The 115,343-nt window shown below is 52.3% G+C and carries 103 protein-coding genes, 9 tRNA genes, 1 rRNA gene, 1 other RNA gene, 1 pseudogene, 1 riboswitch and 1 other annotated feature (2 of these 117 only partly in view); of the genes and pseudogenes, 41 read left to right on the top strand and 74 right to left on the bottom strand.

Annotated features, from left to right (window positions below; translation table 11 throughout):
* The 6 genes from NSQ24_RS10960 to metH all read right to left on the bottom strand — a co-directional run.
* Positions 1–360 carry the 5' portion of an NAD(P)-dependent oxidoreductase gene (locus NSQ24_RS10960; RefSeq protein ID WP_172920660.1) on the bottom strand. It extends 282 nt beyond the left edge of the window, so 360 of the gene's 642 nt are visible here — the first part of the coding sequence; it begins with the start codon at positions 358–360; its stop codon lies off the left edge, out of view.
* Positions 361–522: 162 nt separating this feature from the next.
* Positions 523–963 (bottom strand): Rrf2 family transcriptional regulator, encoded by a 441-nt coding sequence (locus tag NSQ24_RS10955; RefSeq protein WP_003387384.1) that lies wholly within the window; start codon positions 961–963, stop codon positions 523–525.
* 32 nt (positions 964–995) lie between these two features.
* Entirely contained in the window at positions 996–1,583 is a 588-nt protein-coding gene (locus NSQ24_RS10950) for a histidine phosphatase family protein (RefSeq protein WP_327970261.1), read from the bottom strand.
* 28 nt (positions 1,584–1,611) lie between these two features.
* Positions 1,612–2,133, bottom strand: coding sequence for an AAA family ATPase (locus NSQ24_RS10945; protein ID WP_339167790.1), 522 nt, complete (start codon positions 2,131–2,133; stop codon positions 1,612–1,614).
* Positions 2,134–2,362: 229 nt separating this feature from the next.
* Positions 2,363–4,231 (bottom strand): bifunctional homocysteine S-methyltransferase/methylenetetrahydrofolate reductase, encoded by a 1,869-nt coding sequence (locus NSQ24_RS10940; RefSeq protein ID WP_339167788.1) that lies wholly within the window; start codon positions 4,229–4,231, stop codon positions 2,363–2,365.
* 32 nt (positions 4,232–4,263) lie between these two features.
* Positions 4,264–7,710 carry a methionine synthase gene (gene metH, locus NSQ24_RS10935; protein ID WP_031931767.1) on the bottom strand — a complete coding sequence of 1,149 codons (3,447 nt, stop codon included), beginning with the start codon at positions 7,708–7,710 and terminating at the stop codon, positions 4,264–4,266.
* A 101-nt stretch (positions 7,711–7,811) separates the two neighbouring features.
* Positions 7,812–7,912: riboswitch (SAM riboswitch) on the bottom strand.
* Positions 7,913–8,111: 199 nt separating this feature from the next.
* Between metH and NSQ24_RS10930 the strand changes: the two genes are divergently transcribed.
* The 4 genes from NSQ24_RS10930 to argS all read left to right on the top strand — a co-directional run bounded on the left by NSQ24_RS10930 (position 8,112) and on the right by argS (position 11,884).
* The gene (locus tag NSQ24_RS10930; RefSeq protein WP_003387390.1) at positions 8,112–8,216 is read left to right on the top strand and encodes a YjcZ family sporulation protein; all 105 of its coding nucleotides are present in this window, start codon (positions 8,112–8,114) and stop codon (positions 8,214–8,216) included.
* Positions 8,217–8,383: 167 nt separating this feature from the next.
* Entirely contained in the window at positions 8,384–9,244 is an 861-nt protein-coding gene (locus NSQ24_RS10925; protein WP_122957735.1) for an AraC family transcriptional regulator, read from the top strand.
* A gap of 96 nt (positions 9,245–9,340) precedes the next feature.
* Complete coding sequence (locus tag NSQ24_RS10920; protein ID WP_031931765.1) at positions 9,341–9,820, top strand: hypothetical protein; 480 nt, start codon at positions 9,341–9,343, stop codon at positions 9,818–9,820.
* A 42-nt stretch (positions 9,821–9,862) separates the two neighbouring features.
* Positions 9,863–10,111: a binding site (T-box leader), on the top strand.
* 57 nt (positions 10,112–10,168) lie between these two features.
* On the top strand, positions 10,169–11,884 hold the full coding sequence (argS, locus tag NSQ24_RS10915; protein WP_003387393.1) for an arginine--tRNA ligase: 1,716 nt from the start codon (positions 10,169–10,171) through the stop codon (positions 11,882–11,884).
* 201 nt (positions 11,885–12,085) lie between these two features.
* Here the strand turns inward: argS and NSQ24_RS10910 are convergent, their stop codons facing one another.
* The gene (locus tag NSQ24_RS10910) at positions 12,086–12,484 is read right to left on the bottom strand and encodes a hypothetical protein (protein WP_003387394.1); all 399 of its coding nucleotides are present in this window, start codon (positions 12,482–12,484) and stop codon (positions 12,086–12,088) included.
* Positions 12,485–12,523: 39 nt separating this feature from the next.
* Entirely contained in the window at positions 12,524–13,405 is an 882-nt protein-coding gene (locus NSQ24_RS10905) for a deoxyribonuclease IV (protein WP_003387395.1), read from the bottom strand.
* A gap of 255 nt (positions 13,406–13,660) precedes the next feature.
* On the opposite strand from NSQ24_RS10905, the gene NSQ24_RS10900 reads away from it, so the two are divergent.
* The 3 genes from NSQ24_RS10900 to NSQ24_RS10890 all read left to right on the top strand — a co-directional run bounded on the left by NSQ24_RS10900 (position 13,661) and on the right by NSQ24_RS10890 (position 16,242).
* The gene (locus NSQ24_RS10900; RefSeq protein WP_003387396.1) at positions 13,661–14,173 is read left to right on the top strand and encodes a GNAT family N-acetyltransferase; all 513 of its coding nucleotides are present in this window, start codon (positions 13,661–13,663) and stop codon (positions 14,171–14,173) included.
* 132 nt (positions 14,174–14,305) lie between these two features.
* Complete coding sequence (locus tag NSQ24_RS10895; protein ID WP_024985154.1) at positions 14,306–14,899, top strand: TetR/AcrR family transcriptional regulator; 594 nt, start codon at positions 14,306–14,308, stop codon at positions 14,897–14,899.
* 62 nt (positions 14,900–14,961) lie between these two features.
* A complete protein-coding gene (locus NSQ24_RS10890; protein WP_003387400.1) occupies positions 14,962–16,242 on the top strand; it encodes an MFS transporter in 1,281 nt (426 codons plus the stop codon).
* A 133-nt stretch (positions 16,243–16,375) separates the two neighbouring features.
* On the opposite strand, the gene NSQ24_RS10885 is transcribed toward NSQ24_RS10890, so the two are convergent.
* From NSQ24_RS10885 to NSQ24_RS10850, 8 genes are all read right to left on the bottom strand, one after another.
* Positions 16,376–17,230 (bottom strand): universal stress protein, encoded by an 855-nt coding sequence (locus tag NSQ24_RS10885; protein WP_327955980.1) that lies wholly within the window; start codon positions 17,228–17,230, stop codon positions 16,376–16,378.
* A gap of 139 nt (positions 17,231–17,369) precedes the next feature.
* Positions 17,370–18,434: an HD domain-containing phosphohydrolase gene (locus tag NSQ24_RS10880; protein WP_339167780.1), complete on the bottom strand. Its 1,065-nt coding sequence runs from the start codon at positions 18,432–18,434 to the stop codon at positions 17,370–17,372.
* A 121-nt stretch (positions 18,435–18,555) separates the two neighbouring features.
* Complete coding sequence (locus tag NSQ24_RS10875; RefSeq protein ID WP_003387403.1) at positions 18,556–18,873, bottom strand: hypothetical protein; 318 nt, start codon at positions 18,871–18,873, stop codon at positions 18,556–18,558.
* 44 nt (positions 18,874–18,917) lie between these two features.
* On the bottom strand, positions 18,918–20,474 hold the full coding sequence (locus NSQ24_RS10870; protein WP_031931757.1) for a cation acetate symporter: 1,557 nt from the start codon (positions 20,472–20,474) through the stop codon (positions 18,918–18,920).
* 80 nt (positions 20,475–20,554) lie between these two features.
* The gene (locus tag NSQ24_RS10865) at positions 20,555–22,081 is read right to left on the bottom strand and encodes a cation acetate symporter (RefSeq protein ID WP_024985150.1); all 1,527 of its coding nucleotides are present in this window, start codon (positions 22,079–22,081) and stop codon (positions 20,555–20,557) included.
* On the bottom strand, positions 22,078–22,428 hold the full coding sequence (locus tag NSQ24_RS10860) for a DUF485 domain-containing protein (protein WP_003387406.1): 351 nt from the start codon (positions 22,426–22,428) through the stop codon (positions 22,078–22,080). Before NSQ24_RS10860 ends, NSQ24_RS10865 begins: the two co-directional genes overlap by 4 nt.
* A gap of 150 nt (positions 22,429–22,578) precedes the next feature.
* Positions 22,579–23,316: a LytTR family DNA-binding domain-containing protein gene (locus NSQ24_RS10855; RefSeq protein WP_003387408.1), complete on the bottom strand. Its 738-nt coding sequence runs from the start codon at positions 23,314–23,316 to the stop codon at positions 22,579–22,581.
* The gene (locus NSQ24_RS10850; protein ID WP_339167777.1) at positions 23,316–25,067 is read right to left on the bottom strand and encodes a LytS/YhcK type 5TM receptor domain-containing protein; all 1,752 of its coding nucleotides are present in this window, start codon (positions 25,065–25,067) and stop codon (positions 23,316–23,318) included. The genes NSQ24_RS10855 and NSQ24_RS10850 overlap by 1 nt, the downstream gene beginning before the upstream one ends.
* A 150-nt stretch (positions 25,068–25,217) precedes the next feature.
* Here NSQ24_RS10850 and asnB point away from each other — a divergent pair, with 150 nt between their 5' ends.
* Positions 25,218–27,071: an asparagine synthase (glutamine-hydrolyzing) gene (asnB, locus tag NSQ24_RS10845; RefSeq protein WP_171506771.1), complete on the top strand. Its 1,854-nt coding sequence runs from the start codon at positions 25,218–25,220 to the stop codon at positions 27,069–27,071.
* A gap of 72 nt (positions 27,072–27,143) precedes the next feature.
* Here asnB and rnpB read toward each other — a convergent pair.
* An RNA gene (rnpB, locus tag NSQ24_RS10840) (RNase P RNA component class B) lies at positions 27,144–27,529 on the bottom strand.
* Positions 27,530–27,689: 160 nt separating this feature from the next.
* On the opposite strand from rnpB, the gene NSQ24_RS10835 reads away from it, so the two are divergent.
* Complete coding sequence (locus tag NSQ24_RS10835; protein WP_003387412.1) at positions 27,690–28,220, top strand: gamma carbonic anhydrase family protein; 531 nt, start codon at positions 27,690–27,692, stop codon at positions 28,218–28,220.
* A 20-nt stretch (positions 28,221–28,240) separates the two neighbouring features.
* Here NSQ24_RS10835 and NSQ24_RS10830 read toward each other — a convergent pair whose 3' ends face one another.
* Complete coding sequence (locus tag NSQ24_RS10830) at positions 28,241–28,927, bottom strand: DUF1385 domain-containing protein (protein ID WP_003387413.1); 687 nt, start codon at positions 28,925–28,927, stop codon at positions 28,241–28,243.
* 76 nt (positions 28,928–29,003) lie between these two features.
* Between NSQ24_RS10830 and yfkAB the strand changes: the two genes are divergently transcribed.
* Both yfkAB and NSQ24_RS10820 read left to right on the top strand, forming a co-directional pair.
* On the top strand, positions 29,004–30,119 hold the full coding sequence (gene yfkAB / locus NSQ24_RS10825) for a radical SAM/CxCxxxxC motif protein YfkAB (protein ID WP_031931754.1): 1,116 nt from the start codon (positions 29,004–29,006) through the stop codon (positions 30,117–30,119).
* Between the two features lie 28 nt (positions 30,120–30,147).
* A complete protein-coding gene (locus tag NSQ24_RS10820) occupies positions 30,148–30,402 on the top strand; it encodes an alpha/beta-type small acid-soluble spore protein (RefSeq protein WP_003387415.1) in 255 nt (84 codons plus the stop codon).
* A gap of 79 nt (positions 30,403–30,481) precedes the next feature.
* Here NSQ24_RS10820 and ltrA read toward each other — a convergent pair whose 3' ends face one another.
* The 6 genes from ltrA to NSQ24_RS10790 all read right to left on the bottom strand — a co-directional run bounded on the left by ltrA (position 30,482) and on the right by NSQ24_RS10790 (position 36,599).
* Positions 30,482–31,747, bottom strand: coding sequence for a group II intron reverse transcriptase/maturase (ltrA, locus tag NSQ24_RS10815; protein WP_024985202.1), 1,266 nt, complete (start codon positions 31,745–31,747; stop codon positions 30,482–30,484).
* Between the two features lie 617 nt (positions 31,748–32,364).
* Positions 32,365–32,553 carry a hypothetical protein gene (locus NSQ24_RS10810; protein ID WP_003387416.1) on the bottom strand — a complete coding sequence of 63 codons (189 nt, stop codon included), beginning with the start codon at positions 32,551–32,553 and terminating at the stop codon, positions 32,365–32,367.
* Positions 32,554–32,651: 98 nt separating this feature from the next.
* Positions 32,652–33,446 carry a carbon-nitrogen family hydrolase gene (locus NSQ24_RS10805; protein ID WP_339167775.1) on the bottom strand — a complete coding sequence of 265 codons (795 nt, stop codon included), beginning with the start codon at positions 33,444–33,446 and terminating at the stop codon, positions 32,652–32,654.
* 147 nt (positions 33,447–33,593) lie between these two features.
* Complete coding sequence (locus NSQ24_RS10800; protein WP_003387418.1) at positions 33,594–33,905, bottom strand: LysM domain-containing protein; 312 nt, start codon at positions 33,903–33,905, stop codon at positions 33,594–33,596.
* Between the two features lie 158 nt (positions 33,906–34,063).
* Positions 34,064–34,840 carry a HipA family kinase gene (locus NSQ24_RS10795; RefSeq protein WP_331280857.1) on the bottom strand — a complete coding sequence of 259 codons (777 nt, stop codon included), beginning with the start codon at positions 34,838–34,840 and terminating at the stop codon, positions 34,064–34,066.
* A gap of 229 nt (positions 34,841–35,069) precedes the next feature.
* Positions 35,070–36,599 carry a fumarate hydratase gene (locus tag NSQ24_RS10790; RefSeq protein ID WP_003387420.1) on the bottom strand — a complete coding sequence of 510 codons (1,530 nt, stop codon included), beginning with the start codon at positions 36,597–36,599 and terminating at the stop codon, positions 35,070–35,072.
* A gap of 191 nt (positions 36,600–36,790) precedes the next feature.
* Here NSQ24_RS10790 and NSQ24_RS10785 point away from each other — a divergent pair, with 191 nt between their 5' ends.
* Entirely contained in the window at positions 36,791–38,830 is a 2,040-nt protein-coding gene (locus tag NSQ24_RS10785; RefSeq protein WP_031931751.1) for a beta-propeller domain-containing protein, read from the top strand.
* Positions 38,831–38,906: 76 nt separating this feature from the next.
* On the top strand, positions 38,907–39,593 hold the full coding sequence (locus NSQ24_RS10780; RefSeq protein WP_003387422.1) for a hypothetical protein: 687 nt from the start codon (positions 38,907–38,909) through the stop codon (positions 39,591–39,593).
* 82 nt (positions 39,594–39,675) lie between these two features.
* On the opposite strand, the gene NSQ24_RS10775 is transcribed toward NSQ24_RS10780, so the two are convergent.
* The 7 genes and pseudogenes from NSQ24_RS10775 to NSQ24_RS10745 form a co-directional block, all read right to left on the bottom strand.
* Positions 39,676–40,365, bottom strand: coding sequence for an MBL fold metallo-hydrolase (locus NSQ24_RS10775; protein ID WP_003387423.1), 690 nt, complete (start codon positions 40,363–40,365; stop codon positions 39,676–39,678).
* An 84-nt stretch (positions 40,366–40,449) separates the two neighbouring features.
* Positions 40,450–41,253, bottom strand: coding sequence for an ABC transporter ATP-binding protein (locus NSQ24_RS10770; RefSeq protein WP_031931750.1), 804 nt, complete (start codon positions 41,251–41,253; stop codon positions 40,450–40,452).
* Between the two features lie 77 nt (positions 41,254–41,330).
* On the bottom strand, positions 41,331–43,883 hold the full coding sequence (locus NSQ24_RS10765; protein ID WP_081607726.1) for an EAL domain-containing protein: 2,553 nt from the start codon (positions 43,881–43,883) through the stop codon (positions 41,331–41,333).
* Positions 43,884–43,954: 71 nt separating this feature from the next.
* Positions 43,955–44,884 carry a GGDEF domain-containing protein gene (locus NSQ24_RS10760; protein WP_003387427.1) on the bottom strand — a complete coding sequence of 310 codons (930 nt, stop codon included), beginning with the start codon at positions 44,882–44,884 and terminating at the stop codon, positions 43,955–43,957.
* A 206-nt stretch (positions 44,885–45,090) separates the two neighbouring features.
* Positions 45,091–45,798: an EAL domain-containing protein gene (locus NSQ24_RS10755; protein ID WP_339167772.1), complete on the bottom strand. Its 708-nt coding sequence runs from the start codon at positions 45,796–45,798 to the stop codon at positions 45,091–45,093.
* Positions 45,791–47,326: pseudogene (locus tag NSQ24_RS10750) on the bottom strand (diguanylate cyclase); the annotation flags it as partial. The pseudogene NSQ24_RS10750 and the gene NSQ24_RS10755, both read right to left, overlap by 8 nt.
* A gap of 309 nt (positions 47,327–47,635) precedes the next feature.
* Positions 47,636–47,980 carry a carboxymuconolactone decarboxylase family protein gene (locus NSQ24_RS10745; protein WP_003387429.1) on the bottom strand — a complete coding sequence of 115 codons (345 nt, stop codon included), beginning with the start codon at positions 47,978–47,980 and terminating at the stop codon, positions 47,636–47,638.
* A 124-nt stretch (positions 47,981–48,104) separates the two neighbouring features.
* On the opposite strand from NSQ24_RS10745, the gene uvsE reads away from it, so the two are divergent.
* The gene (gene uvsE / locus NSQ24_RS10740) at positions 48,105–49,031 is read left to right on the top strand and encodes a UV DNA damage repair endonuclease UvsE (RefSeq protein ID WP_122957746.1); all 927 of its coding nucleotides are present in this window, start codon (positions 48,105–48,107) and stop codon (positions 49,029–49,031) included.
* Positions 49,032–49,379: 348 nt separating this feature from the next.
* Here the strand turns inward: uvsE and NSQ24_RS10735 are convergent, their stop codons facing one another.
* Complete coding sequence (locus NSQ24_RS10735; RefSeq protein ID WP_003387431.1) at positions 49,380–49,955, bottom strand: hypothetical protein; 576 nt, start codon at positions 49,953–49,955, stop codon at positions 49,380–49,382.
* A gap of 333 nt (positions 49,956–50,288) precedes the next feature.
* Between NSQ24_RS10735 and hutH the strand changes: the two genes are divergently transcribed.
* Positions 50,289–51,800 (top strand): histidine ammonia-lyase, encoded by a 1,512-nt coding sequence (gene hutH / locus NSQ24_RS10730; protein WP_003387432.1) that lies wholly within the window; start codon positions 50,289–50,291, stop codon positions 51,798–51,800.
* A gap of 94 nt (positions 51,801–51,894) precedes the next feature.
* Positions 51,895–52,311: a thiol-disulfide oxidoreductase DCC family protein gene (locus tag NSQ24_RS10725; RefSeq protein ID WP_003387433.1), complete on the top strand. Its 417-nt coding sequence runs from the start codon at positions 51,895–51,897 to the stop codon at positions 52,309–52,311.
* 43 nt (positions 52,312–52,354) lie between these two features.
* On the opposite strand, the gene NSQ24_RS10720 is transcribed toward NSQ24_RS10725, so the two are convergent.
* From NSQ24_RS10720 to NSQ24_RS10675, 10 genes are all read right to left on the bottom strand, one after another.
* Complete coding sequence (locus NSQ24_RS10720) at positions 52,355–52,864, bottom strand: acyl-CoA thioesterase (protein WP_003387434.1); 510 nt, start codon at positions 52,862–52,864, stop codon at positions 52,355–52,357.
* A 110-nt stretch (positions 52,865–52,974) separates the two neighbouring features.
* Positions 52,975–53,748 carry a DUF3109 family protein gene (locus tag NSQ24_RS10715; RefSeq protein WP_024985138.1) on the bottom strand — a complete coding sequence of 258 codons (774 nt, stop codon included), beginning with the start codon at positions 53,746–53,748 and terminating at the stop codon, positions 52,975–52,977.
* Positions 53,745–54,065, bottom strand: coding sequence for a hypothetical protein (locus NSQ24_RS10710; protein WP_003387437.1), 321 nt, complete (start codon positions 54,063–54,065; stop codon positions 53,745–53,747). The genes NSQ24_RS10715 and NSQ24_RS10710 overlap by 4 nt, the downstream gene beginning before the upstream one ends.
* Before the next feature lie 100 nt (positions 54,066–54,165).
* Positions 54,166–54,450 carry a 4a-hydroxytetrahydrobiopterin dehydratase gene (locus NSQ24_RS10705; protein ID WP_003387438.1) on the bottom strand — a complete coding sequence of 95 codons (285 nt, stop codon included), beginning with the start codon at positions 54,448–54,450 and terminating at the stop codon, positions 54,166–54,168.
* Positions 54,451–54,538: 88 nt separating this feature from the next.
* Complete coding sequence (locus NSQ24_RS10700; protein WP_024985137.1) at positions 54,539–55,276, bottom strand: class I SAM-dependent methyltransferase; 738 nt, start codon at positions 55,274–55,276, stop codon at positions 54,539–54,541.
* A 103-nt stretch (positions 55,277–55,379) separates the two neighbouring features.
* Positions 55,380–57,092: a hypothetical protein gene (locus NSQ24_RS10695; protein ID WP_339167764.1), complete on the bottom strand. Its 1,713-nt coding sequence runs from the start codon at positions 57,090–57,092 to the stop codon at positions 55,380–55,382.
* 113 nt (positions 57,093–57,205) lie between these two features.
* The gene (locus NSQ24_RS10690) at positions 57,206–57,892 is read right to left on the bottom strand and encodes a deoxynucleoside kinase (RefSeq protein ID WP_003387441.1); all 687 of its coding nucleotides are present in this window, start codon (positions 57,890–57,892) and stop codon (positions 57,206–57,208) included.
* A gap of 45 nt (positions 57,893–57,937) precedes the next feature.
* Entirely contained in the window at positions 57,938–58,573 is a 636-nt protein-coding gene (locus tag NSQ24_RS10685) for a deoxynucleoside kinase (RefSeq protein WP_024985136.1), read from the bottom strand.
* A gap of 290 nt (positions 58,574–58,863) precedes the next feature.
* Positions 58,864–59,937 (bottom strand): spore photoproduct lyase, encoded by a 1,074-nt coding sequence (splB, locus tag NSQ24_RS10680; protein ID WP_003387443.1) that lies wholly within the window; start codon positions 59,935–59,937, stop codon positions 58,864–58,866.
* 83 nt (positions 59,938–60,020) lie between these two features.
* The gene (locus tag NSQ24_RS10675; protein ID WP_003387444.1) at positions 60,021–60,230 is read right to left on the bottom strand and encodes a hypothetical protein; all 210 of its coding nucleotides are present in this window, start codon (positions 60,228–60,230) and stop codon (positions 60,021–60,023) included.
* Positions 60,231–60,372: 142 nt separating this feature from the next.
* Here NSQ24_RS10675 and NSQ24_RS10670 point away from each other — a divergent pair, with 142 nt between their 5' ends.
* Positions 60,373–60,888, top strand: coding sequence for a sigma-70 family RNA polymerase sigma factor (locus NSQ24_RS10670; RefSeq protein ID WP_024985135.1), 516 nt, complete (start codon positions 60,373–60,375; stop codon positions 60,886–60,888).
* 1 nt (position 60,889) lies between these two features.
* A complete protein-coding gene (locus NSQ24_RS10665; protein ID WP_003387447.1) occupies positions 60,890–62,320 on the top strand; it encodes a DUF4179 domain-containing protein in 1,431 nt (476 codons plus the stop codon).
* Between the two features lie 134 nt (positions 62,321–62,454).
* Here NSQ24_RS10665 and thiD read toward each other — a convergent pair whose 3' ends face one another.
* Positions 62,455–63,249 carry a bifunctional hydroxymethylpyrimidine kinase/phosphomethylpyrimidine kinase gene (thiD, locus tag NSQ24_RS10660; RefSeq protein WP_003387448.1) on the bottom strand — a complete coding sequence of 265 codons (795 nt, stop codon included), beginning with the start codon at positions 63,247–63,249 and terminating at the stop codon, positions 62,455–62,457.
* Between the two features lie 106 nt (positions 63,250–63,355).
* Between thiD and NSQ24_RS10655 the strand changes: the two genes are divergently transcribed.
* From NSQ24_RS10655 to NSQ24_RS10630, 6 genes are all read left to right on the top strand, one after another.
* Complete coding sequence (locus tag NSQ24_RS10655; protein WP_003387449.1) at positions 63,356–64,165, top strand: ATP-binding protein; 810 nt, start codon at positions 63,356–63,358, stop codon at positions 64,163–64,165.
* Entirely contained in the window at positions 64,162–64,824 is a 663-nt protein-coding gene (locus tag NSQ24_RS10650) for a response regulator transcription factor (protein ID WP_339167761.1), read from the top strand. Before NSQ24_RS10655 ends, NSQ24_RS10650 begins: the two co-directional genes overlap by 4 nt.
* A gap of 299 nt (positions 64,825–65,123) precedes the next feature.
* Positions 65,124–66,014 (top strand): zinc ABC transporter substrate-binding protein, encoded by an 891-nt coding sequence (locus NSQ24_RS10645; protein WP_269745626.1) that lies wholly within the window; start codon positions 65,124–65,126, stop codon positions 66,012–66,014.
* A 27-nt stretch (positions 66,015–66,041) separates the two neighbouring features.
* Positions 66,042–66,833 (top strand): metal ABC transporter ATP-binding protein, encoded by a 792-nt coding sequence (locus tag NSQ24_RS10640; protein WP_003387453.1) that lies wholly within the window; start codon positions 66,042–66,044, stop codon positions 66,831–66,833.
* On the top strand, positions 66,830–68,185 hold the full coding sequence (locus NSQ24_RS10635; RefSeq protein ID WP_024985133.1) for a metal ABC transporter permease: 1,356 nt from the start codon (positions 66,830–66,832) through the stop codon (positions 68,183–68,185). The genes NSQ24_RS10640 and NSQ24_RS10635 overlap by 4 nt, the downstream gene beginning before the upstream one ends.
* Positions 68,182–69,063: a metal ABC transporter permease gene (locus tag NSQ24_RS10630; protein WP_003387455.1), complete on the top strand. Its 882-nt coding sequence runs from the start codon at positions 68,182–68,184 to the stop codon at positions 69,061–69,063. Before NSQ24_RS10635 ends, NSQ24_RS10630 begins: the two co-directional genes overlap by 4 nt.
* A 211-nt stretch (positions 69,064–69,274) precedes the next feature.
* Here the strand turns inward: NSQ24_RS10630 and NSQ24_RS10625 are convergent, their stop codons facing one another.
* On the bottom strand, positions 69,275–70,375 hold the full coding sequence (locus NSQ24_RS10625) for a TIGR03943 family protein (protein ID WP_339167757.1): 1,101 nt from the start codon (positions 70,373–70,375) through the stop codon (positions 69,275–69,277).
* 11 nt (positions 70,376–70,386) lie between these two features.
* Positions 70,387–71,391: a permease gene (locus tag NSQ24_RS10620; protein ID WP_003387457.1), complete on the bottom strand. Its 1,005-nt coding sequence runs from the start codon at positions 71,389–71,391 to the stop codon at positions 70,387–70,389.
* A gap of 220 nt (positions 71,392–71,611) precedes the next feature.
* Here NSQ24_RS10620 and NSQ24_RS10615 point away from each other — a divergent pair, with 220 nt between their 5' ends.
* The 4 genes from NSQ24_RS10615 to NSQ24_RS10600 all read left to right on the top strand — a co-directional run bounded on the left by NSQ24_RS10615 (position 71,612) and on the right by NSQ24_RS10600 (position 75,955).
* Positions 71,612–71,947 carry a metalloregulator ArsR/SmtB family transcription factor gene (locus NSQ24_RS10615; RefSeq protein WP_051567436.1) on the top strand — a complete coding sequence of 112 codons (336 nt, stop codon included), beginning with the start codon at positions 71,612–71,614 and terminating at the stop codon, positions 71,945–71,947.
* A gap of 225 nt (positions 71,948–72,172) precedes the next feature.
* Complete coding sequence (locus NSQ24_RS10610) at positions 72,173–73,549, top strand: hypothetical protein (protein ID WP_024985130.1); 1,377 nt, start codon at positions 72,173–72,175, stop codon at positions 73,547–73,549.
* A gap of 164 nt (positions 73,550–73,713) precedes the next feature.
* Entirely contained in the window at positions 73,714–74,763 is a 1,050-nt protein-coding gene (locus tag NSQ24_RS10605) for an NAD(P)-binding domain-containing protein (protein ID WP_031931738.1), read from the top strand.
* A 34-nt stretch (positions 74,764–74,797) separates the two neighbouring features.
* Positions 74,798–75,955 (top strand): cation diffusion facilitator family transporter, encoded by a 1,158-nt coding sequence (locus tag NSQ24_RS10600; RefSeq protein ID WP_243014617.1) that lies wholly within the window; start codon positions 74,798–74,800, stop codon positions 75,953–75,955.
* 160 nt (positions 75,956–76,115) lie between these two features.
* Here NSQ24_RS10600 and NSQ24_RS10595 read toward each other — a convergent pair.
* Positions 76,116–77,446, bottom strand: a protein-coding gene (locus NSQ24_RS10595; RefSeq protein ID WP_122958896.1) for an IS1182 family transposase whose coding sequence is annotated in 2 segments (ribosomal slippage) — positions 76,116–76,906 and positions 76,906–77,446 — 1,332 coding nt in all. Because the reading frame shifts where the segments join, the coding sequence is not laid out codon by codon here.
* A gap of 204 nt (positions 77,447–77,650) precedes the next feature.
* A complete protein-coding gene (gene acsA / locus NSQ24_RS10590) occupies positions 77,651–79,366 on the bottom strand; it encodes an acetate--CoA ligase (protein ID WP_003387464.1) in 1,716 nt (571 codons plus the stop codon).
* Between the two features lie 162 nt (positions 79,367–79,528).
* Here acsA and NSQ24_RS10585 point away from each other — a divergent pair, with 162 nt between their 5' ends.
* The 6 genes from NSQ24_RS10585 to NSQ24_RS10560 all read left to right on the top strand — a co-directional run bounded on the left by NSQ24_RS10585 (position 79,529) and on the right by NSQ24_RS10560 (position 85,826).
* A complete protein-coding gene (locus tag NSQ24_RS10585) occupies positions 79,529–80,479 on the top strand; it encodes a metallophosphoesterase (RefSeq protein ID WP_003387465.1) in 951 nt (316 codons plus the stop codon).
* A 40-nt stretch (positions 80,480–80,519) separates the two neighbouring features.
* Positions 80,520–81,518, top strand: a complete 999-nt coding sequence (locus NSQ24_RS10580) for a helix-turn-helix domain-containing protein (protein WP_031931736.1) — start codon at positions 80,520–80,522, stop codon at positions 81,516–81,518.
* Positions 81,519–81,624: 106 nt separating this feature from the next.
* Complete coding sequence (ugpC, locus tag NSQ24_RS10575; protein WP_003387467.1) at positions 81,625–82,740, top strand: sn-glycerol-3-phosphate ABC transporter ATP-binding protein UgpC; 1,116 nt, start codon at positions 81,625–81,627, stop codon at positions 82,738–82,740.
* A 112-nt stretch (positions 82,741–82,852) separates the two neighbouring features.
* A complete protein-coding gene (locus NSQ24_RS10570; protein ID WP_024985126.1) occupies positions 82,853–83,626 on the top strand; it encodes a Cof-type HAD-IIB family hydrolase in 774 nt (257 codons plus the stop codon).
* Between the two features lie 145 nt (positions 83,627–83,771).
* On the top strand, positions 83,772–85,169 hold the full coding sequence (locus NSQ24_RS10565; RefSeq protein WP_003387469.1) for a S8 family peptidase: 1,398 nt from the start codon (positions 83,772–83,774) through the stop codon (positions 85,167–85,169).
* Between the two features lie 63 nt (positions 85,170–85,232).
* Complete coding sequence (locus NSQ24_RS10560) at positions 85,233–85,826, top strand: NAD(P)H-dependent oxidoreductase (protein ID WP_024985125.1); 594 nt, start codon at positions 85,233–85,235, stop codon at positions 85,824–85,826.
* A 58-nt stretch (positions 85,827–85,884) separates the two neighbouring features.
* On the opposite strand, the gene NSQ24_RS10555 is transcribed toward NSQ24_RS10560, so the two are convergent.
* The 7 genes from NSQ24_RS10555 to NSQ24_RS10525 all read right to left on the bottom strand — a co-directional run bounded on the left by NSQ24_RS10555 (position 85,885) and on the right by NSQ24_RS10525 (position 94,297).
* Positions 85,885–86,385, bottom strand: coding sequence for a DUF3907 family protein (locus NSQ24_RS10555; RefSeq protein WP_024985124.1), 501 nt, complete (start codon positions 86,383–86,385; stop codon positions 85,885–85,887).
* A gap of 95 nt (positions 86,386–86,480) precedes the next feature.
* Complete coding sequence (locus tag NSQ24_RS10550) at positions 86,481–87,656, bottom strand: ABC transporter permease (RefSeq protein ID WP_003387472.1); 1,176 nt, start codon at positions 87,654–87,656, stop codon at positions 86,481–86,483.
* Complete coding sequence (locus tag NSQ24_RS10545) at positions 87,649–88,839, bottom strand: HlyD family efflux transporter periplasmic adaptor subunit (protein ID WP_024985123.1); 1,191 nt, start codon at positions 88,837–88,839, stop codon at positions 87,649–87,651. The genes NSQ24_RS10550 and NSQ24_RS10545 overlap by 8 nt, the downstream gene beginning before the upstream one ends.
* A gap of 77 nt (positions 88,840–88,916) precedes the next feature.
* Positions 88,917–89,495, bottom strand: a complete 579-nt coding sequence (locus NSQ24_RS10540; protein ID WP_003387475.1) for a TetR/AcrR family transcriptional regulator — start codon at positions 89,493–89,495, stop codon at positions 88,917–88,919.
* A 159-nt stretch (positions 89,496–89,654) separates the two neighbouring features.
* Positions 89,655–92,750 (bottom strand): BTAD domain-containing putative transcriptional regulator, encoded by a 3,096-nt coding sequence (locus tag NSQ24_RS10535; RefSeq protein ID WP_339167749.1) that lies wholly within the window; start codon positions 92,748–92,750, stop codon positions 89,655–89,657.
* Positions 92,751–92,980: 230 nt separating this feature from the next.
* The gene (locus NSQ24_RS10530) at positions 92,981–93,604 is read right to left on the bottom strand and encodes a YhcN/YlaJ family sporulation lipoprotein (protein ID WP_003387477.1); all 624 of its coding nucleotides are present in this window, start codon (positions 93,602–93,604) and stop codon (positions 92,981–92,983) included.
* A 75-nt stretch (positions 93,605–93,679) separates the two neighbouring features.
* Entirely contained in the window at positions 93,680–94,297 is a 618-nt protein-coding gene (locus NSQ24_RS10525) for a copper amine oxidase N-terminal domain-containing protein (protein ID WP_339167746.1), read from the bottom strand.
* A gap of 150 nt (positions 94,298–94,447) precedes the next feature.
* Between NSQ24_RS10525 and NSQ24_RS10520 the strand changes: the two genes are divergently transcribed.
* Positions 94,448–96,619, top strand: a complete 2,172-nt coding sequence (locus NSQ24_RS10520) for an exo-beta-N-acetylmuramidase NamZ domain-containing protein (RefSeq protein WP_003387479.1) — start codon at positions 94,448–94,450, stop codon at positions 96,617–96,619.
* Positions 96,620–96,711: 92 nt separating this feature from the next.
* Entirely contained in the window at positions 96,712–96,855 is a 144-nt protein-coding gene (locus NSQ24_RS10515; protein WP_003387480.1) for a hypothetical protein, read from the top strand.
* Positions 96,856–96,930: 75 nt separating this feature from the next.
* Here the strand turns inward: NSQ24_RS10515 and NSQ24_RS10510 are convergent, their stop codons facing one another.
* Complete coding sequence (locus NSQ24_RS10510) at positions 96,931–98,505, bottom strand: acyl-CoA synthetase (RefSeq protein WP_251237706.1); 1,575 nt, start codon at positions 98,503–98,505, stop codon at positions 96,931–96,933.
* 567 nt (positions 98,506–99,072) lie between these two features.
* Here NSQ24_RS10510 and NSQ24_RS10505 point away from each other — a divergent pair.
* Complete coding sequence (locus NSQ24_RS10505; protein ID WP_003387482.1) at positions 99,073–99,381, top strand: DUF3817 domain-containing protein; 309 nt, start codon at positions 99,073–99,075, stop codon at positions 99,379–99,381.
* Positions 99,382–99,483: 102 nt separating this feature from the next.
* Here NSQ24_RS10505 and NSQ24_RS10500 read toward each other — a convergent pair.
* The 7 genes from NSQ24_RS10500 to NSQ24_RS10470 form a co-directional block, all read right to left on the bottom strand.
* Positions 99,484–99,572, bottom strand: a tRNA-Ser gene (locus NSQ24_RS10500).
* 156 nt (positions 99,573–99,728) lie between these two features.
* The gene (locus tag NSQ24_RS10495; protein WP_003387484.1) at positions 99,729–101,147 is read right to left on the bottom strand and encodes an aldehyde dehydrogenase family protein; all 1,419 of its coding nucleotides are present in this window, start codon (positions 101,145–101,147) and stop codon (positions 99,729–99,731) included.
* Between the two features lie 81 nt (positions 101,148–101,228).
* Positions 101,229–102,590, bottom strand: coding sequence for a 4-aminobutyrate--2-oxoglutarate transaminase (gene gabT, locus NSQ24_RS10490; protein WP_031931728.1), 1,362 nt, complete (start codon positions 102,588–102,590; stop codon positions 101,229–101,231).
* A gap of 45 nt (positions 102,591–102,635) precedes the next feature.
* Positions 102,636–103,907 carry a peptidase gene (locus NSQ24_RS10485; RefSeq protein WP_003387487.1) on the bottom strand — a complete coding sequence of 424 codons (1,272 nt, stop codon included), beginning with the start codon at positions 103,905–103,907 and terminating at the stop codon, positions 102,636–102,638.
* Between the two features lie 12 nt (positions 103,908–103,919).
* Positions 103,920–104,597, bottom strand: coding sequence for a 3-oxoacid CoA-transferase subunit B (locus NSQ24_RS10480; RefSeq protein WP_003387488.1), 678 nt, complete (start codon positions 104,595–104,597; stop codon positions 103,920–103,922).
* Positions 104,579–105,271 (bottom strand): CoA transferase subunit A, encoded by a 693-nt coding sequence (locus NSQ24_RS10475; protein WP_003387489.1) that lies wholly within the window; start codon positions 105,269–105,271, stop codon positions 104,579–104,581. The genes NSQ24_RS10480 and NSQ24_RS10475 overlap by 19 nt, the downstream gene beginning before the upstream one ends.
* Before the next feature lie 18 nt (positions 105,272–105,289).
* On the bottom strand, positions 105,290–106,642 hold the full coding sequence (locus NSQ24_RS10470; RefSeq protein WP_003387490.1) for an aspartate aminotransferase family protein: 1,353 nt from the start codon (positions 106,640–106,642) through the stop codon (positions 105,290–105,292).
* Positions 106,643–106,785: 143 nt separating this feature from the next.
* On the opposite strand from NSQ24_RS10470, the gene NSQ24_RS10465 reads away from it, so the two are divergent.
* Positions 106,786–108,345 (top strand): PucR family transcriptional regulator, encoded by a 1,560-nt coding sequence (locus NSQ24_RS10465; RefSeq protein ID WP_243015020.1) that lies wholly within the window; start codon positions 106,786–106,788, stop codon positions 108,343–108,345.
* A 15-nt stretch (positions 108,346–108,360) separates the two neighbouring features.
* Here NSQ24_RS10465 and ablB read toward each other — a convergent pair whose 3' ends face one another.
* Positions 108,361–109,200: a putative beta-lysine N-acetyltransferase gene (gene ablB, locus NSQ24_RS10460; RefSeq protein WP_024985116.1), complete on the bottom strand. Its 840-nt coding sequence runs from the start codon at positions 109,198–109,200 to the stop codon at positions 108,361–108,363.
* 347 nt (positions 109,201–109,547) lie between these two features.
* On the opposite strand from ablB, the gene NSQ24_RS10455 reads away from it, so the two are divergent.
* Entirely contained in the window at positions 109,548–110,276 is a 729-nt protein-coding gene (locus NSQ24_RS10455) for a glycerophosphodiester phosphodiesterase family protein (protein WP_024985115.1), read from the top strand.
* 55 nt (positions 110,277–110,331) lie between these two features.
* Here the strand turns inward: NSQ24_RS10455 and NSQ24_RS10450 are convergent, their stop codons facing one another.
* From NSQ24_RS10450 to NSQ24_RS10435, 4 genes are all read right to left on the bottom strand, one after another.
* The gene (locus tag NSQ24_RS10450) at positions 110,332–111,291 is read right to left on the bottom strand and encodes a TIGR01212 family radical SAM protein (protein WP_024985114.1); all 960 of its coding nucleotides are present in this window, start codon (positions 111,289–111,291) and stop codon (positions 110,332–110,334) included.
* A 266-nt stretch (positions 111,292–111,557) separates the two neighbouring features.
* Positions 111,558–112,796, bottom strand: a complete 1,239-nt coding sequence (locus NSQ24_RS10445) for a glycosyltransferase family 2 protein (protein ID WP_003387495.1) — start codon at positions 112,794–112,796, stop codon at positions 111,558–111,560.
* A gap of 255 nt (positions 112,797–113,051) precedes the next feature.
* Positions 113,052–113,128 (bottom strand) — tRNA-Glu (locus NSQ24_RS10440).
* 33 nt (positions 113,129–113,161) lie between these two features.
* Positions 113,162–113,243, bottom strand: a tRNA-Leu gene (locus NSQ24_RS10435).
* A gap of 543 nt (positions 113,244–113,786) precedes the next feature.
* Here NSQ24_RS10435 and NSQ24_RS10430 point away from each other — a divergent pair.
* Both NSQ24_RS10430 and NSQ24_RS10425 read left to right on the top strand, forming a co-directional pair.
* A complete protein-coding gene (locus NSQ24_RS10430; RefSeq protein WP_003387497.1) occupies positions 113,787–114,101 on the top strand; it encodes a hypothetical protein in 315 nt (104 codons plus the stop codon).
* A gap of 200 nt (positions 114,102–114,301) precedes the next feature.
* Positions 114,302–114,562, top strand: coding sequence for a hypothetical protein (locus NSQ24_RS10425; protein WP_024985113.1), 261 nt, complete (start codon positions 114,302–114,304; stop codon positions 114,560–114,562).
* Between the two features lie 220 nt (positions 114,563–114,782).
* Here the strand turns inward: NSQ24_RS10425 and NSQ24_RS10420 are convergent.
* The 7 genes from NSQ24_RS10420 to NSQ24_RS10390 all read right to left on the bottom strand — a co-directional run.
* Positions 114,783–114,859: transfer RNA gene (locus NSQ24_RS10420), tRNA-Arg, on the bottom strand.
* Positions 114,860–114,865: 6 nt separating this feature from the next.
* A tRNA-Cys gene (locus NSQ24_RS10415) sits at positions 114,866–114,939 on the bottom strand.
* 4 nt (positions 114,940–114,943) lie between these two features.
* Positions 114,944–115,019, bottom strand: a tRNA-His gene (locus NSQ24_RS10410).
* A gap of 22 nt (positions 115,020–115,041) precedes the next feature.
* Positions 115,042–115,115, bottom strand: a tRNA-Trp gene (locus NSQ24_RS10405).
* A 1-nt stretch (position 115,116) separates the two neighbouring features.
* Positions 115,117–115,193, bottom strand: a tRNA-Met gene (locus NSQ24_RS10400).
* 9 nt (positions 115,194–115,202) lie between these two features.
* Positions 115,203–115,293, bottom strand: a tRNA-Ser gene (locus NSQ24_RS10395).
* A 48-nt stretch (positions 115,294–115,341) separates the two neighbouring features.
* A 23S ribosomal RNA gene (locus NSQ24_RS10390) occupies positions 115,342–115,343 on the bottom strand (it continues 3,005 nt past the right edge of the window).

Raw genomic sequence — 115,343 nt, 5'->3', positions numbered from 1 at the left:
GTCCGGCGTTTCCATGACACGTGTTGTCTTTGCCTCGTCGACGAACAGGCTTCCTGCTCCGCCGACAACGATCAGTCTTGTAGATGGGACAGCTTTCAACGCTTCGATCAATACTCTGCCTGCTTCAACATGGAGATGCTCACTGCCCGGCGCTGCACCGAATGCATTTACCACCACATCAAAAGCTTTCAGGTCCTCTGCAGTCAATTGAAAAACATCTTTCTCCAAGACGGCCGTCTTTGGCGCTGTCAGCTTGGATGCATTTCTCACGATTGCCGTAACCTCATGGCCTCTTTCAATCGCTTCTTTCGCAATGAGGCTCCCCGCTTTCCCTGTGGCACCGATTACTCCGATTTTCATTATGATTTCCTCCTACCATTTTTTATTAGCGTAACCATAAAAAAATGATTGTTGCGGATGAGGATTTGCCATCAGCAATACCATCCGGTCGAAACGAAAGGAAGGATGGATGCATCGTTGTAACGTTGTAAACCACAACATTACAACCAGTCTAAAAAAAAATCATTTAGCACCGCTCTTTATCTTTTGCGTGAGCTGATTCACTACCTCGTCCACCGTTATATCTGCCAGGAACTGCTCCATTACATTTTGGGCGCGGGTAAATATGAGCTGCAGGACGGCTTGTATGTTCGCTCCGACCGGACAATCCGGGTTTGGCTGCTCATGCAGGTGAAAGAGCTGGTCTTCCTCAACTACGTCAACCGCTCGAAAAACATCCAGCAAACTGATTTCATCCAGACCTTTCAACAAGTAAGCTCCGCCAGTTCCGGCGCGGACATTGACCAATCCCGCTTTTTTTAGCTGTCCCAATATCCTGCGAATCGTTACAGGGTTTGTATTTACACTCCCTGCAATCCATTCGGAAGTTCCATGTGCATCCTTGGCGATTGCCAGCAAAGACAGGATGTGGACAGCAATGCTGAATCGACTGCTGATTTTCATTTTGTTTCATCCTTCCGTTGTAATCATTATAGCTACAACGAATTCCAAATGTCAACACTGTCTTTGCGTCTCCACAGCCTGGTGACCTCTTTCAGCTCTGATCCGTCAAAGGACAGCTTGTATATATCCGGCATATCGAGCTGTTTCCAAAAATCAAAACCGTAGCGGCTGTCAAAACCATTCATAATCAACACCATGAGATTGCCATGGGTGCCGATTACGATATTTTTCCCTTTTAGCCTGCGTAAAACTCGTTTAATGGCCTTTACTCCGCGATCCTGCGCCGCTTTATTGGACTCCCCTCCATCCCAGGAAAACCCCTCGTCTTCCCAAACTCGCGTGATCGCAGCATGAAAATCCTCCACGGGTTTCTCGCTCAACACTCTCTCCTTGAAGTCTTCCTCGATCACGATTTCCTTCTCAAGGCTTACGGCAATCCCTTCAACTGTTTGAATGGCTCGCCGGTATGGACTTGAAAGCACGTGGTGAATATTCTCCTTTTTTAACAGCTCACTCACTGTTTGGGCATCGCGCAAGCCTTTTTCCGACAACGGTCTTGTCCGCTCCTCCGGCGTATAATCGGAATGGGCATGTCTAGCGAAAATGATATTGGTTCGCATCGTCTCTCACCTGCATGACCATCAGTAATTACTGCTTTGTGCCAAAGTATTTCTCCATCTCGCTGTTATCCTTCAGAACGACCAATTTTTCGCTGTATCGACCCAACATTTTTTTAATTTCCGGCTTGCTCTCGTTCTCAAAATGGGCATTCCAGACAAACATGTTGCGAAAAATCCGGAAAGTAGGCTTGTAGTTTGCCCGCTCCAGCCCAAGCTTTTGCCGGACAAACCTTTTGATGATCCGAAAAGTCCTTGTGCGATAGCTTGTATCTAAAAAGATAATCAAATCGGCCCGCTCAAAGCTTGGGTGTACCCATTTATGGTGTACGCCTTCGACAATCCAAACGTCCGCGCTTGTGATCTCGCCCAGAAGCTCGTCTCTTTCCTCGTCCGTTCTTCTTACATCTCCCGTTTTGAACCGCTTCCAGACAACGTTGTCCAATTCGTAAAACGGAACATCCAGTTTGGCTGAAAGCAATCGTGCCAAAGTTGTTTTTCCGCTTCCGACAGAGCCGATAATATGGATTTTGGTTGGACCTTTTTTAGCCATGAGACCACCGTTTTTGCCATTATTTTTTAACCTATCTTCTCCGCAAGCGTCGCTTTTTCCTTTACCTTTTACGCCCGTCCTGTTACCGGCAGCACGCGATTCCAAGAAACCTGCCTCGATAAACCGTCTGCGTTTTTTTCCCCTCTGACAAAAGCAGAACCCTTGCTGTCGAATGCCGAAATGATCGGTCCGCCAAACAAGGGCTCCTTATTACATTGCATGCTGCCTGTCAGGCCTGGGCAGAAGCTTGCAGCAGGCTGCTCTTTTGCCGTACGTACTGGATCAGCTCTACACTCATTGCGTAATAGTTGAACGGCGTAATCAGATAGATGCCATTGAAGATCGGGATTGCTGCGTCGAGCAATTCTTTTGCCATCTTGATCCCCTCTTGTCTGGCCTGCTCGCCTTGCACCTTGCGCATGCGCGCCAGCGCTTCGTCCGAGAGCTTGATCCCCGGCACTTCATTGTGCAGGAACTCGGCATTCCGCTGGCTGGTCAGCGGCATGATGCCGATGAAGACCGGGATGTTGATGTGCTTCGTCGATTCGTAGACAAGCCGGATCGCTTCCGCATCGTAGACAGGCTGCGTCATGATAAAATCGGCACCGGCCTCCACTTTTTTCTCCAACCGTTTGATCGCCGCGTCGATCTGGCGAACATTCGGGTTGAAGGCTGCGCCCACGATAAACTGCGCCTTCTGTTTCAGCGGACGTCCCGAGAAGGATATGCCTTCATTCAGCTGCTTCACCATGCGGATCAGATCAAATGACGTGACATCGAACACCGAGCTGGCCCCTGGCAAATCCCCGAACCGGGACGGGTCCCCGGTCACGACAAGAACCTGGTCAATGCCGAGAGCGTGCAAGCCCATCAGATGCGATTGCTGCCCGATCAGGTTGCGGTCGCGACAGGCGATGTGAATCAGCGGATCCATCCCGTACTGGCTTTTCATGATCGCGCCGAGCGCCATATTGCTCATCCGCACATTGGCCAGCGAGTTGTCGGCCAGCGTTATCGAATCGGCCCCGGCCTTGTGCAATTCACAGCACCCTTGCAGGAAGCCCTCGGTATCGAGGTCCTTCGGCGGGTCGAACTCGACGATAATCGTCGTACCTGTTTTCACTCGTTCGACGATGCTGGGCTTTTGTCTGTCCCTGACATTGTAAGACGACAGGGAGGGCCGTTCATTTTCCGTCTCCGAAGGATTCACCCTCACCTGCGGTGCGAGTCCATGCAGCGCGTCGGCCATCGCCTTGACGTGCTCCGGCGTCGTACCGCAGCAGCCCCCCAAGAGACGGACGCCTTGTTCTCTGAGCCGCTTTGCGCTTTCCGCAAAATACTCCGGCGAAGACTTATACGCGTACTCTCCATCGGTCAAGCCGAGCCGTCCCGCATTGGGAAACGCGGAAAGAAGCGTCCCCTCCGGCACCTGGACCCGCTCGTATGAACGCAGGATTTCGGCCGGACCCAAGCGACAGTTCAAACCGACGATGTCAGCTCCAGCCTTTTGAAGCAGCGAGAACGCCTCTGTCAGGGTGTAGCCATCGCGTGTACGGCCCACCTCCAGCGTTGCCAGTTGGCAGATCAGCGGCCGATCTGTCAGCGGACGGATGACGTCGATTGCCAGCAGCAGCTCCTCGACATCGAGGAACGTCTCCAGAATCAGACCGTCGACACCTGCATGGATCAGGGCAATTGCTTGCTCTTCGAACTGGTCGCGGAACTCATCCATCGCCTTCTGTCGGACCCGCCCCGCCAGAATCGAGCCAATGCTGCCGATCACAAAGGCATCTGCCTTCGCTGCTTCGCGGGCAATCGCCACAGCAGCCCGGTTGATCCGCGTCACTTTATGCTCCAGGCCATAACGGGACAACGCATCCCGATTGGCACCGAATGTGTTTGTTTCCAAAAGCCGCGCACCGGCGTCGTAATACGCCTTGTGCACATCATGCACGAGCTGGGGGTTGGAGAGGCACAGCTCTTCGAAGCTGACGCCGACCGGCACACCTGTCCGGTACAGCTGCGTCGCCATCGCCCCATCCCCGATCAGCAGATTGTCTTGCAAATATGCGCGCAAATCTTTTTTATTCGCTGACAAAATCCATCCCTTCTCTCCATAACATCTCGACCTTACAATTCAAAAACGGATGGGCCCGCATTGAAATACCGCGCCTCCGGATGAGAAAACACCATCGCTGTTACAGAGGCCTCCGGTTCCATCATGAAGCCTTCCGTCAACTGAATGCCGATGTCCTCCGGCCGCAGCAGGCGGAATAGCTGGGCCTGATCTTCGAGGTTGGGGCATGCCGGGTATCCGAAAGAAACGCGGATGCCCTGATAACGCGCGCCGAATCTCTCCAGCATCGTCATTTCCGCAGGGTCCGGGAAGCCCCAGCTATCCCGCATCACGTGATGGACCCGCTCGGCAAATGCCTCGGCCAGCTCCAGCGCCAGCGCCTGCAAGACGTGGGATCGGAGATAGTCGCCCTTTTGTTTCAAACGTTCCGATTGTTCTCGAATGCCGCTGCCCGCCGTGACCGCCAGGAATCCGACATAGTCCATTTCGCCGCTTTCCACGGGCCGCAGGAAGTCCGACAGACAAAGGTACGGCTCCTCTGGCTGGCGCGGGAACTGGAAGCGTTCCAAGACCCGCGAATGATCCTTGGCGTCGTAGATCAAGATCTCGTCTCCATTCGCCTGTGCGGGGAAGAACTGATAGATCCCGTTTGCTGTTATCGAGCCTGCCTGTACTGCTTCCGCAAGCAGCTCCTGCACCAGATCGTGAAGCTCCGTCACCTTCTCGTCTCCGCTCTCCAGCAATTTGTCTACATTTCCGCGAACGCCGAGATGCTTTCCGAGCAGCATCCGCAAATTGAGATACGGCCGGAGATGGCTCAGCGGATAGTTGCGGAGCACATGCCGTTCACAATCGGGCGGGAGGTAGATCGGCTGTGTGCGGCTGACGGCGGAACGCTTCGGTTTGGACGGTTTTTCAACTTCGGGCGGGGCCTGGGCAGAAGCCGCAGCCTCGATTGCCTCCTGCTGCTCGGCCCGGAGCTTTTCTCTTGCTTCCGGGTCCTGCAGTCGATTAAACAGCTCCAGCCCGTCCATTGCATCCTTGGCGTACAGAACGATTCCTTTGTATTCGGGCGCAATCCGGTTGGACGTAAATTTACGTGTCAGTGCCGCTCCGCCTACCATCAGCGGCACGTCGATGCCAGCCTCGCGCAAATCCTGCGCGGTAATGACCATTTGCTGGGCCGATTTGACCAACAGACCGGACAGACCGATCGCATCCGGCTTCTCTTCGCGGCAAGCGGCGATCAGCTGCTCCGGCGGAACCTTGATCCCCAGATTGACGACTTCATAGCCGTTGTTGGAAAGGATGATCTCTACCAGGTTTTTTCCGATATCGTGGACGTCGCCTTTTACGGTGGCCAGCAAAATCTTCCCTTTTGCCGCCGACTCCGTTTTTTCCATAAACGGCTCCAGGAATGAAACGGATGCTTTCATTACTTCGGCGCTCTGTAGTACTTCGGCCACGATCAGTTGGTTGCTGTTGAACAGGCGGCCCACTTCTTCCATCCCGGTCATCAGCGGCCCGTTGATAATTTCCAGCGGCGCGTATTTTTCCAAAGCAAGCTTCAAATCTTCTACCAGTCCGTCTTTGGAGCCTTCGACGACATACCGCGCGAGTCTCTCTTCCAGTGGAAGCGAGGACACCTCGACTTTGGCTTCCTTTTTCTTTTGCCGGTAAAAATCGGTAAAGGAGGCAAGCGTTTCGTCCTTTGTCTCGAACAAAAGAGCTTCAGCCAGCTTTCTCTCTTCTTCAGGGATGGAAGCATAGCGCTCCAGCTTCTCCGTATTGACGATGGCATAATCGAGACCAGCGACTGTCGTATGGTAGAGGAAAACGGCATTCAGCACTTCCCGACCTGCGGCCGGAAGACCAAACGACACGTTGCTGACGCCGAGAATGGTCTTGCACTCGGGCATCGCTTCTTTGATCAGGCGAATGCCTTCTACTGTCGCCTTGGCAGAGCCGATGTACTGTTCGTCTCCTGTACCGACAGGAAACACGAGCGGGTCGAAGATGATGTCCCGCGGATTGACGCCAAACCGGTTTACCAAAAGGTCATAGGAGCGTTTTGCCACTTCCAGCTTTCGCTCGGCGGTGACAGCCATGCCGGTCTCGTCGATAGTTCCGACGACAACTGCGGCCCCGTATCTGTGGATCAAGGGCACGACTTGCTCGAACCGTTCGAGCCCGTCTTCGAGGTTGATCGAGTTGAGAATCGCTTTCCCTTGGGAATATTTCAACCCCAGCTCCATAACGCGCGCATCCGTGGAATCGATCATGAGAGGCGCCTTTACTTTTTTCACAATATATTGAAGGAATTTTTCCATATCGCCGTACTCGTCGCGGTCCGGGTCGGCCAGACAAATATCGATGACATGAGCCCCCCGCTTCACCTGTGCCCTTGCGATATCGGAAGCCTCCTCGTATTGTCCGGCTGCGATCAGATCGCGAAATTTCTTGGACCCGATGACGTTCGTGCGCTCCCCGACCAGCAGCGGGCGGTTGTCCTGTTCCACGTAGACGACATCGATCCCGGACACGGCGCTGACTGCATGCTCTTGCCGGGCACGCGGCTTGCAGTCTTTCAAGGCTTCGGCCATCGCCCGGATGTGGTCGGGCGTGGTTCCGCAGCATCCGCCCGCCACATTGAGCCATCCTTGCTCGGCAAATGCCTTGACTTTTGCCGCCAGCCCTTGCGGAGTTTCGTGATAGTGGCCGTTCTCGTCCGGGAGACCGGCATTGGGATAACAGCTCACGGCACAGTCTGCAAGACCGGATAGCGTGCGGATATGGTCGCGCATGAACTCGGGACCGGTCGCACAGTTCAGCCCGATGCTGACAGGCTTGAGGTGCTCAAGCGAGACGTAGAACGCTTCGATGTTTTGTCCCGCCAGCGTCGTGCCCATCGGCTCAATCGTCCCCGAAAGCATGACCGGCACTTCCGTCCCCAGCTCATCAAAAGCCTTGCGTATGCCGATGCCGCCCGCTTTTACGTTCAGCGTATCCTGCGAGGTTTCCAGAAGCAGCACATCCGCTCCCCCGATCAAAAGCCCTTTTGCCTGGCGGTAATACGACTCGACCAGCTCGTCAAAGGTGACCCCGCCCGTCAAAGAAAGCGTCTTGGTCGTCGGGCCCATCGCCCCTGCCACAAAGCGAGGCCACTCAGGCGTGGAATAGGCATCTGCGGCCTCGCGAGCGATTTTTGCAGCGGCGATGTTGATCTCCAGGTCCTTTTCCGCCACGTCATACTCGGCCAGGACGATGGACGTAGCGCCAAATGTATTCGTCTCGATAATATCGGCACCCGCCTCCAGGTACTTTTCATGGATCGAGCGGATGACGTCCGGCCGGGTCAGGTTCAACAGCTCGTTACAGCCGTCGTATTCCTCTCCGCCGAAGTCCTCGGCAGTCAGGTTGGCTTGCTGCAGCATTGTTCCCATCGCGCCGTCCAGTATCAGAATTTTTCGGTAAAGCTGTTCGCGAAAATTCGGTTTCATGGCAGACTCCTTTTCTCAAAGCAGATCATCTCAGATAAACAAAAAACCTCTTCTGTGTGCAGAAGAGGATTTGTCCGCGAATACGATACGCCTGACGCATCCTCTCATCTTTCAAAGCACACGGCTTTGCTGGAATTGGCACCTGAAAATTCCGGTTGCCGAGGCTTCATCGGGCCAGTCCCTCTGCCTCTCTGGATAAGAGATGTCGCTTTTTTATTCGATTCGTTCCAGTAATTGCAAGGTTTGAAAGTATCTTAACACCCCCCCTCCCCCGCGTCAATGAAGAAATTGTCCGTATCCACGCAAGTCCGGCGCCCATATTTGCCCCATATAGTCAATCGCCCACACTCTTCATGACTCCCGTGTATAGACTAAAGCATATCGGAAAGGAGGAAAACGACATGAGTACATCCTACTGCGGAAACAATATCTTCGGTGACAGCTTCGCCCTAGTGCTCGTTCTGTTTATCCTGCTGGTCATCGTAGGGTGCAATAACGACTGCTAAGCAGCTGCTTGAAAAAGGGGCCTGGAATCCAGGCTTCTTTTTTCTTGTCCAACAGGTGCACTTTGAAGAAATCAAGCAATCACTTGCCAAATCGGCACAGATTATCAAAAAACATCGTCTTCCCGGCTGTACAATAGGAGTAGCACATCTGGGAAATGGAGGCAGGTATGGATCACTACGAGCGGATTCAATGCGCAATCGAATTTATCGAAAAGCATCTTCAAGAGGAGGTGAATATCGCGGATATTGCCGCGGAAGCCTGTTTTTCCGCCTTTCATTTTCAACGGCTGTTTCAAGCGATCTCCGGTTTTTCGGTTCACGAGTACATACGAAAAAGAAGGCTGAGCGAGGCCGCCGTTTTGTTGAAACAGACGCAAACAAGCATCCTTGATCTGGCTATCGCCTGCCAGTACGGCTCCCAGGAGGCGTTTACCCGTGCTTTTGAAGCTACTTTCGGCATCACCCCGGCCAAGTTCCGAAAGGCGAACATACCTATTTTCCTGCAAAAGAAGCTGGATTTTTTGGATGATCAAAAACGAGCAAAGGGAGAAATAAGCATGAACAAACCAAACATTGTGCAATTAAACAGCATTGCCATCGTCGGGTACGCCTACAAGACAAATCTGAACAACAAACGCTACTTTGAGGACATTCCCCGCTTCTATGCCGATTTCGGAAGGAATGGACACTATATGCGGATTCCCAACAAAGCCGCCCCTGACATGGCATACGGCATTTCGTGCGATTTCCAGGATAACGGCGACTTTACGTTCATCGTCGGCGAAGAGGTAAAAAACTTGGATGGCGAGCTGGAGGATGGCTTTGTCCACTGTCTGCTTCCGGCAGGGAAATACGCCGAATTCAGGGTGATCGGCTCTGTCCAAAATACAAGAACCTATATTTACGGCACCTGGCTTCCGAATTCCAACTACGAGCGAAGAGAAGGACCTGATTTTGAAATAACCGATGTCCGCCAGTCCGTGTACCCGGATCAAATGAAAATAAAAATTTACATACCGATCGACTAGTGTTCCAGCTCCAGTCCGCCCGCTGTCCCCGCTCATTGTCAATCCATGCCCCTTTTGCTATGATGAGGTCGAAGCCAAGCAAAGGAGCGAAACGCTTTGGATCCACTACACCCTTGTGACAAGCACGAATTCCTATCGCGTATCGAAACGGTAAAAGAACTGGAACAAACCGACTTCGAGACATATTCTGTCGTGAAAGACAGCGAAAATGGCCAACACTATCTCCGGTATTCCTTTACACATATCAATCTGTCCGAAGGGGGCAGGCGCGACGAATTCGACCACTTCCTGCCGCTTGAATCGGACGATGTTCTCGCGATTCTGTTCGGAGAGCAGGCTTATCAGTTTCCGGACAACTGGAAAACCGCCTATCTTCGCAGCGGCACGGATGAGCGGCTGATGCCATTCGACCCGAGTGAAAATCACGATCTGGAAAAGGACGCGGAGGCGGAGTTGGCTTTGCTCGAGAAGCTGCAGCAGTTCAAGCAGCAATGGAATGCTGCCGAAGACAAAGAATCGCTGACCCGCGACCTGTTTCGCGATCTCGATGCGATCATAAAAAAAGCGGATGATTGAGTTGCGAAAGCCGCATCCTTTTCGCTATAATGGATGAATCATAAAGGATCGATGATGAGGAAAGTACTCCGTCAAAATGCCCAAGCGAGCCGGGGATGGTGTAAGCCCGGTGCAGGATGGCGGCAGGAATCGCACCTCGGAGATGCTGTCTGATTGCCCGGTTTATCTCTGGAGCAAGTAAGGCAGCCGGGTCTGCCCGTTATCGCAGAACAAAGCGGCTGTGCTGCCCGAAATGTAAAGGCTGCATGGCAAAAAGAGTGGCACCGCGGGAGAATACCTCTCGTCTCTTGATCAATCAGAGACGCAGAGGTTTTTTTATTTTTCATGATGAAGGGAGTTTGCATCACTATGAGTTACAAGCATCAAGTGGCTGAGATGATTTCTGCAGCCCTTTCCAAGCAAGGCGTAGATACGCTGGGGGCCGAGCAAGTGCGCAACATGCTGGAGACGCCTCCGAATCCGGCCATGGGCGATATCGCCTTCCCTTGCTTTCAACTGGCAAAGGCACTTCGCAAAGCGCCTCCTGTGATTGCAGCCGAGCTTGCCCCGCTTATCTCGGGTACGCCGGTTCGCGAAGTCCAGGCAGCTGGCCCGTACGTCAATATTTTTCTCGATCAGCAAAGTGTCGCAGCAGAGGTAGTAGGCACCATCCTCTCCGCAGGAGCCGCTTACGGCAGCCGCGACATCGGCAAAGGGCGGAAGGTTCCGATCGATCTTTCTTCTCCCAACATCGCCAAGCCGTTTTCCATGGGGCATCTTCGCTCTACCGTGATCGGAAACGCGATTGCCAACATCATGGAAAAACACGGTTACCAGCCGGTCCGCATCAACCATCTGGGCGACTGGGGCACGCAGTTCGGCAAGCTGATCGTGGCGTATCGCCTGTGGGGCGACGAAGCAAAAGTAAAAGCGGAGCCGATCAAAGAACTGCTCAGCCTCTATGTGCGCTTCCACGAAGAAGCGGAGAACGATCCGTCTTTGGAGGATCAAGGGCGCGAGTGGTTTAAAAAGCTGGAGGACGGAGACGCAGAAGCGCTCCACCTGTGGCAGTGGTTCCGCGATGAATCTCTGAAGGAGTTCATGAAGATTTACGATCTGATGAACGTTTCCTTCGACTCGACACACGGCGAAGCATTTTACAACGACAAGATGGATCGCGTCGTCGCCATGCTGGAGGAAAAAGGCCTGCTGACGGAATCGGACGGCGCCATGGTCGTGACGCTGGATGAATACGACATGCCGCCAAGCCTGATCAAAAAATCGGACGGCGCCACGCTGTACGCGACGCGTGACCTTGCTGCTGCCCTCTACCGCCATGAAACCTACGACTTCGCCAAAGCGCTCTATGTCGTCGGAAACGAGCAACGCCTTCACTTCCAACAGCTCTACAAGGTACTGGAGAAAATGGGCTTTGAGTGGGCAAAGGAAATGCATCACATTCCGTTTGGCATGATGCTGAAGGACGGCAAGAAAATGTCCACGCGCAAGGGCAAGGTCGTCCTGCTGGAAGAAGTGCTGTCCCAGGCGATCGAAGACGTCAAGAAAGTGATCGAGGAAAAGAATCCTGGTCTCGCCAACAAGGAAGAAGTCGCCCGCCAGGTCGGCGTCGGGGCCGTCATCTTCCACGACTTGAAAAACTATCGTCTCAATGACATCAATTTCTCCTGGGAAGAGATGCTCACCTTTGAAGGCGAAACCGGTCCTTACGTCCAATACACGCACGCACGCGCTTGCTCCCTGCTGAGAAAAGGCGGCTATGTACCGTCCGCAGCGGTAAGCTTGCCTCAGGATGCGCTGGACAGCAAGGAAGCCTGGGCAGTCGTTACGCTTCTGAATGCATTCCCGGAAGTGATAGACCGCGCTGCCAACGGCTTTGATCCTTCGCAAATCGGGAAGTACGTGATCGACCTCGCGCAGGCCTTCAACAAGTTCTACGCAAACGTCCGCATCCTGGCCGAGGAGGACGCTGTGAAAAATGCGCGTCTCCAGCTCGTAGCGGCTGTTGTTACGGTCTTGAAGGAAGGGCTCCGCATTCTCGGACTCGCAGCACCGGAAGAAATGTAAGAAAACAAGCAAAACCGCCGATGCATTATGGGATCAGTCCCATGCAATGCGTCGGCGGTTTTTTTTCGATTGCCGGCCTTCCATCCGGTGCTAGCCTTCCATCCGGCTTGTCAGGAGTCTTGTCGCGGGGCTGGTCCGGAACTTGTAAACGTACCCGCCCCTTTTAACAGTGCATGTCTTTGATCGGCCTACGCTGCTTTTTTATTCTTCTTTCTTTGCATTTTTCCCAAACCAAGTCTTGCCCAGAAGCTCGACGACTTGTTTGGAGAGCGACACCGGCTGTTCCTTTTCATTTCCGGACGCATCCACGAGGCGGTACAGCATCGCCTTGTCATCGGCCGGGTCGGATTTGGTTTCCAGTGTGCAGTCTCCGATATTCCCTGCCTTGGTCCACTCTTCGATCATGATCTGATATTCGCCGGGGGCAAGCTCGATATAGTCATCCTCGGTCACATCAATGATGGCATAGCCATCGTGCTCAATTTCCGCATCGTATGTATGTCCGTTGGCTCCCTGGTAGAGGGCGAGCTCTTCGGGATTGTTCAGGTTTTCCTGCAGGGAAGAAAAATCTTCGATTGTTACTTTCACTCGTCTTTTCACGTATGTTCCTCCTTGGTTCGACACACAACTCTTCATTCCTCACTCTACCACACGGGTCGCTCCTTTTTCCACACCGAAGACTCCATCTCTCTGCTCTGCCAGCCGGCGAACCAGCGAAATTTCCTCCTGGTGACCTCCATCCGCCGGTGCCGGGGTTTCCAAAATGAACGGGATGTCCGCTAGCTCAGGAGTTTGCAGGAATGCTGCGAACGCCTCCAACCCGATCTCACCCTTGCCGATAGGAGCATGTCTGTCGCGGAAGGAGCCGCTCGGATAAACGGAATCGTTCAAATGAACAGCGACAAGTGATGAAAAATACCCCGCGTTTCGCATGTGAGCGCAAACCTCGTCCCAATCGTGTCCCCGCCACAGCCCGCTGGCAAAAGCGTGACAGGTGTCCAGACAAAAACCCACCCGGTCAGGTGCCGCGAGCAAAGAACGCACCTGCACCAGCTCTTCGATGGTCGTCCCCATCCGGGTTCCCTGCCCTGCATTGTTTTCAAGCAAAATTTTCGCCTCTCCCCGCCAATCGCAGAGCAGTTCATCCAAAAGCCGGATCATCCGCTTGTATCCCTCGAGCGGGTCGCCACCCTTGCTGTGCCCGAAGTGAACGACTACACCGAGTGAACCGCATGCTTCCGCTATCTCCAGATCATTGCGGAGGTGTTCGACAGTCCGCTCGTATAGCTCCTCCTCTTCCACTGCAAGATTTGTCGGATACGACGTATGACCGATGGATAGCATGCCGTGTTCCTTTGCAAAGCGCCTGCACGAAGCTGCATCTTTGGCATCAAAGGTTTTTACGCCCATGCTCCTCGGATTCTTCGGGAAGTACTGAAAGCAGTTCGCTCCGATCGCCATTGCTGCCTTTGCCGCTCCTGCGTATCCGTTTCTGATACTGACGTGACAACCGACAAACATATTGCATCTCCTTCCCTCTGCTGATTAGTTGCAGTTTCCCCCACCTTTGTTTTTTTCAGTCTGCTGTCCTCTACGGGACCCGGTTTGTCATGCGCCTGCCTGTTGGATCATCTATCATTTTCGTTGCTTTTCCCCTGCAAGAAATGACTTGGGCTGAGGTCCTTATTTTGAGCAGTATTTGCAAGATTGACATTTCATTTTATTTCGATTAATATCCATCTTCAAATCCTATCAAAATGTTTCAGGAGGTACCCGATGCCGTCTCCATTTCCTGCTTCGAGCCAGCACCTGCTTTACTTTCCCGTAGAGGAGAGCGATTTCGATGAGCTGCTCTCCGTCTACAATTCCAACCCCGATTACATGGAGTATGCGTACGGCAAGCGGGAAGTCACTGTCCAAACAGTGGAATCGGACCACGCCGAGAATCTGGCGATGGAAGACTCCTACAGCATCTTGCTCCGTTCCCGCTCCACCCGCGATCTCGTCGGCATTGCCCAATTCATCCTGCGAAATCCTCGCGATGGCAATCCATGGCTCGGGCTCATCATGCTGCACAAGGACCATCAGGGAAAAGGATACGCTCAGCATTTTCTGGACACCTTGATTGCATGGTATAAAGAAAACGGCTACACGTCCCTTCATCTGGGCGTGTTGGATAAAAACCGAGGGGTAGTCCCGTTTTATGAAAAATGCGGATTCCGCGTCTATGAAGAACGGATGACCGAAAAGCTGGGACTGGTCATCTGCATGGCTTACGACATCAAATAGTGAGTGCAGCGGGAAATGTTGACTTTGACTTCGCATGGAAACGAAAAAGATGTATTTCCCTTGCCAAATCCGCGAAGTTGTTTTACCTTTAATCTATACCGAACGTTCAGTCTAGAAAAAGGAGTATCCGCCATGACACGCCGCCGTCTCGAAGGCGAAAAGACAAAGCAACATATCGCCGAAAAAGCAACAGAACTATTCGCCCAAAAGGGGTATGCCGCAACTTCCATCGAGGACATTTGCCTTGCAGCAGACGCAAGCAAAGGAAGTCTCTACTACCATTTCAAAAACAAGGAGCAATTGTTTCTCTATCTGCTGGAAAAGAATCAGCAGGAATGGGAAGAGAAATGGGCAAGGTACTCCGCTCCCTACCCCACAGCGACGGAGAAGCTGTATGCATTGGCTGACTTTTTCGTAGATGATTTTTTAAATCACCCGTTGAAAAAGGCTGCCGAGGAGTTCAGCGGCAGCAAGCTGGCTGAACCCGAAATTCTGGAGCAGGTCATCAATCTGACAAAAACAGCCCATCAAGTCTACATCCCCATTTTTGAAAAGGGCATTGAGGCAGGCGAGTTTGAAGCAGACGATCCGGCGGCCCTGGCCTATCTTCTGGACGGCTTTCTCAGCGGGGTATGCAGCGCAGCATACTACGACCACCCGGACCAGCTTCATACGTACATGCGAAAGTCTATTGATGTGTTCATAAAGGGGACGGGGAAAAAATAGCCCCTTTTTTTACGCTATCATTAGACCGACCGTTCGGTTTGCAAAAGTTAGGAGGAACCTGAATGAAGGAGCTTTGGCGCAATCGCGTCTTTCTCATCGTCTTTTCTACCGATTTGCTGGAAAACATCGGCGTCTGGATCCGAAACATGGCGCTGCTCTTCTTCGTCATGGAAATCAGCGGCAACAACCCGACCGCCGTCTCGCTGCTGACTGCTATCGAGTATGTTCCCATTTTGTTGTTCTCCGTGATCGGCGGGGCACTGGCAGACCGCTGGGACCCGAAGCGGACCATGATTTCCGCCAATCTCCTCAGCTCGCTCTCCGTCTGCGTGATTGCCGTACTGCTTTGGAAAGGCTATTGGTCCGCTGTTTTTTTCGCTACCTTTGTCTCCGCTGTCGTTTCCCAATTCTCACAGCCCGCTTCCGCCAAAGTCTTTAAGATACACGTTCCGGAAGAACAGGTAGGTTCCGCCATCTCTGTTTCCCAAAGCATGGGGTCGCTGTTTATCCTTTTTGGCCCGATCGTGGGGACGTTTGTCTATGAGGCTTCCGGCGTCTATGTCTCCTTGTTTGCGATGGCCCTCTTGTTTCTCTTGTCCGCGTTCATGCTCTTGGGTTTGCCCTCGTCAAAGCGCGCTTCTTCCGTTAGTGACTCTCATGAAAAAACCTCGCTTCTGGCTGAGATCAAGGACGGCATTCGCTACGTCAGGCACCACTCGCATCTTAGGGGGATTGTGTGGCTGTTTGCCATGCTTGGACTCGGCTCGGGTCTGATCAATCCGCTGGAGGTCTTTCTCGTGACAGACCGCCTGCAGCTTCCGAAAGAATCCATCCAGTGGTTTACGGCTCTGGAGGGTGTCGGCATGCTGCTCGGAGGCATCCTCGCCTCCGCCCTGCACAGGCAGTTAAACGGAAAGCTGGTCATTCACGGCGCCATTGTCTTTTTTGCCGTCTCGGTTGTCGTTGAGGCACTTTCCACCTCTGCTCCGCTGACTGGGACGATGCGCCTGCTTTCCGGAGTGCTGCTGGCATTTTTGCAAATTGTACTCAGCATGAAGATGATTCATTTGGTAGCGGAAGAGTACGTGGGGCGTGTGAATGGCACCATGACACCGCTCTTTGTGGCACTGGTAATGATCAGTTCGTTTGTGGCCGGCCCGCTCATGGAGTTGACCTCTCTGATCACGGTCTTCTGCCTGTCAGGCTTCTTCCTGCTGCTTGGCTCCCTCGGGGTCAACAAAATTATGGAGGCAGAACCGCCACAATCACAATCAAACCAAGAACAACAACATCCGCTCTCGAAACCGAAACACCAGCAGTCTCTTGAAACCGAGCAGTTGTAACGCCAACAATAAAAACAGACTGTCCGGGATATGAAATGCTCCCATCGAGCAAACAGGTTTCATTAGCCGCTGCTCGATGGGTAGTCTTCAATCCGTACAGCCTTCCCTTTGGTAGGATTACCCTGTATTTCCTTTATTTCACGACCAATAGAGGCGTTTTCGTCCGGTAAATCACCTTGAAGGTGACACTGCCCATCAGCGTTCCGGCAATGCCGCTCATGCCGTGGTGGCCGAGGACGATTACATCTGCTTCTGTCTCTTGGGCAACTTCCTTGATCAGGGTAGCCGGGTCTCCGATCAACACTTTGCTCTCGTAAGGGACCTGTGCTTGCTCAAACAGCTCCTCGTATGGACGGATCGTCTGTTTCCCCCACGATTCCAGTGTTGCTGTATCCTCCCAGCCAATCCCGTAAACGCCTGCGTAAGCGACCGGAGGAATCACCGCGGTCAGAAGAACAAACCGGGTGCCATCCTCTTTGCCCATCCGGATGGCTTGCTGCGCTGCCTTCATGGCGTGGTCGGAGCCGTCGACTGCGATCAGTACCGTTTTCCACTTGTCGTTGATCTTCGCCGCCTCGGGCACTAAAAATACGGGAATCTCCACATCGTGGATTGTTGGATAGCTGACGCTTTGCATCAAATAACCGGTCATCCGGCCATATCCGTGTGTCCCCATGACGACAGCCGTATGGCCTTCGCGAGCTGCTTCCACAATTGCCTCGTGCGGTTCTCCAAACTGAATATTCAGTTTGTACGGAACCTTTGCCTGCTCGACCAGCTCCACGATTTCTTTCAGGTCCTCTTTCGCTTCATCCAGCTGAAATTCTTGCACAGTCTTGTTTCCCAATTGATTGACAGCAAATCTGGATGAAAACGGTGGAATGACATGCAAGAGAGAGATTTCGTTATTTCCGTTCGTAAAAGCCAATGCAAACTTTACAGCTTGCAAAGACTGTGGAGTAGCATCTACCGGCACTAGAATCGACATTGTGCACCATCCTTTTCCTCGTCATCGGGCAATCGTGTCCGCCCTTTTCTGACTTCATTCTAGGAAAAACAAAGGATGGTGTATGTAGGGAAACTCCCCTATATCAGGCAAACTTTTCCCTGATTTCTGTCTGTTCGCCTTATTCCAATATGCCGGTAATAAATATCGTCGTCTCTTCGCTCAAGTCGACATCCCGAATCTCGTGGTCGTCCCCCACTCGCTCATTGACAACTCTGTCCTTGCGAATGATTCGAACCACTGGTCGCGAGGGCAATCCCCTGTTTTGATCAATCACGATCCCCACCTCTCCCGTGCTCAGCTTCAGGGATGTTCCTGTCGGATACATGGCAATTGTCCGCAAAAACTGAATGACCATCTGGTGGTCAAACCTTTTTTCTGCTAGTCCCATGATGCGCTCGCAAGCTTCATAAGGCGGGAGTGTCTCCTCTTCTTCAGAAAAGGGAGAGATAAAATTGTCGTATGCGTTGCAGATCGCGACGATTTTCCCGAACTCATGGATTTCGTGGCTCATCAGACCTCTGGGTATGCCGCTGCCATCTACCCACTCATGGTGCTGAAGGGCGATATGAGCAGAAACGATGCTCATCTCGTGCTTTTTGCGCAGCAGGTTAAATCCCGTCCACGTATGGTGATTCTCGATACTGTTTTGCTTGTAGGGCGAAGCGTCTCCCTCCTCTTTGACGACTTTCCCGATGTCATGGAGCAAAGAGCCGATCGCCAGCTCCTTTAGTTGGTTGACGGAATATCCAAGTCCAACCCCCATGACGACAGCCATCATGCAAACATTCAGGGAGTGTATGTACAGGGCATTGTCATTCGTGCGAATTTCACCCAGGTTTAACAAAACTCGCCGGTTTCGCAAGGTCTCATCCACGATATTGTTGACGGATTTTTGGACTCCGCGCACATCGATTCCTTTTCCGGCCTGAACGCACTGGATCGCCGCGGACAAATTGCGGATGGCGTCTTTTCTCGTCGATTCGCTTAAAACCTCTTCCGTGTTCACGTCCAGCAGGTTTGGGTCCTTGAGGCTTACCATCGTAACGCCAAAACGGCGCAATTTATTGATCATTCCAACGGTTAGCTGTACGTTTGCCTGCAACAAGGTCAGACCGTCGCTCGTATAAATGCTTCTGCCCAGGACATCGCCCGGTTCTACCTGATCGATGTTGACATATTTCATGGGGTCTTCCTCCTGCCTGCTCCCCTGCTGCTATTTCCCATCTATCTTACCATGAAATAACCATCCGGTAGACTAGAAAACTTTCATGCAGCAAGCAAAAAAGACCCGCCAGACGGGTCTTTTAACTCTTTTCATGATCATCCATCTTCATAATACTGTAAGGGCCTCTGACCATCGTTACCTGGTCGCCCTGCTGGGTCATTTCCAGCTTGTGCAAAATATCTTCGAGAACAGCGGCACAGGTGAGAGTCAATTCACCAGTATGTACGGGCGTCTTGTAATACTGGCCGATCATCTCATAGCCTTTTCGCTTGTATGCCTCCGCATCGGTCTCATCCAGCGCCTCGCACAGCTCCTGGATCAATCCTACCAAGGAAATCCGGGCCTGCTCGTAGACATCCACCTCGGCAGATGTCCGAGTCTCTTTGTCCGTACTCATATCGCTTCCCCCCTGACCTATAGGGTGGGCCGGATTGCAGCAGATTATTCGCTTTTCGCTGCCACGCTGTGACGCAGTCCCTGCCGCGTGCCGGTGTGTGCCTGAAACAATACCGCATCGTAGTGATCGGACGCGCCGGGAGCCGGTCTGCTTGCAAGCGAACCGACGATGGCTCCGAAAAATCCGAGAGGGATCGAAACCACGCCGGGATTGGCGAGAGGAAACAGCGGTTCGGCGAGAATCATGCCGCTTTCGGGGTCCATGACCGACGGCCCGAGACAAACGAGGATGAGGGCGGACAGTGCCCCTGTGACAATCCCGGTCAACGCTCCCTGTAGGGTGAAACGGCGCCAGTAGATGGTAAAGAAGATCAGGGGAAAGTTGGCCGATGCCGCCACAGCAAAAGTCAGCGCCACGAGAATCGCAACATTCATTTTTTGCGCGCCAATCGCAAGCCAGATGGAAATCACTCCTACTCCCACCGAGGATAATTTGGCGACCCATACCTGTTCCCGTTCCGAAGCCATCCCATTGCGAATGATATGGCTGTACAAATCGTGGGCAAACGCCGATGAGGCCGACAGCACAAGACCTGTGACCACCGCGAGAATCGTCGCAAAAGCCACGGCCGAGATGTAAGCCATCAAAAATTCTCCGCCAAGCGCTTCCGCAAGCATCGTCACCGTCAGATTTCCTCCGAATCCGGCGTCCTGGATATATTCCCATCCGATAAAAGCAGATGCCCCGAAACCGAGCAAAATCGTCATCAGGTAAAACGCACCCATCACCCATGTCGCCGTAATGATGGATTGTCTGGTCGTGGGGGCATCTTTTACGGTAAACAGCCTGACGATGATATGCGGCAGTCCGGCTGTCCCCAATATGAGAGCCAGATTGAGCGAAAGGATGTCCAGCGGCTGGTTGAATTTGTTTCCCGGGTGCAAAAAGCGCTCTTTCATCGGTGTCGCTTCGCCGACATATACAAACAGCTCCGCCAGACTCCAGTGAAAGCGCGACAGGACGATCAGGCAGATGATCAGCGTCCCCGTCAACAGCAGAATCGCTTTGATGATTTGCACCCACGAGGTAGCCTCCATCCCGCCAAATACGACGTAGATGGTCATCAGTGTTCCCACGACCATCACCGCAGCAGCGTAATCAATGCCGAGCAGGTAGTGGATCAGCGCCCCCGCACCTACCAGTTGCGCAATCATGTAAAAGACTGTGATCAAAAGCGTGACGGCGGCAATCGCACCCCTCAGCCATTTGCTCTCAAACCGGACGGAAATCGCATCCGCCAGCGTATATTTGCCCAGATTGTGCAGCGGTTCCGCGATCAAAAACAGCATGACCAAATACGACACAAAGAAGCCGATCGCATAAAGAAAGCCGTCAAAACCGTACATTGCTATCGTCCCGGCGATTCCTAAAAACGAAGCGGCACTCATGTAATCTCCGGCGATGGCCACCCCGTTCTGAAGCCCGGTCATCCGGTTTCCCGCAGCGTAGAACTCTCTCGTATTGAATGTTCGGCTCGCCGCTGAATACGTGATGAACAGCGTGCCGATAATGACGCTGCAAAAAAAGATGACCGATGACATATCGCCGCTCCCCCGTTTCATAGGAAAGATGCCGGAGCCTCCCCCGACACCTTTCCTTTGCTTTTACAATTGTACAGAGACTAGGCGGATTCCTTCATCCCGGTATTCGCTTTGACAACAATTTCATCGTATTTCGCATCGTCTTTGGTCTTCGAGAAGTAGGTACCCAGCCAGGCTGCAAGGAAACCGAGCGGAATCGAGACGATCCCCGGATTCGAGAGAGGGAACAGAGCTTCTCCGACCAGGATGGCCTTGCCCGCCTCCGGATTCCAGATGTTCGGACTGAGGAAAACGAGGATCAGCGAGCTGAACAAGCCTACCAGCATACCGACAACAGCCCCGGTCGTATTGAATCGACGCCAGAAGATCGTGTAAATAATAACCGGCAAATTTGCGCTGGCGGCTACCGCAAAGGCAAGAGCAACGAGGAAAGCGACATTCAGCTTCTGCGCGAACAGGGCAAGCAGGATCGAGATGACCGAAACGCCGACAGAGGCCCATTTGGCCATGACCATCTGCTCTCTTTCCGTAGCCTTCCCCTGGCGAATGACATGGCCGTAAAAATCATGGGCAAACGCTGATGCAGCCGTGAGTACGAGACCAGCCACTACCGCCAGAATGGTAGCGAAGGCGACGGCAGACACAAACGCAAAGAGGAAATTGCCCCCTAGGAATTGGGCCAGCAACGGCGCTCCCATGTTTCCGGCAGGGTCCATCTTGTCCGCCCCGACAAATGCGGCTGCGCCGAATCCGAGGAAAATCGTCATGACGTAGAACAAGCCGATAATCCAGGTGGCGTACACAACAGATTTCCGCGCCGTCGGGGCGTCCTTTACCGTAAAGAACCTCATCAAAATGTGCGGCAGTCCGGCAGTACCGAGAACGAGCGCCAGATTGAGCGAAATCGTATCGAGGCCGTCCTTGAACTTGTTCCCCGGATTCAGGAACTTTTCGCCCAGCGGCGTTGCCGTTTTCATTTGCTCGAACATCTGCGTCACGCTGAAGTCAAACTTGGCAAACACCATTACGGAAATAATGAAGGTACCGGCCATCAGCAGAACCGCCTTGACGATCTGCACCCAGGAGGTTGCCGTCATGCCGCCAAACACGACGTAAACCGTCATCAGAACGCCTACGATCAGAACAGAGGTCGTGTAGTCGAGACCGAGCAGCAATTTGATCAGGGCGCCGGCCCCTACCAACTGGGCGATCATGTAAAAAATGGAGATCGCGATGGAGTTCAGAGCCGCTACTCCGCGGACCTGCTTGTTTTCAAACCGGGCCGCAATCATGTCCGCCATCGTGTACTTTCCGAGATTGCGCAGCGGCTCGGCTACGATGTACAGCACGACGAGATAAGCGACGAGAAAGCCGATACTGTAAAAGAAGCCGTCAAAGCCGGAGAGAGCAATCATTCCGGCGATCCCGAGGAAAGAGGCCGCGGACATGTAATCGCCGGCGATGGCAAGGCCGTTCTGCCAACCGGTCAGTCCTCCTCCCGCCGTGTAAAACTCGCTAGTGCTATTGGTCCGTTTGGAGGCGTAATACGTAATAACAAGCGTTAACACAACAATTGCCAAAAAGAGTAAAAATGCCATTACATTCATGCGCTTTTGCCTCCCGTCTCTTGCTTGATCTTCTCTACCAGCTCATCAAACTGCCGCGATTTCCTGGAATAGATGATGCACAGTCCCCAGGTCATGATAAATTGGCAGAAGGCAAATACCCAGGCCCAGGTAATCGCCCCGAAGGCGGGTTTGTTCAACACTTGAAAGTAGGAGGTCATGATGGGAAGAGTAAAGTAGAACAAGAAAAAGAAAATGGAGTAGGGTACGATGAATGCTTTTTTTCGTCTAAGCAGCTCCTGAAACGTCGCCGACCGGATGATAGACGTGTACTGGACAGACGTCTGCTTCTCAGACATGGCCTTCGCTGTCGAGCTTGTATTTCCCATTGTGGAATCTCCCCTTGTCAAGAATGTGTAACCGCGCCATTGAAAGCGCTTCCTTATTTTACAAAAAAATTCCCAATATTGTTTACATTTGCGCGCGACATGCAAAAAGTAGCGCGTCAAAAGCAAAAAATACGGGATCAAAGTCAAGCTCTACCCTTCCAGGCGTTTCAGCAGATCTTTTGCTGCGGTCCGGGAGACGGGAAGCCGAACCGGATTGGGCCCTTTCAGGATCAGATTGTACGCGCCGTTGAACCACGGCTGAAGCTCGCTTACATACTGCAGGTTTACCAGGTAGCTTTTATGCGTCCGAAAGAACGGGTAAGCCTGGAGCTTTTCCTCCAACTGCTGCAATGTCATGCGCGTCGTATACACTTCCGACTCCGTCCAGATTTGAACGACTCGCTCATCCCGGACAGCGTACATCACGGTGCTGGGATCGATCACCACCAAACGGTTGTTGTCCTCGATGATCATCTTCGCTACCTTCGAGGGATTCGGCAAAGCAGATGGCGGAGCCGTTTCCGAAAGCCGTTTCCTCAACCGTTGCAGTGTTTCTTTCAGCCGCTGCGGTTCTGTCGGCTTTAACAGGTAATCGACCGCATTCAGCTTGAACGCTTCGACAGCGTAGTCTTCATGTGCAGTGGAAAATACGAGCAGAGGCCGTTTCTTGCGGGCGGCCAACATGCGCGCGGCCTGGTCCCCCTCCAGCTCCGGCATTTTGATGTCGAGAAACACCACGTCCGGTTCGTATTCCTCTACCAACTGCAGAAGCTCGCGGCCATTTGTCGCACAGGGCAGTACCTCCACATCGGCCTCCTGCTCCAGCAAATAGACCAGCTCCTCCCTCGCCAGCCTTTCATCCTCTGCGATCATGATTCGGATCTGCATCAGGCATCTTCTCCTCGTCTATGTGGAATTGCAAACTGGATGCGGCAGCCTCCTTCCGGCAGGTTGGAAAAATGGAGCTTCGATTCCGGACCGAGAAGGCTGATTAAACGCTGGTTGACATTGTATACGCCGATGCCGTTGCCGTCTTTGCTCTCAAGCGGCGTATTGCCCAGCTTGTCCAGAAGCGGCTCCGGAACGCCTGCACCATTGTCCTCGACCACGACGGAGATGCAGTCACTCTCCTCTCTGACCGCAATGGCGATACGTCCGCCGCTCGGCTTTCCGCTAAGGCCGTGCTGGATGCTGTTCTCCACCAACGGCTGCAAGGTGCCGAACGGAATCAACGCCTGCTCCACACCCGGCTCTACCTCGCGCGAAACCGTAAATTGCTCTGCAAAGCGTATGCTGATAATTTCCAGATACGCATTCAGGTGCTGCAGCTCCTGCCCGACGGATACGAGCGGCGTCGAGGTCATTTTCAGGTTGAGCCGCATGAAAACCCCCAGCTGAATCGTCATGTGGCGGGCGAGATCGGGGTTGATCCGAATCAGCGTAACGATCGAGTTTAATGTATTAAACAGGAAATGGGGATGAATTTGAGCCTGAAGCATTCGCAGCTCTGCGTCCTTCATTAACCCCTTCATCTTCTCTGCGAGGGTCAGCGTCAATTGGTTGGACAACAGGTTTCCCAGACCTTTAGCCAGCGCCCCCTGAATTTTGCCGATCTGCTGCGGCCGCTTGAAATACAGCTTGATCAGCCCGACGACGCTCTCTCCTTCTCGGATCGGGACGACAATGGCTGCCTGCAGCGGACAATTGTTTCGCTCGCACGGAAGATGCTCGCGGGAAAGACTCGTCTGTATCCCTCCGGTGTAGATGACGAGGCGGGCCAGCTCACTGCGTATCGGCTCCCCGGCTACATGGTGGTCCGATCCCGCGCCTACGTGGGCTAGAAGCTGCTCTCTGTCTGTCACGGCGACTGCGCTGGCCTTCGCCTCTCTGAGTAGGATATACGCTACGGATTGGGCCGTCTGCGGAGTCAAGCCCATCTTCAAGTGGGGCAGGATGCGTTCGGCAATCGTGAAGGCCCGCTCCGCCTCCATCGCGGCAGAGCGTTCTTCTTCGCGGAGAGCGACGCGGATCATCGTTGTGAAAATAGCGATAGAAATGCTATTGGTAAGCACCATGGGGATGCCGATAATATTCACAACCGTGCGGACGAGCTCGGGAGGCTGAGCCAATATGAGCAAAAGCGACATCTGTATGATCGGGGCAAACATTCCGATGAACAGCGCTTTGGACGGAGAAATTACGCGCTCTTGCGAGAAAAAGCGGGCAACGTATCCGGCCAGAAGGCCCGTAATCGGGCTGGACAAGCCAAACGCCCAGGCGCCAAGACCACTCAAGCTGAACAAATGGCAGCCCGCGATCAGGCCAGCACCCAGTCCTACGAACGGCCCTCCGAGAAGGCCGCCGATCACAACACCGACAAGAGTTGAGTTTGCAATAACTTCACTTGGCTGAAGCGGAAAAATCCAAAAAGCCGGGTTGTACGTCTCCTCGTGGACGACCACGCCCGCATACGTGCCCGCAATGCCGAACAGTCCGAATAATAAAGAGTACGCCACCGACGTCCATAATTGCAGCTCGCGGTCGAGTAATTGGCGAAACAGCGGAATTCTCGTCAGGATAAAGGCGATGGTAAGCAGGATGCCCATCCTCTCGATCAACAGCAGCGTCAAATGCTCCAAGGCCCTACCTCCGAAAAAAGTCATAAATAGGCATATTCTAACAATTCCGCTTTTTCCCCCGCTTTCCCTGCCGGGACAGACAAACGGGACGGGTGATTTGCATATGATAGCTTTTGCCTAAATTTTCTACAGCAGGAAGGGTGAAGACGAATGTGCGGAATTACCGGCTGGATCGATTGGGAGAAGGATCTTACCCAAGAACACGCTGTTTTGCAAGCAATGACGCGGACTTTAACGGATCGGGGACCGGATGAAGAAGGATATTGGTGGGCAGACTCCAAGCATGCGGCCTTCGGTCATCGCCGTCTGGTCGTCGTCGACCCTGCCGGTGGGCGTCAGCCTATGTCACGACAGCAAAATGGGCGGGCGTATACGCTCGTTTACAATGGGGAGCTTTACAACACGGAAGATATTCGACGCGAGCTGATTACCCGCGGCCATTCTTTTCGCTCCCACTCGGATACAGAGGTTCTGCTCGCCGCTTATATGGAATGGGAAGCAGACTGCATCCACAAGCTCAATGGAATATTTGCCTTCGCTGTTTGGGATGAACAGAAGCAGCAAATGTTTTTGGCGCGTGATCGTCTCGGGGTAAAGCCGCTCTTTTACGCGAAAAGAGGGACCGCTTTTTTATTCGCTTCGGAGTTGAAGGCTTTATTGGCTAATCCTTTGGTAAAACCCGTCTTGTCTCGGGAAGGACTGGCAGAGGTTTTTGTGCTCGGACCCTCGCGCACCCCTGGGCACGGCGTCTTTCATGACGTCCATGAGCTGCGCCCTGGCTGCCATCTGACCATTTCTCGCGAAGGCGTTTCGATCAGGCGCTACTGGAGCCTGGAGAGCCAGCCTCACGAGGATGATGTCGAACAGACGGCTGCCACCGTGCGCCAGCTTTTGGCCGACTCGATCAAACGGCAGCTTGTCTCGGATGTCCCGATCGCCACACTGCTGTCCGGCGGTCTTGATTCCAGCGCAATCACGGCGGTCGCTGCAGCTGTGTTTCAGGAGGAAGGCCGAGGCGCTCTCCATACCTACTCCATCGATTATGTGAACAACGCTTCTCATTTCCAGCAAAGCGACTTCCAGCCGACCGATGACGCTCCTTTCGTCCGCTTGATCTCCGAACGGTTCGGCACCGTTCACCACACCCTCGAATTCGATACCCCTGAATTGGTCAGCGCCCTGCATACCGCACTTTTCGCCCGTGATCTTCCGGGGATGGCCGATGTCGACTCCTCTCTCTATCTGTTCTGCCGGGAAATCAAGAAAGAGACAACTGTCGTCTTGTCGGGAGAATGCGCCGACGAGATGTTCGGGGGCTATCCGTGGTTCCATCGGGAAGAGCTGCTTGGCGCAAATACCTTTCCCTGGGCGCAAGCTACCCGGGAGCGTGCCGGCTGGCTTTCCGCCGAGATGAGAGACTGGATCAGGCCCGAGGAATATGTAGCCCAACGCTACGAGGAGACGCTCGACGAGGTGCCCCGCTTGCCTGGCGAAAACCCGCTTGCGGCTAGAAGACGGGAGCTGTTTTATCTGAATCTCACCTGGTTTATGAATACCCTGCTGGATCGGAAAGACAGAATGAGCATGAAGGCAAGCCTGGAGGCGAGGGTTCCGTTTTGCGACCATCGACTGATGCAATACGTCTGGAATATTCCTTGGGAGCTAAAAAACTGGGGTAATCGCGAAAAAGGGATTCTCAGAAAGGCACTGGAAGGAATCGTTCCGGAAGAAGTGCTGTACCGCAAAAAAAGTCCATACCCGAAAACACATAACCCGGCCTATACGAAAGCAACGCGCTCCTGGCTCTTGAACGTGCTGGAGGACAGCTCTTCGCCATTGCATCAAGTCATTGACCAAACCCGGGTCAAAGCCTTCGCGATGTCAGAAGCTCAGGCCTCGGGAAAACCCTATTTCGGCCAACTGATGGGCAGCCCGCAGATGTTTGCCTACCTGGCATCGATTGACCTGTGGATGAGAGAGTACAACATCACCATTTCTTCGTAAATTAGCGCAAATGCCAAAAAAACCGTCTGAATGAACTCAGACGGTTTTCGTTGTTTCGTGATAAGCAAGGAATGCTGTAAGCCAGGTTCTGTCTCTCCCGTGCTGCAAACGGATCTGCTCCTCGCACCAAGAGCGGTAGTCATCTATCTATGGCATCCGAGATGCCATCCGTCCCTCCGTTCAGTTCCTTCGGGACGGTTCCCCTACCAAATTTGGGTTTCTCGCTCGCAGGGTTTACCGCGTTCCATCTCCCCTGTCGCCAGGGAAGCTACGTTTCTGTGGCACTTTCAGCGTACTCGGGTCTCTGGAAGAGAACCCTTTCCACGCCGTCAGCGAAGCAAATGCCTCGCTGCCCTGGTTTGCACCAGGTACGAACACTCCAGACATCTCAGTCTGGGCGAGCCTGGACTTTCCTCTACCGCCGACCATAAAGGCCGCGGCAGCGACTACCCGCATTCCTTGCCCACTCGCATGAATCAGCAATAAATAATGTACCATATCTGTGTTTCCCGGTCAACCGAAAGCCGCTGGAAGCACTGGAAATTGTTAATGCAGCAGCGTTGTAGTACAATATGGGATGTCATTTGCAAGCCATACCCCAAGACAGGAGAGATTTCGATGCTGCTGTTACCTTTTGAGAATCACGTCCCCCGCATTCATGAGTCTGTCTTTCTTGCAAAAGGCGTCGTCATCTCCGGCGATGTTACGATTGGAGAGGATACGTCGATCTGGTACAATACCGTCATCCGCGGAGATATTGCTCCCACCGTCATCGGGCGCAGGGTAAGCGTGCAGGACAACAGCACGCTGCATCAAAGTCCGGGAAACCCGTTGATCGTGGAAGACGAAGTGACGATCGGACACAATGTCGTTCTGCACAGTTGCGTGATTCGCCGCGGCGCCTTGATCGGCATGGGCTCTATCGTGATGGATGGAGCGGAGATCGGCGAGGAAGCAATGGTTGGAGCGGGAGCGCTCGTCCCACCGGGTATGAAGGTCCCTCCTCGCACTCTCGTCATCGGCTCGCCCGCCAAAATCAAGCGCGAGCTCACGGAAGACGACTTCAAGGAGCTTCGGCGCATCCGCCAGTCTTACGTGGACAAGGGCAAGATTTACCGCAAATTGGAAGAACAACCGCTCTCCAGATGATGATGGAGAGCGGTTTTTTCTTATGCTGCCTCGGTTGCTTGCAATTCCTTGCTGCGAATGTACTCAAATTGGCGATAGGAGCGGATGGCTGTCTCCAGATGGAGGCGGTTTGGTTCTTTGGTGGTCAAGTACCGCTGGAAGAAAGCCGAAATGCGGTACAGGAAGCCGCAATATTTTCGCAGCAGCTTATCCCCTACCATCCCGATAAAAATTCCCGCACATCCGGCAGCTACGCCAAAAGCGAGCGGAACGAACGGAATGGCCAGAAGAAATCCGGCAAAAAAACAGACGACGAGGTTCGTTGAGCACCCGGCGTTCACGATGTCCGCCCGGGCGATTTCCTCCCACGACTCCAGCCGCTTCTCTCCTCTGTAGCTGAAGACTTTATGCTCGGCACCGTGAAATTTTTTCAATTCACGTGGAAACACGAAGTGGAAACCGGCCACATAAATGGCTGCCCACCACGGATCGACTACAGCTGCTTCCGGGTAGACCAGCGCCGCGAGCACATACAAGACAAGACCCAGATGCAACAGTTGGTAGTACCAAGGGAAAGAGAAAAAGATCCGCACCCACAGCTTGCCGATCGTACGCAGGCTGATTTTCTCGGCCCATACTTCAATCACACCGTTTTTGACTTCCGCACAAGCCAGGACGTTCCGATCATGAAACAGGACACCGCGAGCAAAAGAAATCCCCATAATCATGTTTTATCTATTCTCCTTCCGTTCCATCATCAGTATAATTAGAGGAATGTACGCAGAATGAAGGAGGGGTCAATCCATGATCCGTATGGTACCAACTACACCGCTTACACCTCAGCACGACCCGTGGGAGCCGCTTTTTCATGCGACGCCGCCTGCCTACAAGCTGACAAGTGTCGAGTTTACGGTTACCAACCTGTGCAACCTCCGCTGCGAGCATTGTGCAGTTGGTGACACCCTTCGTTTCAAAGACGATCCTGCCCTGCCGATCCAGACCATCCTGAATCGTCTGGATGAAGCGCAGGACCTCGCTACTATCAGTATAACAGGCGGAGAACCAATGTACAGCGAGCGCACCGTCAAGGAAATCATTCTCCCGCTGCTTCGCTACGCGACGGACAGAGGCCTTCGCACCCAGATCAACTCCAATCTGTCGATGCCATTTTCCAGGTATGAAATGATATTGCCTTACATAGATGTGATGCACATGTCCTGGAACTGGGCGACGCCCGAAGAGTTCCGTACCATTGTTTACGCAAAAAGCAGGCAGATGGTTTCTTCCAAACAGGCTGAACAGCAGTTTGCCACGATGTGGTCCAATGCGCAGAAGCTTGCCGACGCCGGCGTTTTTGTCTCTGCCGAAACAATGCTAAACCCCCGGACATACCAGAAATTGGATGTCCTTCACAAGCAGATTCAGGAAATGGGCTGCCTCCGTCACGAAGTGCATCCCATGTACGCCAGCGATTTCGCACGTGAACTGGATGTTTTGACTTTGGATGAGCTTCGTCAAGCTGTTGCACACATGCTGGAAATCCGCAATGAGAATTTGTGGATGCTCTTTGGCACCTTGCCGTTCTTTGCCTGCAGTCCATTGGAGGCGGACAGAGAACTGATCCTGAAGCTGCGGGAGGCCAAAAACGTAACGGTACGCAACGATCCGGACGGCCGAAACAGACTAAACGTAAACGTCTTTACCGGAGACGTCATCGTCACTGATTTCGGAGATGTCGCTCCTTTGGGCAACATCCAGACCGACCGTTTGGATACCATGTTCAGCCGCTGGCAGGAGCACCCGCTGAACCAAAACATCAACTGCTACTGTCCGGCTGCCTCTTGTGCCGGCCCCAACCTGCTGGTTGCCAACACCTACTATGCAAATGAAAACTTTAAAGAGAGAAAAGCGCTGATTTAATGGGCAAACTACCTGTGAGGTGATTTGCATGAGCAGGCGTAGAAGACGTCCTCTCGTACCGCAAGCACAGGCAGGACTGGACCAGTTGAAGGCCAGGGTGGCCGGTGTCAATCAACCCGAGCAGGCGAAATTTGAGGTTGCCCAGGAGCTGAATGTCCCTTTGCAAAACGGATACAACGGCCAGTTGTCCGCTCATGATGCAGGGCGTATCGGCGGTCAGCTGGGCGGGGGCATGGTAAAGGAATTGGTTCGAATGGCGATGGAGCAGCTTCCCCGCAAATAACCTGACCAAATCGAGTAGGAGGGGGCGACTAACCCCCGTCCTCTCACACCACCGTACGTACCGTTCGGTATACGGCGGTTCACCAAGCTTGACGAATTTGAGAATATCGTTGCACTAAGCTTTTCAGCCCTTGTTGTTGCCAGTAGGCAATGCCGAGGGCTTTGTGTATATGCGGAGATTTTGTGGTACGCCATGCACCCTTGCGGGTATTTGCAATTTCAATGGCTTTTACGTGAGATATGCCAAGAGAACGAAGTTCTCGATATCTGGTTCTCACGCGTTTCCACTGCATCCACAAACAAAGACGGAGCCTGCGCCTTGTCCATTCCTCAATGGATTGTAGAATGCCCTTCGCGTCTGCAAGGGCGAAATATCCAATCCAGCCCATGAGGTACTGATTTATTCTTTCAATCCGCTTCTCCATCGAGATGCTCCACACCGGATTCGTGATCGTGCGGATTTTCTCTTTTAGCTTGAGGAGGGATTTGGGGTGGATGCGAATCCTTGTCTGTTTTGCAAAGGTAAAACTAAAGCCCAAGAATTTTCGTTTCCATGGTCGGTCTATCGCGCTTTTCTCCTCATTTACTTTTAGCCTTAGTACCTTCTCCAAGTGGTTTTGAATACTCTTCTTTACTCGTTCCCCTGCCCGTTTTGTTTTCACGTAGATATTACAATCGTCTGCGTAGCGGCAGAAACGGTGGCCTCTCTTTTCGAGTTCCTTGTCCAAATCATCAAGTAGGATATTTGCCAAAAGTGGGCTTAACGGCCCACCTTGCGGTGTTCCTTCACTTGATGTTGTACAGACGCCATTTATCATGATCCCCGCATTCAAGTAGGAACGAATCAGTCTTAAAATTCTCTTGTCCTGAACTTTTCGAGCCACACGGCTCATTAGAATATCATGATTTACGCGATCAAAGAATTTCTCTAGATCGATGTCCACCACGAAACGATATCCTTCGGAGATATACGCTTGCGCTTTCCTTACTGCCATGTGAGCGCTACGTTTTGGACGGAACCCATAGCTAGATTCCGAGAAGGTGGGGTCGAAGATCGGCGTTAACACTTGGAGGATGGCCTGCTGAATAAAGCGGTCTACCACGGTGGGAATGCCTAATAACCTTACACCACCGTCAGGTTTCGGGATTTCGACTCTGCGAACAGGTGAAGGTCTATAGGTTCCCCTTTCCATCTTCTCGCGGATGGCTTGCCAGTGTTCACGTAGATAATCGCGTAGTTGTTCGGTTGAAACACCATCGACTCCACCGACACCTTTGTTTTCCTCCACTCGTTGGAGTGCCATCCGTAAGTTTTCCCGTGATAAGACTTTTTCCAGCAAATCCATAATGATGTTCCTTCCTTCGCACATGCGGACTCCGTGCTTGCTGTACGATACTCAGCCCTCTTTTGTACCCTCGGGGCTTCACCCCTGCTCTTCAAAAGTAGTTCCTTGACAGAATTCTGCTTCGACGTACCGTATCAAAAGACATGGATCGCATGCTGACTTGATGTTCGGCCCTTCCCCATTCAAGCGTCCTCTACTCGGGTACTATGGCCTCTGCTGACTTCTGCATGTTCAGCGTCTCCTTACGGAGACGGTTACCAACAGTTGAAGGCGTTTCATGCAGACCTCCCCAGGTAAGAACGATAACTTTCATCCCATGTACCTGCCCAAGTTTACTACTGTATCCCTTGGCTGTATGGGGCTTTGTCTTGTTTGGCAGACTCGCCCGGATACAACAGCCTCAAATTGGGTTCGTGTACCTCAGGTCGGGATTTTGCCGCCGGCTTCCTTCAGATTCGACCTCGCGGTCGACACCCTTGCCTTGAGCTAACGGTTGGTACAGCCAACCCCCGTTCGGGACTTTCACCCTATAGCTATCGCCCATGCTGGGCGCACAAAGAAAGAACCGCATCGTATGCAGATGCGGTTCTGCTGTTTTCATCATCCGTTTATTCGTTTCAGCGAAGCCGATCTAACTGCTTGACGCTTGATTTTCTCGGCCCAAGCATGGAGCGGCTGATGTTGTTTACTTTGTGAAACGAATCAAACATTTGGTCCAGGACCTCGATCAGCTCCCGTACCTGCACCACTTTTCCGTATACACCGTCAAAATGGTGACGAACGTTTTTTCCATTCAGCCGAAACATGACCGCACCTCCTCTGTTCCTCTCCTACCACCGTATGCGATACGGGCGTCAACGGAGAGAGGGAAACGCCGGTCCATCCGCCCATTTTTTGAGAAATTCTAGAGGCGATACAGGTCCGGACGGCGATCAGCAATTACAGGAATTCGGCTTCTCACTTCATCTACGAGGGTGAGGTCAATCTCCGCCCTGATGATCTCTTCCTGCTGCATACCTTCGGCGATAATTTCCCCCCAGGGGTTAATCACCATGGAATGCCCGCAAAATGTATTTCCGTCGCCCTCCCCGACGCGGTTGCAGGCGATGACGTACATCTGATTCTCAATCGCGCGTGAAATCAAAAGCTGGCGCCAGTGATTCAGCCGGGGATGGGGCCATTGGGCACAAACAAACAGAGCCCGTGCTCCTTGCAAAGCATGCACCCGCACCCACTCCGGAAAGCGAATGTCATAGCAAATGACGGAACTGACTGGCTGACCATCCAATATGTAAACGCCTGGGCGATCTCCGGCGGCAAGAAACTTTTCCTCTTCCATCAGTCGAAACAAATGCGCCTTTGAATAGCTGCCTGCAAGTTTCCCGCTGCGATCAAACACAAACGTTGTATTGTACATCCGACCACCCCTGTTTTCCGCGACGGAACCGCCGATTACATGGGCCTGCAGCTTTTCTGCCGCATCGCTCAGCAATTGCTTGGCTCGCTCGCCGTTTTTATCAGCGATTTCATCCAGCCGCTTCAAATCATAGCCTGTATCCCACAACTCCGGCAAGAGGACCACATCCGGTCTTTCGTCTGACGATTGGAGTTGATTGACAAAATTCCGAATCGCCTCTACATTTTTTTCCGGCTGTCCAAAAGCAATATCCATCTGCAGCAAGGCAACATTCCACTTCATCTGTTTCCCCCCTGACTTTATTCTCTTAATCGTAGCCTTCACTCCACAGGAGTTCAAGCATAATTGTCGATTTTGCCAGGGGTGCCATCGGGCAACCGGATAGAAAAGAGAGGGCCCGAGGCTAACCCCGGGCGGGCTTGAAAAAGATTACGTGCGTGGACGCGGCCGTGCCTCCAGACGAGTTACCCGTGTTTCGAGACGATCGACGCGCCGATCCAGTTCACGAATATTGCGCTCGGCACGGTCCATGCGCTCATTGAGACGGCGGATACGGCGATCTACATCGTCGCGCGGCGGTTGAGGCGGACCCGGCTGTCGAACGGGCACCCAGATCGTTTGACCGATATAGATGTAGTACGGGGCGGGGATGTTGTTCACTCGAATCAGTTCCTGTACGGGAACCCCGAAGCGGGCGGCAATCGCATTTAATGTATCCCCGGGTTGGACTACGTAGTTCACGTAAACCACTCCTTTTTGTATTTGATTCGTTATTAACCTATGCCCGCCCGCCTGCCTGTGAAATAAGCGATCACCCATTTTCCCAAGATTGGTCAAACACCTACGTCATTCGCCGTGACAGGCTCTTACGCATAAAAAACATTCAGAGAGCCACAGGGTTACAGCAAACCAGGTTTGTTCTGCTTGATTTGATCGAGAATATCCAGCATGATCAAATCTATGCATTTTTGACGATATTGCAATAATCTTCGCAGAAATTCCTTTTTTCGTTTCGTCAACGCGAGCTGTTTGGGAACAGTGTCGATGGCACGAGTAATCTCCGCTTCAGGCAGCCCTTGAATTCTATTTACCATTTCGTCTACAGCCGACCTGTTGCTTAAAACAACCTTCTTCATGCCAGTGGGAATTCTCATGCTTTTTTTTAACTGAGGGTGCTTGAATCCCTTCACACGAGCAAATGGAGAATTGGTAGGCGAGCCAAGCAGTGCGCTCCCATGGTCGATTAAATACCAGTTGTACTTTTCCTTCGTACTGTCCCGATAGAGTACGAGATTGACACTCGTGCGGTCCTTGTTCAATATCCATGCGTCAAACACGATCACTTGAGCCAAACGCTTGATATCGTTCACAAACCACTCCGGACAGTATTTCACCTCTTTTTTTGCCCGCTCCCACGTGATGACTTCTTTTGCGTTCACACGCCTTGAAATATAGCCCCTCACCTTCCTTCTGTCGGGGCCTGACACCATGGCCGGTTTAAAGTTTGCTACCGGAAATCCCAGGCTTTTTGCAAGGGAAATCGCAAGGTATTCGTTCACGATCATTTGGCGATGCTTCCTGCTTTTTTTAGTCCTTTTGTATGGATACTTAAAAAAACCGATGTTTCCTCGTTTATCGCGAACTTTCCAGACTTTTTTTCTCGTTTCTCTCTTCATGCGCCCTGCATATTTCCACCTCATTCGGTAAATGTTCCTTTCTGCTGATCATAGGTACTGATACAGAATATGGAATTTACACAGATTTGAACCGGGCATACATTTCAAAAAGCACCAGTTCCGTCTGTGTACGCTGTCACTTCCTTTCTACACGGTTCCTAATCGAGCAAAAAAGTCACCGGCAGCGTTTCCACTGCTGGTGACTTTTTGTCCCATACTCGTATTCTTTTTATTTAAAAACAGGCTCCGCGAACTGTGCCAGTTTTTCCATCGAGCTCTTTTCTACATCTGCATGCAGGCTGTTTCCATGGGAGTCCATCGTAACGATGGCAGCAAAGCCTTTCACGCGAAGGTGCCACATCGCTTCTGGAATACCGAATTCCATAAAGTCGACACCTTCAACCTTTTCAATACAGTCTGCATAATACTGAGCTGCTCCCCCGATCGCGTTGAGGTATACAGCACCGTGCTCTCCCAGCGCCTTCAGCGTTTTTGCGCCCATGCCGCCTTTTCCGATGACAGCCCGAATGCCAAATTTCTTGAGGATATCGCCCTGGTAAGGCTCCTCGCGGATAGATGTTGTCGGTCCGGCTGCTTTTACGTGCCACTCGCCCTGCTCGTCTTTCAGCATAACAGGACCGCAGTGGTAAATGACGCCGCCATTCAGGTCAACCGGGCAATCGTGATCCATCAGGTATTTGTGCAGGGCATCGCGTCCGGTATGCATGATACCGTTGATGATGACGACATCCCCTACCTTCAGGCTGCGAATTTGCTCCTCGGTGATTGGTGCCTGAAGCACAACCTCACGACGCTCTGCCTTTGGCTGGTCGGTTTCCGCATCGAGGTTCATGGCAACCGGCTCATCCTTGTACAGGTAACGAATGATTTCGCCCGTTTCTGCATTGAGGCGGACACCTTGACGGCGGAACGCCCAGCAGTTGTAGGCTACAGATACGAAAAAGCTGGCTGGCAATCTGTTCTCAACGCCGATTTTGCAGCCGAGCAGCGTGGAAACGCCTCCGAAGCCCATCGTACCGATACCGAGCTCGTTGGCTTTTTCCATGATGTATTTCTCCAGCTCGGCCAGCTCGGGAATTTCGTTCACATCGTCGACGCGACGGAACAGCTGGTGCTTGGCCAGCGCATAGCCGGACGTCCGGTCGCCACCGATGCCCACTCCGATGAAGCCGGCACTGCAGCCTTGTCCTTGCGCCTGGTAAACCGAGTGCAGGATGCACTTGCGAATGCCGTCAAGATCGCGGCCTGCTTTTCCGAGGCCTTCGAGCTCACAGGGGAGGGAGTACTGGATATTCTTGTTTTCACACCCGCCGCCCTTGAGGATCAGCTTGATTTCGATTTCGTCTTCTTCCCACTGCTCAAAGTGAATGACGGGCGTGCCCGGTCCCAGGTTGTCCCCGCTGTTCGCACCAGTGAGCGAATCTACAGAATTGGGGCGCAGTTTTCCGGTTTTCGTCGCTTCCACGACGGCTTCATAAATCGCTTTTTTGATAACGAGCTGATTTACGCCGACCGGGGTCTTGATTTCAAAGGTCGGCATTCCAGTATCCTGGCAAATGGGGGAAACGTTGTCTTCCGCCATCTTGATATTTTTTGCAATGGTTGACAATGACAGAGCAGCGCGTGTGCCCATGTCTTCTTTTGCTTTCGCGTCGTTGATGGCGCGGCGCACGTCCGGAGGCAGGTTCGTCGAGGTTTCGGTAATCAGCTCCAGGATGCTTTGCTTCAATGTATCCATCTTTGTCGCTCCTTTTTAACCATCTGTAGTATCGATATCCTAAACCGCCTCTCATTATATCACACTGCTTCGCTTTCGTCCGTAGAATGTGCTTCCCGGGGTGTGAAACATTTCCCCCCACCTTCCGTCTAAAGGATAGAAAAAACTGGTTCTGCCGGTTTGCCGGAACGAATGATAAGGGGCGTATTCAAATGAAAAAATGGATGAGTGGAATGTTGGCAGGCGTAATCGCCATAGCTGCTGTACCTGTTTGGATGAGTTTCGAGAGCCTGGGGGAAAAGGAAGCGGCGGCTTCAGCGAAAGTGGCTGTCGCTTCTGCAAAAGAAGTCGCTCCTGCTGCCGATCAATCAGTACTGCCAAAGGAGTCCGACCAGCCTCTTCCGGTCGTCGGTTCCTACGAGAAGCTAAAGAAGCTGTTGAAAGACTATGAAAAAGGCCATGGCATCCAGTATGGGGTAGCCGTGAAAGAAGCGATGGAAGCCGTACCGGCGATGGAGGGAGCACCGGTGCTCAAGGCAAAAACGGCAGCGGCTCCAACCCCGGATTCCTCTTCCTACTCCTCTACCAACGTTCAGGTACAGGGAGTCGATGAAGCGGATATTGTCAAAACGGACGGGACGTATTTGTATCAGGCGACCCCCGAAGAAGTGCGGATCATTCGGGCAAAACCCGCAACAAGCATGGAGCTCGTCAGCAGATTGAGCTTTTCCGGCGATGAATTCTCCCCGCAGGACATGTACATCGATGAAAAGCGGCTGATTGTGATCGGACAATCGCATCCGAAAGCCGTGCGCGACCATATCATAACCAATGAAAAACGGTTCATGCACGGCCACTCGAATACAATGGTGCAGGCGCTCATCTACGACATCTCGGATAAGCACTCTCCCCGTTTGACCAGAGCACTGGAAGCAGACGGCTACTACGTGTCCTCCCGGAAGATCGGCTCCAGCTTCTATCTGGTGACCAACAAGGGGATTGATTGGTATGCGCTCTCCAACCAGTCTCAGGAAGTCCCCGGACCGCGTTACCGGGATACAGCACAAGGGGATGATTACAAGACGATCGGCTACTCGGCGATTCGCTACTTTCCTGAAGCGATTCAGCCTGGCTACCTGATCGTCGCGGGAGCCAATCTCGATAACCCCAAGCAAGCCGCTTCCATCCATACGTATCTGGGCTCAGGCGAAAATGTCTACGCTTCACCGAATAACCTGTACGTGGCAGTCACTCAGCAAGAGGTGGAGTCAGCGGGCAAAGCAAAGAAATCGCTGATCGCCGGCGGCCCCGTTCCAATCATGAAGAGCGAAACGTCTCTCTACCGCTTTTCCATGAAAAACGGAAATCTTGCCTATACGGGAAAAGGGACTGTTCCGGGCCGCATGCTGAATCAGTTTTCCCTAGATGAGCACAACGGCTATCTGCGTATCGCGACAACCTCGGGAGACATGTGGCGAACAGACGAGAATACCTCCAAAAACAACCTGTATGTGCTCGACTCACAATTGCAAGCAATAGGAAAGCTGGAAGGAATCGCCCCTGGCGAAAGAATCTATTCTGTGCGGTTTATGGGGGACAGAGCCTATATGGTTACCTTTAAACAAGTGGACCCGCTGTTTGTAATCGATGTCAAACAGCCGGATTCTCCCAAAATTTTGGGCGCTCTGAAAATTCCCGGCTACAGCGACTACCTGCACCCGTATGATGAAAACCATATCATCGGATTTGGCAAAGACGCCGTGGCCGACAAAGAGACCGCTTTTTACCAAGGAATGAAGCTGGCTTTATTCGATGTCACGGATGTGAGCAAGCCGGTGGAGAAATTCCAGACAGTCATCGGGGATCGCGGAACGGATTCCGAGCTGCTGTATGATCACAAAGCGCTGCTGTTCTCCAAGGAGAAACAGCTTTTGGCCTTCCCTGTGTCGGTTCACGAGCTGACAGCGGAGCAAAAGGCGGAAAAAGATATTCGCGCTTACGGAAGCTTCTCTTTTCAAGGAGCCTATGTTTACAGGCTGAATGAGCAGGATGGATTTGTCTTGCGCGGGACCATTACCCATCTGAATTCCGACGATATGAAAAAAGCCGGCCAGGATTGGTACGACAGCGCAAAAAACGTAGAGCGGATCGTCTACATCGGCGATACGCTGTACACGATCTCACGAGATCAGGTGAAGGCAAACAGCCTGCAAACCCTGACCGAAACGAACACACTGATGTTGTCCAAATAGAAGCAACCATCTGTCAAGGCTGTCCATTCTGTGCTAAGATAAAAAAGAGACACAGCAGAGAGAGGGTGTCACCCGCTTGGAATATTTGGACCTAAATCTGACATCGACGCTTTCAGGCGTGGCCGTCGTGCTGGTAGTAGCCTTTTTGCGACTGCACTGGCCGTTTCGCTACCAATACATCGGACATTTTTTCAGGCAAAATCCGGAAAGACGCAAGCGCTGGCTAGACGCTTCCTATCGGCGCAATCGCACGCGGACGGTCGCCATGCTGGATAAGTCAACATTGGAAATCCTGTCGGGAAACTATGAATTGGCAGAGAAATATATTGTACAGGGCCTGAATGTATGCAAGGAACGCCCGTCCCTGTTTAATCAGGCAATGGTGCATTACCTCTTTTACAACCTTGCCTTTGTCTACTTTACGAGCGGCAAGTACTCGGAAGCGCTGGAAATCGCTTTTCGCGTCTATCAGCGGGATCAAGGCATGACCGACTCGCTTGGATTGATTGCCTGCTCACACGCCCGGCTGGGTGAGATCGAGAGCGCGATCGAAGCCTACAGCCTGATACCAGGAAAGCGTTCAACCCGAGAATGGAAGCTCCTCTGCCTGGCCGAAATCGAAGCAGCCAAAGGCAACTACGAGAGAGCAATTACTCATTTGCATCAGCTCATGACAAAATCCGGCCTTTCACTTTGCCTGAATCGCGCAGAACTGGAGAAGCGTCTGGAAGAATGGACGAAAGCTTCCACCCAAGCTGGATAACTAGTGATAGGCGTCATCGAAAAAGAAGAACCGTACCAACGTTTGCCGTTGCGCGGTTCTTCTTTATTTCCATGCCATTTTGTTATCCCCGAACAATCCCGATCAATTCCTGAAAAAAAGGGGCAATGTCGCCGCGCAGGATCGGGCCATGCCCTGTAGCCAAATACTCAATCGGCCAGTCCAGCAGAATTTCCAATCCTTCCGCAAAGCCTGCGGCCTTTTCCGGTTCCTCGTCCTTGCAACGCTGGATGAATTGCCTGCAAGCGTCACGCTGCAGCGTGCCGTAGTCGACAAGTTGTTCCCATGGCGTACTGCCGAAGTGGATGTGATCCCCGATAAAGCAAATTTTCGTATCCGGATCAAAGAAGGCGACAGATCCCTCCGTATGGAAGGGAAGCTGCCGAAATCGAAGACACGGCAGGTCTCCTCCAGTCCCCGTGAACGTATGACCGAAAAAAGTCTGGGAAAAATCGTCTAGCTCATAGTAGTCTTCGAGATGAATCCAATTATGTCGTGAGGGGAAAAGATCGGCGTTTCCGATATGGTCAGCATGACGATGCGTGAAGTATACATAGGCAATCTGCTCCGGTTTGACTCCGATCTCCACAAGTGCCTGCTGGAAGTAGGGGCGGTGCTTGCGAAGATGGGAGTCCACCAGCACAAACGCATCGTCTTTCGCAATCACATAGCTGTTGATATAGCTTTTCCACGCTTCTTCATAGGTCAGGATCGCCCACGTGGACTCGGCGATTTGTTCCGTTACGTTCGTCAAGCTACCATCTCTCCTCTCCTTCCAAGAGTATATTCCTAATCTTATTATACACGAATGCCCGAGGGTGTGGCTGAAAAGTCGCGCTTACCTGGCAGGCGAAGCTTCACCCAGACTCACCCACACCCGTCCGCTAACCTCGCGAAGCTCCAAAGGAACGCCAAAGAAACCGCTCAGTACTTCTTTTGTCAATACATCCAATGATTGTCCAGCTCGCACGACCTGCCCTGCCTTTAACAGCAGGGTATGAGTAAAGCATGGCAGAATTTCCTCGATATGGTGGGTCACATACAGTAAAGTGGGACCGTCCGGCTGCTCGGCGACCCGTGCGATCATGGACAAAAGCTGTTCCCGTGCCAGCAGATCCAGGCCTGTACAAGGCTCGTCCAGAATCAGCAGTCGCGGAGAAGCCATCAAAGCACGGGCAATCAGGACTTTTTGCCGCTCCCCTTGGGATAGTGTCCGAAATGGCGAATGACGCAAATGCCCGCAGCCAAACTCCTTCAGCAAGGCATCGGCCCGGTCAATATCCTCTGCCGACGGTTTTGTGTACAGCCCGATCGTAGCCTCGCGTCCGCTCAACACCACCCTCTCGGCAGTCTCATTCTCATGCAGTTGAGACATCAGCGAGGAACTGACCCAGCCGATTGATTTGCGCATGTCGCGCAGGTCCACTTCGCCGTATCGGTGACCCAATACAGACACTTGCCCCTTTGTCGGCCAAGTATAGCCGCAAATAAGATTGAGCAGGCTCGTTTTACCTGAACCATTTTGGCCGACCAGACACCAGTGCTCCCCTTTTTTTACCTGCCAATGAATATGGCGCAAAATATGTTTCTCTTCTCTCTGCCAGGAAACATCGCTGATATCAATGACGAATTGATCTAGCATGTCCCCTCACTCCTCCCTATACTCCAATTGAAACGATTACTACGAGTATACATGGAGTTCAGAAAAATGGCACGAGTTCAATTGTTCACGACAGTCTGCTTCTTCAAAAGTTCCTCCGCCTGCTTGGCCGGCACCGGCTTGCTGAACAGATATCCCTGCATTTCGTCACACCCTCGCTCTGCAAGGAACTGCCGCTGTTCCTCCGTTTCCACCCCTTCTCCCAGCACCTGCAGCCCCAGGCTGTGCGCCATCACGATAATCGAGGAAGCGATCGCCGCATCATCTGCTCGGCTCGGGATTCCCCGGATAAACGACTGGTCGATCTTCAAACGCTTGATCGGGAAATGTTTGAGGTAACTGAGCGATGAATAGCCTGTTCCAAAATCATCCATGGATACTTGAATGCCTACCTTATGCAACTCCCGGAAGGTCTCAATGACGCGGTCGACGCTGTGCATTGCAATGCTCTCCGTAATTTCCAGCTCAAGGCATTCCGCAGCAAGGCCGCTCGTTTCCAAAACGCTCTTTACCTTGTCTACGATCTCTTCCTGATAAAACTGTGCCGCCGATAGATTGACAGCCACGCGGACCTTGGGCGCCCCCGCTTCCTGCCAGCTTTTATTTTGCCGGCAAGCCGTCTCCAGAACCCACTCCCCAATCGGAATAATCAATCCCGTTTCCTCGGCCAGCGGGATAAACACTCCCGGAGAAATCACTCCCTGCTCCGGATGATTCCAGCGGATCAACGCCTCCATCCCTACAATCCTGCCCGTTTTTGTCTCAATCTGCGGCTGGTAGTAGAGCTCGAGCTCGTTGCGTTCCAATGCATGGTGAAGGGCATTTTCCAAGGCGAGGCGCTCCGGGGTAAGGGTATTCATCTCTTCTTTGTACAATTGGTAGTGATTGCCGCCAAGACGCTTTGCTTTGTACATCGCAACATCGGCAAGCTTGATCAGCGTTTGGGGATCTGTCCCGTCCTTTGGAAAAAGACTAACCCCGATGCTGACCGTCGTAAACAGTTCATGCCCATTGATGAAAAAAGGCTGGGACATCTCTGCGATAAGCGATGAGGATATGCGCATGACTGTATTGACATGGTCTATTTCTGAAAGCATGATGACAAATTCATCTCCGCCAAAACGGGCAACGCTATACTTTCCTTCTATGCACTTCTGAATCCGCTCGGCAGCGCTTTTCAGCAGCTCATCTCCGATCCCGTGCCCCAAGGAATCGTTAATTGTTTTAAACCGGTCAAGATCCACAAACAAAACCGCGCCCAGCATTTTTTTCTCCCGAGCCTCTCTAATCGCTTCAGCCAACTGCTTCTCCAGCAAAAAACGGTTTGGCAGGTCGGTAATGTTGTCGAAGAAAGCGAGCTTCTCAATGGTCTCCTCCGCTTTTTTGCTGTCCGTGATGTCCCGAAAGGCGGTTACAGCTCCGATCACCTGATTGTCCTCGATAATGGGAGAGGTGATATAGGCCACAGGAAAGGAAGAGCGGTCTTTTCGGAAAAACATCGCGTCTTCTACACGCCGTTTTTTTCCGTTTGCGAGTACCTGCAAAATGGGACTTGTCTCGTATGCAACCGCTCCGTCGCAGGGTGGCTTGTACTGGGCAATCCAGCGAATATCCCGGCCGAGCAACTCTTCCTTCATCCAGGACAGCAAGCGTTCCGCCTCCGGATTGACAAATGTGATGCTGCCCGCGCGGTCGACGACGATGACTCCTTCTCCAAGCGTGTTCGTGATCGTTTTCAACTGCTTTTCACTTTTGCTCAATGCGAGCTCTGCCTCGCGACGGCGGCGAAAGGGCTCTTCGATCGTGGAGACATAGATCGCCTTCATAATGGTGTAGTACCCGCAAAATTTGAATACATGCCCCATGATGGTATACCAGTCATCTCCAGTCTGATTCTGGGTGAAGACGAGACCGCCGAGCATGAGATAAACAGAGGCAGTGGCAAATCTCAGCATAGTCGGGTTTTTGTCTCGGCGATAAAGCAGCGCAAAAAGAACGGCCCCGGCGAGGTTGAAGAACGAAGCTGCATATTCCATTCCTGCCTTCAGCAAAGTCACTTCCTGCTGCTCTGTGATAAGAAGCGGCAGGCGCTCCGATTGCGTGCCGAGCCATGTAAAAATGAGAATGAGAAGCAGAATCACGAAGCTGAATACGGGCTTTCTTTGATATACGCTGATCTCCTTGTCCTTGGTCGATAAAATGACGAGGATAAAGATTGAACAAATGAAACGGGACAAAACCCAACACCACGTCGCTTTCTGAACGGAGCTTTCGCCTCCAAAAAAAGACAGCCCTTGGTAATTGATCGTGTGCTGCAAATCCAACACGCCGACAACCAGGAACAGGGCGCCGATCAAAAGGCGATGACGGGACATCGTCACTGGAAACAGCATCCATCCCTGAAACGCAATCGAAATGGCCACCATAATGCTGAAAAACTCTAGCATGCGGTACAACGATTGAACTTCTTCAGACGTCATCGTCATAGAAAAAGGTATCTCCACCAGGGAAACCAGTATAAACAAGGCGATAGCCAGAACGGCATACACCATCGTCTTCCTCTCAATATCAACTGGCCATACATCGGCCGATTTCTTTACCTGTTGTTGCATACCTTCACCCCAATACCAAACCTGCGCTATACTTGCGATTCCTGTTCACGTTTCACATCCGTGAAAAAAGACTACTTTCTTTTCCCCTTTTCCTGATACATCGAAAAGTCTGCCCGTTTAAGCAGTGCTTTCAGGTCACCCCCGTCATCCGGGTATATACTGATTCCGGTACTGCCCGAAACCGCAATCTCGGTCTGATCAATGATAAAGGGCGACTCGAGTAAGCGAATGAGATCATCTGCCACTTTTTCTGCTTCCCGCTTTGAAGAAAGGTTCGGAAGCAAAATGTTAAACTCATCCCCTGCCATCCGGGAGACCGTTACTCCCTCCTGAAAATGACCCTGAAGACGTTTGGCGACTGCTTGGATTAATTGGTCCCCTACATCATGCCCGAATGTGTCGTTAACGTGTTTAAAGCCGTTTAAATCGAGAAAGAGCAGCGCGAAAAAAGTATGCTCCTTCTGAGCCACTCTGATCTGTTCCTCTACTTTCTGCTGAAACAGCAATCGATTCGGCAGTCCGGTCAGGTAGTCATGATACGCATAGTACTTGATTTTTTCCTGGTGCTTCTTCTGTTCCGTAATATCACTGAAAGCCGCCGTATAGTACTGAATGTCGCCATTCTCCCCACGAACGGCACGTATGCTGATGTATTCAAGAAACAGCTCGCCAGTCTTGCGCCGATTCCAGATCTCGCCTTGAAATTCTCCTTCTTTGGTCAATTTGTCCCACATTCTTTGATAAAAATGCGGATGATGACGCCCGGAGCTTAAAAGACGCGGATTTTTTCCTACGATCTCTTCTTTGGAGAAGCCTGTCACCTCACAAAAAGCTTGATTGACGAGCAAGACCGTTCCATTCGCATTGGTTAAAAGAAGTGGATTTGGCGCTGTTTCAAAAGCAATCGCTACGAGATATAATAGCTCCTCATCCTGCCGGATCGTGCTGATCGATTTCCGGCCCGTCTCGAACCCACCCGGCCATTTCTGGTCACCTTTCATGCTCCCCCTCCTTTCTCTCTCGAACATAATCTGTGTATATGGTCTCGATCATCAGATGGGCCGACAGCTTGACTGTTTCTTTTTTCCTATTCCCTCTTTCCTCCCGAACATAACCTATCTTCACAAAAATACCAAATTTCGACAATAACCTACACGATATTGTCAAATTCTCAGAAAAGCGAACTGGCATAAAAATAGCCTGGCATCTAGCTGATACCAGGCTTCGAGAACTTTTCTTTCAAATAGCTTTCCATATCTTCCTTTGTCAGCGGATGGCTGAAGAAAAATCCTTGTACCTCCTCACACATCTGCTCCTGCAAAAAATCGAGCTCGTCTGAAGTCTCTACCCCTTCAGCGATTACGTGCAAATCCAGATTTTTGGCCATCGTGATGATCGTCGCGACGATTGCTCTATTGCCTGGACTTTTTTTCAGGTCACGAATAAAGGAGCGATCGATTTTCAGCCTGTCCAACGGAAAATCTTTCAGGTAGGAGAGAGAGCTGTAGCCTGTCCCGAAATCATCGATTGCAATGTGCACTCCCAGTTTTTTCAAATCATAGAGTGTTTGCGTCGCCCGCTGCACGTCGATCATCGTACTTTCTGTTACTTCCAGCTCTAAATATTCGGGTTGCATGCCGGTCTCCCGCAAAATTCCCTCAACTGTCTGAACAAAATCCTTTTTTAAAAATTGACGGGCGGACAAATTGACGGCAACGCGAACCGGCGCATACCCCATTTCCTGCCATTCTCTGTTTTGTTTGCACGCTGTCCGCAGGACCCATTCCCCTATTGGAACAATCAGCCCCGTTTCTTCTGCAATCGTAATAAACTGATCCGGGAGGAATAACGCCACGCTTCGGATGATTCCATCTGACGAGCGCCTCCATACCTGACAATTTCTTGTTTGTGACATTGACTTGCGGCTGGTAATAGACCAGCAATTCGTTGCGAACCAAAGCGCGATTCAGTTCGTTTTGCAGGTACATCCTCTCCGATGCCGCCTTCTGCATATGGGCCGAGTATTTGTGATAGGCGTTTTTGCCTCGTTCCTTGGCCGAGTACATGGCAGTATCTGCCGTCTTCATCAATGTCTGATAGTCATTCCCGTCCTCTGGAAAACGCGAGATTCCGATACTGGTCGTAATATACAGCTCATGCCCCTCGATCAAAAAGGGCTGCTCGATGATCCGGATCAATTGATCCGCCATCTGTATCAGCTCGCTCTCTGGCACCTCCGGCATCAAGACAATAAATTCATCGCCGCCGAGTCGCCCTACGATACCCGATTCTCCGACGCAGTTGACGATCCGATGCGTCGCTTCTCGCAAAAGCAGATCGCCAAAGTCATGTCCCAAAGAGTCATTGATCAGCTTAAAGCGGTCCAAGTCGAGAAACATCACAGTGACAGTCTGTTCACGATTCTTTGCATTCCGGATCGCTTTTTCAAGCTGTTCTTCGATAAATCGCCGGTTGGGCAAACCCGTCAATGCATCGTGGTAAGCCAGGTAATTGATTTTGGATTCAGCCTGCCTTTGCTCGGTTACATCGCGGGCAATAAAAAACACGCCTGCCGCCTCTCCGTCTATGATAATGGGAACATTGGTCATATGCAGGATGACTTGCTTTTCCGGCTCGGGATACAGCTTTACCTCGTATGTATTGGCTCCTCCGAGAACGGCCTGCAAAAAATGTTTCCGAATCATCTCCGCATCCGCTTGGTCACACATGTCCACGAAGTCTGAAAGCGAAAGCAACTCCCTGCCCGTCAGCTCCTTGGCAGCAGGATTCATGCCAATCAATTGGCCGTTCACACCATACGATATGACACCATCCCGGTTGTACTCGAACAACGATTTGTACCGCTGGTCGCTCTCCATCATCCGCAATGTCTTGGTCATCAAGAGCTTTTCTACATATACCGATAACAGCGTAATCCCGAGTATGATCAGAGTTGCTATCCCGATCGCATAAGCCAGCCAGATCGTGCTGACAGCCGAGGATGGCGACGGATGATGATTGCCATGCGTTACAAACGAGGTGGCTAGCATACCTGTGTAGTGCATTCCAGCAACTGCCGCCCCCATCACCATGCCAGCCAGTATTTTCAGTCCTATTCCGCGGACGTCTCCTGCTTTTCGCAAACGATACGTAATCATCAGCGCAACAGCAGATACGAGGACAGCAACGAGGATGGAGATCGCGAACAAAACCGGATCGTAAACGATTTGCGCATCCAACCTCATCGCGCTCATCCCGACGTAGTGCATCAAGGCTATCCCTGTTCCCATGAACAGCGAGCCGATTGCCAGCCGTTTTTTGGACATGTGTTTGCTGCTGACCACATGCAAGGCGATACCTGATGTGCACATCGCAAATAGGATGGAAATCAAAACGATCCAGAAATCGTAATCAACATGAATCGACAGATGCAGAGCAAGCATTGCGATAAAATGCATTGCCCAGATTCCCAATCCCATCGCGCCTGCTCCGGCCATTAGCCAAATTCTCTGAATGTTTCCCCGAGAATGACTGACGCGTCCACCGAGATCCAATGCCGTGTAGGAAGCCAAAACAGCGATAAAATAGGACAGGATGACTAAACCAATGCTGTACGATTGTGATAACGTATTCATAAATACCCCTCGAGCACGGATGAAATGACTTCCTCATCTTATAGCTTTTTCCTCCCTATCGCAATATAAGAAAAAGCAGCCCTTCCCCAAATACCAGGAAGGGCTGCAAAGGGATGTTTACTGAATCCCCTGATTCTTTTCCTCCATTACTTCCTGGATCAAAATGACACCGTGAGAGAGTGTCGTTCCTCCGCCAAACGCCCCTGCAACTGCGACCGTTTCCGCGATTTCCTGCTTGGATACGCCTTCTTCCAACAACGCTTCCAGGTGAAACACGATGCAGTGTTCATTTCCGGCGTACAAGGCAATCGCCAAGGCTGCCAGGTGTTTCTGCTTGGAAGACAGCGTACCGGAAGAAAAACACTTGCTGGTGAAATCGTTATACGCCTGCAGTGCGTCCGGCATCATTTGGCCAAATGCCTGCAGACCTTCTCGATACTGTTCCGCTAAATAATGCTCCATGGTCGTCTCCTCCTGATGGAATATCGCTGTTAGCTTCCCACCAAAAGGAAGCGCTCATGCACGCCCGCAAGCTCGTTTCGGGGAAATACTAGGAGTAAGCCTAAACCGAAATGGAGGGTTCCGGATGATACGACTTGGGTATGCATGCATCCGTCTGGACAGCCCGAACAATCCCAATAAGAAAACGACGGTAGCTCAGGTTCAAAAGCTCTCGCCGGATGCGAGACTAAAAAAGCTGAGGCAAGTTTTGCAAACCAACTTTTTTAACCTGATGGACCTGCTTGCTTACAATGTAGAGAATCGTATTTTTCTCTACCGGCTCCCTTCCGAGTTCGTGCCGCTGGCCACCCACAAGGTTACGGAGGATTGGGATTGGGCCAAGGAGTTTAGCTGGGATTTCGACAAGGCCGGTGCCTATATAAAAAAGCACGGCATCCGCATGACCTCGCATCCTGGCCACTACAGTATTTTGAATACAGACAATCCGAAAGTGCTGAAAGCAACGATTGCGGATTTCTCCTACCATGCCCGCGTTTTCGATCTGATGGGCCTCGACGACAACTCCGTCCTGGTTACCCATGTAGGCGGTGTCTACAACGACAAAGAAGCCTCGCTTCAACGCTTCGCCGATCAGTTCGAGCTGCTCCCAGAGAACGTAAAGCGCAGGCTGGTCGTAGAGAATGATGACACCTCCTTTTCCATGATCGACGTGCTGACACTCTGTGAGCGGATTGGCATCCCGATGGTACTGGATGTCCATCACCACGACTGTCTCAACAATGGCGAAGATCTGTTTGAATACATTCCCCGAATACTCAAAACGTGGGGCACGCGAACTCCGAAGATGCACTTTTCCTCTCCAAAATCGGAAAGCGATTTTCGTTCCCATGCAGATAAGATCGATCCGGTGAAGTTCATCGAATGGGTCACAAAGCTCAGCGACTACGACATCGATGTGATGCTCGAATGCAAAAATAAAGATGACGCTCTTCGCACATTGCGGCGGGACATGCAAAAGGCGGGCATTTCACCCGAAGGTCTGCCTGTTTGAGAAAGCAACAACCTCTGCCTGCAGGCTTATGCATAAAAAAATGACGCTGCTCACAGCAAGCAGCGTCATTGCGTATGCTGTTATTGACAACATGGTCCGCCACAATTGCATGCGGAGGAAGAGGAACCATGTCCTGACCTTCCATATCTGGAGGAACCGTATTTGGAGGAACTGTAGCCGGAGGATCCATAATCGGAGGAACCGCTGCCAGAACAACCGCAGCCGGAGGAACTGCTCCCTGAGTCATGCTGCGGATAGCAGCTGTCGTAGTAGTAGCGCATTCTCTTTTTATGATGATCGTAAAAGCGGTAGTACGTATTGTATTTTTTGCGGTGATGACGGTACTGTTCACATTTTTGCTTGTAGTGATGCATACGCTCCATATGCATTCTGTACTTGAACAGGAGCATTTCGAGGTCTGCATGAGCCCCGGACTTTGGTCTGCGTTCCCTTCTCCTCGGCGGAGCTGGCGGTCTGCGGTTTGACGGTCTTTTCGGGAAAGGTCTGTTTGGTGATGGCATGTTCGGTGATGGCATATTCGGAGACGGCATGTTCGGCGATGGCATCATCCGATGCGGCCTGTTTGGTCTTGGCATGTTCGGTGACGGCATGTTTGGCGATGGCATCATCCGATAAGGCCTGTTTGGTCTTGGCACCGCCCGATACGGCATATTTGGCGATGGCATATTCGGCGATAGATTCGGTGATGGCACGTTTCGCGATGGCATATTTGGCGACGGCATGATCGGAGACAGGTTCGGTGATGGAATGTTTGGTGATACATTTGGCGACGGCAAATTCGGTGAAGGTTTGGGCATCTCTTTGGGCCTGCGTGAAGGCATCGGCAACGCTGGAGGCATAGGTGGCATATTTCGGCGTCTTTCCAAACTCACACGTCCTTTCTAGTGAAATAGCACAGTACATGGTATGACATTCACCCGTCTAGAGAAACCGCACTTGCCCATATTTCAAAAAAATAAGCGCCCTTTTTTGGTTTGGGCAGGAAAACGCATTCTGCCGGGTGAAAGAATAGATACGAATGATAACGTTTTCACTTGACAGCTCATAAACTAGTATTACAATAGGGAATAGAAAAAATCATCTGAATAATAAGCGGACGGAAGCGGGGAAAAAAATGCAGAACTTGACGCTTACTCGTTTTGTTAATTTCATACCCGCATGGGAAGAGGGGCTAGGATAACAATCCTAGCCCCTCTTCCTTTTTGTCCTCTGCTATGCTAAAGGAGGAAAATACTCATGAATCAACGCACAATTTCTATCCGTCTGGACGGACATAAGCTGACCATTGAACAAGTAGCTGCCATTGCCAGGAAATTCGAGCAGATCGAACTGACGCCGGAAGCCGTTGAAAAAATCCGCAAATCCCGCTCGATGGTTGAACAAATGGTTCAAAACCAACAGGTCGTTTATGGGATTACGACTGGTTTTGGCAAGTTCTCCGACGTAGTGATTCCTCAAGAAGACGTCAGCCAGTTGCAGGAAAATCTGATCATGAGCCATGCGTGTGGAATGGGCGATCCCTATCCGACCGAGGTGGTCCGTGCGATGATGGCCCTGCGGATCAATGCACTGGCCAAGGGATACTCCGGCATCCGGGAAGAGACGATCAACCTGCTGATCGAAATGTGCAACCGCGGCGTCCATCCGATCATCCCGCAGCAGGGCTCTCTGGGAGCAAGCGGCGATCTGGCTCCCCTCTCCCATATGGTGCTCGTCATGCTCGGGAAAGGAGAAGCGGAGGTAAACGGCACAAGAATGCCCGGCAAAGCCGCCTTGGAGAGCGCTGGCTTATCCCCTATTCGGCTGGAGGCAAAAGAAGGTCTGGCATTGATCAACGGTACGCAGGCGATGACCGCTCTCCTTTGCCTGGCTGTGGCTGATGCTCATGCGCTGATCGAAAATGCCGATGTCATCGCCGCCATGACCGTGGAAGCGTTGCACGGGATTCCAAAAGCGTTTGATCCACAGCTTCACCTCGTCCGCGCCCATCCCGGCCAACAGGAATCTGCTCGCAAGCTGCTTGCCCATCTCGCAGGAAGCGAACGGACGACAGCGCAAGGGGAGCTCCGCGTGCAAGATGCCTACAGCCTCCGATGCGTCCCGCAGGTGCATGGCGCTACACGCGATGCCTGGGAGTATGTACGTGCTGCTGTAACCAGAGAGTGCAACAGTGTAACCGACAATCCCATTCTCTTCGCCGAGACCGGCGATGTTATTTCCGGAGGGAATTTCCACGGTCAGCCGATGGCATTGGCAGCCGACTTTTTGGCCATAGCAATAGCTGAGCTTGCCAATATTTCCGAGCGGCGGACCGAGCGTCTGGTCAACCCGCAATTAAGCGGACTCCCCGGTTTTTTAACGGAAAAAGGCGGCCTGCATTCCGGATTTATGATCACGCAATATGCCGCTGCTTCTATCGTTTCGGAGAACAAGGTGCTGTGCCATCCGGCTTCCGTCGATTCTATCCCTTCCTCTGCCAATCAGGAGGATCACGTAAGCATGGGAACGACGGCGGCCCGCAAGCTGAGAACCGTCATCGCCAACTCCATGAAGGTACTCGCCATCGAATATTTGGCGGCTGCGCAAGCAATCGAATTTGGCAAAGGAAAATTGGGAATCGGCACGGAGAAAGCTTATGCCAAGCTTCGTGAGGTCATACCGCCACTCTCCGAAGACCGGGAAATGCATGTGGACATGGCAAAAGCGGCAGAGCTCTTGGCAAGCGGCTGTCTCGTCCCTGAAATTTGATTGCTTCAACGTTTTCCTCCCTTGACCCGGCGGACCTTCCTGGTATGATGGAGGTAACATTGCCAGATTTCATGCTCAACAGGAGGCGTCCGCCATGTCTACTGCTTCCCATCCAGACACAATCCTGTTATTCGACGGCGTCTGCAATTTCTGCAACGGCGCTGTCCGCTTTATCATCCCGCGTGATCCGGCGGGGCGGATTCACTTCGCCTCACTGCAGTCAGAGACAGGCCAAAGCTTGCTGGAGCAGTATGGACTGGCGACTCACGACCTGTCATCTGTCGTACTGATCGACCAGGGAACCGTGTACGTCTATTCTGATGCAATCCTGCGCGTTGGCCGGCTTTTGCGCGGAGCCTGGCCGATTTTCTCAGCGATCGGCTTTTTCTTCCCAAGGCTTGTCAGGGATAGACTGTATCGGTTCATCGCTCGCAACCGCTATCGCTGGTTCGGCCGGTCGACCGTATGTCTGCTCCCCACAGCCGAAATACGAGCACGCTTTTTGGACTGAAAAAGAGGCATGCCTTATGGCATCGCCTCTTCTTGTTTTAACCTTATATATTCTTTGTAATATTTAATTGGCTGACAAATGCTTCCGTGCTCCGTTTCCGCTCTTTGCGCATGTTTTTGCGCTCCTCTGCCGTTTCAAACAGATAGCGTTCCTCGTCGGTTTCCGGGATGATGGGCGGTACTGGAGTCGGCTTGCCGTCTTCACCGAGCGCTACGAACGTGAGAAAAGAGGTAGCGGTCAAGGTTCGCTCCCCTGTTCGCAAATTTTCCGAGATGATTTTAACAAATACCTCCATCGATGTTTTTCCCGTGGAGGAGATGATCGCTTCCAGACAGATGGAATGGCCCATTTTTACGGGAGTAAGAAAATCGATCGAATCAATCGACGCCGTGACAACGGGACGGCGGGAATGCCTCATCGCCGCAATGGCAGCCACTTCGTCAATATAGGCCATCATTTTCCCTCCAAACATCGTGCCGTGAAAGTTGGTGTCTGAAGGTTGTACGAGGGAAGCCTGAATCGTACGGGATTCTTTTGTCGTCTTCGCGTTCATCACTGTTGCTCCTTTGCCAATCTACTTATCTGACCTAGCCATCATACCACATCGTTACTAGAGGATGTTCAAAAACTCTCGGAAACATACGCGGGGAATTGCTCTTGCCCCTATGTGACGAGATTTTCCTGCTCGCTGATGTATCCCAAGAGCTCCAGCGACTGGGCTGTATCCGGGCCCAGCAGCGCATGCAGCAACGGCAGATTCCATAAATAGGCCGGCTTATAGCCCGTTAGCGAAAACAGATTCTCATCCAAATGTACTGCTGCTTTCCGCCGTTCTATGCTTGCACAGTAGAAATGCTCCAAATAATCGGTGCCCCATCTGGAGAAAGAAGCCGTTTCCTCGGTCAAAGCGGTCAGAAGTATTATTTCGCCCGTATCAATGACCTCTAATGGGTAAAGCTGGCAGCTAAACGGCTTGAGTGAAACAACATCCACTCCCGACTTCTCGGCGTATGCGTGAATGGAGCACCCGTACCTTCCGTTCATCTCTTTATAGAACAGGCAGTTCCCGTGGTCCATCCGGATCGTGCCCAGACCATAGTGTTTGTCCCAGATCCCTTCGGCAGCCCATCCTCGCTGCTCCCGCTCGCTCCAGAATTGGCTTGCGATCGCACCCGATTCCCGCTCCAGCAGATCGGCCTGCTGGTTTTCTACGGCATAGGGTTGTCCGCCTTCACAGCAAGTCTCCCGGTGAACGAGACGGCAATTTTCGCAATCCAAGTGAAATGGCGTCAAGAGCGCCGGCAGATCGAGCAGAACCTTTCCCATTTGTTTCATCGCAGCGCGATGCTTCCTGATGTACTTTTTGCAGGCGTACACCTCTCGTTCATTCATCTTTTCCGGTGTACCCAGGTAGCGATAGAGACCTCTGCCATTCATTTGGACAAGATGAGCTCCGCTTCCGTTCCGAAGATAGAGAGACGCCCCTCGGCAAATACCGCCAGATTGTCTTCATCCGCAGGGATCTCCATCAAAATTTCTACGGTTCCTTCTGTATCGGACTCCAGGACGATCAGCAAATCCTTCTCTCCAAATTCGTTGTCCGTCAGCTTCCACGAGGCAAGTGTGCCTTGCAGCTGAGTCACCTCTTCATCTTCGCTGTCCGAGTCCCACTGTGTAAATTGCGCCTGAATCTGTCCTTTGGCATAATGCTCTTCGATCAAGCCGAGAAGTTGATCGTGTTTATGGATGTCCATGGAAAAATCCCTCCACTTTGTTCTTTTTCCTCTATGATAACAGACAGATGCGCTTGCACAAAAAAAGCCGCCTCGTCCGAACAAGGCGGGAATCCCCTCTTCAGCTTACCTTGCTGATCGTCTGTGCCAGGGCAAAGTCTTTCCCGGTCAAACCGTGCGCTTCTCTCGTCGTCACCGTAAAGGTCACTGTCGATTGACGAATCAGGATTTCGACATGGTGACTATCCTGGTCAAGCAATTCCGCTACACGATTGACAAAGCTGACGGCAGTGGAGAAATCGCGGCACTGATACGTACGGGACAGCGCCATCCGATCCTCCATCAGTCTCCAGCCGGGCACTTTGTTCAAATACAACTTCACTTGTTCCAGCGAAAGCTTGCTCACTCAGCGCACCCCCATCATCGATGAATGACATCGTTTTCACCATCATATTCACCTTGATAGCGGGTTAGTCACGCTGATCCGCGACGTCCTATTTTTTGACTGCGAAAAAGATCATCCGAGGCGAGTCAGCCGCTTGATACGGTTCAAACTGGTAATTGCCAAACGTCTGAATGTTGACAAAGCCAGCTTTCTGCAGCATTGCGGTCATCTCCTCAACCGTAAAGAGGCGGACCTGCTCCTGGTAGACTCTCGTTTCCGCTGCGCCTTTATCCTTAACGACGATCCGCTTCTTCACAAATCCTGCTTCCAGCCACCGCTCCTCCTCGATCAGCAGTCCGCCGACTTCCTTTTCGGAGTGCGGTACGAGATTGGCCTCTACAAACGCGGGATTCAAGTAGTCGATGACCACCTCTCCCCCCGATTTCAGGGCAAGGGCCATGTTTTGAACGACCTGCGCATTTTCCTCGTCCGAAGAGAAATACCCGAAGCTGGTAAACAGATTGACCACGATATCGAACTCTTCCCGAAACGGTATATGTCGCATGTCATATTGGTAAAAATGCAGATTAGGGAGAATCTTTTGCTCATTGGCGAGCTGAAGCAGGACGTTTGATAAATCTACCCCGACAACTTCATACCCGCGTCGGGCCAGTGCACGCGAATGACGTCCGCTCCCGCAACAAAGATCAAGAACTCTTCCGGATCGCTTGATGGGCAAACGCTCCAGGAGGTTGGCTATCTCTTTATCAGCTGACGCGTCATCCCTGTGTTTGTACACCAACACGTAGTCCTCGCGAAAGCTTCGTTCAAACCATTCTTCTGCCATGTCTGTGCTCCTTTTTCCTTCCAAGATGCACCTATTATACCACAGCCTATTTTGATCAGAAGCCGTTTTCCGCGACAGAAATGTGCAGGAAGGGCAGCCGTCTTCACCGCTGTCGCGAATACACAGCATTGCCCTCTGCCGCGGACAATCGGATGTCACCCTCGGCCAAATCGAGCGGTTCCCAACGCTTCCTTCGATCATCCCAGATTTGATACCGCAAACCGTCATTCGTTACAAGATACGGTCCAAACGGCATCACTTCCGCACGGGTCACATGCAGCTCCCGCTGTCTCCCTCCGATTTGCCACCATGTATACGTCCCGGCTTCCTCGTCACTCTTTCGCTTTAAGACAGCCTGGCTGTGGTCATTGGCCCAGACAACCTCGCCTTCGGCCGTCCAGGATTTGCCCTTGCGCGATACAAAGACGGTTTTGTTTTCCGTAGGACCCGGTATTGTGTAATAAATGCCGTCTTTTCGTACCCTGATCGGAAAGGCTGGCAGCTTCTCCCGAGGGTGAAGCAATGCCTCTCCCAACGACTCCGTTTTCTCCAGTACGAGATCATGGAGGCGATACGTTCGTTTTTCCACCCGATACAAATTTTTGTCGCCCGCTGGACGCACGAGCACGATATAGAGATAGCCATCCACATCGTCTACAGCCATTTCCAGCGCAATCGACCCGGTCGACGTCTCATCGAAAAGCGGCGTTTTTTCTCCCGTAGCCAAATGATACACTGTTCCAAGCTTCTCTTCGACATAGAGAAATCTCCCTGCATCCAGCCAATCGATTGTCGCATGGGAGAGTCCGCTGCCTTCCAGCATCGGCTCGATCAATAGCGGATCACGTCCTCTCTGCTCCAAAACGAGGGCAACCTGTCTATCTCCCCGTCTGCTCTTGCTTCGCCCTCTGTCAATCACGCCGAGATAGCTTTCGCGGTCAGGAGAGAGTATCAATCGGTCGTAAAAGGAGTCATAGGGACTAAAACCGACCACCTCGCTGTCAGGGTAGGAGAGCCAGGACAACGGCTGTTTTTTGTATAATGCCACATAGCGATACTCTTCGGGCAGATAGTTCCCGCTTTGCGAATGGAATTGCGTCAAGTCCAGCGCCGCCCGATTGACCCTTCGCACATCAAGAGACATCGTCCGATCATCCAGCCAGACTGCCGGGTAGCCGTTGACTGACCGTCCCGCTTCTTCCTTCCTGATCATAGGCTCTGAAAATCGCAGCAGAATCGTTCCCAATCCTTCCGTTATGTACAAGGATCGGGATTCTCTGCTCTCCGGAAGCATGAGCACCGCTCCCTCTGCCTTGCCGGGCTGAATGGTAAGAGCAAGGGGGGCCATTCTTCGGAGAGTGATCGTCGGAATATTCCCAAAACGAAACCCGAACTCGTCTTTGATTTCCGAAAAGGTCATCGTCAATTGATAATTGCCTCGTGACACCTCGCGGACGGACGTGCTGTACTTCACATCGCCGATAAGCTCCACTTGGGAAAGGAAGCTTTCCGCTGCCTCCAAGGATTGGTTCGTTGTCACATCAATATGTATAAAGGCTTCTTTTTTATGCAGTCCAAGTTGAATCGGCTGTTTTGGCATCTTGCCTCGTTCAAACTCGGCTATCCGAAAGCTGGCCTGATCGTCTTGCTGTCCAATCAATAATCGCTGAAAAGCTTGCTCAAAGGCATACGTTTCTCCGGCCGTGACGGAATTCAACGTTTTCTCCATCATTTGCGACCGGTAGAAGGCAGTAATAATCCAGATGGAAGCCAGGCAAACCGATCCGAGGGCAACAATCAGCATCCACCGCTTCACTTGAACGCCCCCTGAATAAACACGCTTTTCTCCATGATATCATAAACCTTTGTGTCCGATCAGATAAAAGCCCCTTTGCTGACGAGAGTTCCTATCATCAAAGGGGCATGGCATTAGCGGTGGAAGGACCGCCCGAGTCTGATTTTTTCTGCTACCCGGGACAGTACAACTTCGACGGAAGACGAATCTTCTACGACGTCGTATTCATTGATGTTGATCCGAAGAACCGGACAGGTCGAAAACGAGGAGATCCACTTTTCATAGCGGTTGTACAAATCCAGCCAGTAATCGGTCGGCGTCTGCTGCTCCATCGGACGGCCGCGTTCCTGGACGCGGTCCAGAATGTCGTCAAAGCTTCCTTCCAAATAGATCAGGATGTCCGGGTGCGGAAAATACGGAGTCATGACCATCGCTTCGAACAGTTGCGTATACGTTTGGTAATCCTCTTCCGTCATGTGCCCTTGCTCGTACAGCATCCTGGCGAAAATGCCGGTGTCCTCGTAAATAGAGCGATCCTGCACAAAACCGCCCCCGTATTCAAACATCCGCTTTTGCTCTTTAAACCGCTCTGCGAGGAAAAATACCTGCAGATGGAAGCCCCAGCGGGACAGATCTTCATAAAATTTCCCCAGATACGGGTTGTTGTCCACTTTTTCCACGGATACCCGAAAGCCGAGCAGATCGGCCAAAGCATATGTAAAGGTGGACTTTCCGACACCTACCGTTCCCCCGATCGTAATGACAGCGTTGCTAGGTATCCCGTACTTTTCTCTCAAATCACTGTTTTTAAACCCAGACATGAACGTAACTCCTTCTAAAATGATCAGGCCGTGCGCATGGAAAGATTAAGCCCCCTGGAGCGAACGGATATATGGTTCGATTTGCTTCAGAACATGCTGCAGATCTTCCGGCTTATGTACAAAATCAAGCTCGTCGCACTGAAACTTGATTACGGGCGTATCTGGATGGCGTCTTTCAAACGCTTCCATAAATTCATTGTAATCAGCGATCAGATTTTTCATATAGCCTACATCCATTTTGCGTTCCACATCGCGATCGCGCATCTCGATACGCTTCATCACCGTATCGATCGATGCTGTCATGTAGATGACCAGATTCGCCTGTGGCAAGCCTTCCGTAAGGATATCATAAATCTTCAGATACTTGGGCAGGTTCTCCTCATCCAATGTCCGCTTGGCAAAAATGGTGTTTTTAAAAATATTGTAATCTGCCACTGCCGATATCCCCTGTTTCAGATAGTCCCGGTGCAAATCCTGCAATTGCTTGTACCGGTTGCAAAGAAAAAACATCTCCAGCTGAAAGCTCCATTCGGCAATGTTTTCATAAAACTTTCCCAGAAACGGATTTTCATACACGATCTCTTCCAGCAGTTTCAGATCAAAGGCTTTGCTGAGTTCACGGGACAGCGACGTTTTGCCAATGCCAATCGGTCCCTCGATAGTTACAAATACGGGCTTCATAATTGTCACAACAAATCCTTTCCCAGATATGAGAGCCTCCATATTGTAGCATGGACATGTCAATTTTGTCGAAAAGATTCGGATAATGTCAGGCGCAGAAAACTGTGCCGCTTGAGGCTTTGCGCAGAACATTTGCACCTGATTACGACAAGTCTTCCTCTCCGAAATGTGCTCGCAGCTTGGCTGTTGTCCGCAGGAATCCGTTCGACCAAGAAAACCGCTCAGCATGGGGGCTGGCGGTTCATTGTTTTACGGTCTATCGATCAAAAATTTTTTTGTTCATCTCGTTCTCACGTAAAATACTCGATTTTCGCTTGCGGGAAAAGGCGGGTGATTTCCTTTTCCAAATGCTCACGGAGCGCTTTTGCCTGCACGTCCGGATAAACGTATTTGCCTTTCCCGTATTTGCCCCATTTGTACTTGCGCTCTTCCTCGTTCATTTCCAGCTTTGTCTTCGGATAGCGCTGCAGGATCAGCTTCTTGGCCACCTTGGTGAAGCGGTGCTGGATCAGTTCGAACGTAAGGTCTTCCATCGCCTCCGGCACCAGCTGTTCCCGCAGACGTTCCAGCAAGTCGGTATATCCTTCTTCCCATCCCTCAAACCAGTACAGCGGCGCGAGAATGAAGCCGAGCGGATACCCCGCTTTGGCCACTTTTCCCGCCGCTTCCAGGCGCTGGGCGAATGTGGAAGTCCCCGGTTCAAAGTGCTTGATGACGTAATCAGCGTTCATGCTGAAGCGAAAGCGGGTGTGTTTGTTGTGGGCGGCGTCCAGCAGGGAGTCCACGTGATGGAACTTGGTTACGAAACGAAGCCGTCCCAGCGGCTGCTTCCCCATGAACTCAATCGCTCTCCGCAAATTTCCGGTGATATGCTCGATACTGACCGGGTCCGAGGTGCAAGCCGCCTCAAACCGGGTAATTTCCGGCTCCCGTTCGCGAATGTAGGCTTCCGCCTGCCGGAGTATGTCGTCTGTATTGACATATACGCGGATATACGGCTTTGTGCCGATATTTGTGTTCAAATAACAGTAATGGCAGTGCGCGGCACATCCTGTAGCCAGCGGGATGGCGTATTCGGCAGACGGCTTGGACTGCTCGAATTTGAGCGTCTTGCGCACGCCCACGACCAGCGTCCGCTTCGCATTGCGATACTGCTCCACGTCCGTTTCTCCGGGAATCCCGCGGACCTGGTTGTGGCTGGTCGTCATTCGGATCGGGATGCCCTGCTCCTGATACCGCTGATAAAGCTCTTTCCCTAACGGATAATGGAGTGCGTCGGGCTCGAAGAAAACAAAATCAGGCAGAAACAGCTTTGACTCTTTATTCGCAACTGTTTCCGGTTTTTCTGTAAGCGTCGTCGCCATGTCGATCCCCCCAGAGATAGTATCTCCGAACCCGAGCGAGGGGTTCGATGGAGGAAAATGGCTGTCGCTGTCCTGATGATCAGCTACAGGCGGTTTTTAAACTGGTGAAGCCACTCCAACGCCTGATCCCTCTGCTTCTCGGGTACCTGCAGCACATAGACGTGCCCCGTTCGCTGCGTTTTCCGTGACAAGAGGCGGACACGAATGCCCTTCATTTCCAAGTAGTGCCTGCACTCATTCGCCATTCTTGGCAAACCGTACGACTCATGAATCGTCACCCATTTGATCCACATCCCCGTTTTGACCGTCCTCTCTAGGTGCTATACGATACGATAAGCGAAAAGAAGGCGTCCGGTTCCCCCCAGACAAGGAGAAAAATGCGATTTTGAAAACCGTTTCTTCCCCGTCGCCGTCTAATAAGAAGGAGGGGTGAGCGTGAATCTGGAACAACTCGTCTCGTCTGCCCAGCAGGGGGATGATGACGCCTTTTACAAACTGATGCAGACACATAAAGAAAAGCTGTACAGAGTCGCATACGCTTTCTTTCGCAATGAAACCGACGCCCTGGAGGCTATGCAGGAAGTCACATGCCGTGCTTATCTCAAGCTGCCCAAGCTCAAGCAGCCGGCCTATGTCTCCACGTGGCTGACGAGGATCATGATCCATGTCTGTGTGGATGAGCAAAAACGAAAAAAACGGTCGCTGGCAAGTGATATGGGCAGCGATGCGCCAATTCGGGATGACACGGATACAACCGACCTGCGGCTTGAGCTGGAAGACGCGATTTCCCGGCTGACTGGCATGCATCGGCAGGTCATTATTTTAAAGTACTTCGAAGACTTGACCATACGCGAAATCGCCGCCCTGCTCGATCATCCCGAGGGAACGATCAAGACATGGCTTCACAAGGCGTTGGGCGCGTTGCGCAAAGATTTGGGAAAAGGTTGGTGAGATGATGAATCGACGCGAAGAAACGGACGCTTTTTTCTCAGGAGAAGAGTCGGAATCGCGCCCCGGCGAGGATCGGATCGAGCAACAATTAACAGAGAAGAAGGTACAGTACGAAAAGACTCAGGCTCCTCCGGAGGCAGACGCCTTTATTCTGGCCGGTATGACCCAAGCAAAGGGGCAGTTGCGGAAGCATCAGCGTATATGGCGCATCCGCTGGTCGCTCATTGCCGCGTGCTCCCTTGTTGCGGGCTTGTTGTTCACGATCCGCCTCTCCCCCGCCTTCGCGGCTTATGTGAGCGATATTCCCGGAATGGAGCCGATCGTAAATTTGGTCCAGGCGAAGAAAGGCTTGGAAAGGGCTGCGAAGCACGGGCTGGCACAAGAAATCGGCGCATTTGCGGAAGCGGATAACGTCAGCTTCACGATTGATCGGGTAATCGGGGATCAAAGGCGGATGCTGCTGCTGTATACGATCAGGCACAGGGAACCAGGGCATGTCGTTCGATTGGAGGGCATCGATATTACGGATGACAAGGGCAACCAAATACCGCTCAGCTACTCGCTGTCCAGCGGGAGCTTTAAACCTGTCAGCCATGCGCAGGAAGCGATTGAGATATACCCGACGGATGAAAGTCTGCCGCTCCCGGATCATCTGGTTGTAAAGGCAACGATCTACGTGGATGCCCTGCCAATGGATACTCCGATCAGCGTAACTGTCCCCATCGACAAGTCCAGGTATGCCGACCTGAAAGAAAAAATATACCCGGTCAACCAGACGATTACTGTCGACGGACAAAAACTGACGGTTTCGCAGGTCGCCGTTTACCCTACCCAGGCGGAAGTCACGGTTCGGTTCGCTCCCGAAAATACAAAGCACATCTTCGGTTTCGACAATTTGCGGCTGGTGGATGAAAAGGGACAAACCTTTGCCTTTTGGGGGAATGGCATTCCTTCCCATAAAAATGGCGAGTACGAGGTGATCTACCATCTGGAGAGCAACTATTTCGACACTCCTCAGCAACTCTATCTGAAAGCAAGCGGCATCCAGGCATTGGACAAAGACAAGCTGGTCGTGGTAATCGACGCAAAGAACAAGGTGCTATTGAAAGCGCCGGATGACAGGCTGTCGCTGGAAGCGCTTAGGCAGAATGATGACGTAGTCGGCATGGACTATCACCTTCGCGTCGATGAGCAGGACTTCCACGAGTACGGCTCGCACATTTCAGAGCTGACAGACGATCTGGGAAATCGATACGAATTTGTCCAAGGGACTTCCACCCCATCAGAAACCGAAACCATTCAAAGATATGGCGTCTTGTTCAAGCGTACGGAACCGGCTCGCAAGGGCACCCCCAGCACGTACAAATTTACGCTCAACTACTACCCGACCAGATTGAAGGGGGATCTGTCCATTCCGATCGAGATAAAGTAAAGCAACAGTTGGGAACCTTTTGCACCAGCACAAAATGCCCGCAGCAGGACCCCGATGCACCCTCTTGCATCTAGGTTTTGCTGCGGGCTTTCTTGCTTTGTTTCCCCTGCCAATTGTTGCAAAATCCGTTGTTTTTATTTCACAGCCGCCCAGTGATTGGTCGGCCCATGACCGCCGCCGATCTGCGGTGCCGTTCTGATCGCTTCCACGATAAACCGGTTGGCCCGGTCCACCGCTTCGACGAGCGGCGTGCCTTTCGCCAGCTCGGCAGTAAGCGCCGCCGAAAACGTGCAGCCTGTCCCATGCGTATGACGGGTCGGTACCCGTTCATGCTCCATTTCAAAAAAATCCCGGCCGTCATAGAGGATATCCACGATGGCATCCCCTTGAAGATGGCCCCCTTTCATCATCACATGGCGCGGGCCCATCTGGTGGATCGCTCTAGCCGCTTCGCGCATTTGCTCCGGGGTTTCGATGCGCAGCCCGCTCAAGAACTCGGCTTCCGGCAGGTTGGGAGTGATGACCTCTGCCAGTGGAAGCAAAAAGCGCTTGAGGGCCGCAATCGCCTCATCCTGCAGCAGCTTCGCTCCCCCCTTGGCGATCATGACCGGGTCTACGACCAGCTTTTTTACGTCAAAATGGCTGATTTCCCGGGAGACTGCTTCAATGATCTCCGCGTTAAACAGCATCCCTGTCTTCGCTGCGTCCGTCCCGATATCCCGGAGCACTTCATGCATCTGCTGGGCTACCGCTTCCGTCGGCAGCGGATACACGCCTGTTACACCCAATGTATTTTGCACGGTAACCGCTGTGATAGCGCTTGTCCCGTAAACGCCGAATTGGTGGAAGGTTTTCAGATCAGCCTGAATCCCCGCTCCTCCTCCGCTGTCCGATCCTGCGATTGTCATCGCTTTTGCAAGTCGGTTCACGTCTGCTCCTCCTATCCTCTCTGTCTTCTGTTATGAGTATATCATCAGCCCGTCTCCTCCGGTATACTGGGAATGTACCATCTGGTCAAAGGAAAGGGATGTAACTATGACGTACCGTGTCTTATACTGGTTGACTGTACTGCTCCCGCCAATCGTCATCGGCGGTTTTGAATTTGTACGCCACGACTTTTTGCTGCCTTATTTATCCATGGAAACAGGCAATGTCTACATCACAATATTGACTCTGCTGCTCTCCTTTCTCTTCGCTACCTGGATGTTCCGCAAGATTGACCGGATGAATGCCCGGATCGTGGAGGAACAAGCTCGCCGCGCCGTCTACGAAGAGCGGGAACGGCTGGCCAGAGAGCTGCATGACGGTATTGCCCAATCACTGTTCTTCCTCAACGTCAAGCTGAAGCAGGGCCAATTGGAGGACGCCCGCGCTGCAGTCTCCGCGATTGACAATGACGTACGCCACGCCATTTTCAACCTGCGCTCTCTCCCCGAAGAAGGCAGCAGCCTGACCCAGCGGCTGGAAAACTGGCTGGCACAGTGGAGCGCCCTCTCCGGCGTTGATGTCACTCACCAGATCGAAGTGCCTGACGGCTTCTTTTCCCCTGCCGAAGAAGTCCAGCTATTTGGCATTGTCCAAGAGACCTTTGCCAATATTCAAAAGCATGCAGGGGCCAGACACGCTTGGCTGACATTAAAAGCGTTACGTGCAGACAATTGGTGTCTGTCTGTCGAAGACGACGGCATCGGAATCAGCCTGGACGAGCATGAAGCGAAAAAATACGGCCTTAAAATGGTTCGGGAACGAGCCAAGCAGCTGGGCTCCACTATCGAAATTACACAGAGAACGGAGGGCGGCACTTCCATCCGCCTGGTGTTCGATCGAGGAGGTAACAAAGCGTGAATGCGTACCGCGTTCTGATTGCAGATGATCACCATATGGCGAGGCTGGCTATCCGCAGTCTCCTGGAGCAAGACCCTTCCTTTTACGTCATCGGTGAAGCGACCAATGGCGAAGAAGCCTATCAAATGTGCGGAGCACTGCAGCCGGACCTGGTGCTGATGGATATCAACATGCCGCGTTGGACTGGTCTGGAGGCAACGCGAGAGGTAAAAAAGGCATACCCGCATATAAAAGTTGTCATTCTCAGCATCTCTGATGATGTGGGAGATCTGATCACAGCCATACAATTTGGGGCCCAAGGCTATCTTTTGAAAAACCTGGAGCCGGACGACTGGATTACCTATTTGCACGCCCTTCTCGGTGAAGACAGCGAGCTCTCAAGAGAAATGGCCGCGCGCTTGTTTACCCGCTTCCGGCAGGAAGAAAGCATGAATGAGCCTGTCCCCGACGTGTTGACTCCGCGCGAACGCGAAATCGTGATGTACGTCGGCGCAGGCAAAACAAACCGGGAAATCAGCGACGCCCTGATCATCGCAGAAAATACCGTAAAAAATCACATCAAAAACATTCTTGAAAAGCTGCAACTGGTCAATCGCGTCCAGCTCGCAGCCTACGCCGTAAGGCATCATCTGATGCTCAAGCAAAGCGACGAGCGTTAGCTGCCCAGCCAGGTGAAAGCGATAGGGCCAGCGGGCACGCTCTGCTGTCCCTTGCGTGTGTATTATGGTTACAGCAACAGCACGTGTATTCCAGGATCAAAAAACTTGTACAAGCGAAACATTTTTGTCCTGAGAAAATAGTGTTGCGCTGTGCCATTTTTTTGTGTTAAAGTTGCACGAGGGAAACATTTATGTCTAAGGATAAAATATTTGAGGAGGGACAACTTTTGAGTGCTAAGACTACATATCAAAGAGTGCTGAAAGGAACGTTTTACTCTGTCTTGACAGCTGCTTTTCTATTGACCGGCTGCGGGACAAAGGAGGAGCCGGCAACAAAGCCGGCTGCTGGTGAGACTGTCTGGAAAGTCACGGCAACGACAGGCATGGTCGCCGATATTGTAAAAGAAGTGGGCGGCGAACATGTCGAGGTGACACAATTGATGGGCGCCGGGGTCGATCCTCACCTGTACAAAGCGTCCGAAGGAGATATCAAGCGGATTGACCAGGCCGATATCATCTTCTACTCCGGGCTGCATCTCGAGGGGAAAATGGTCGAAATCTTCGAGAAAATGAGTGCGAAGAAGCCGGTAAAAGCGGTTACCGCCAGTTTGACAAGGGAGCATCTGCTGGCTGACCCTGCTGCTCCTGAAAGCCCCGACCCGCACGTCTGGTTTGACGTCTCGCTATGGATGAAGGCTGTCGAGCAGGTACGGGACGATCTCGCCGCGTTTGACGCTGCTCACGCATCGAGCTATCAGGCCAACGCGGAGCGATATTTGCAAGAGTTGAAAGAACTTGATGATTACGCACGGGAGCAGCTCGGCTCGATCCCGAAAGAACAGCGCGTTTTGGTCACGGCGCACGACGCTTTCCAATACTTCGGTCGCGGCTATGACGTAGAGGTGATGGGGCTGCAAGGAATCAGCACCGCTTCCGAGTATGGCCTGAAGGATGTGCAGACGCTTGTAGATACGCTGGTTGAACGCAAAATCAAAGCCGTCTTTGTGGAATCGTCCGTTCCCAAGCGCTCTATCGAAGCAGTAGTGCAAGGTGCAGCTGCGAAAAATCACACTGTAGCCATTGGCGGCGAGCTGTTTTCGGACGCCATGGGAGAGCCCGGCACACCGGAGGGCAACTACATCGGGATGGTTCGCCACAACGTCGATACGATTGTGAACGCTTTAAAATAAACTAACTTTTCTAAAGGAGGAAGACAGATGAGCAGCCAGACTGGAGCTGTACCTCTGCTGGTACGCGATATGACCGTCGCCTATCAGAAAAAGCCGGTACTGCGTAATGTAAATCTTTCGGTCCCGGAAGGAAAACTGATCGGCATCATCGGACCAAATGGAGCGGGAAAGTCTACGTTTATCAAAGCGGTTCAAGGCTTGATTCCGACCGCTTCGGGCACTGCGGAGGTGTATGGAAAGCCGTTTTCCCAGCAGCGCAGATCGGTGGGCTACGTCCCCCAACGCGAGTCGGTAGACTGGGATTTTCCTACAGACGCTCTCGACGTAGTCTTGATGGGAAGATACGGACGATTGGGGTGGTTCCGGCGTCCCGGCAAAGCTGACCGGCAGTTTGCCCTGGATTGCCTGAAAAAAGTGGGAATGGCGGATTATGCCGACCGCCAGATCAGCCAATTGTCCGGCGGCCAGCAGCAGCGGGTTTTCCTCGCCCGCGCTCTTGCCCAGGAAGCCCAGCTCTACTTCATGGACGAACCGTTCGCAGGCGTTGATGCTGCCACCGAGAGGGCTATCATTCAGCTTCTGAACGATCTGAAAAAACAGCAAAAAACCGTTCTGGTCGTCCATCACGACCTCCAGACGGTCGATGAGTACTTTGACTGGGTCATCCTGTTGAACAGACGCGTGATCGCCGCAGGTCCCGTCAAAGAGATCTTCACGGCTGAAAACCTGCAAAAAACGTATGGCGGCCGCTTGCAAGTGCTGGGGACCCAGGTTCTCCTCACCAACGACAAAACGTCCGGGGAGGCGGATGCAACATGAATCTCCTTCTCGCCCTTCAAGACCCCAATACGCAATGGGTTTTGATGGGATGCATCCTGCTCGGCACAAGCAGCGGGATTCTCGGCTGCTTTGCCTTTCTGCGGGGGCGTTCGCTCGTCGGTGACGCCCTTGCACATGCTGCGTTACCCGGTGTATGCATGATCTTTCTTTTGACTGGCTCCAAATCGATCGGACTGTTTCTCATCGGAGCCGGAGTAGCCGGTTTGTTGGCCAGCTACAGCATTACGGCCATCTCCCGCTACAGCCGGATCAAGGAGGATACTTCACTGGCCATCGTCCTGTCCGTTTTTTTCGGCATCGGCATCGTGCTTTTGACGTTCATCCAGCACAGCGCCAGCGGAAATCAGAGCGGTCTTGACAAATTTTTGTTCGGGCAAGCTGCTTCGTTGGTGAAAAGCGATGTGGTGACGATCATGATCGTGGCCAGTGTACTGATCGGGCTGACGGCGATCCTCTTCAAGGAGTTCACCCTGCTTTCCTTTGACCCGGGATTTGGCCGCGGCCTTGGCTATCCGATGGGCCTCTTGGACGGATTGCTCATGCTGATGCTGCTGATGTCAGTCGTGATCGGCTTGCAGGCAGTCGGAGTCGTCCTCGTCGCCGCCATGTTGATCGCCCCTGCCGTGACCGCTCGATACTGGACGGATAAGCTGAGCAGAATGGTCGTGTTGTCGGGAGTATTCGGTGCGCTTAGCGGCGTGCTTGGTACATTGATCAGCACCCAGCAGGAAAACCTGCCTACCGGCCCGACTATCGTCCTTTCCGCAACCTGCTTTTTTGTCCTTTCGATCCTGTTCTCTCCCCGCAGAGGGGTGCTGGCGCGTCTTTTCCGTTTTTTCAAGCTGCGGCGCAAGGTTCTGATCGAGGATGTTCAGCAGGCCTTGTACGAGTGTTTGGAGGAGCAAGCAGGCAGCTCTCGTCCGGGAGGTGTCTACCTCGGAATCGGTTCGGCCGAGCTCGCTTTGAAAAGCGGAAAAAGCTTGTCCCAGGTGAAAAGCGCTTTGGCAGAGATGGTTCGGCAAAAAATCGTGGCCGAACGTGCCAAGGCGGATGGAAGTTCAACCTGGACGTTTACACCGGATGGGTTGAAAAACTCCTATCTGCTTGTGCTGAACCAAAGGCTGTGGGACCTGTACCACATGAACCAAAATGAGTATCATCACGTTCACATTGATCAATCTCAGGAAGAGCTGGCACCGCAGTTGACTGAAGAAATGCTGGAGAAGATGCTGGCCCAGCTCGAAGCGTATGATTTGACGCCGAAGCTGACGGAAGGCACACAGGCCATAAGCCGCTTGTACGCCCGCGAGCAGGGAGGATTGTCACTATGAATACGTTCTGGATCATTTTGACCGGGGCATTGGTCGCTGCTTCATGCGGTTTTCTGGGCTGCTTTCTGATCCTTCGCAGAATGGCGATGCTCGGGGATGCGATCAGCCACTCGATCCTTCCCGGCATTGTGATTGCCTTTTTGCTGAGCGGGAGCCGCGATATTTTGCCGATGCTGATCGGTGCTGCTGTCGTCGGCCTGTTGACCGTCTTTATCGTGCAGCTTCTCAGTCAAAACGGCGTGAAAGCGGACGCTGCCATTGGCGTGACGTTTACTGCACTGTTTTCTGTAGGCGTCGTGCTAGTCTCCTTGTACACCGCGCAGGTCGATCTCGATCTGGACTGCGTCCTGTACGGAGAAATCGCTTATGTCCCGTGGGATACATGGCAGTGGGGCGGAATCGACATGGGCCCGCGTGCCGCTTGGGGAATTGGCGGTGTGTTTCTGCTCAGCCTGCTGCTTGTCGGCCTTTTCTTCAAGCAGTTCAAGCTGTGCAGCTTTGATCCCGCCCTTGCTGCCGCGATCGGCATTCCCGTCGTATTTTTCCACTACCTGCTGATGACACTGGTCTCCTTTACAACCGTGGCAGCGTTTGAGAGCGTAGGGGCCATCCTGGTAGTGGCGATGCTGGTCGTGCCCAGCGCGACGGCATACCTATTGACGGAAAAGCTGCACGTCATGCTTTTTATCAGTATGGGGGTTGGCGTTCTCTGCTCGGTATTTGGCTATCTGCTCGCCTCCTGGATGGACAGCTCGATCGCCGGCTCGATGACAGCCGTCTCCGGTCTTTTGTTTTTGCTGGCGTTCCTCTTCTCGCCGCGCCACGGGATGGTTATCCGGATGCTGGCCCGCCGCAGAATGCGCTTGGGCACCAATTGATCCGGGAATTGAGTCGTTGTCGTTCCCATGACTTTTCTCATTCAGTTCCCCGAAACGCTGACCTGTTTTCGGAAGAGCCTATGTTTTTTGGTGTAACCACTTCTTGAGTTACCCAAAGTCTAGGGCCATAAAAATAGCTGACGGCAGATACCGTCAGCTTCTTTTTTCTTTTCGGCAAAAGCTCCCCGCTTCGGTGCGTTAACTAGTCTGATCAAGGCGAGGGAGCCGTTTCAAAATTGTAATAGACATACGGGTCCTTCGGCGCCTCTACCTTTTCTACCTTCGATGCCTTCAACACGAGCATGTCGTACTCGTTTACTTTTCTCAACTCCAGCTTTCCCCGAACCTGCACCCAGCTGTCCGTTTTCCACTTGCTTGCCTCCGGCACTTCGACCAGAATGCCAAAGACTGTCGCATCTGCCGTGCAGCAAGAAACAGAGAACCGGGCGACGACGAATTGCTCCGGTGAAAATCCTGCCTCCCGGTACACAAAGCCCATTGTTTGCACTTCTTTGCCGGCAAATTCCTTGGAGAACAAATCCATCGTCGTCAAGCCGTCGAGAAACAGCTTGTCATCCAGCAGAATTACCGGTTGTTTGTACATCTTGACTGCCAAATCGGTATAAAAACCGCCAAATTGTTCAGGGTTGAACAAGGCGCGTAGTTCCTCGTCTGTTGCGGCTGTATTGCCAGAAGCGTGACCTGTGTCCGTATTTTTCGACTCGATGCTGTTTGTTCCGGATGAATTCGAGTCAATCGGGACGACTTCCACCTCCTGCCTAGAGCTGGATGCATCCCCAGCTTCTCCTGTAATTGCAGCGGCATTCGCTTTCTGGCCTGATCCGGACGACTCCGGCAACCGACCGCTTCCGCTCTCCCCTCCTGCACCTTCCTCTGATAAAGGCGCAGCAACGGTGACTTTCTTTACCCAATGGCTTTCCCCTGTCAAGAGCGTAACACCCCGCTTTTCCGCCAAAGAGCTGCCGAGAATCTTGTCCGGCATCACAAACCCCATCAAGAGCGGCAAAGCAAACAAGGAGTACACAACAATCGAAATCCAGCGGTTGCGAGGGAGCTTGTGGGCGTCCTCGCAGTCACACTCATAGGCTGTAGGTCCAATGACAGCCTGGCGGATACTGGCAATCGTAAGCAGGCAAAAAACCCCGAGCGTGACATAGCTCAGCATATGCAGGCGCGGAGCCAGATACTGACTGAGGCTTCCCGACCAGATCAGCTCCGCGAGCAGCACCGTAAATCCGGCCAACAGAAAGCTGCGCACCCAATAATGACGTTTTACAGCATTCGCATCCATCTGTCTCCCCCCTACACTGGTATGAGCAATGTGACGGCAAGCACCAGCAGCGTCACAGTCAATAGCAGCTTGACGACAAAGCCGAATCGAAACGAGCCAAACAGCATCATCGTGCTTTTCAAGTCAAGCATCGGCCCGTAGACTAGAAAAGCCAACAGCGAGCTGGCATGAAACGTATTTGCGAAGGAAGCCGCGATAAAGGCATCCGCTTCCGAACAGAGCGAGAACACATACGCCATGCCCATCATGACCAAATGGGAAGTAAACGGTGTTTGTCCGATAGACAGCAGCGTCTCCCGACTGATCCAGACTTGCAGTACTGAGCTGATCAGGGCGCCAAACAGCAAGTATTTGCCCATATCAAAAAATTCGTCGACCGCGTGGTTCAGCGTAGCACCGAGCTTGCCGCCGACCGCTTCCGCATGTGCCGTCTCATGGCGAATCTCTTGCTCCACACCGATCCGGAGCGGATTCTTTTTGACGGTCAAAAATATCAGCACACCGGTGATCACGGCGACGAGAAAAGCGGCCAAGACCCGGTAGTAGGCCAGATCAGGAAAGCGTTGAAAAGCAACCACCGTCGATGTAAATACGACCGGGTTGACGACAGGCCCTGCCAGCAGGAAGACAATGCCCACATGAACCGGCATCCCTTTTTGAATCAATCGCCGGACGACCGGAATGATCGCACACTCGCAGACGGGAAAAAGGATTCCCAAAAGGCCCGCAAAAGGAATCGCCGCAAGCGGATGCCGAGGCGTCCAGCGCCTTACCTGCTCTTCCGATACAAACGTCTGAATAAAGGCGGAAAAGAAAACTCCCAACAATACAAACGGGATGGCTTCCAGAAGAATGCTGAGAAAAAGTGTTTTTACATCAAGCAAGCTCGGGGATTGAAGAAAGCCAAGCAAGCCGGACTCGCCACTTCCACCTCTGCCCAGCAACAAGACGACAAACGTTCCCAACAAAAGAGCCCCCATGATTTCCAGAGACAGCCCCCGTATCTTTGCCAGCACAGCTCGTTCCTCCAATCCAGCTTCAAAATTGCTTGTCCTTACTCATTATATGCATTCTTTACAACAATTCCACCTATTGGGAAATGTAAAAAAGAGATTGCTTGCACGAATTGCATACCTGTACTTTTTTTCCAGCTCAATCCGTTTTATAATACCTAAACAGGGAGGTGATGACGTGCCATCTGATGATACGCTCGGAAAAGACGCCCACATATGCGAAATGCAAAGTGTCGATGAAGCCAAGGTAAACCGTTTGAAGCCGCGCATGCAGGAAACCGACGGCGTAGCGACCATCTTTAAAGCGCTTGCTGACGATACGAGAGCGAAAATAATATACGCCCTCGCCCTCGAAGGGGAGCTATGCGTCTGTGATGTAGCAAACGTGATAGAGGGTACGATCGCCAATACCTCTCACCATCTGCGCCTCTTGCGCAATATGGGGCTGGCTCGTCACCGGAAAGAGGGCAAGCTGGTCTACTACTCCCTCGATGATGATCATGTCCGCCATCTGATTCTCTCTGGCGTTGAGCATGCAGCCGAACGAAGACAAAACTGACCTGATATCCCGGAGCCCTTCCCCTTTCTCCCCCTGCTCCGGGCACTTCCATCATCCCGCCAACAACTTTCTTGTCATTCACGCCAGTCTTCTTCCACTTTTATGTTTTCAGATTACCGTGTACTGCATGGAAAGGAGGTGGTCGGCTTTTCCCACGATATAGATTCACCGTTTGACGTTGCTGACTGGTCTAGAGCAAACTCTTGACAAAAGGAGGCGTCATCTATGAATCAACCGGATATCGGGAATATGGATCTGTGCATTAAAGACGTGATGGAGGCAGCCTTGGACAACAACCGAGGACCTGAAGACCCTACGGACTTTCAACAGCTGTATACTCGATTAGTCGCCGCACGGGAAAAGCTCCCGCCACTCTATCAGGATCGCGTCTACCAGCCCTTCATCAAGGCACTGGACGAGCTTTCCGAAAAAGGCTTTGCCGAGCTGCTTCGCCGCGATCCCAACCGGGAGCAGGCTGCCGGTTTGCTGCTCGACATCGCACAGGCCATTCTCCAAAACGGAGAAGGCTATGAAGACCGCGCTACCGATGCCTTCCAGGAAGTGGTCAGCGACTTGTATGACGGCTTTCTAAGTGCATCCGACCGAAATGGAATCAAGCCTCCCGACCTCAGTGTGACAGCTCCGCTGGTCAAGTGGGGACGGCCTGAATACGGTCCTTATACGTGGACCATTGCGGCCGCCTCTCACTTTGGCCTTGAAACAGGCATTGTCAATCTCCCGCCCTCTCATGCCAAACGGGGCCTGCTCGGATGGTCTGCGCTGAGCCACGAAACCGCGGGGCATGACATTCTTCACGCAGACACAGGCCTATTGAAAGAACTGGCGCAAAAAATTCGCGAGCAATTGTTGAAGCAAAATTTCACCTTGGGATTGGCCAATTATTGGTCGCAACGAGTGGATGAGACCGCTTCCGATGTACTGGGAATCCTCAACATGGGACCCGCAGCCGGTATCGGCCTGATCGGCTATTTCCGGGGGCTGAACGGTGCATGGAACGGGACGCCGACCTTGCGAAACACGGGGCCTGAGTACGATTCCCATCCTGCCGATATTTTGCGCGGCTATCTTGCTGCCGAAACCGTTCGCCTGCTTCAATTTGACCAGGCGGAAGCGTGGGCAGAGGCGATTTCCGCCGAGACCGACAAGGATTTGACTACCATCCAGCTCGGAAGGCAGACAGTCGATGCCAAAACTGCCCGGAAATCTGCTGCTGTCGTCGCTCAAGCGATAACAGAATCACGTCTCAATAGCCTCGAACAGCATTCACTCGGACAAATCCAGAACTGGCATAACGAAGATGAGCGCATCGCAAGCCAAATCCGGGCACATATCCACTCAGAGTCAAAGCTGCATGAATGCTACGTTTCAGGGATGTATGCCGCGCATGTCGTGGCGGCTTCCGTCACTGCTTCTCTGGAGAAAAACGCAAACATCGAAGCGATTTTTGCCGGCATGCTCGCCTTGCTCAAGGAGATGCACGATGCCAACCCTGCATGGGGACCACTCTACGTCAAGCATCGAGGCGACCTTACGCGTCATCGCGCCTATCGGTTCCCCGCTGCTCAATCAGTTGCCGGATAAGCTTTTGCTGGGCCGCTGAAACCTGGCGGCCATTTTTTTATTCTCATCATTCAAATATATGCTTGATTATTGTTTTGTTTTTGGTATACTTTTCCTAACAGCATGCGGTACTTCATCTGGAACCTTTAAAATGGGAGCTTTCCCCTAAGAAACGAGGTTTTTGCATGAAAACATACGAGGTTATCGTCGTAGGAGCCGGCCAAGCCGGTTTGGCGATGGGATACTACTTGGTCAAAAAAGGAATATCCTGCCTCCTGATAGACAAACATAAGCGGATTGGGGATGTATGGAGAGAGCGTTATGATTCGTTGGTGCTGTTCACCCCGCGCAAACAAAGCGATCTTCCCGGACTTCCTTTTCCCGGCGAACGGAGCGGCCTTCCTGCAAAGGATGAGGTTGCCGACTATCTGGAGCGGTATGCTGCGCATCATTCTCTCCCGATTCAGCTCGATACGGAAGTACAGACCCTAATCCCAACCGGCTCGGGTTATCGCGTGGAAACCTCGGACGGCACTTATAGCGCCCGACAGATCGTCATTGCAACCGGGCCCTTTCAGGTTCCGAACATTCCGCTGATGCATACGCAGGCAGCCGATGATATTGTGCAGCTCCATACAGCTCACTATAAAAACGAAACGCAGCTTCAAGACGGGCCGGTGCTCGTCGTCGGCTCCGGCAATTCCGGTGCGCAAATCGCCGCAGAGCTTGCTTCCCATCGAACCGTTTACCTCTCCATGGGGCAAAAGAGGATGTTTCTTCCCCGTTCCCTGTTCGGGAAGCCCATGTTCTGGTACTTTCAGGCTACAGGCCTGTTGACGGCACCGATAACCTCAAGCTTGGGAAAATGGCTACAATCAAAACCAGACCCGATCTTTGGCTACAGGCGTGAACTGCGCAAATGGGAAAAGGCCGGAACTCTCCAGCTAAAGGAACGCACCGTCGCTTTGTCGGGACGAACCGCAGTTTTTGCAGACGGCAGCCGCACTGACATAGCCAATGTGATATGGAGTACAGGCTTTTATTCCCGCTACGATTGGATAAAAGTTCCGGGAGTTCTCGATCCCAAGGGTCAACCCCTGCATACTCGTGGAGTTTCTCCCGCAAAAGGCATTTATTTTCTGGGGCTGCCCTGGCAGTATCGCCGCTCTTCTGCCTTGCTCGGGGGAGTTGGCTTGGACGCGGCGTACTTGATCGAGCGGATTTGCAATTACTAATTTCATGCTCTCATTGACAGAGGAGGCGTATCTTATGGGTTTCCATCACCACCACGGCGATTCCCACGACCACTCGCACCATCACCATGGAAAGGGCGCAAGCAAACGCGCTCTCGGAATTGCCCTGTCCATCATCACCGTCTTTCTTGTCGTCGAGGTAATCGGCGGATTCATGACCAACAGCCTTGCCCTCCTGTCAGATGCCGGTCACATGCTAAGTGACGCAATGGCTCTGTTGTTAAGCCTGCTTGCATTCATCATGGCTTCCCGCCCGCCTTCTGCCGAAAGAACGTACGGTCTGCACCGATTTGAAATCCTCGCTGCTCTAGTCAACGGGGTGACACTGGTCGTCATCTCGCTTGTCATCCTGTGGGAGGCCTACCAGCGGCTGTGGGATCCGCCTGAGGTGGCCAGCGGCACCATGGTTGCGATCGCCGCCATCGGCCTTTTCGCCAATATCGCCGCTGCGTTCGTACTGATGCGGGGCGACTATAAAAATAACGTCAACGTTCGCAGTGCCTTCTTGCATGTGCTCGGCGACCTGCTCGGTTCTGTCGGGGCCATTATCGGCGGCCTTTTGATGATGTGGTTTGACTGGTATTTGGCCGACCCGCTGATCAGCATCATCGTAGCTGTCCTGATCATGTTCAGCACCTGGCGCGTCACAAAAGAATCGGTCAACATTTTAATGGAGGCAGTCCCATCACGGATTGACACGAGAAAAATAAAAGAACGCTTGGAGCAAATAAGCGGCGTTCAAGAGGTCCATGATCTTCACGTCTGGACAGTCACGTCAGGCTTTGATTCGCTCACCTGCCACTTGACCGTTCACGACAGCTTGCCAAGCTACCCGATCTTGAATGAAGCCATCCGCATTTTGCACGATGAATTTGGCATTCCGCATACGACGATCCAGGTGGAAAACTCCTCGATCAGACACGCAGAGCTGGCTTGCGAAAATCACGGCGACAACCACCAGAAAAAGCAGCCATGGGCAAATGTTCACGGGCATGATCATGGGGGCAATCACGGGCACAAGCACGATCACAGACATGATCGCGAACACAACCACGAACACGGCTACAATCACGGACATGTTCACAGCCACGCACCCTCCGATCATGATGACCACGGCTCTGCTCCTGGTCACAGCCGTAGTCATCATCACGATAATCCAAAAGCTACTTCCTGAGTCCTTCTTTCCACGGATCGCAAAAAACTGGAAAGCAAAAAACTCCTGACGCGATTGTCAGGAGTCAGGCTGTCGAGAAACCCCACAATATGTTGGAGTTTCTTCTTTCATAACAATAAAATTGAGCACGAAGTGCTGGAAGTCTTAGATAGCACCACACCTAACATGCCTTTGCAAGGTGGAGTGCTATCTTTTTTATATTTTGAACGGTTGCTGTCAGCAACGCTTGCTCTTGGACATTTTCACGTCCGCGCAACCTACAATAGCGAAGTCCATGCAGTTCTTTGGCATCTGCAAAACTTCGCTCTATCGTTTGGTATCTCAACCTGTATAGGTATTTTCCTGACTTACTTAAGCGGTTCTGTCGAACCCATTCTTTACTCTCTTCCCATACATGCCTGGTTATCACCTTTTGGTGATTTTTTGACCGTGTACACATAGTGAGCATCGGACATGCCTTACATATTTCTTTATTTGACTTATACATTCTGTATCCGTTACGGTCAGTTGTCGAATAAGCAAGCTCATGTTTTTGGGGGCAAATATAGACATTCTTTTCGGGATCATATTTAAACCGCCATTTGGCGATAAGGCCTTTAACAGGTGAAAAAGCTCGATGGCCAATGACGGCAAAGATATTTAGATCGTGCAGAGCCTTGCAGATTGGAGTAGTTAAATAGCCAGCATCCAATGCAACGGCTTCAATGGTATCTGTAAACCCAAACTTCTCAATTTGGTGTTGTAGCCGATCTACATAAGGAACAGAATCATGAACGTTACCCGCAGTCACGTGTACATCAGTTATGATATTGTACTTATGATCGACTGTCCGATGATCGAGATAGAAAAAGCCTTCAGGCTTTCCGTCACGAACCATGTAACCACTGTCCGGATCAGTAGTACTCACCTTGATTTCCTTTTCTTCCTTCACATCCTCTCTAGGCTTCAATCCTTTTTTCCGTGTGCTTCACGGTCTTCATTAATGGCTGCTTCTAAATCACTAAGGTAGGCTCGACTAGATTTTTCAATAACATGCTTCTTAAATTTACGTTTGTTCGCATTTGCTTTCAGATGAGTGGAATCACTTATCAAAACACGTCCGCCAACCATGCGATGTTGGATAGCAAGGCGAACGATTTCATCAAAAATCTCTTGGAAAACATTTGTGTTTTTAAAACGAGTTCGACGATTCCAACTGATGGTAGTGTGGTCTGGAACTCGATCTGTTAGTGAAAGGCCAAGAAACCAGCGGTAAGCGATATTCGTCTGAATTTCCTTTTCGAGTTGTCTTTCTGACCGGATACCGTAAAGGTATCCAATGAAAATCATTTTAAATAAAACCACCGGATCAATGGCTGGTCTACCGTTATCTTCACAATAGTATTGGCGTACTTTTTCTCGGATGAAAGAGAAGTCTACATGCTTTTGAATAACTCGTAGCAAATGGTCCTCCGGGACCAACTCATCAAGGCATACAAATTCATATTGCATTTGTTGCTTTTTTTCATTAGAGGAAAGCACAATAATCACCCGCCAGTAAATGTAATTACAAGAATATTATAACACATTAACGCGGTGTCGTCATAAAATACAGGGGAATAAAAATGGCTGTCGACTTTCTCGACAGCCTGACTCCTGACGCGATTGTCAGGAGTTTTTTCGTATTGTCGGGCGATGCAGGCAAGCTTGCGCTTCTTAATCTTCCAGCGTGGACAGATCGCCGGTTGGAAGTCCAAGCTCCCAAGCCTTCAGCACTCGGCGCATGATTTTGCCGGAGCGGGTTTTCGGCAGTTTGTCGCGGAACTCGATTTCTCTCGGGGCCGCATGCGCAGCCAGCCCTTCTTTTACAAACTTGCGGATTTCTTCCATCAATTCCTCGCTTGGCTCGTAGCCGGCCCGCAGCGAAATGAACGCTTTAATAATTTCCCCACGCACCGGATCGGGCTTGCCGATCACGCCTGCTTCAGCAACCGCCGGATGCTCCACCAGCTTGCTCTCTACTTCAAACGGACCGACCCGTTCGCCGGAGGTGTTGATTACATCGTCTACCCGGCCCTGGAACCAGAAATAGCCATCCTCGTCTTTGTAAGCAGAGTCGCCGGATACATACCAGCCCGGAAAGCGGAAATACTCCTCATACTTGGCCGGGTTTTTCCAGATTTGCCGCATCATTGACGGCCAGCCGGCGCGGACGGCCAGATTCCCCATGCGATTGGGCGGCAGTTCATTTCCGTGATCATCGAGAATCGCCGCGTAGATGCCCGGGAACGGCTTGCCCATCGAACCAGGCTTGATCGGCATGCAGCGGTAGTTGGAGATGATTTGTCCGCCTGTCTCGGTCATCCACCAGTTGTCGTGAATCCGTCTCTGGAAGACCCGCATTCCCCAATGAACGACTTCCGGATTGAGCGGCTCGCCGACGCTCAGGACGTGCCGCAGGGACGACAGGTCAAACTGCTTGACGAGCTCATCGCCCGCACCCATCATCATGCGGAAAGCTGTAGGCGCGCTGTACCAAATCGACACCTTGTACTGCTCGATTGTCTTGTACCAAGCCTCCGGCGTAAATCGTCCACCCCGCACGACGTTGGTGACGCCGTTCAGCCATGGGGAGAAAATGCCGTAAGCGGTTCCCGTTACCCAGCCTGGGTCCGCTGCACACCAGTAGATGTCTCCCTCCTGAAAATCGAGAATCCATTTTCCTGTCTGCAGATGCTGAATCATCGCGTTGTGTACATGCAGGACCCCTTTCGGCTTCCCTGTAGAACCGGAGGTGTAGTGCAGAATCATGCCGTCTTCCCGGTCGACCCATTCGATCTCCAGGTCGGAGGAAGCTTCGCTCATCGCTTTTTCAAAGCTGATCAGCCCTTCACCCAGCGAGTCATCCGCCCCTACTACGATCACGTGCTTCAGATGTGGCAGGTCTTTTACAGGAATGCGAGGCAGCAAGGCTGGAGTCGTGACGATGGCGACTGCTTCACTGTCCTCCAAGCGGTCACGGACGGCAGCCTCCATAAAAGCTTCAAAGAGCGGCCCGACGATAGCGCCGAGCTTCAAAATGCCAAAAAAGCTTACATACAATTCCGGGGAACGCGGCATAAAGACGAATACGCGGTCTCCCTTTTTAATCCCCAGATTGCGCAGCACATTCCCGAATTTGTTGGACAACTCGCTCAACTGGGCAAACGTATAGCTTTCATTTCTCGTTGCGTCGCTGAACAACAGAGCTGTTTTATCCCTACGTTCTGTCAAAAGATGTCGATCAAGTGCTTCGTAAGCCATGTTTACCTTTCCCGTTTCGTACCAGGTAAACTGCTTTTCCACTTCGGACCAATCAAAGTTGGCATATGCTTCCTCATAATTCGTCAGGTTGCTTTGTCCTTCCGTAGTTGGAATCATTTCCACTTTCATACCTCTCACTCTCCTTGTGTGGCTGAAGGATCTTTTTCTTTCAACTTTCATAATATTTCTTCACTTCTTGACAAATTCCTCCTACCAAAAACCTACTTCCCCTATCGAATCTTTTATCCGTATAATAGACGTACAAATCATAATGCGGAGGTGAGATCCGGGATGACCTGGATTTTCTTTTTTTTGCTGATTGCTGTCCTCTTTGCCCGTGCCTACCGCAATACGTTTAAAGTAAACACCACATTTGTCGATATTGCACTGAAACAGTCGGAACGAGTGCCAAACGCAGAACGGCATTTGCCGCTTTCCATTTTGCACCTTTCCGATTTGCATATGGAAAACCTTTCGATCAAGGCGGAGCAGATCGCCCGTGACTATGCTGCTCGCAACGTCGACTTGATCGCGATCACAGGGGACCTGCTCGATCGCGAGAAAAATATCCCCAAAGCCGTCCGCTACGTGGAAACCGTCATGTCGCTTCAGCCCCGTCTCGGCACTTACGTTGTCCTGGGCAACCACGACTATGTCCTCTCCTCTCCAAAACTGGCCCAGCTAATAGCGGAGCTGAGACGGATCGGCTGCAAGGTCCTGATCAACGAGCACGTAACGGTAAATGCGTATGGCCAACCGCTGCACATTATCGGAGTTGATGACTACGCTACCCGCCACAGCGATCTGAAAAAGGCGTTCAACGGCGTTCCCGAAGAGGGACTGCGACTTGTATTGACGCATGACCCCAACCTCGTCCTGGAAATGAAGGACTATCCGTACGACTATTTGCTCGCAGGCCATTTTCATGGCGGGCAGATTCACTGGCCCAAGCCATACCATTTGGCAAAGATGGGGAAACTGCCAAAGCTCAACATGGTGAAAGGCTTGCATCAGTTCGACGGCCGTCCCTTCTACATCAGCGAGGGCGTGGGACAGACCGGGTTGAACATTCGCCTGCGCTCGCGTCCCGAGATCGCTTTGCACACCCTCGCGCCTGCATCGTATTTCGCCCTGGCTCAGTCTCACGAAGTGAATTCTGAGACGGTGCATGCGGCAGAGGACATCCAAGCTGTAAAGAAGGTACCTGCAGCAGAAGCTGCTCCCACCCTGGCTCTCGATTAAGGTATAATGAGGCCAACGGATAAAAAGACGGGGTGCGGAGATGAACGATTGGAAATACGAAGTCGATAAAATCCGGCAGGCGACAAACCTGCCTATTTCCTATTTGTGCGGTACCGTAGAACAGATCAGGGCGGAGTCGCTGCGACTGGAAGAGGAAGGCTGGGAGATCGTCGCCCAAGCAAGCTCGAGCGGCCAATGCAGCATCGTGATGATTCCGAGCACAGCGTGGGAAGGCGTTCCGCGAGCGCTCCTCTCCCTCATGTTTTCGGAGAAGCTGCAGGCCGCCTCGGACCAGTCACAGCTTGCGAACTGGTTACACGAGATCGCTTTGGGAGCGCCTACTCCCCCTCCTGCCGGGTTGGCAAAACAACTGCATTGGCAAGAGCCGCGGGTTCCTTTTTTGCTGGAGCAGTGCCGGGAAGGCTTTTCATGGCATTCCCTTGCTCCGATCCTGCCGGATTTTTTCAAGGGGGCTTCCCTCTCCCAGTTTCCCCTGCCTTTCCCCTACCTGTTGCTGGCAGTCCCTTTGTCTGCTCTTGGCTCAAAGCTCGACGAGGAAACGGGCTTGGAGTGGGCATCCGGCTTGCATGACCTGTTCTCGACGGAATGCATGGAAAATGTGCGGGTTATCGTCGGCGAGCCAGTCGGGCAGCCGCCACAGCTGGGGGACGCTCTGACGCGGGCTTTAACCCTGTCCAGTGCCTTGCGTAAATTCCGGCCAAAAACAATGGTTGCCAGCGTACGCCAATTTCCGCTGGAGCGCTGGGTGATGATGCTTGGCCCGGAGACAACGGAGTCTCTGCAAAAGGCCATCGAAGAGATGATCCCTCTGCCTCAGTTGAATGCGGAGCAGGTTGAGACGCTGGAAACGTTTTTTGCCAGGCACCTGAATGTCAGCGAGACAGCCCGGCAGCTTTTTCTCCACCGAAATACGCTGCTGTACCGGTTGGACAAGCTTACCGAACAGACCGGACTGGACCCGCGGCAGTTCACCGAAGCCGTTCTGCTGCAGCTTCTTCTGCTCTTTCGTCAAAAATAACCAAACAATTCGTGCAATTTGACCATAGAGCACCTCTTTCTGTTGCTGGTACGATATGGATACCATACGTATTAGACAGCATGTATATTCCGGGGAGGTGCCGTTCGTGGCTAAAGTTAGCTTGCAGCACATTTACAAAAAATTCGGAAACAATGTCATTGCTGTTAATGATTTTCATCTTGAAATCGAAGACAGGGAATTCCTTGTTCTCGTCGGACCATCCGGCTGCGGGAAATCTACAACTCTGCGGATGATTGCGGGCCTGGAGGAGATATCGGAGGGCGACCTGTACATCGGGGACCGGCGTGTCAATGATGTCGCACCAAAAGACCGGGACATCGCCATGGTCTTTCAAAGCTACGCCCTCTACCCTCATATGAACGTGTACGAAAACATGGCCTTTGGTTTGAAGCTGCGCAAATTTTCCAAAGCGGAAATTGACAAACGGATACAGGAAGCCGCTCGGATCCTCGACATTTCCCACCTTTTGGACCGCAAGCCGAAAGCGCTTTCCGGCGGGCAGCGCCAGCGTGTCGCACTGGGACGCGCGATCGTCCGCGAGCCGCAGGTGTTTTTGATGGACGAGCCGTTGTCCAACCTTGACGCCAAGCTGCGGGTGCAGATGCGCACGGAAATCCTGAAGCTGCACCAACGGCTCAATACGACCATTATTTACGTTACCCATGACCAGACTGAAGCGATGACCATGGGCGACCGGATCGTCGTGATGAAGGATGGCCTGATCCAGCAAGTGGCTACCCCCACAGACATATACAACTACCCTGTCAATCAATTTGTCGCCAGCTTTATCGGTTCTCCTGCGATGAATTTTATCAAAGGACGCATTACTGAAAAGGAGGGCCGCCTCGTTTTCGACGCCCCCCACATCCATGTCAGCTTCCCTGAGGACAAAGCCAAGCTTTTGAAAGAGCGCGGCTATGTCAACAAAGAGGTCACCTTTGGCATCCGTCCGGAGGATATATACAGCGACAATCAATTTATTGAAGCCAATCCGTTTGACAGTTCCATCGAGGCTGTCATTGATGTAGTGGAAAATATGGGATCGGAGCTGTATGTTTACTTTACCAACGTGGGCGAAACCCAGATGGTTGCCCGCGTCGATGCCCGCGAAGGCTTTAAACCGCGCATGTCTGTCAAGCTGGGCATGGATTTGTCCAAGTGCCACGTATTTGACAGCGAGACAGAATTGGCGGTATTCTAGGTTTGAGTGGCAAAAGGAATGTCCCCGCCGGCATTCCTTTTCTTTATTATGTCCGCAAATGGAAGCAGACAACGAGATTGCGCATGCTGCGTATTGGAGAGGAAGAGAGAGAATGCCATACAAAATCGTCTTTTTTGACATTGACGGCACTTTGCTGAACACAGCGCACACCATTCCCCCGGATACAAAAGCCGCTATCCGCAGGTTGAAAGCGAACGGTGTGCGCGTCGCGATCGCAACCGGACGAGCCCCTTACCACCTGGCCCCGATCGCAGATGAATTGGATATCGACACCTTTGTCAGTTTCAACGGCTCCTATGTCGTTGTCGAGGGAAAACGTATTCACCATACGCCGATGAGCACGGCTACCCTGGAAGCTCTGGAAGCACATGCAGAATCGAATCAGCACCCGATGGTTTTTTTGGGAGCTGACACTTGCTATGCAAACAAGGCTGACCACCCGGACGTCATCGATTCTTTTCATTATTTAAAGCTGTCTCCCCCTGGCTACCATGAGCGATACTGGGAGCAGACGCCGATCTATCAAGCATTTTTGTACTGCAAGGAAACGGAAGCAAAAGAATATCTGGAGCGAGCTCATCCGGTCACATTCATCCGTTGGCATCCGAATGTTCTCGATGTCTTGCCGCCCAACGGCTCCAAGGCTAGAGGCATTGAAGCAGTGCTGCGCCATTACGGTCTGGCACCTGAGGATGCGGTTGCCTTTGGCGATGGATTGAATGACAAGGAAATGCTTTCCTATGTAGGGATGGGCGTCGCGATGGGGAATGCCCATGAAGATGTAAAGCCGTTGGCAAATCTGGTCACACGGCATGTGGATGCAGACGGCATTTTCCACGGTCTTCGCCAGCTAAAGCTGATCTGATCCCGGTCAGTTGGACGAGCTTGCCCGCTGGATCGTTTTTGCAAACAAAAAGAGGACTTTCTATAAACTGTCAGCTTTTTTTCTTCATAATCACTCCTTCCGTGCACACGCTATATCTATAAAAGCATGGAGGGAGTGAGTTTTTTTGCGAGCCTTGCCCCCGATTTTCGTAGCCCTCGCGTTGGTCGGCCTGGCGGTCATCCCACTGACCTGGCACCAGAATCAGGAAATGCGCGAGCCTCACCCCCGCCTTACCTCGGTCAACACCAGCATCCCGAGGATCAACTATATCGAACAAGTGCGAGACGTCCGTCGAGACTTGGAGAAGAGCGCCCATATCAAAACCTTGCACCACAATGAACAGGATAAGAGTCACTATGTCGAACACGAAGTTGTCGTGCGGTTCCACCCTCGCCCCGATCAGAAAACGATCGACAAGCTGCTCGCCTCTTTGGATGGAAAAGTGAAACGCGATTACGGCCAAGCCATGATTATCAAATCCCGCTCGCTTTCGACCAAAGACTTGATGAAGAAGCTGGCCGAACATCCCGACTCCGTCTACGCGGAGCCCAACTATCTGCTGCTTCCAAACCGCGTTCCAAACGATACCTACTACCGGGAATACCAGTGGAATCTGCCGATGATCGGGATGGAGGACAGCTGGAATATCACCAGGGGCAGCAACAAGGTGGTTGTCGCCATCGTTGACACGGGTATTGATATGACGCATCCCGAATTTCAGGACAAGCTGGTAGAAGGCTACAATGTGCTGGAAGACAACAATACGCCTGAAGACGACAACGGCCACGGCACCCATGTGGCGGGAGTAATCGCGGCCCGTACAAACAATGCCGACGGGATTGCCGGAATGTCCTGGAACAGCAAGCTCATGCCGATCAAGGCAATCGGGGCGGACGGCTCCGGCTCCGCATTTGACATCGCCCAAGGCATTTACTGGGCTACTGATCATGGAGCCGACGTGATCAATCTGAGCGTCGGCAACTACACCCCGTCTGCCGCCCTGCAGGAGGCCTGCCGCTACGCTTTTGAACGAAATGTCGTCCTCGTCGCCGCATCCGGCAATGACGCCAGCGAACAGCCCAGTTACCCCGCTTCTTACAAGGAAGTCCTGTCTGTAGCGGCTGTTGACCACAATCGGGAACGGGCCGACTTTTCCAATTTTGGCGCTCAAGTCGATGTCGCTGCGCCCGGTGTAGACATTCCCAGTACCTATATCTATAGCGACTACGCTGTGCTTTCCGGCACCTCAATGGCGTGTCCGCACGTCACCGCGTTGGCCTCGCTCCTCCGCTCTGTCCGTCCGGGTATGAAAAACACCGAAGTGATGGAAGTCATTCGCTCTTCGGCGGACGACCTCGGGCCTCCGGGCAAAGACAAACTGTACGGATACGGTCTGATCAACGTCAATACCGCGATCAGAAGCTTGAAGCCCGCCGCTCAGGAAATGAGAGAAGAGAAGCCCGAAACCATCGGCGGCCTGCTCAACAAGTTTTTCCTGCGTCTGCGGCAAGGGTTTGAGTAAGAATAACAGCCTGGCCAAGAGAAAACTGGCGCACTGCACCTGACGACAACAGGAGGAATGGCATTGAAGGCGTACATCGTTTTTGCTCATGAGGGTCATACAAGCTTTTGCCACGAAATACTGGAGAGGACCAAGCAAACTCTGGACCGGGAAGGAATCTCCTATACTGTCCGCGATCTGTATCAACAAGATTTCCAGCCTGTTTTTCGCGGCGAAGACATGCACCGTGTGGAGGAAGGACATGTCAGTGCGGATATTGCAGAAGAACAGCAGCAAATTACAGACGCGGATCTGCTGGTCATGATCTTCCCTGTATGGTGGTGGTCTCCGCCAGCCATTATGAAGGGGTATTTTGACAGGGTGTTTACAAACGGCTTCGCCTTTCGCTATGAGGAAAAAGGGCCTGTCGGTCTGCTCAACGGCAAGCAAGCCCTTGTCATGACGACGACTCGCGAGTCTGAGCATGACATGCGGGCAAGCGGAATGGACGAGGTCATGAAAAAACAGATGGCGGACGGAACGCTCAGCATGATGGGATACAAGACACTGTACCACAACTTTGCGGCTGTTCCTTACGTAAGCGAGGCTGCTCGCCGTGCCATGCTGGACGAGGTGGAGCATCTTCTCAAAAATACCCTCCAGCCCGTGGAAGTGTAAGCAAAAAGACCCTTCTGCAGGTCGAATGTGAACCTGTCGGAAGGGTCTACTTTCTTTTTTATACTTTTTGCATCCGTTTTTTCGTAATGTAATCCGTCTCGTAATAATGCAGGTCATCACGCATTTGCTCAAAAACCTTGCAAAGCGAAATCGTCAGTTGCTTGAGCTCAGGGGTTACTTCTTTGCGGAAGATAATGGCATCATGGTCTGTGTACGAATAACGGCCATCCTCGTCGTATACTTCTCCTTTGGGGTAGTAGAAGTTGTTGATACAGGAATGATACACCTGGTACAGGACTTCTTCGGCATACTCTTCATTGAACCTCGCCCGGCGGAGAGCAACTCCCAGCCGCTCGTACGCGTTCTCACAGTACACCAGCAAATGGCGCAAGTCGGAAAGGTAGTTGCGGTAGTAAGCCTCGTACTCCTCCGGATCACCGGACTGATTGACCAGCCCCATCAAGGTGACTTGATTTAAAAAGCGCTCCAGATCCATGCTTACTCTTTTCAACTTCGTGTACGTCTCTTCGCACAATTGCTTCAGATGAGTCACTGACATAATGTCCCCCTCGCGTTGAAAGAATCTGCTTTTTTTTGATAAGTATACTGGATAGGTTCTTTGCAACACAAGGATTTCTTTTCTGCAAATCCTGCCTATGCGTTTGTCGTTTCAGGGGCGGCAGCTGCCGCTTTTTTGCTTTGGACTAGATAGGTCAGGTAGGCTGCAAACAAGCCCAGCAGCGTCATGAACAGAAGAACGGACACTTGATACGTAATGTGGGAAAGCCCGTGGCCTTTCGTCAAAACTTCCCGAACTCCATCGAGAAAATACGTCAGCGGCAGTGACTTTCCGATCGCCGCAATCACCGGCGGCATGGACATCAGCGGCCAGGTGTACCCCGAGAGCATGAAGGACGGTACTGCAATCATCATGGCTGCCTGTGTAGCTTGCAGCTGGTCCTTCGAGTAAAACGAGATCGCAAAACCGATGGCCAGCACGGCGAGGTTAAAAGCGGTGCCGATCAGCAGCAAATGTGCCGTACTGCCGTAATACGGGATGCCAAAGCCTTTCAGCAGGATCGCAAAGGTCAGCACGAGGTTGAAGGTCGCAACCAGAAAGTACGGCAGCAGCTTGCTGATTGCGATCGCCCAGAAGGAATTCTCAGCCAGCGTCTCCCTCCATGTCCCCGCTTCTTTTTGCTGGGTGACTGAGAGGGCAATCCCGAGGAACAGAACCTGCTGCATGACGGTTCCAGCCAAACCAAAAACCATGAACGACATATAGCTGAAGGTCGGATTGTACAGGACGCGATAGCGGTAGTCGATCCCGGTGTACAGCTTCATCCCTTCCTCGCCCCAGCCGCCATGCGCTTCCAGCTTTTTCAAGGTCACACCCGCAGAGACCGTCTTCGTGACTGTATTGGCAGCGCGGACAGCGGTATTGGAGATCATCATGTTGCTGCCGTCGATAACCGTAAGTACACTGGCGTCCCGTCCGGCTTTGACGTCCATCTCCAAGTGATCCGGAATGATCACAGCTACTGCCGCTTTGCCTTGGTCAATCAGGTCCATCGCTTGTGTTTCTGTGTTGACGATATGGGTGACGCGGAATGTCTGGTCGGCATCGAAAGCGCGCGACAGCTCCCTGCTCAGCTCTGTCTGATCGGCGTCGACCACGACCGTCGGAATTTCCGTCACTTTTTTCTCGCTGTACAAAAATCCGAACAAAGTCAGGTAAATCACCGGTACGGCAAACATTACCGTCACAATCGTCTTGTTTGTAAAAATGCGACGCCATTCTTCCCAAAACAGCCGGGACAGGTTACTCACGCTCACCAGCCCCTTCGAGCTTCCATTCTACGCTGAGGCCCGGCAGAATTTCTGGATCGTGAATTTCCATTTTGACCTGGAATGCGCGGATATCGCGATCGCCCAGCTCCTGTGTCGCTTTTTTCACCGCGAAATCGGCCGCAGGCGCTACATTGACTACACGCGCTTCGGTTTCACGATTCAATGAAGGCACGAACAGGTTGACCGTATCCCCGGCTTTGATTCCGGCAATCTCGTATTCATCCACGTAAAATTTCACGTAGTTGTCTTGCTTCGTCTGGATCGTCAAAACAGTGAAGCCTTGCGAAACCAGCTCACCCTTCTGCACAGCTACCGATTTGACGACGCCGTCGACAGGGGCAGTCAGCTTGGTGTTGTTCAGATACGCTTCTACCTCTTCCAAAGCTCCCTTCGCTTGCTGTACTCCCGCTTCAGCCGACTTTACGTCCAGTTCTTTAAGGCCGACCTGTCCGCGTGCAGCGACAGCTTGATCGTAGGCGGCCTGCGCCTGCTCCCACTGCGCCTTGGCTGCATCGAGCTGCTCCTTGCGCGAGCCGGACTGGGCCATTTTCAACTGCTCCTCAACTGCCTTCTGCTCCGCAACCGCCTTTTCGTAATCCATCTGCGCTTCGTCGACCTTCACCTGCGGGACAGCCCCTTCTTCGAGAAGCTTTTTCATCCGTTGGAGCTGCGTCTCCGCAATTTGCTTGGCCGTTTGCGCCGCTTGCTGCTTGGCTTTCAGCTGGGACACTTCTTCTGAGCGGGCGCCGTTCTTGTTCGCTTCATACTGCGCCTTGGCAGCATTGACCACGGCCAAAGCCTGGTTTACCTGCGCGTTGCTGGAAGTATCCGTTATTCCGACGCCTTTCTTTGCCTGTTCCAGCTTTACCTGTGCCAGATGGTAGGCAGCTTGCGCCTGCTCGCGCTTTGCCAGCAGCTCTTCGTTGTTCAAGGTCGCGACCAGTTGTCCAGCCTTTACCTCGTCGCCTTCCTTGACCATGATATCTGCGATGGAGCCCCCCATTTTAAAGGAAAGATCCACGGATGTTCCTTCGACAACCCCGGCGACTTGCTTGGAGCGCTGACCAGCCACGCTACCTGCACCCGGTCCCATCAGGTATGCCCCCAGTACAGCAATGCAGACGACAAAACCGGTTACTCCTATCCACGCTCGTTTATTCATCGTTCATTCTCCTCTTTTCCATTCTCTCTTTGCATGTGTCGTGCTCGGCTGCATGATTCATCAGCCTTTTGATTGCTTTACCCTTTCATCAAGACTCCGGACAGCAACATATGAAGCGTCCTTCGGTCTGAATCCGTAATTCCCGTCTCTTTGCGGAACTGCTTCCGCAGCATCGTAAAACCAGCCATGCCGAACAGCGAGGAGACCATTGTACGGACCTCAATATCCGGTCTGACAAAGCCTTCCTGCTGCAGCTCGGCAACATAGGCCTCCATGGCCATGAAATAGCCGGACAGCAGCTTCCCGATCATTTCATCCCGCTGCTGGTCTCCGGTAAAGAAGCTCAACAAGAGAAGACAAAGCTCCCGATGCTCGGAAAAGAAGCGAAGATGCTCATCCAGAACGCACAGCACGCGTTGATCCATTGACAAATCCTCTCGCTGCATCACGCTGTCCACGGAATCGATCAGCATCTTCACGCCTTTTTCAATCACGTACAGAAACAGCTCTTCCTTCGTTGAAAAATGGTAGTACAGCGTCCCTTTCGCCACCGCAGCCACATCGGCAATCGCATCCATCGTCGTATCGCTGTATCCGTATTGAGCAAAGGCAGTCAACGCTGCTTCCACAATCTGATCTTTCTTCGAACGTGCCATCCCTCCTCAGCCTCCCGTTTGTTTTTTTGAACTGACTGGTCAGTACAAAAAGTAGTTTACGTCGTTTTCCTGATTTCGTCAATAGGTCCGATGAAAAAAGCTTCCATCGAAGCGCTCGTAAAATGCAGGCATAAAAAAAGACCGCATCAGTTTGCGGTCTTAGCCTTCCATAATAAAACGGTACGTATCCACAGTCTGCGGCATCGGCTGCACGCCGAGCTGCTTTTGCAGGTTTGCCACGCATTTGTCGTAGATGCGGATGGCCTGTGCCCGGTTGTTTTGCCGATAGTAGGCCAGCATGAGGAGCCGGTATGCCTCCTCCCAGCAGTCGTCAGCCATCAGGATCGATTCGCACCAGCGGATCGCTTCGTCTATCCGCTTCGAGTCCAACAGCAGTTTGGCCAGGCGCTCTGCCCCTCGCAGGAAAAGCAGCTGCAGCCTTTCTCTTTCCGCTACACACCAATCATCGTACCGACAATCCGGCATGTACTCCCCCTTGTAAAAAGACAGCCCTTTTTCCAATAAGACAATCGCTTGCGAAGCGACACTCGCCTCCAGCCCGAGTGTTACGTAACGGTCGAACTCCTCCGCATCGATCTGAAAGCCCGAGGCCAGGTTAAAGCCGTAAGAGCTGCCGTGACGCTGGATGAAAAAAGCGCTCGCTCTGGCTTCCCGATTCGGCTCGAGGGCTTTGTTCAGTGCGTTCAAAGCAACCTTGAAGTCACGGGCGGCGGTCTCTTCGTCACTTTCCCCCCAGAGGGTCGCGACGATCTCTTCTCTGGCCAGCAGATGCTGCCTTTTCGTCAGGAGAAGCTGAAATAGCTGCTTTGCCTTTCCGCGCTGCCAAGACTTTTCCCCCAGCTCCCGTTCGCCAAGCCAGACACGAAACTGACCGAGCGTCTGGATTCGCAAGGTATAGCCGGGATGAAAAGTGACGTTCTGCAGGCCCAGGTCAGTCAGCAGCTGCGAGACGTAATCGGGAGAAACCTGGCGCCTCTGAGCCTCGATCAGTACCGGCATCAGCTGCTGGACATCATGCGGAGTAAACATCGTCGGCCGCTGCAGCAGGAAATGGTATTCCCCCGCCTGGATCGCGGTCAGCGCCTGAGTCACGGCCGGGATAAAAGCAGGCCAATTTTTCTGGCGATAGGCAAAAAAACTGAGCCATAAATGACAGATCGCGACCCCAAAGCTATCTCCACAACGGCTTAAGCGCTCCTCGCAATCGCGAATCCACTCTTCCGCCTGCTTGTCCTGCCCGCAGGAGGCATACGCGATGCCGATTGCGAGTCGCACCAAGCTGTTCAGCCAGTCATCACGCATCGCCTCTGTTTCCTGGAGTCCCCGCTGCCCGTAAGAAAGCGCCATATCCAGATTCGATTCCCGCCCGTAGAGAAGAGTCAGCCCAAGGAGCGTCTCCGATTTTCCTCGCGTCGACTGCAGGTCCTCCATCATTTGCAGACCCAGTTGGTACAACTGACGAATTTGGTCATAGGGCATTTGTTGACTGACCAAAGCCGCCGTCGCCTTGCGCACGTATCCATTTGCCTCCACGAACGGGGAGTGCGCTTCTTTTCCTTGTTGGATCGCGTACTCTGCTGCTCTGAGCCCCTTTTCCCATTCGCCGTTCAAGCCGTATACAAAGGCCAGCAGCAGGGAGGTTTCCCGGTAGGATCTCATCAATGCAGGCTGGTTTACCTGCTCCGACTTCCACTCGCTCTCCAGGAGCTGGATCGCCGACTGAAGCCTGCCCGTCCGGAACAGCAGGCGGGATTCCAGCTCGACCTCCGTCCGCTGCTCCCATTCCTGGCTCCGCCGGTACCAATCGGCAGCCTGCTGCGAGTCTCCCCTGTTGGTGTATATCTCCGCGAGCAAGCGATAAAGCCGTGGAGCCAGCTCATGGTCTGCAGGCTCGAGCAGACGAATCGCAATCTTCAGCAGTTCCTCTGCCTTCACGCTTTGGACACTGTCCAGATGGACCCGGGCGAGTCCTTCCAGCCCTCGGCACTGGCCGATAATATCCCCCTTTTCCTCGCACAGCGAGAGGAATCGCTGATAAGACAGAAAGGCCTTCGGGTACAGGCAGCGGTACCGCTCGACCTCAGCCTGATACAGCCAGAGAACATAATAACGCTCTTTTACCTCGTCCGGCAGAAGCTGCAGCCACTGTGACAGTTGGTCCAGCTTGCCTGTCTGAAGCAGCGGGTTTGCCGCTTGACAAAGCCATTCTCCGAGCTCGTCCCACGCCTCGATCAAGCGCAAATGTTCAAAGCCTTGCTGCACGTCTCCTTTTCGCTTGTACAAGGCAGCAGCAGCTCTGTGCATGTGTATGTATTCCTCCGGATGTCCCGCCAATTTGCTGATCAGTAGACGCCGCAGCAGCGGATGATACGCATAGACATTGTCTTCCCTCAGCAAAAAAAGGTTGCGCCGAAGTGTTTCTGCAAGCAGATGAGCAGCCTGTTCACCGAATACCTGGCGGATGTCTTCCGCCTCAAAGCTCTCAAAAACGGAGGACCTCATTAAAAACGTCTGAAGCTCCTGCTCCTGCTTGTCCCATACCTCTGTTTCCAAGAATGGCAGAAATCGCGAGGATTCGGAAGCGCTGCCCACTGTGTGGACGCCCATTGCCAATGTTTCTCCAATCGTTCGGACAGCAGCCGCCCACCCTTTGGTTATGTTTGCAATCCGCTCGCTATCGTCCTTTGACAAGGCGATGTCGTATTCGTCCAGAAAAAATGTCTCCATCTCTTCACGGGAAAAAGCGAGGTCGGATACCGTCAGCTCCATCCCATCGCCGCGTGCGGACATGACATTCAAAAATGGCCAGTCCGGCCGGGTTCTGGTCAGTATGACTACCCGAACGTTCTGCGGCATGTTCTGCAAAAAATATTGCATCCAGTTGTCCACTGTCACTTTGGAGTGAACATTGTGAAAATCATCCAGAATCAATAGGAGCTCGCCCTTGACTTCCATGCATGCGCGAATAAACAGGTCAGCAATCGATTCCGTTGAATCGTCTCCGGGCTGTGTGCCCGAAGCCCTCATTGCCTGCAAAAAAGAATCGCCGAAAGCCGGATGAACCATTCGTATGCTCTCCACCAGATGTAACAGAAAAACGGGCAGCTCGCCATCCTTCTCGCCAATCCGATACCAGCACGCCTCTTTGTTGCCATGATCAAAAAATGCAGCCACTGCTGTCGTTTTTCCGTACCCCGCACCTCCATGGATCACAGACAGAGCTTTGTGCTTCATCAGCCTGAGCTTCCTCGCCAATGACAATCTGTGAAACACGTAAGGCCCCAGTCTCGGAGGGGTTATCCTGGTCAGGCTCACCCTGGATGCATTCATCGTTCGTACACTCCTCACCGATCACATCATCCAAGATATAGTTCCATGAGCCTGGCCAAAATCCTCCCTCCCGTCCATGACAAAAGCCACCCGGCGGTCAGGTGGTCTTTTACGTCCAAATCATTCATCGTGTGTCAATCAACCAGATTGAACCCTTTTGTCGTATAGCCGATGTCGTTTAACAGCGTTTGGAATTCGTCTTCTGGAACACGTTCTCCCCGTACGACGCGCTGGTGGATGTCAGCAATGCGCTGATAAACAGCCGGATTGGTTGAAACGTACATGATGTTGTAGCGTGTCTGCGCCTGGAGTCTGCTGCGCATCACTCCCGCTACACGCTGCTGGAGGCGGTCCGTATGCCCGTTATCGATACGTGCAGGCTTGCCCGGCGTATAGAGCACCGATGGCGTAGGATCAATACTGTCGGGTTTCGTTGCACCATCAGGAAGCACCCCGATCAACAAATTATCCTTATACGCAAGTACCTTGATGTCGACGACACCCGGAATTCTTTCCGCTTGTGCCTCCAGAGTCCGGACGAGATCCGGCTCGCGGTTATGCCTGTTCTTTTGGACAAGCATCGCAGCCGGTCCCTTGTCTGTACCGACGTTGTCATTTTTTATATTGATCCCGTAAGCATCATACTTGGCAGGCTCTCCGTGATAGTCTTCTCCGCCTTGTTCCTTATTCGGTGTACAGCCTGACCCGACGACTCCGGCAAGCAACAGTGCACAAAGCGCTGAACCCCATCGTTTCAAAGAAAAACACCTCCTCACTCCCTAGTGTGAGGAGCCGGAGGTATTCTTACTCGATGAGAAAACTGCTTCTTTTTTCTAATTCAGGATGACGAATGTTCCTTCCACGGTCTGCTTTTCATCGCCTTTTTCAGCTAGTAGCGTATATTCTTCAGCCGTTATCTTCTCCGTCCATTCAAACAAAAATGTCCCGTCTGATTGGATCTGGACTTCGTAGCTCGCATCAATCAGCTTTCCTTCTTTGCTGCCAGCAGGCTTTTGTAAAACCGGTTTTTGCTCCTGCTTCCTTTCCGGCGATGTGACCAGGCTGGCTGGCGCTTTACCCTCTTCTGCTTTGTCTTTGATCAGAACGGTCTGGTTACTTCCATCCCAATTCACGTCGTAGGATAGAGCTTCGGCAATGAAGCGAACCGGAACCATCGTCCGCTGGTTGACGATTTGGGCGGGCACATCCAAGCTGATGATCTCGCCGTTACGCTTTGCAATCTTCCGGGAAACAATCAGTTTAATTTGGGCGTCACCCTTTTGAATCAAACCCGTTCTTGTCTGACTGTTCCAGTCTACGTCAAAGCCTAAGCCTTCCGCGATCGGACGAAGCGGTACCAGTGCCCGGCTGTCTTTGATCAGCGGTTTTTGATCGGGGAACGCGATCGGCTTGTGATTATATTCTAAGCTCCATGGCGGTATTCGGGCCACATGGAGATGCTTCCCACACGTGATAGGTGACTTCTCACCCCCGACTTCTTTCCTATTTTCAAATTGTTACAAAAATGAAACCAATTTGCTACAAAAACACGCTACAATGAACATACATCGACGACATTTTTCCCGAAAGAGGCCGAAGCTATGAAACGATTTATCCCCTTCCTCATTCTTGTCCTGATTTTAACCCTCATTCCTCCTGGTGGAAGCTTTGCGAACACTTCTGCGGTTCTGCTCGGAAGCGACGTGCTATTTGACCAATTTCACCATGTCATCAAAGGAAAAAAAGTCGGCCTTGTCACAAATCAAACAGGTGTAAGCAGTCAAGGGATCAGCACGATCGACCTGCTTCGCCGGGACAAATCGGTGACACTGGCGGCTTTGTACACACCGGAGCACGGTCTGGACGGGAAAACACCGGCCGGCAAATACGTTGCCTCCTACCAGCATCCCGTCTACGGCATTCCTGTCTACAGCCTCTATGGTTCGACAAGAAAGCCCACAAAGCAAATGCTCGCTGGCATTGATCTTTTGCTGGTCGACTTGCAGGATATTGGAGCCCGTACCTATACGTACATATCCACTCTCCAATACTGCATGACGGCGGCAAAAGAGCAGGGCAAACCGATCATCGTACTGGACCGGCCCAATCCTGTTGGCGGAACCATTGTCGAAGGGCCCGTTCTGGAATCTGCCTACCGCTCATTTGTCGGTGTGGACACCCTCCCGATGGCACACGGGATGACAATCGGCGAGCTGGCGCAATTTTTCAACCGCAACATCGACGCAAACCTGACCGTTATCCCCATGAAAGGTTATACGCGTCAAATGCTGTTCCAGGATACCGGACTTCACTGGATTCCGAGCTCTCCGCGAATACCGGATCTGGCTGCTGTATTCGGTTATATGGCAACCGGCCTGGGAGAAGGAACCGGAATCGTCCAGGCTGACAATTTCCGCTGGATCGGCGGCGAAGGGATCGATTCGGGCAAATACGCTGATCTGTTAAACGGAGCGCTGCTGCCTGGTGTCGTTTTTCTCCCCGAGAAGAAAGATTCAAAAGGCGGCGTCCGGCTCCAGATCACCAATCCTCATCTGTTCAATCCGGCCAAAACGGGGATTTACGCTTTGACCTACGCTCATCAATTGAATCATTTCAAGGTTCCGAAGAGCGGAAAGACAAAAGTGATGTTTGATCTGGTGATGGGAACAAACAAAATCGGCCAGTACCTGGAGCAGGGGCTGTCCCCCAAACAGATTGAGGAGAAGTATGCAAAAGATCTGGAAGCATTTCGCAAGCTTCGCAGCAACTATTTGATCTACAATGACCAGCCTTACGTTCCTGTTCAGCCCATTCAATCAAAGAAGGGCATTTCACAGGCAAAACCTGCTGCTCCCGGCAAGCCAGGTCCAGCCAGCTCACAATCGCAGACGAAGCCGACAGCCCAGACGAAGCCAGCCGCGCAAACGCCTTTGCCGAACCAATCAAACAACAGCACTGCGACAGCAACGCCAACTCCAGGGTCTGGCGGATCGGCAGGACTGCCCGAGTCTAAACAACCGTCTGTGGCGGGACAACCGAAGCCGGTGGCAAAACCCGCCGTACCTTCAGTTCCGTCAGCCGACCAGACGCCAGCTAAGCCGGGCGGCAGTCAGACGCAGGAAAAAGTGGCGTATCTGACATTTGATGACGGTCCTTCTCCAATTACAACTGAGGTGCTGGACATCCTCAAGGCCCATGACGTCAAGGCGACCTTTTTCGTCGTAGGGAAAAGCGTGCCGGGACACGAAGCGATCTTGAAACGGGCGATTGCCGAAGGGCATGTCGTAGGAGGACACACATACTCCCACAACTATCGCACGATTTATAAAGATCTCTCCTCCTTTTTCGCCGATCTGGAAAAAGGCAATCAACTGATCGAAAAGGCAACAGGAATCAAGCCGACTGTCTTTCGGTACCCAGGCGGCAGCACCAATACCGTCAGCAAGACCTACCAGAACGCAGCGCTCTACAATAACCAGCATACGGTGATGAGTGCCATCAAAACGGAGGCTGCCAAACGCGGCTATACGTTTATTGACTGGAATATCACAAACGGGGATGCCCGCAGCAGCAAGTATACGCCAGAAACGGCCTTGGCAAATATAAAGGCGCAGGTAAGAAATCAGAAAGAAATTGTCGTACTGATGCACGACGCCGCGACCAAGAGCGCAACGGCCAAGTCCCTTCCAGCCGTAATCCAGTTCCTCAAAGAACATGGTTACCGCTTTGAAACAATCCATGCAGAGAAATCCACAGTAGCCACTGTGAAATAATGGCGACTCGACAACCAACTCATTCGTGAGTTGGTTGTTTTTATTCCGGCAACAATATCATTGACGATCATCTACATGGGGAGGAACATCTGGTGAGCTACACCTGCTACTATTGTGAGCACGAATCCGAAACGGCACATCTCATCACGTTCTTTCAAGGGACAGAGGAAAAGAACGAGCTGCTTTGCAGTTCCTGCTACGCTGATTGGCTCGAAGGCCTGAAAGTAGAACCGTAAAATCATGGGAAAAACCGCCTGATCGATCAAGCGGTTTTTTCGCATTCTTTATCCGTTTTGACAAGGCTGCCTTTTTTAGCTCTGCTGCGAGGCCAGACTCTCGTACTTTGCCCGCAGTTCCCGTTTTAGTATTTTTCCGCTTGGATTGCGCGGGAGGTTTTCTGCCAGGACGATATGCTTCGGAGCTTTAAACGCAGACAGTCTGGCTTTGCAAAAGTCAAGCAGCTCTTTGGCAGTCAAGGCTTCTCCCGCTTTGGGAACGACGACTGCGGCGACCGCCTCGATCCAGTATGGATCAGGGATTCCGATCACGGCTACTTCAGAAACAAGCGGGTGCTGGTAGATCACCTCTTCTACCTCCCTGCTTGCGACGTTTTCTCCACCCGATTTGATCATATCCTTTTTTCGGTCAACGACAGTAATATATCCTTCCTCGTCCATGACGCCGAGGTCACCGCTGTGGAACCAGCCTCCCTGAAAGGCTGCGGACGTTTTTTCTTCATCGCGGAAGTACCCCAGCATAGCATGGCTGGTTCGGTGTACGATCTCCCCCACCGTACCGCGGGGCACATCCTGGCCGGAATCGTCGACAATCCTCGTTTCCACATTCAGAGACGGTCTGCCGGCGGAGCCAGCTTTGCGGATTTGATCCGCGGGCTTTAGGACAGTAGCGAGCGGGGCTACCTCTGTTTGGCCGTAAAAATTCCAGAACTGCGCGTTCGGGAGCCTCCGCCCCAGCTCTTTCAAGATTTCGACAGGCATGATTGCTGCTCCGTAGTAGCATTTTTTTAATGAAGACAAGTCCCGCTCCGCAAATTCAGGAGAACGGAGCAGGGCGATCCAGACGGTCGGGGGGCAAAAGAGCTGTGTCGCCTTGTACTCCTCGACAGTTTTCAGCAGGAGCGCAGGCTGTGCCTGCTCCAAAATAATTCCGCTCGCACCGAGGTAGACGTACGGCCCCAGGAAGCAATGCAGCTGGGCGCTATGGAAAAGCGGGAGAGCGTGGATAGCGACATCGTCTTCGGTCATTCCACCGTCGATAATCGTACTGACGTATTCTGTCAGCACACTCTTATGCGTCAGCATGACTCCTTTTGGCCTGGATTCCGTCCCGCTGGTGTAGAGAATATGCACAACATCGTCATCCTCCAGTTCCAGCTCCGGCTCCTCTGTACTCGATTGGGCGAGCTGCGTACGGAAATGGCCCCAGTCATTTGCCTGCTCTGTTTTTTCGGAGATCGAGCATCTCAGGACCGGAGAACAGCCTGATCGGCGAATCGCCTCGTCGGCGACTGGATGGAATTCCTGGGAGGCAAAGATCGCTTTCACATCGGCATGTCCCAGAATAAAGGCCACGTCGTCAGCGTTCAGCATGTAATTGATCGGGACCATAATCACTCCCGCCCTGGCGAGGGCAAAGTTGAGAATGACAAAATCCATTGAATTGCGGGAGAGCACAGCTGCCCTGTCTCCCTTTTGCAGTCCAGACGCCAAAATCATATGCGCTGCCTGATTGGCCAGGATGTCCAGTTGTTCGTATGTAAGCGCCTCGTTCCCAAAGCGCAATGCAATCTTCTGCGGAAATCTGCCTCGGCTTCTGCGCAAAATATCTCCCAGCGTATTCCTTCTCGCCCGCTTAATTTCTTTCATGGACATCCCTCCGTCATTTTTCCTGCCTCTATTATACAACGAATATTCAGAAAAATAGAATCATTATTCTTTCCCGATATATCCATGCAATGTAAAAAACCCCTGACTCGAAATCAGTCAGGGAGAAGAACTCAAGGTTATGAGGTTGTATCTATAGTATAGTATATATTCGAGTATATACTCAACCGGGATATATTAGTAAACGGAAACAAGCCGCACCTTGGACAAATTCTTTTTGCCCGAGCGCGACAACTCCCGCTTTCCATATTTGCATGGTTTCAATCCGGTCCGTTAACCTGCCTACTCCAATCAAAAAAAATGCGGCGACCCGATCTGCATTAGTAAGTCGCCGCAGCCCCCAAGAAGTTTAGTCTGAGTGCTTACCTACAGAATATATCAAAGGGTACATACCATGCGATATGAAGTCGATGGCTACGGAAGAAAGTTTTGGTTTTTGCCATAAATGTATCGCAAAAATTTCAAAATTGCCTATGTTCCATTGATACATGCCCTTTAACTCGATAGAATAAGTGGAGACTGGTTCTTTACTCACTGGAGGTGTTCCCCTTGCTAAAAACGCCCCTTGGCCGTCTTCGTTTTATCGGCCTCATCGAAGGAATTTCGTACCTCGTCCTGCTTGGAATTGCCATGCCACTGAAATATTTTCTGGAGATGCCAAAAGCTGTGACGATTGCCGGTTCCTTGCATGGCGTGTTTTTCGTATTGTTCATGCTGGCACTCGCCCATGTCTTTTTCGCAAACCGGTGGTCGATCCTGCGGGCGCTCGGCGCGTTTGTCGCGTCTTTGATCCCGTTTGGAAATTTTGTTCTCGATGCACAATTGAAAAAAGAAGAAGCTTCCATGAAGCGATCATAAAGGAAACGCTTGACGACCTTCTCCCGTCAAGCGTTTTTGAATAGATGGGGTATCTGAAAAAAAGAAAAAACAGGTGCAAGACCTGTTCGCAGTGCTTTCTTATGGCGGAGGGAGAGGGATTCGAACCCCCGTGACGTTGCCGCCTAACGGTTTTCAAGACCGCCCCGTTATGACCACTTCGGTATCCCTCCGCATGGTTGAACAAGTTATACTATAACATACTCATTCCACTGAAAGCAACCGTTTTTTACAAAAACGAGCTTCCTCCAAACGGGGAAGCTCGTTTCCTGTACCGGCCTCAAAACAGCTGTCAATTGCCTTTGACAGCAGCTTTCTCTTCCTGAAACCTATCGCTTCACGACAACCAGCTTTAACTCCGTTAGCTCTTCGATCGCGTATTTGATTCCTTCCCGGCCCATGCCGCTTTCCTTGACACCGCCGTAAGGCATATGGTCGACGCGGAAGGTCGGGATATCGTTAATCATGACGCCGCCAACATGCAGCTCATCTGCCGCTTTCAATGCGAGTGACAGGTTTTGCGTGTAGAGTCCGGCTTGAAGGCCGAAACGAGAATCGTTTACGAACTCAATCGCCTCCTCTACAGAGTCCACCGGATTGATCAGGACGACCGGTCCGAATACCTCCTGGCAAGACAGTTTGGCGTCTGCCGGAACTCCTGTCAATACGGTAGGCTGCAGCACCCGTCCATCTGCTTTTCCTCCGCATTCTACCCTGGCGCCTCTCTCCCTGGCTTCCTCGATCCAGGCCAAGGCCCGATCCGTTTCCTTCGGAGAAATCATCGCGGAGTAGTCTGCTTCCTCGGACAGAGAGTCGCCGCCGACCAGCTTTTTGGTCTCCGCCACAAAGCGCTCCACGAATGTCTCGTATTCATCCCTGACCACATAAATCCGCTGTACGGAGATGCATACCTGTCCGGAGTACGCAAATGCGCCAAAAATACAGCGCGGGATGACCTCGTCGAGATTTACCCCTTTATCGATGATGACGGCAGAATTGGAGCCCAGCTCCAACGTAACCCGCTTGAGTCCGGCCCGATTGCGGATGTCGATGCCGACAGCCGGGCTGCCGGTAAAGGTCAGTGCTTTCACCCTCGGGTCTGTCACGAGGAGATCGCCTACTGTTGCTCCGCTGCCGGTCACAACATTTAGTGCTCCCGCTGGCACTCCGGCCTGCTCGGCAACCTCCGCCAGAAAATATGCGGAGAGAGGCGTCTGGGATGCCGGCTTGAGCACGACGGTGTTCCCTGCAGCCAATGCCGGACCAACTTTATGGGCGACCAGATTCATCGGGAAATTGAAAGGAGTGATCGCGCCAATCACGCCCAAAGGCTCACGCACGGTGTATGCAAGGCGCCCTTCTCCTCCGATGGCGGCATCCAGCGGCAGTGTTTCGCCGTGAATCCTTTTTGCTTCCTCCGCAGCGAATTTGTAAGTCTGTATTGTACGGATCACTTCGCCGCGAGCGGTTTTGATCGGCTTGCCTGCCTCCAGCGCAATGATTTTGGCAGCCTCCTCCAGCCGTTCGTCCATGATGAATGAAATTTTCTCCAGAATAGCCGCACGCTGATAAGCAGGCATGCGCCGCATTACCACCGAAGCCTCCTGAGCTGCGGAAATCGCCTTTTCTACCAGTTCGGCGTCCGCCTGCGCGATTTCCGCTATCTGTTCCCCGCTGTAGGGAGCGTAGAGCGGCGCGTAGTTTTTGGCCTCCACCCACTGCCCGCCAATGTAGCACGCTTTTTTCATCCATCCAGCCTCCCTCTCATCGACTCTCCTATGAGTTTTCCCGATATACGTCTTTCAGTCCGCGCTATTCTAGCCATTCCTTTATGCTTGTGAAGGCGTACACAGTTCCTCTAACACTTTCTCCATCACACCCAAACCTTCCTCCAATTGTTCGTCGTCAATCACGAGCGGAGAGAGAATCCGGATGACATTGCTGTAAAGACCGGCCGTGAGTACGACCAACCCGCGCTGGCAGCAGGCTTGCGCAATTTTTGCCGTCAATTCCTTGTCTGGCTCTTTGCCTGATTTGTCTTTGACGATTTCGATAGCACACATCGCTCCAATGCCACGCGCATCTCCTACCTGTTCAAAGCGTTGCTTGAAGCCTTCGAAGCACTGCAAAATCCTGGTTCCGATCTGGTTGGCTCTGTCCATGAAGCCTTCCTGCTCCATCATTTCGATCACCTTCAGAGCGGCGATACACCCGAGCGGACTGCCTCCATATGTTCCGCCGATCTCCCCTGGATTGGGAGCATCCATGATCTCGGCCCGGCCAGTAACTGCACTGATCGGCAGCCCGGCCCCAAGCGATTTGGACATGACAATCAAATCAGGCTCTACGCCGAAATGCTCCATCGCAAACATTTTGCCTGTGCGGCCAAAACCCGTCTGGACTTCATCGGCGATGAACAGGATGCCGTGCTTCTCGCAGATTGCTTTTACCCCTTGGACAAAACGCTTGGACGGTACCACGAATCCGCCCTCGCCCTGAACTGGCTCCATAATGACGGCCGCGACTTCATCCGCAGGCACTTCACCCAGGAAGAAGTCTTCGAAGCGTCTCAGCACTTGTTCGTCGCATTCTTCCGGAGTCGTTCCCGGCGTTGCACGGTAGTAGTACGGATAGCTCATCTTATACACATCGGGAGCAAACGGGCCGAACTGGTATTTGTACGGACGCACTTTGCTCGTAAGTGACATCGCCAGCAAGGTACGGCCATGGAAGCCGCGTTCAAACGAAATAATCGCTTTTCGCCCCGTGTACTTTCTGGCGATTTTGACCGCATTTTCCACAGCTTCCGCACCGCTGTTAAGGAAGAATGTTTTCTTTGCATGCGTCCCTGGCGTGATTCTGTTCAAAGTCTCGGCCAGTTTGACGTACGGCTCGTACATCATGACGTGAAAGCAGGTATGGATATACTGATCAAGCTGTTCCTTCAGGGCTTCCACCACCGCAGGCGGGCAGTGGCCGGCATTGATTGTCCCGATGGCTCCGGCAAAATCGATAAACGTATTTCCGTCGACATCAGTCAGAAGCGCTCCTTCCGCCTTCTGGACAAAGGTCGGCAAGGTGTTGAACGGACCGCGCGGCACATGGCTTTCCTTTCGTGCCAGAAGCTCCTGAGCCTTTGGTCCCGGAATCTGTGTTTTGATCTGAATGTACTTTGTAGTCGTCGAATCCATTTTTGATCTGCTCCCTTCATCCCTTTTCTCTTTATCAAGACCACATCATTTTGTTTCGTAGCCGCACCACTCCATAAGCGTCAGGGCAAATATCTCCGCGCAGCGGAATACTTCATCCAGCTCGACGGATTCATTCGGATAATGGGCGACTGCCGTTGTACCCGGGCCTACGATAATCGCAGGAGTATCGGCCAAGGTTGTCAGCAGCCCGCCATCCGTTCCCCATGGCGATGCCTCCACGACCGCCCGCTCACCGGTTACCTTGAGGAATTGATCCTGCAAAATCTCCATCAGTGGATGATCTTCACCCACGTCACCAGGCACCCAGCGGGCCCCGAACCACTCCAATTCAACCGGATGCTCCGCGAACCACGGGTCGTCATGGGCAAGCGCTGCGAGAGCTTCTTCCATTTCTCGTTTCGCAGCTTCCATCTTCTCGCCCGGGGCTACCCCCATCCGTCCCTCCAGCTTGACGAGATCGGCTACGGAAGACGGCCATTTTCCACCCTCAATCACGCCGAGGTTGATCGGGATCGGGATCGGCAGCTTTGCGTAAAGCGGGTCGACGATTCGATCATTGCGCTCTTTTTCCAGCTTGCTGATCGCGGTGACGACCTGCATGCTTTTCTCGATGGCGCTGACTCCTTCGTAGCGTGTGCCTCCGTGTGCAGAGCGGCCTTTCACCGTCAATCTGAACCACATCGAGCCTTGCTGCTTGGGGAAGATCTTCATGTTGGTCGGCTCCGGAATCAATGCCGCATCCGCTTTGTATCCGCGTAGGATTGCAGCGAGTGTCCCCGCTCCGCCGCTCTCCTCCTCCACGACGCTTTGAAAGATGACGTCTCCCTTCAGCCGGATGCCTAGCGCTTGCAGGACCTGAATCGCCAGCAGCGAGGAGAGGTTGCCGCCCTTCATGTCGGTGGAGCCGCGCCCGTACAGTTTCCCCTCCTCGATCTCGCCGCTAAACGGATCGTGTGACCATTGCGCAGGGTCTCCGGCAGGCACCACGTCCACGTGTCCGTTCAAGATGATCGAGCGGCCGCCGCCGGTTCCCTTCCAGACGCCGACGACATTCGGACTGCCTGAAAATTCGCTTCTCGGCGATACAAAATAGGGATGCTTCAGCAGCTCCTCTCCTCCCATCACCCAAAGATCCACTTCCATTCCCATGGCGTGCAGTCTTTGCGCGATTTTTTCCTGGATGGAACGCTCTTCTCCCTGAACACTCGGCTCGCGAACCCACTCCTGCAGAAGTTGCGTTGCGGCAGCCCGTTCCTTCTCGATCTGCTCCCGTATCAGCGCTTGCCAGTTTGTCATCGGTATCCTCCTTTATCGGAAAACTCTGACCTCTTCGTCCATTTTCAGTTCCGCTTCTGTGGCTCCGATCACGTCCGCCACCGTATAGGGGTGCATGACTTCTTTCAAATACAAGCCATCCTCCCGAACCTCCATCACTGCCATATCGGTGATGATCAGATGGGCTGCGCCTACGGCAGTCAAAGGGAGGGAGCATTCACGCACAATCTTCGACCTCCCGTTTTTGTCCAGATGCGTCGTCAACACCATGACCTTCTTTGCCTTCTGCGCCAGCTCCATCGCGCCGCCCATGCCGGGCACGCGCTTCCCGGGCACGATCCAGTTGGCGATGTCTCCGCGCTCGCTGACCTCCAGAACGCCGAGAATGGTCATGTCCAGCAGACCCCTGCGAATGATGGCAAAAGCGGTGGCGCTGTCAAAAAAGGAAGCGCCGGTCGCCAGTGTGACGGGAAAGCCGCCGGCATTGCACAGCATCGGATTTTCTTCTCCCGGAGCGGGGCTCGGACCCGTGCCGAGGATGCCGTTTTCCGCGTGAAACAGAACCTTTTTGTCCTTTGGAATGAAGTCTGCAACCAACGTGGGAATGCCGATTCCCAGATTGATGATCATGCCGTCCTCGATCTCCTGCGCCGCTCTCCGCGCGATCTTCTCACGAAAGCTTTCCGTTTCTTTTACTTCTCCCACGCCCATTGCCAGTTCACCCCCTCGCTTTTCACGATGTAGTTGACGAAGACGCCAGGTGTGACGATCTCTTCCGGATCAAGCGCTCCGATCTCCACGATTTCGTCAGCTTCGACGATCGTGATATCGCCCGCCATTGCTACCAATGGATTGAAATTGCGGGCACTGGTGTCGTAGACGAGATTGCCGAAGCGGTCCGCCTTTTTCGCATGTACGATGGCTACCTGCGCAGTCAAGGGCGTTTCAAGCAAATATTCCTTGCCCCCCACCAACACCTTTTCCTTGCCTTTTTCCGCAATGGTGCCGATGCCGATATCGGATAAAATTCCGCCCAGACCCACTCCGCCAGCGCGTACACGCTCTGCGAGGATGCCCTGCGGACAAAATTCCACCTCCAGCTCTCCAGCAGTCATTTGCGCCCCGGCATTCGGATTGGAGCCGATATGCGAAGCGATCACTTTCTTGACCCGCCGCTCTGTCACCAGCTTTCCTACGCCGATATGTGGGAATGCCGTATCGTTGCTGATCAGCGTGATGTCTTTGATTCCTTTGTCGAGAATGCCCTGGATCAGGGTAGGTGGATTGCCTACCCCGCCAAAGCCTCCCGCTATCAGCGTCATTCCGTCATGAAAATGGGCGAGTGCTTCTTCGACTGTGATTACCTTGTCAAACTGGTTCGCCATGTGTCCTCCTCCCCTGGATCAGGTCAGTTGCATTTCCTGTCTCATTTCTTCCTGTACACGCTGAACGGACTTTTTCAGCAAGTCTACAAGCTCGTCAATTTCCTCTGTCGTAATCGTCAGCGGCGGCGAAAGGATGACCGAGTCGCCCGCTACGCCTTCCAATCCTCCTGTCGCCGGATAGACGAGCAGGCCGTTTTCGAACGCCCGGGAAATGACCCGCGCTGCAACTCCCCTGGAAAGCGGGAACGGCTCCTTGGTCCGTTTGTCTTTGACGAACTCCAGACCGCACAACAGCCCGAGACCGCGCGCTTCTCCGATAAGCGGAGACTCGTCCGCCAGCTCCCGCAGTTTTCTGAGCAGGTAGGCTCCCTGTACAGCTGCCTTCTCGACCAGGTTGTGCGCTTCCACGTAGCGAAGCACGGCGAGCGAAACGGCTGCGGACTGCGGGTTCGCGCTGTACGTGTGTCCGGCCATGATCAGACCGGAGCCGCGTGTAATCGTATCGATGATCTTTTCCGTGGCCATCGCTGCTGCCATCGGCGTGTAGCCCGCGCTCATCCCCTTGCCGAGCGTTATCAGGTCAGGCTTGACGCCCCAGTGGTCAATCCCGAACTTCTCGCCCGTCCTTCCCACCCCCGTCATGACCTCGTCGGCAATAAACAGGACGTCGTATTTGTCGCAAATCTCCCGAATGCGCTGGAAGTAGCCGTCAGGAGGCACGACAGCGCCGCCAGAAGCGCCGATGACCGGTTCGGCGATAAAAGCCGCTACCTGCTCCGGACCGACCCGCAAAATGGCCGTCTCCAGCTCATCAGCACAAAGCCTCGCGTACTGCTCCAGGGACATGCCATCCGGTCTGCGGTACGGATACGGCGGCGAGATGGCCGGATAATCAGCCAACAGCGGAACGAACCGCTTGCGGCGCAGCACATGCCCGGACATCGACAGCGCCCCCATCGTAATGCCGTGATAGCTCATCCAGCGGGAGATCATTCTCGTCTTCGACGGTCTTCCCTGCTCCTGCCAGTATTGAATCGCGATCTTCTGCGCCGTCTCCGTCGCCTCGGAGCCGCTGTTGACGAAAAAGCTCCAATTGAGCTCGCCCGGAGCCCATTCGGCAAGCTTGGCGCCCAGCTCTTCGACTGCCTCGCTGCTAAAGTGCGAACGGTACGCAAAAGAGACCTTGCGTGCTTGCTCCGCCATCGCTTCGGCAATTTCCTCGACGCCGTGGCCGATGCTGGCCGTTACCGCACCGGAACAACCATCGATGTATCGTTTGCCCGACGTATCGTACAGGTAAATCCCTTTGCCATGGGAAACCCGGGGATACTCTTTGCCAAGCTCAGGCTTTATGACATAACTTCTCTGCATGCTAGCCACCTCTCCTTCTCTCTTCCCTTATCGTAGCGAATGAGCATGACGGTGCCATTCGACTGCCTGGAAGAAAAAGCGTGACAAAGAGACGGAATGTTTTATACATTTTGTATAAGAGATTCGTAGGGGGTTCGAAAAAAATGACGATCACCATACGCGAAGCGCTGAAGCTCCCTGACATGGTTCAAACTCGTTTGGTCGGTGGCGCAGAGGGCTTGGACAATCCCATCCGCTGGGTGACAATTGTAGAGGTATTGGAGGACGTAGGACGTCTGCAGGAAGGCGAGTTTTTGATCACGACCGGCTTTGGTCTGGCCGAAGACGCGAAGCGCAGGGCCTCCCTCATCCCGGCGCTGGCCAAGCAAAAACTTAGCGGCATCGCCTTTCATACCGGCTTTTATTTGCGGGAAATCCCTGTTGATTTGATCGAGATGGCCGACCGCCACCACCTGCCGCTTATCGAAATTCCCGTTGAAATGAACTTTTCAACGATTACCAAAGCAATCCTACAACCTATCGTCAATCGGCAATTCGAAACGCTCGCCTATTCGCAAGCCATACACCGTCAGATGATTGAAGCCGCCCTCTCCAAAGGCGGACTCCGGGCAATCGTGGAGAAGCTGGCGTCACTGACAGGCGGCCGCGTTTCTTTGACAGACGCGCTCGGATTCAAGGTTTACGGCAATCACGAAGGGGACGCTGGACAGCAGGCCGATCGAAGCGGCAAAGACCAGGAAAAAGAGCAAATCCATACGGTTGAAATTCGGGCCCATCGCGAGAAGTTCGGGACACTGCGATTGGCCAAGCCGAGGGAAGAGTGGAAAGATCTGGATGATGTAGCGCTGCAGCATGCCGCTACGCTTTGCGCGATGGAATATATCAAAGAAAACGCGGTAGCAGCGACGGAATGGAGACTAAAAGGAGATTTCGTGGAAGAGCTGCTCAGCGGCACAGAACTGGCTCCTGCCGAACTGGAGAGCCGCTGCCGCATGCTCGGCTATCCGTTGTCCGGTGCTCACTTTGTCGCGGCCGTGCAGGTAGAGGCCTCTGTCGACCGCTCTTCCTTTGAGCTTCATCAGGCCTGCATAACACTCATGAAGCGATTGTTTGACTCGCACAATCGCCCCTATCTGCTGCGGGAGAGACCACACTCTTTGTTATTCATCATGCCGCATGACCAGACCAGTCTTGCTTTGCTGGAACAGTTCGCTGCCCGTTGGGACAGGCTTCATCGCGAGCACGACCTGCGAATTGGACTGAGCTCCCCCCGCGGACGCCTGACCGAACTGGACGAAGCCGTGCAAGAAGCGCTCTTTGCCCTGCAGGCCTACCCGCTGCTGGTACGGTCTCCCGCTCTGCTGTCGTACCAGCAGATGCAAGGCTATCAGTTTCTCTTTCCGTACCATCACAAAGCCGAAATGCTTGAGGCGATCTGGAAGCCGTTTCTGGAGCCTCTGCTGCGCTACGATCAGAAGCATAAGCAGCAGCTCCTCGAGACGCTGGACATGTACCTTATGCATAACGGAAATGGTTTACAAACGTCTCAGGCTCTATATATTCACCGGCACACGCTCACATACCGGCTGGCTCAAATCAGAGAGAAAACAGGCTGTGATTTGGACGACGCCCACCAGCGATGGCAGCTGCAACTGGCGCTGATGGCGCGCCGGCTGCAGGAACAGCTCTTTCCGCCGGAGTAAGGAACGCGGGAAGGGCTACTCCCGGGTCGGGCGGAGCGATTTCACCCATATATTCATGTCTTCATAGCCGGAAAAGATCGTACAGTTGTTTATCAAACGGCCTCGATAAGCATAGCCGTGTTTTGCCGCTGTAATATTCATTCCAGCCGATTGGGCGCGGGTCAGGGTGTACAAGTAATAAATGCCCTGCCCGTTCATCTTTTCTTCCAGCGCCGTAAAGATCGGCTGAAGCAGCCCTTTCCCCGCGTGGTCCGGATGCGTGGCACAGTCCGTCAATTCCGCCGAACCGAAACGCTCTGTCACTTCCGCCGAGGCCGCACAGGCGATCCGTCCATCATGCTCAGCGACGATATAGTAGGTTGATTCCCTCATCGTCTTTCGAACGTATTCTGGATCATCCATGGGGGTCGGATAAGTAGCAAACACCGTCTTATACAGACTGGCAAGCTCCTCGGCATCTTCTTCGGTTGCCTCGCGCAAGCTGTACCCTACCGGCAGCGTTTTTGTCTCCGGGCGCTTGGACAAGCTGAGCTGCAGGATCTCCTCCTCCGCAAGATGGTGCATGGAGGTGGCCCGTTCCTCTGTCAAAAAGCTGGCGAGCATGTACGCGTTTTCTCCCTGAAAAAAACCGTCGATCACTCCTTCCTGGCGGTAGCCGAGTGAAAGCCAGGCCGGCACATCCTTTCGTTTTGCGTACACAATCAACTTTGTCGCTTCAGACTGTTGGGCGCATTCGATCATTTTCCCGTGCAAGTCAGTAATGGCTTCCGGGTCATAAACATGTACTTTCACCCGTTTGTTCCGGTGATCAATAACCAGATCTCCTGTTGAAATCATCGCAGACACATCAAGCATGACTAACCGCCCCTCCCGTTGTTTCTCTTGCTGCTATTGTATCATGTCGCTCAGATCATTCATCCTCCAGACTGTACAAAACTGCGTAGGTATTTGGCGAGTGCCAATCACGACAGGCAGACATAGGATAAAGTACGCTAGACTGCCGAGAGGAGAGAATCAGATGAGCTGCAGCCGGAACAACAACAGTACCCTTATACTGGTCCTGTTCATTTTGCTCGTTATCGTGCTTTGCTCATGTACGTAAATACCATTGCGCCCCTCTCTTCTGGTAGTAGCGAGGGGCGCAATACATATGTATGTAATAGGACCACTTGTGCAGGACCGAACGGAAGGAGGAAGCTCTCTTGACACCACTGATCTACGCTCACCGCGGTGCTTCCGGCCGCTATCCGGAAAATACGATGGAGGCTTTTCGCGCCGCTGTGCGACGTCGCGCAGACGGGATTGAGCTGGATGTTCAGTTGAGCAAGGATGACAAGGTGGTCGTGATTCATGACCACCACCTCGAGAGGACCACCAACGGACGTGGAACCGTGCGGCAGCATACATGGGAAGAGCTGAAAAAATTTCGCGCTGACAAGGCCGTTCCATCACGCCAAAAGCACATCCGAATCCCTACTTTGCGCGAGGTGCTCCACACATTTGCCCCGACGAAACTGCGTTTTTGCATCGAGCTCAAAAACTTCTTCTTTGCCCAACCCCAACTGGAGGAATACGTGATCGGGCTGATCCGACAATACGATTTGACGAGCCGCACAGTTATCTCCTCTTTTAATTTTGACAGTCTGCTTGCTGTCAAAGAGCTTGATCCCAATCAGACGACCGCCTTGCTGTATATCGGGCCGCTCCATAACCCTTGGGAGGTCGGGAGCCGGTATCGCGTCGACGAATTGCACGTACCCAAAGATCAATTGACTTCCGCGTTGGTCAGCAAGGCAAAAGAGAACGGATTCCGCGTCGTCGGCTGGACCATTAATTCAACTGCCGGCATACGTGATGCCGCCAAAATGAACGTTGACGGCATCATCACCAATTACCCGGGCAGAGCGAGAAAAGCCCTGCACAAACCATGAGACGAAAAGAGGGCGCCCCGCCAACCGTCAGAGACGGTTGAGGACGCCCTCTTTCTTATCGAGAACACGGTGTATGAAACTTCCCTTGCCAACTGTTTCTGCGAACGAGCTCGGCATCAATTCCGTTCAACACTTCCCATTTTTTACGGCTCCACATCGGACCGATGAGAAGATCAGGTGGTCCATCTCCGGTGACACGGTGCACGATCATCTCCGGCGGCAAAATCTCCAGTGTGTCGGCCACCAGCTTGGTGTATTCCTCCTGTGTCAAAAATTCCAGCAGACCAGCCTCATACTGTTTGACCATCGGAGTCTTGCGCAGCAAATGCAGCAGGTGGATTTTAATGCCCTGGACATCCAGATTGGCCACCGCTTTGGCCGTCTCCATCATGTCTTCGTGCGTTTCGCCCGGCAAACCGTAGATAATATGCGAGCAGACGCGGATGTTATGCTTCCGCAGCTTTTCCACGCCGTCCAGGTAGCACTGATAATCGTGCGCACGGTTAATCAATTGTGCGGTCCGTTCATGGATGGTCTGCAAGCCGAGCTCTACCCATAAATACGTTCGTTCATTCAGCTCGGCCAAATATTCGACAACGTCATCCGGCAAACAGTCAGGGCGTGTGGCGATTGAAAGTCCGACGACTCCCTCCTGTTTTAGTACGACCTCATACATCTCGCGCAGCTCTTCCACGGGAGCATAGGTATTGGTATATGCCTGAAAGAAACCAAGGTACTTCGCTTCCGGCCATTTTTGATGCATTCTGTTTTTCACGTCATGGAACTGTCTTTCCAGATCCATCCGTCGGTCCCCGGCAAAGTCTCCCGATCCCCTGGCACTGCAAAACGTGCAGCCTCCCGTTGCGACGCTGCCATCCCGGTTCGGACAACTGAACCCCCCGTCCAACGGCACTTTAAACACCTTCTCCTGAAATGTTTGGCGGAGATGGTAGTTCCATGTATGATAACGTTTGTCGCCCCACAGTTGCGGGGTGTCCAACGGTTTTATTTGCATATTCATCATCTTATCTCCCTTCTTGGCGGCCATGCTCTTCGAATCCACTCTCGGTTGAAACCTCGTCCACAATCCTGCCCGTAGCCTCCTGAGAAACTGTCCAACAACTCATTATATACGTTTCGCGATACCATAACCGCGGTTCTTTTGCATAAAGTGTTTCAGATGCGACTTCTCCATTATACCAGACAGATAGGTCGAGAGGGGAAGCGCAATACAGGAAACCACAGGGCACGTTTTCCCTGTGGTTTTACATTTACGCTGTGCTATTGTTGAATCTCTTCGATGCGTATCGCACGAGTATGCGATGTGTGGCTCCACACTTGGTTCTTCTTTGTAAAAAATGCATAAAACATGATCGGCAGCCATGTCAGGAAGAAGAAAGGCAGCAGCAATAGCCCAAAGTACCCTTTCCACGGCACTTTATCAAGATAGAGCGCAAGAAGCGGCAGCATGTAGAAGACTGCTGTCGAGCCATAAACAAGCCAGGTTGGCAATATGGTTGCCGCCGGCATGAGCATCTCGATCTCCAAAAAGCGGCCCAGGAACAGGATCGACATCATCGTTACCATCAGCACATACATCGGCTGAAACAGGTAAAATGCCGCATCAAGCATGCCTAGTTTACGTTTGAGCAGGCCATTCTTCAGCACCGAACCGATATAGCGGCCGGCCACATCGTAATGACCCTGCATCCAGCGCAAGCGCTGGCGCATAGAAGCTTTCAGGTCGATCGGCTTCTCATCCCACACCTTTGTATCATGGGCCCATGTCGGGTAGATCCCCCGCTCAATACAGCGGGTGGCAAACTCCAGGTCTTCCGTCAAGCTGGTAGCTCCCCAGCCCATCTCTTTTAACAAGTTGCTTTCAATGCAAAGCCCTGTTCCTCCCAAAGTGTTTGGAAGTCCCAGATTGTGACGTGCCAATTGCCACATGCGGTTTGTGAACCAGTAAGTCACAGCGTATGAAAGCGTAATCCACGAATCAAATGGATTTTTGGAGTCAAGGTATCCTTGGATGACCCGTGCTCCTTTACACAAGCGGTCATTCATGACACGTAAAAAGTTCTTTTCTACCAGGTTGTCAGCGTCAAACATCACGACGGCATCATATTGCTTAGGCCTTGCCCACAGGTTTTCCAGCATCCATTCAATCCCGAATCCTTTGCCTCGCTTCGACGTGTCAAAACGCTCACAAGCATAGGCTCCATGCTGACGTGCGATCTCGGCTGTATTATCCGTACAGTTGTCACAGATAACAAAAATATCGTACATCTCGCGCGGATAATCCAGCTTCTTCAAATTCTCGATAAGCGGCGCAATTACGGCGCTCTCATTGTGTGCTGCAACCAGGACGGCAAATGTCTTTTGTGGCTCATGTGTAACCTGCTCCTTTTTACGGAACAAGCCCGCACATGAAACAAGTGTCTGGTACGTACTTACTACACCTACCGTACTAGTAAATCCGATGAACAGTCCCTCAATGATCTCTTTCAATTCACTCATGGATTCTTCTCCTCGACCTAAATCTTATTTTTTTCTTGATTCAGGCAGTGTTTTTCCAAATTTTTACTCTTCTCTCTCTCTCAATTGGGAGTGTACCTCAAAATTCAGTATATCGCAATGACCCAAAAGTGGGAAAAAAAAGAGGCACTTCTATCACCATTCCCACCTTTATTCGGTTCTATTCGAATCCATGCCAGTAAGCAGAAAAAAAAGCCTTCGGAAAAGGCTTAGTCTAAAACCCGTATGCCAAAAAAGTGGTGACCCGTAGGGGATTCGAACCCCTGAATGACAGCGTGAAAGGCTGCTGTGTTAAACCGCTTCACCAACGGGCCAGATTGCAGGATTTCTCCCGCTTCAGAACATAATGCGGTCGGCGAGACTCGAACTCGCACGGGTCGCCCCGCCACCCCCTCAAGATGGTGTGTCTGCCAATTCCACCACGACCGCAGGTTGATAATAGAAAGCCCTAGGAAGATGCGCATTCCCGACCTACTGGCTTTAAAAGCAAGAGCGCTTTGCTGATCTCCGAATACCTCATATAAGCCTTTTCATCATACTTGAAGGTGACTTATGGTCCCGAATGATTCCTGCAGATTCACTCACAATTACGAAGTATACACGGTTGTAGTTTTCGAGTCAATAGGAATTTTGGTACTCCTCGTTTCTCTTTATACTAATGTGTTTTCGACACGAATCCTAATTCTTCGTACTACTTCTGCTTGCTCTTACAAAACGACAGCCCTACCAATAAAACAACTGGAACCGACAGGAATGTCGAAATTTCGACATGTATTCGACTCATTCACTGAATAATCTTCCTGACCGTAAAAGTAATGAAGTAGCAGGAGCGATTCTAACTTTTTCAAAATCTGAGACTCTTTATAACAATTGGAAAAACAAAAATAGTAATTTCCTAATATATACAATTATTAGATAACAGTTATATTATAAAAATGTAAGAAAAATACAATTTTCTGGGAGGAATCGCTTATGTGGAAAAAATTGAGTGCTGGGGCTTTCGCTTTTGTTTTTGTTCTTGGCAGCAGCATCACTCCGACATTTGCAAAAGTATCCGTAGATTCAACTAATCAAGCAGTGACTGAAGCTTCTCGTAGAGTCGTGTATGTTGGCAACTGGGATACAAAATACGGCAATGACTATGAGTTCACAGAAGGAGCCAACCTGGTCGGAAACGTAGTATTCGATGGCAGAAAGCTTACGTTTCAGTTCCAGAAGCCTGGATATGTAACGCTCAAAGTATGGGATGACGGCGGCGTTAGCATCTACTCCTACTCTGTCAAATAATGAATGAATGACCTTTTCAAGCCACTGGCATGTCGTCAGTGGCTTTTGTAACGGCCAGTATCTTTGGCTGATCCAGCTGCTCTCTGATCTAGCTGCCGTCTGCTCCAGCTTCCGTCGATGGAAAAAGACCTACTCTTTTGGATATAAATGACCCTTTCAGGTCAAACTGAGTGTACATTTGTTCTTTATGGAGGTAATCCATGATTCCGGATGACATCAAACGTACCTTGCATGACATCAGGTTAATTGGAGGCGGGGTCAAGAAATACGAGCACCCCGACGATTGGCAGCTAATCCGTAACCTGATCGGGGAGAAAATGAATGTAGACTTGTCCGATGCAACACCTGAATATTGGGATGAAATCAGAGCATCTCTTGAGAAAGAGAAATCCGAGGCCACTCAGATCGCAGATAAGCGGTATTTTGGCGGACTATACAATTACAATCCTTTTGTCGATTGAATACCCACCAACTGTCCCCTCTTTCGGAAGGCACGCATCGTTTGTTCGTTTCTTCGTTCGTTTTCTTCTTCCTCGTTTCGCCCGGATGTCTGGGTGTTTCATCATCCGACAGAAACGGCATCCGTAGAACACTCATCTTTGCGAGACCCATAGCGGAAGTTGACGTCAAAAAACCTCCCATGGACTTAAAAAAGTCTACGGGAGGTTTTCTTTTAAGAGATGGCGTCCCAGGAGAGATTCGAACTCCCGACCGACGGCTTAGAAGGCCGTTGCTCTATCCTGCTGAGCTACTGGGACGTGATATGGAGGGAGTACCCGGATTTGAACCGGGGGTGAAGGTTTTGCAGACCCGTGCCTTACCACTTGGCTATACTCCCATATTGGGGCGATCGATGGGACTTGAACCCACGAGTGCCGGAGCCACAATCCGGTGCGTTAACCACTTCGCCACGACCGCCATGTACAAAACCAAATCCATTTGGCAGGGGCAGTAGGAATTGAACCCACACCAAAGGTTTTGGAGACCTTCGTTCTACCTTTAAACTATACCCCTATGGTAGCGGCGGAGGGGCTCGAACCCCCGACCTTTCGGGTATGAACCGAACGCTCTAGCCAGCTGAGCTACACCGCCATGCGGATATGGCGGAGAGTGAGGGATTCGAACCCTCGCTACGCTTACGCGTACTAACGGTTTAGCAAACCGTCCCCTTCGGCCTCTTGGGTAACTCTCCGTATGGTATGTACCTTCAAAACCGGATATGCATGCTGCAAGGATTTGTGT

It is taken from the genome of Brevibacillus sp. FSL L8-0520 (genome assembly GCF_037963895.1).
GTDB classification, from domain to species: domain Bacteria; phylum Bacillota; class Bacilli; order Brevibacillales; family Brevibacillaceae; genus Brevibacillus; species Brevibacillus borstelensis.
Note: the sequence above shows the minus strand (reverse complement) of the source record. Positions and strands in the feature narration are given on the sequence as shown.

Excerpts from the sequence above, each read along its gene's own strand:
- NSQ24_RS10485 (WP_003387487.1), bottom strand. The coding sequence starts at position 103,907 with ATGACAAACTGGCAAGCGCTGATACGGGAGCAGATCGAGAAGGAACGG.
- NSQ24_RS10765 (WP_081607726.1), bottom strand. The coding sequence starts at position 43,883 with ATGCAACAACAGGTAAAGAAATCGGCCGATGTATGGCCAGTTGATATT.
- yfkAB (WP_031931754.1), top strand. The coding sequence starts at position 29,004 with ATGATCCGTATGGTACCAACTACACCGCTTACACCTCAGCACGACCCG.
- NSQ24_RS10690 (WP_003387441.1), bottom strand. The coding sequence starts at position 57,892 with ATGTCTGGGTTTAAAAACAGTGATTTGAGAGAAAAGTACGGGATACCT.
- NSQ24_RS10870 (WP_031931757.1), bottom strand. The coding sequence starts at position 20,474 with ATGTCATCGGTCATCTTTTTTTGCAGCGTCATTATCGGCACGCTGTTC.
- NSQ24_RS10715 (WP_024985138.1), bottom strand. The coding sequence starts at position 53,748 with ATGAATGGCAGAGGTCTCTATCGCTACCTGGGTACACCGGAAAAGATG.
- NSQ24_RS10885 (WP_327955980.1), bottom strand. The coding sequence starts at position 17,230 with ATGTCGATTCTAGTGCCGGTAGATGCTACTCCACAGTCTTTGCAAGCT.
- NSQ24_RS10905 (WP_003387395.1), bottom strand. The coding sequence starts at position 13,405 with ATGTTTGTCGGTTGTCACGTCAGTATCAGAAACGGATACGCAGGAGCG.
- NSQ24_RS10545 (WP_024985123.1), bottom strand. The coding sequence starts at position 88,839 with ATGAATAAACGAGCGTGGATAGGAGTAACCGGTTTTGTCGTCTGCATT.
- metH (WP_031931767.1), bottom strand. The coding sequence starts at position 7,710 with ATGAAACCGAATTTTCGCGAACAGCTTTACCGAAAAATTCTGATACTG.
- splB (WP_003387443.1), bottom strand. The coding sequence starts at position 59,937 with ATGGCGACGACGCTTACAGAAAAACCGGAAACAGTTGCGAATAAAGAG.
- ltrA (WP_024985202.1), bottom strand. The coding sequence starts at position 31,747 with ATGGATTTGCTGGAAAAAGTCTTATCACGGGAAAACTTACGGATGGCA.
- NSQ24_RS10470 (WP_003387490.1), bottom strand. The coding sequence starts at position 106,642 with ATGCAGAGAAGTTATGTCATAAAGCCTGAGCTTGGCAAAGAGTATCCC.
- NSQ24_RS10895 (WP_024985154.1), top strand. The coding sequence starts at position 14,306 with ATGACACGCCGCCGTCTCGAAGGCGAAAAGACAAAGCAACATATCGCC.
- NSQ24_RS10445 (WP_003387495.1), bottom strand. The coding sequence starts at position 112,796 with ATGAGTGAATTGAAAGAGATCATTGAGGGACTGTTCATCGGATTTACT.
- NSQ24_RS10675 (WP_003387444.1), bottom strand. The coding sequence starts at position 60,230 with ATGTGGATCAAATGGGTGACGATTCATGAGTCGTACGGTTTGCCAAGA.
- acsA (WP_003387464.1), bottom strand. The coding sequence starts at position 79,366 with ATGAAAGTGGAAATGATTCCAACTACGGAAGGACAAAGCAACCTGACG.
- ablB (WP_024985116.1), bottom strand. The coding sequence starts at position 109,200 with ATGCTTGATGTGTCTGCGATGATTTCAACAGGAGATCTGGTTATTGAT.
- NSQ24_RS10580 (WP_031931736.1), top strand. The coding sequence starts at position 80,520 with ATGAACGATTGGAAATACGAAGTCGATAAAATCCGGCAGGCGACAAAC.
- NSQ24_RS10890 (WP_003387400.1), top strand. The coding sequence starts at position 14,962 with ATGAAGGAGCTTTGGCGCAATCGCGTCTTTCTCATCGTCTTTTCTACC.
- hutH (WP_003387432.1), top strand. The coding sequence starts at position 50,289 with ATGAATCAACGCACAATTTCTATCCGTCTGGACGGACATAAGCTGACC.
- NSQ24_RS10720 (WP_003387434.1), bottom strand. The coding sequence starts at position 52,864 with ATGAACGCGAAGACGACAAAAGAATCCCGTACGATTCAGGCTTCCCTC.
- NSQ24_RS10480 (WP_003387488.1), bottom strand. The coding sequence starts at position 104,597 with ATGGGCGTGGGAGAAGTAAAAGAAACGGAAAGCTTTCGTGAGAAGATC.
- NSQ24_RS10760 (WP_003387427.1), bottom strand. The coding sequence starts at position 44,884 with ATGAAAGGTGACCAGAAATGGCCGGGTGGGTTCGAGACGGGCCGGAAA.
- NSQ24_RS10450 (WP_024985114.1), bottom strand. The coding sequence starts at position 111,291 with ATGCAAATAAAACCGTTGGACACCCCGCAACTGTGGGGCGACAAACGT.
- NSQ24_RS10805 (WP_339167775.1), bottom strand. The coding sequence starts at position 33,446 with ATGAAGTGGAATGTTGCCTTGCTGCAGATGGATATTGCTTTTGGACAG.
- gabT (WP_031931728.1), bottom strand. The coding sequence starts at position 102,590 with ATGGATTCGACGACTACAAAGTACATTCAGATCAAAACACAGATTCCG.
- NSQ24_RS10725 (WP_003387433.1), top strand. The coding sequence starts at position 51,895 with ATGTCTACTGCTTCCCATCCAGACACAATCCTGTTATTCGACGGCGTC.
- NSQ24_RS10865 (WP_024985150.1), bottom strand. The coding sequence starts at position 22,081 with ATGAATGTAATGGCATTTTTACTCTTTTTGGCAATTGTTGTGTTAACG.
- NSQ24_RS10635 (WP_024985133.1), top strand. The coding sequence starts at position 66,830 with ATGAATCTCCTTCTCGCCCTTCAAGACCCCAATACGCAATGGGTTTTG.
- NSQ24_RS10770 (WP_031931750.1), bottom strand. The coding sequence starts at position 41,253 with ATGCTAGATCAATTCGTCATTGATATCAGCGATGTTTCCTGGCAGAGA.
- NSQ24_RS10855 (WP_003387408.1), bottom strand. The coding sequence starts at position 23,316 with ATGCAGATCCGAATCATGATCGCAGAGGATGAAAGGCTGGCGAGGGAG.
- NSQ24_RS10600 (WP_243014617.1), top strand. The coding sequence starts at position 74,798 with ATGGGTTTCCATCACCACCACGGCGATTCCCACGACCACTCGCACCAT.
- NSQ24_RS10860 (WP_003387406.1), bottom strand. The coding sequence starts at position 22,428 with ATGGGAAATACAAGCTCGACAGCGAAGGCCATGTCTGAGAAGCAGACG.
- NSQ24_RS10700 (WP_024985137.1), bottom strand. The coding sequence starts at position 55,276 with ATGGCAGAAGAATGGTTTGAACGAAGCTTTCGCGAGGACTACGTGTTG.
- NSQ24_RS10535 (WP_339167749.1), bottom strand. The coding sequence starts at position 92,750 with ATGAAGCACAAAGCTCTGTCTGTGATCCATGGAGGTGCGGGGTACGGA.
- uvsE (WP_122957746.1), top strand. The coding sequence starts at position 48,105 with ATGATACGACTTGGGTATGCATGCATCCGTCTGGACAGCCCGAACAAT.
- argS (WP_003387393.1), top strand. The coding sequence starts at position 10,169 with ATGAGTTACAAGCATCAAGTGGCTGAGATGATTTCTGCAGCCCTTTCC.
- NSQ24_RS10585 (WP_003387465.1), top strand. The coding sequence starts at position 79,529 with ATGACCTGGATTTTCTTTTTTTTGCTGATTGCTGTCCTCTTTGCCCGT.
- NSQ24_RS10875 (WP_003387403.1), bottom strand. The coding sequence starts at position 18,873 with ATGAGTACGGACAAAGAGACTCGGACATCTGCCGAGGTGGATGTCTAC.
- NSQ24_RS10790 (WP_003387420.1), bottom strand. The coding sequence starts at position 36,599 with ATGGATACATTGAAGCAAAGCATCCTGGAGCTGATTACCGAAACCTCG.
- NSQ24_RS10820 (WP_003387415.1), top strand. The coding sequence starts at position 30,148 with ATGAGCAGGCGTAGAAGACGTCCTCTCGTACCGCAAGCACAGGCAGGA.
- NSQ24_RS10510 (WP_251237706.1), bottom strand. The coding sequence starts at position 98,505 with ATGAAAGAAATTAAGCGGGCGAGAAGGAATACGCTGGGAGATATTTTG.
- NSQ24_RS10745 (WP_003387429.1), bottom strand. The coding sequence starts at position 47,980 with ATGGAGCATTATTTAGCGGAACAGTATCGAGAAGGTCTGCAGGCATTT.
- NSQ24_RS10555 (WP_024985124.1), bottom strand. The coding sequence starts at position 86,385 with ATGTCAGTGACTCATCTGAAGCAATTGTGCGAAGAGACGTACACGAAG.
- NSQ24_RS10795 (WP_331280857.1), bottom strand. The coding sequence starts at position 34,840 with ATGAAGAGAGAAACGAGAAAAAAAGTCTGGAAAGTTCGCGATAAACGA.
- NSQ24_RS10955 (WP_003387384.1), bottom strand. The coding sequence starts at position 963 with ATGAAAATCAGCAGTCGATTCAGCATTGCTGTCCACATCCTGTCTTTG.
- asnB (WP_171506771.1), top strand. The coding sequence starts at position 25,218 with ATGTGCGGAATTACCGGCTGGATCGATTGGGAGAAGGATCTTACCCAA.
- NSQ24_RS10880 (WP_339167780.1), bottom strand. The coding sequence starts at position 18,434 with ATGAAATATGTCAACATCGATCAGGTAGAACCGGGCGATGTCCTGGGC.
- NSQ24_RS10630 (WP_003387455.1), top strand. The coding sequence starts at position 68,182 with ATGAATACGTTCTGGATCATTTTGACCGGGGCATTGGTCGCTGCTTCA.
- NSQ24_RS10950 (WP_327970261.1), bottom strand. The coding sequence starts at position 1,583 with ATGCGAACCAATATCATTTTCGCTAGACATGCCCATTCCGATTATACG.
- NSQ24_RS10570 (WP_024985126.1), top strand. The coding sequence starts at position 82,853 with ATGCCATACAAAATCGTCTTTTTTGACATTGACGGCACTTTGCTGAAC.
- NSQ24_RS10605 (WP_031931738.1), top strand. The coding sequence starts at position 73,714 with ATGAAAACATACGAGGTTATCGTCGTAGGAGCCGGCCAAGCCGGTTTG.
- NSQ24_RS10945 (WP_339167790.1), bottom strand. The coding sequence starts at position 2,133 with ATGGCTAAAAAAGGTCCAACCAAAATCCATATTATCGGCTCTGTCGGA.
- NSQ24_RS10475 (WP_003387489.1), bottom strand. The coding sequence starts at position 105,271 with ATGGCGAACCAGTTTGACAAGGTAATCACAGTCGAAGAAGCACTCGCC.
- NSQ24_RS10640 (WP_003387453.1), top strand. The coding sequence starts at position 66,042 with ATGAGCAGCCAGACTGGAGCTGTACCTCTGCTGGTACGCGATATGACC.
- NSQ24_RS10425 (WP_024985113.1), top strand. The coding sequence starts at position 114,302 with ATGATTCCGGATGACATCAAACGTACCTTGCATGACATCAGGTTAATT.
- NSQ24_RS10710 (WP_003387437.1), bottom strand. The coding sequence starts at position 54,065 with ATGGACATCCATAAACACGATCAACTTCTCGGCTTGATCGAAGAGCAT.
- NSQ24_RS10735 (WP_003387431.1), bottom strand. The coding sequence starts at position 49,955 with ATGTACTGTGCTATTTCACTAGAAAGGACGTGTGAGTTTGGAAAGACG.
- NSQ24_RS10465 (WP_243015020.1), top strand. The coding sequence starts at position 106,786 with ATGACGATCACCATACGCGAAGCGCTGAAGCTCCCTGACATGGTTCAA.
- NSQ24_RS10610 (WP_024985130.1), top strand. The coding sequence starts at position 72,173 with ATGAATCAACCGGATATCGGGAATATGGATCTGTGCATTAAAGACGTG.
- NSQ24_RS10925 (WP_122957735.1), top strand. The coding sequence starts at position 8,384 with ATGGATCACTACGAGCGGATTCAATGCGCAATCGAATTTATCGAAAAG.
- NSQ24_RS10520 (WP_003387479.1), top strand. The coding sequence starts at position 94,448 with ATGAAACGATTTATCCCCTTCCTCATTCTTGTCCTGATTTTAACCCTC.
- NSQ24_RS10810 (WP_003387416.1), bottom strand. The coding sequence starts at position 32,553 with ATGTTTCGGCTGAATGGAAAAAACGTTCGTCACCATTTTGACGGTGTA.
- NSQ24_RS10495 (WP_003387484.1), bottom strand. The coding sequence starts at position 101,147 with ATGAAAAAAGCGTGCTACATTGGCGGGCAGTGGGTGGAGGCCAAAAAC.
- NSQ24_RS10430 (WP_003387497.1), top strand. The coding sequence starts at position 113,787 with ATGTGGAAAAAATTGAGTGCTGGGGCTTTCGCTTTTGTTTTTGTTCTT.
- NSQ24_RS10900 (WP_003387396.1), top strand. The coding sequence starts at position 13,661 with ATGCCGTCTCCATTTCCTGCTTCGAGCCAGCACCTGCTTTACTTTCCC.
- NSQ24_RS10540 (WP_003387475.1), bottom strand. The coding sequence starts at position 89,495 with ATGGCACGTTCGAAGAAAGATCAGATTGTGGAAGCAGCGTTGACTGCC.
- NSQ24_RS10785 (WP_031931751.1), top strand. The coding sequence starts at position 36,791 with ATGAAAAAATGGATGAGTGGAATGTTGGCAGGCGTAATCGCCATAGCT.
- NSQ24_RS10755 (WP_339167772.1), bottom strand. The coding sequence starts at position 45,798 with ATGTCACAAACAAGAAATTGTCAGGTATGGAGGCGCTCGTCAGATGGA.
- NSQ24_RS10830 (WP_003387413.1), bottom strand. The coding sequence starts at position 28,927 with ATGATTATGGGGATTTCTTTTGCTCGCGGTGTCCTGTTTCATGATCGG.
- NSQ24_RS10930 (WP_003387390.1), top strand. The coding sequence starts at position 8,112 with ATGAGTACATCCTACTGCGGAAACAATATCTTCGGTGACAGCTTCGCC.
- NSQ24_RS10835 (WP_003387412.1), top strand. The coding sequence starts at position 27,690 with ATGCTGCTGTTACCTTTTGAGAATCACGTCCCCCGCATTCATGAGTCT.
- NSQ24_RS10685 (WP_024985136.1), bottom strand. The coding sequence starts at position 58,573 with ATGAAGCCCGTATTTGTAACTATCGAGGGACCGATTGGCATTGGCAAA.
- NSQ24_RS10665 (WP_003387447.1), top strand. The coding sequence starts at position 60,890 with ATGATGAATCGACGCGAAGAAACGGACGCTTTTTTCTCAGGAGAAGAG.
- NSQ24_RS10615 (WP_051567436.1), top strand. The coding sequence starts at position 71,612 with ATGCAAAGTGTCGATGAAGCCAAGGTAAACCGTTTGAAGCCGCGCATG.
- NSQ24_RS10625 (WP_339167757.1), bottom strand. The coding sequence starts at position 70,375 with ATGGATGCGAATGCTGTAAAACGTCATTATTGGGTGCGCAGCTTTCTG.
- NSQ24_RS10655 (WP_003387449.1), top strand. The coding sequence starts at position 63,356 with ATGACGTACCGTGTCTTATACTGGTTGACTGTACTGCTCCCGCCAATC.